The organism is Chryseobacterium sp. PMSZPI, from assembly GCF_002835665.1.
Classification (GTDB): domain Bacteria; phylum Bacteroidota; class Bacteroidia; order Flavobacteriales; family Weeksellaceae; genus Chryseobacterium.
Genome location: NZ_PIZV01000024.1, coordinates 1 through 109,772 on the forward strand (window position 1 = coordinate 1; position 109,772 = coordinate 109,772).

The 109,772-nt window shown below is 35.0% G+C and carries 105 protein-coding genes; 47 read left to right on the forward strand and 58 right to left on the reverse strand.

Annotated features, from left to right (window positions below; genetic code table 11):
• The 5 genes from CW752_RS04620 to CW752_RS04640 form a co-directional block, all read left to right on the forward strand.
• The coding region (locus CW752_RS04620) for a zincin-like metallopeptidase toxin domain-containing protein (protein WP_228401617.1) at positions 1-448 on the forward strand (448 nt) is incomplete at its 5' end.
• 3 nt (positions 449-451) lie between these two features.
• On the forward strand, positions 452-760 hold the full coding sequence (locus CW752_RS04625) for a hypothetical protein (protein WP_101238593.1): 309 nt from the start codon (positions 452-454) through the stop codon (positions 758-760).
• A gap of 55 nt (positions 761-815) precedes the next feature.
• Positions 816-1,736 (forward strand): helix-turn-helix transcriptional regulator, encoded by a 921-nt coding sequence (locus CW752_RS04630; RefSeq protein ID WP_101238594.1) that lies wholly within the window; start codon positions 816-818, stop codon positions 1,734-1,736.
• Positions 1,737-1,898: 162 nt separating this feature from the next.
• Positions 1,899-2,393 (forward strand): hypothetical protein, encoded by a 495-nt coding sequence (locus CW752_RS04635; protein ID WP_101238595.1) that lies wholly within the window; start codon positions 1,899-1,901, stop codon positions 2,391-2,393.
• A 3-nt stretch (positions 2,394-2,396) separates the two neighbouring features.
• A complete protein-coding gene (locus CW752_RS04640) occupies positions 2,397-2,828 on the forward strand; it encodes a nucleoside deaminase (protein ID WP_101238596.1) in 432 nt (143 codons plus the stop codon).
• 112 nt (positions 2,829-2,940) lie between these two features.
• Here the strand turns inward: CW752_RS04640 and CW752_RS04645 are convergent, their stop codons facing one another.
• The 5 genes from CW752_RS04645 to CW752_RS04670 all read right to left on the reverse strand — a co-directional run bounded on the left by CW752_RS04645 (position 2,941) and on the right by CW752_RS04670 (position 8,748).
• Positions 2,941-3,474 (reverse strand): GNAT family N-acetyltransferase, encoded by a 534-nt coding sequence (locus CW752_RS04645; protein WP_101238597.1) that lies wholly within the window; start codon positions 3,472-3,474, stop codon positions 2,941-2,943.
• An 81-nt stretch (positions 3,475-3,555) separates the two neighbouring features.
• Entirely contained in the window at positions 3,556-4,314 is a 759-nt protein-coding gene (locus CW752_RS04650; protein WP_101238598.1) for a type III pantothenate kinase, read from the reverse strand.
• A 102-nt stretch (positions 4,315-4,416) separates the two neighbouring features.
• Positions 4,417-6,255 carry a M1 family metallopeptidase gene (locus CW752_RS04655; protein ID WP_101238599.1) on the reverse strand — a complete coding sequence of 613 codons (1,839 nt, stop codon included), beginning with the start codon at positions 6,253-6,255 and terminating at the stop codon, positions 4,417-4,419.
• Positions 6,256-6,436: 181 nt separating this feature from the next.
• Positions 6,437-6,907, reverse strand: a complete 471-nt coding sequence (locus tag CW752_RS04665) for a DUF1572 domain-containing protein (RefSeq protein WP_101238601.1) — start codon at positions 6,905-6,907, stop codon at positions 6,437-6,439.
• 149 nt (positions 6,908-7,056) lie between these two features.
• Positions 7,057-8,748 carry a DUF6909 family protein gene (locus CW752_RS04670; RefSeq protein WP_101238602.1) on the reverse strand — a complete coding sequence of 564 codons (1,692 nt, stop codon included), beginning with the start codon at positions 8,746-8,748 and terminating at the stop codon, positions 7,057-7,059.
• 308 nt (positions 8,749-9,056) lie between these two features.
• On the opposite strand from CW752_RS04670, the gene CW752_RS04675 reads away from it, so the two are divergent.
• Together CW752_RS04675 and CW752_RS04680 are read left to right on the forward strand one after the other, a co-directional pair.
• On the forward strand, positions 9,057-11,252 hold the full coding sequence (locus CW752_RS04675) for a glutamine synthetase III (RefSeq protein WP_101238603.1): 2,196 nt from the start codon (positions 9,057-9,059) through the stop codon (positions 11,250-11,252).
• Positions 11,253-11,748: 496 nt separating this feature from the next.
• Complete coding sequence (locus CW752_RS04680; protein ID WP_101238686.1) at positions 11,749-12,459, forward strand: C40 family peptidase; 711 nt, start codon at positions 11,749-11,751, stop codon at positions 12,457-12,459.
• Between the two features lie 161 nt (positions 12,460-12,620).
• On the opposite strand, the gene CW752_RS04685 is transcribed toward CW752_RS04680, so the two are convergent.
• The 6 genes from CW752_RS04685 to CW752_RS04710 form a co-directional block, all read right to left on the reverse strand.
• Positions 12,621-13,202: a pentapeptide repeat-containing protein gene (locus CW752_RS04685; protein WP_101238604.1), complete on the reverse strand. Its 582-nt coding sequence runs from the start codon at positions 13,200-13,202 to the stop codon at positions 12,621-12,623.
• A 70-nt stretch (positions 13,203-13,272) separates the two neighbouring features.
• The gene (rodA, locus tag CW752_RS04690; protein WP_101238605.1) at positions 13,273-14,502 is read right to left on the reverse strand and encodes a rod shape-determining protein RodA; all 1,230 of its coding nucleotides are present in this window, start codon (positions 14,500-14,502) and stop codon (positions 13,273-13,275) included.
• On the reverse strand, positions 14,499-16,526 hold the full coding sequence (locus tag CW752_RS04695) for a peptidoglycan D,D-transpeptidase FtsI family protein (protein WP_101238606.1): 2,028 nt from the start codon (positions 16,524-16,526) through the stop codon (positions 14,499-14,501). Before CW752_RS04695 ends, rodA begins: the two co-directional genes overlap by 4 nt.
• Entirely contained in the window at positions 16,523-17,029 is a 507-nt protein-coding gene (locus tag CW752_RS04700; protein ID WP_066694303.1) for a rod shape-determining protein MreD, read from the reverse strand. The genes CW752_RS04695 and CW752_RS04700 overlap by 4 nt, the downstream gene beginning before the upstream one ends.
• Positions 17,022-17,873, reverse strand: a complete 852-nt coding sequence (gene mreC / locus CW752_RS04705) for a rod shape-determining protein MreC (protein ID WP_101238607.1) — start codon at positions 17,871-17,873, stop codon at positions 17,022-17,024. Before mreC ends, CW752_RS04700 begins: the two co-directional genes overlap by 8 nt.
• 28 nt (positions 17,874-17,901) lie before the next feature.
• Positions 17,902-18,927 (reverse strand): rod shape-determining protein, encoded by a 1,026-nt coding sequence (locus tag CW752_RS04710; protein WP_002982450.1) that lies wholly within the window; start codon positions 18,925-18,927, stop codon positions 17,902-17,904.
• A gap of 385 nt (positions 18,928-19,312) precedes the next feature.
• On the opposite strand from CW752_RS04710, the gene hemA reads away from it, so the two are divergent.
• From hemA to CW752_RS04740, 6 genes are all read left to right on the forward strand, one after another.
• Positions 19,313-20,587 (forward strand): glutamyl-tRNA reductase, encoded by a 1,275-nt coding sequence (hemA, locus tag CW752_RS04715; RefSeq protein WP_101238608.1) that lies wholly within the window; start codon positions 19,313-19,315, stop codon positions 20,585-20,587.
• Entirely contained in the window at positions 20,574-21,482 is a 909-nt protein-coding gene (gene hemC, locus CW752_RS04720) for a hydroxymethylbilane synthase (protein WP_101238609.1), read from the forward strand. The genes hemA and hemC overlap by 14 nt, the downstream gene beginning before the upstream one ends.
• Before the next feature lie 57 nt (positions 21,483-21,539).
• Positions 21,540-22,226, forward strand: a complete 687-nt coding sequence (locus CW752_RS04725; protein ID WP_101238610.1) for a uroporphyrinogen-III synthase — start codon at positions 21,540-21,542, stop codon at positions 22,224-22,226.
• Positions 22,223-22,690, forward strand: coding sequence for a hypothetical protein (locus tag CW752_RS04730; RefSeq protein ID WP_101238611.1), 468 nt, complete (start codon positions 22,223-22,225; stop codon positions 22,688-22,690). The genes CW752_RS04725 and CW752_RS04730 overlap by 4 nt, the downstream gene beginning before the upstream one ends.
• 3 nt (positions 22,691-22,693) lie before the next feature.
• The gene (gene hemE, locus CW752_RS04735; RefSeq protein WP_101238612.1) at positions 22,694-23,731 is read left to right on the forward strand and encodes a uroporphyrinogen decarboxylase; all 1,038 of its coding nucleotides are present in this window, start codon (positions 22,694-22,696) and stop codon (positions 23,729-23,731) included.
• A gap of 240 nt (positions 23,732-23,971) precedes the next feature.
• The gene (locus CW752_RS04740; protein ID WP_101238613.1) at positions 23,972-24,628 is read left to right on the forward strand and encodes a hypothetical protein; all 657 of its coding nucleotides are present in this window, start codon (positions 23,972-23,974) and stop codon (positions 24,626-24,628) included.
• Between the two features lie 41 nt (positions 24,629-24,669).
• Here CW752_RS04740 and CW752_RS04745 read toward each other — a convergent pair whose 3' ends face one another.
• The 5 genes from CW752_RS04745 to CW752_RS04765 all read right to left on the reverse strand — a co-directional run bounded on the left by CW752_RS04745 (position 24,670) and on the right by CW752_RS04765 (position 30,688).
• The gene (locus CW752_RS04745; RefSeq protein ID WP_101238614.1) at positions 24,670-25,890 is read right to left on the reverse strand and encodes a cysteine desulfurase; all 1,221 of its coding nucleotides are present in this window, start codon (positions 25,888-25,890) and stop codon (positions 24,670-24,672) included.
• 270 nt (positions 25,891-26,160) lie between these two features.
• Positions 26,161-26,802 carry a 50S ribosomal protein L25/general stress protein Ctc gene (locus CW752_RS04750; protein WP_101238615.1) on the reverse strand — a complete coding sequence of 214 codons (642 nt, stop codon included), beginning with the start codon at positions 26,800-26,802 and terminating at the stop codon, positions 26,161-26,163.
• Positions 26,803-26,858: 56 nt separating this feature from the next.
• On the reverse strand, positions 26,859-27,797 hold the full coding sequence (locus CW752_RS04755; protein WP_101238616.1) for a ribose-phosphate pyrophosphokinase: 939 nt from the start codon (positions 27,795-27,797) through the stop codon (positions 26,859-26,861).
• Positions 27,798-27,882: 85 nt separating this feature from the next.
• Positions 27,883-29,442 carry a G-D-S-L family lipolytic protein gene (locus CW752_RS04760; protein ID WP_101238617.1) on the reverse strand — a complete coding sequence of 520 codons (1,560 nt, stop codon included), beginning with the start codon at positions 29,440-29,442 and terminating at the stop codon, positions 27,883-27,885.
• 10 nt (positions 29,443-29,452) lie between these two features.
• Positions 29,453-30,688, reverse strand: a complete 1,236-nt coding sequence (locus tag CW752_RS04765; RefSeq protein ID WP_101238618.1) for an OmpP1/FadL family transporter — start codon at positions 30,686-30,688, stop codon at positions 29,453-29,455.
• A gap of 469 nt (positions 30,689-31,157) precedes the next feature.
• On the opposite strand from CW752_RS04765, the gene CW752_RS04770 reads away from it, so the two are divergent.
• From CW752_RS04770 to CW752_RS04795, 6 genes are all read left to right on the forward strand, one after another.
• The gene (locus tag CW752_RS04770) at positions 31,158-32,552 is read left to right on the forward strand and encodes a stage 0 sporulation family protein (RefSeq protein WP_101238619.1); all 1,395 of its coding nucleotides are present in this window, start codon (positions 31,158-31,160) and stop codon (positions 32,550-32,552) included.
• Entirely contained in the window at positions 32,545-33,009 is a 465-nt protein-coding gene (locus CW752_RS04775; protein WP_101238620.1) for a gliding motility lipoprotein GldH, read from the forward strand. Before CW752_RS04770 ends, CW752_RS04775 begins: the two co-directional genes overlap by 8 nt.
• Before the next feature lie 6 nt (positions 33,010-33,015).
• Positions 33,016-35,397, forward strand: a complete 2,382-nt coding sequence (locus tag CW752_RS04780) for a transglycosylase domain-containing protein (protein ID WP_101238621.1) — start codon at positions 33,016-33,018, stop codon at positions 35,395-35,397.
• Positions 35,398-35,472: 75 nt separating this feature from the next.
• Positions 35,473-37,014 carry a protein adenylyltransferase SelO gene (locus CW752_RS04785; RefSeq protein WP_101238622.1) on the forward strand — a complete coding sequence of 514 codons (1,542 nt, stop codon included), beginning with the start codon at positions 35,473-35,475 and terminating at the stop codon, positions 37,012-37,014.
• Between the two features lie 82 nt (positions 37,015-37,096).
• Entirely contained in the window at positions 37,097-38,437 is a 1,341-nt protein-coding gene (locus tag CW752_RS04790; RefSeq protein ID WP_101238623.1) for a T9SS type A sorting domain-containing protein, read from the forward strand.
• 73 nt (positions 38,438-38,510) lie between these two features.
• Positions 38,511-39,788, forward strand: a complete 1,278-nt coding sequence (locus tag CW752_RS04795; RefSeq protein ID WP_228401619.1) for a DUF6080 domain-containing protein — start codon at positions 38,511-38,513, stop codon at positions 39,786-39,788.
• A gap of 50 nt (positions 39,789-39,838) precedes the next feature.
• On the opposite strand, the gene CW752_RS04800 is transcribed toward CW752_RS04795, so the two are convergent.
• The gene (locus CW752_RS04800; protein ID WP_101238624.1) at positions 39,839-40,396 is read right to left on the reverse strand and encodes an SPOR domain-containing protein; all 558 of its coding nucleotides are present in this window, start codon (positions 40,394-40,396) and stop codon (positions 39,839-39,841) included.
• 184 nt (positions 40,397-40,580) lie between these two features.
• On the opposite strand from CW752_RS04800, the gene CW752_RS04805 reads away from it, so the two are divergent.
• Genes CW752_RS04805 through CW752_RS04830 form a run of 6 tightly spaced genes read left to right on the forward strand, consistent with a single transcriptional unit; the run spans position 40,581 to position 48,987 of the window.
• Positions 40,581-41,942: a c-type cytochrome gene (locus CW752_RS04805; RefSeq protein ID WP_101238625.1), complete on the forward strand. Its 1,362-nt coding sequence runs from the start codon at positions 40,581-40,583 to the stop codon at positions 41,940-41,942.
• A 23-nt stretch (positions 41,943-41,965) separates the two neighbouring features.
• Entirely contained in the window at positions 41,966-45,028 is a 3,063-nt protein-coding gene (locus CW752_RS04810) for a TAT-variant-translocated molybdopterin oxidoreductase (RefSeq protein WP_101238626.1), read from the forward strand.
• 25 nt (positions 45,029-45,053) lie between these two features.
• Positions 45,054-46,451, forward strand: a complete 1,398-nt coding sequence (gene nrfD / locus CW752_RS04815; RefSeq protein ID WP_101238627.1) for an NrfD/PsrC family molybdoenzyme membrane anchor subunit — start codon at positions 45,054-45,056, stop codon at positions 46,449-46,451.
• Positions 46,438-46,959, forward strand: a complete 522-nt coding sequence (locus tag CW752_RS04820; protein ID WP_047098680.1) for a DUF3341 domain-containing protein — start codon at positions 46,438-46,440, stop codon at positions 46,957-46,959. The genes nrfD and CW752_RS04820 overlap by 14 nt, the downstream gene beginning before the upstream one ends.
• A 1-nt stretch (position 46,960) precedes the next feature.
• Positions 46,961-47,647 carry a c-type cytochrome gene (locus tag CW752_RS04825; RefSeq protein ID WP_101238628.1) on the forward strand — a complete coding sequence of 229 codons (687 nt, stop codon included), beginning with the start codon at positions 46,961-46,963 and terminating at the stop codon, positions 47,645-47,647.
• An 8-nt stretch (positions 47,648-47,655) separates the two neighbouring features.
• Complete coding sequence (locus tag CW752_RS04830) at positions 47,656-48,987, forward strand: quinol:cytochrome C oxidoreductase (protein WP_101238629.1); 1,332 nt, start codon at positions 47,656-47,658, stop codon at positions 48,985-48,987.
• 174 nt (positions 48,988-49,161) lie between these two features.
• Here the strand turns inward: CW752_RS04830 and CW752_RS04835 are convergent, their stop codons facing one another.
• On the reverse strand, positions 49,162-50,238 hold the full coding sequence (locus CW752_RS04835; RefSeq protein ID WP_101238630.1) for a hypothetical protein: 1,077 nt from the start codon (positions 50,236-50,238) through the stop codon (positions 49,162-49,164).
• A gap of 291 nt (positions 50,239-50,529) precedes the next feature.
• Here CW752_RS04835 and CW752_RS04840 point away from each other — a divergent pair, with 291 nt between their 5' ends.
• The 5 genes from CW752_RS04840 to CW752_RS04860 all read left to right on the forward strand — a co-directional run bounded on the left by CW752_RS04840 (position 50,530) and on the right by CW752_RS04860 (position 56,017).
• Positions 50,530-51,732, forward strand: coding sequence for a hypothetical protein (locus CW752_RS04840; RefSeq protein ID WP_101238631.1), 1,203 nt, complete (start codon positions 50,530-50,532; stop codon positions 51,730-51,732).
• Positions 51,733-52,269: an adenine phosphoribosyltransferase gene (locus CW752_RS04845; protein ID WP_101238632.1), complete on the forward strand. Its 537-nt coding sequence runs from the start codon at positions 51,733-51,735 to the stop codon at positions 52,267-52,269.
• Between the two features lie 206 nt (positions 52,270-52,475).
• Positions 52,476-53,183 (forward strand): hypothetical protein, encoded by a 708-nt coding sequence (locus CW752_RS04850; RefSeq protein WP_101238633.1) that lies wholly within the window; start codon positions 52,476-52,478, stop codon positions 53,181-53,183.
• A gap of 3 nt (positions 53,184-53,186) precedes the next feature.
• On the forward strand, positions 53,187-53,705 hold the full coding sequence (gene ribH / locus CW752_RS04855) for a 6,7-dimethyl-8-ribityllumazine synthase (protein ID WP_101238634.1): 519 nt from the start codon (positions 53,187-53,189) through the stop codon (positions 53,703-53,705).
• A 233-nt stretch (positions 53,706-53,938) separates the two neighbouring features.
• On the forward strand, positions 53,939-56,017 hold the full coding sequence (locus tag CW752_RS04860) for an LTA synthase family protein (RefSeq protein ID WP_101238635.1): 2,079 nt from the start codon (positions 53,939-53,941) through the stop codon (positions 56,015-56,017).
• Here CW752_RS04860 and CW752_RS04865 read toward each other — a convergent pair.
• From CW752_RS04865 to CW752_RS04875, 3 genes are read right to left on the reverse strand one after another with little or no spacing between them, the layout of a single operon-like run.
• Positions 56,007-57,137: a glutathionylspermidine synthase family protein gene (locus tag CW752_RS04865; RefSeq protein WP_185117572.1), complete on the reverse strand. Its 1,131-nt coding sequence runs from the start codon at positions 57,135-57,137 to the stop codon at positions 56,007-56,009. The two genes, CW752_RS04860 and CW752_RS04865, sit on opposite strands and share 11 nt — an antisense overlap.
• A gap of 3 nt (positions 57,138-57,140) precedes the next feature.
• Positions 57,141-57,470 (reverse strand): hypothetical protein, encoded by a 330-nt coding sequence (locus CW752_RS04870; protein ID WP_101238636.1) that lies wholly within the window; start codon positions 57,468-57,470, stop codon positions 57,141-57,143.
• 2 nt (positions 57,471-57,472) lie between these two features.
• Positions 57,473-57,820 (reverse strand): hypothetical protein, encoded by a 348-nt coding sequence (locus CW752_RS04875; protein ID WP_185117573.1) that lies wholly within the window; start codon positions 57,818-57,820, stop codon positions 57,473-57,475.
• 57 nt (positions 57,821-57,877) lie between these two features.
• On the opposite strand from CW752_RS04875, the gene CW752_RS04880 reads away from it, so the two are divergent.
• Positions 57,878-58,738, forward strand: a complete 861-nt coding sequence (locus tag CW752_RS04880) for a neutral zinc metallopeptidase (protein WP_101238638.1) — start codon at positions 57,878-57,880, stop codon at positions 58,736-58,738.
• A 229-nt stretch (positions 58,739-58,967) separates the two neighbouring features.
• The gene (locus CW752_RS16835) at positions 58,968-59,129 is read left to right on the forward strand and encodes a bacteriocin-like protein (protein ID WP_185117574.1); all 162 of its coding nucleotides are present in this window, start codon (positions 58,968-58,970) and stop codon (positions 59,127-59,129) included.
• 126 nt (positions 59,130-59,255) lie between these two features.
• Here the strand turns inward: CW752_RS16835 and CW752_RS04885 are convergent, their stop codons facing one another.
• Positions 59,256-60,113 (reverse strand): GLPGLI family protein, encoded by an 858-nt coding sequence (locus CW752_RS04885; protein WP_101238639.1) that lies wholly within the window; start codon positions 60,111-60,113, stop codon positions 59,256-59,258.
• Between the two features lie 11 nt (positions 60,114-60,124).
• Positions 60,125-61,054 (reverse strand): GLPGLI family protein, encoded by a 930-nt coding sequence (locus CW752_RS04890; protein ID WP_101238640.1) that lies wholly within the window; start codon positions 61,052-61,054, stop codon positions 60,125-60,127.
• A 215-nt stretch (positions 61,055-61,269) separates the two neighbouring features.
• Here CW752_RS04890 and CW752_RS04895 point away from each other — a divergent pair, with 215 nt between their 5' ends.
• The 5 genes from CW752_RS04895 (at position 61,270) to sufD (ending at position 65,750) form a co-directional block, all read left to right on the forward strand.
• Positions 61,270-61,599 carry a HesB/IscA family protein gene (locus tag CW752_RS04895; RefSeq protein WP_101238641.1) on the forward strand — a complete coding sequence of 110 codons (330 nt, stop codon included), beginning with the start codon at positions 61,270-61,272 and terminating at the stop codon, positions 61,597-61,599.
• An 84-nt stretch (positions 61,600-61,683) separates the two neighbouring features.
• Positions 61,684-63,132, forward strand: coding sequence for a Fe-S cluster assembly protein SufB (sufB, locus tag CW752_RS04900; protein ID WP_101238642.1), 1,449 nt, complete (start codon positions 61,684-61,686; stop codon positions 63,130-63,132).
• Positions 63,133-63,153: 21 nt separating this feature from the next.
• Positions 63,154-63,564 carry a hydroxyisourate hydrolase gene (gene uraH, locus CW752_RS04905; protein WP_101238643.1) on the forward strand — a complete coding sequence of 137 codons (411 nt, stop codon included), beginning with the start codon at positions 63,154-63,156 and terminating at the stop codon, positions 63,562-63,564.
• A gap of 30 nt (positions 63,565-63,594) precedes the next feature.
• The gene (gene sufC / locus CW752_RS04910; protein ID WP_101238644.1) at positions 63,595-64,338 is read left to right on the forward strand and encodes a Fe-S cluster assembly ATPase SufC; all 744 of its coding nucleotides are present in this window, start codon (positions 63,595-63,597) and stop codon (positions 64,336-64,338) included.
• Positions 64,339-64,442: 104 nt separating this feature from the next.
• On the forward strand, positions 64,443-65,750 hold the full coding sequence (gene sufD, locus CW752_RS04915; RefSeq protein WP_101238645.1) for a Fe-S cluster assembly protein SufD: 1,308 nt from the start codon (positions 64,443-64,445) through the stop codon (positions 65,748-65,750).
• Positions 65,751-65,822: 72 nt separating this feature from the next.
• Here the strand turns inward: sufD and CW752_RS04920 are convergent, their stop codons facing one another.
• Together CW752_RS04920 and CW752_RS04925 are read right to left on the reverse strand one after the other, a co-directional pair.
• Positions 65,823-66,746, reverse strand: a complete 924-nt coding sequence (locus CW752_RS04920; protein WP_101238646.1) for a DUF3078 domain-containing protein — start codon at positions 66,744-66,746, stop codon at positions 65,823-65,825.
• A 402-nt stretch (positions 66,747-67,148) separates the two neighbouring features.
• Positions 67,149-68,075, reverse strand: coding sequence for a DUF3078 domain-containing protein (locus CW752_RS04925; protein ID WP_101238647.1), 927 nt, complete (start codon positions 68,073-68,075; stop codon positions 67,149-67,151).
• Positions 68,076-68,322: 247 nt separating this feature from the next.
• On the opposite strand from CW752_RS04925, the gene CW752_RS04930 reads away from it, so the two are divergent.
• From CW752_RS04930 to CW752_RS04945, 4 genes are all read left to right on the forward strand, one after another.
• Positions 68,323-69,090, forward strand: coding sequence for a rhomboid family intramembrane serine protease (locus CW752_RS04930; RefSeq protein WP_101238648.1), 768 nt, complete (start codon positions 68,323-68,325; stop codon positions 69,088-69,090).
• Between the two features lie 33 nt (positions 69,091-69,123).
• A complete protein-coding gene (dprA, locus tag CW752_RS04935) occupies positions 69,124-70,233 on the forward strand; it encodes a DNA-processing protein DprA (protein ID WP_101238649.1) in 1,110 nt (369 codons plus the stop codon).
• Positions 70,234-70,423: 190 nt separating this feature from the next.
• Positions 70,424-71,782, forward strand: coding sequence for an NADP-specific glutamate dehydrogenase (gene gdhA / locus CW752_RS04940; protein WP_101238650.1), 1,359 nt, complete (start codon positions 70,424-70,426; stop codon positions 71,780-71,782).
• Positions 71,783-71,912: 130 nt separating this feature from the next.
• A complete protein-coding gene (locus tag CW752_RS04945) occupies positions 71,913-72,281 on the forward strand; it encodes an iron chaperone (protein ID WP_101238651.1) in 369 nt (122 codons plus the stop codon).
• A gap of 44 nt (positions 72,282-72,325) precedes the next feature.
• On the opposite strand, the gene CW752_RS04950 is transcribed toward CW752_RS04945, so the two are convergent.
• The 4 genes from CW752_RS04950 to CW752_RS04965 form a co-directional block, all read right to left on the reverse strand.
• Positions 72,326-72,646, reverse strand: a complete 321-nt coding sequence (locus tag CW752_RS04950; RefSeq protein ID WP_101238652.1) for a hypothetical protein — start codon at positions 72,644-72,646, stop codon at positions 72,326-72,328.
• Positions 72,647-72,884: 238 nt separating this feature from the next.
• Positions 72,885-73,373 (reverse strand): YkgJ family cysteine cluster protein, encoded by a 489-nt coding sequence (locus tag CW752_RS04955; RefSeq protein ID WP_101238653.1) that lies wholly within the window; start codon positions 73,371-73,373, stop codon positions 72,885-72,887.
• Complete coding sequence (locus CW752_RS04960) at positions 73,374-74,345, reverse strand: ion channel (protein ID WP_101238654.1); 972 nt, start codon at positions 74,343-74,345, stop codon at positions 73,374-73,376. It lies immediately after the preceding gene.
• A 168-nt stretch (positions 74,346-74,513) separates the two neighbouring features.
• Positions 74,514-75,503 carry a hypothetical protein gene (locus tag CW752_RS04965; RefSeq protein WP_101238655.1) on the reverse strand — a complete coding sequence of 330 codons (990 nt, stop codon included), beginning with the start codon at positions 75,501-75,503 and terminating at the stop codon, positions 74,514-74,516.
• A 201-nt stretch (positions 75,504-75,704) separates the two neighbouring features.
• Here CW752_RS04965 and CW752_RS04970 point away from each other — a divergent pair, with 201 nt between their 5' ends.
• Complete coding sequence (locus CW752_RS04970; RefSeq protein ID WP_101238656.1) at positions 75,705-76,085, forward strand: group III truncated hemoglobin; 381 nt, start codon at positions 75,705-75,707, stop codon at positions 76,083-76,085.
• A gap of 27 nt (positions 76,086-76,112) precedes the next feature.
• On the opposite strand, the gene CW752_RS04975 is transcribed toward CW752_RS04970, so the two are convergent.
• The 6 genes from CW752_RS04975 to hflX form a co-directional block, all read right to left on the reverse strand.
• Positions 76,113-77,183: a calcium:proton antiporter gene (locus tag CW752_RS04975; protein ID WP_101238657.1), complete on the reverse strand. Its 1,071-nt coding sequence runs from the start codon at positions 77,181-77,183 to the stop codon at positions 76,113-76,115.
• 66 nt (positions 77,184-77,249) lie between these two features.
• Positions 77,250-77,582 (reverse strand): DUF6122 family protein, encoded by a 333-nt coding sequence (locus CW752_RS04980; protein ID WP_228401623.1) that lies wholly within the window; start codon positions 77,580-77,582, stop codon positions 77,250-77,252.
• Entirely contained in the window at positions 77,579-78,298 is a 720-nt protein-coding gene (locus CW752_RS04985; protein ID WP_101238658.1) for a DNA alkylation repair protein, read from the reverse strand. Before CW752_RS04985 ends, CW752_RS04980 begins: the two co-directional genes overlap by 4 nt.
• A gap of 45 nt (positions 78,299-78,343) precedes the next feature.
• Complete coding sequence (locus tag CW752_RS04990; RefSeq protein ID WP_101238659.1) at positions 78,344-79,630, reverse strand: cation:proton antiporter; 1,287 nt, start codon at positions 79,628-79,630, stop codon at positions 78,344-78,346.
• Positions 79,631-79,652: 22 nt separating this feature from the next.
• Positions 79,653-80,282 (reverse strand): DUF4919 domain-containing protein, encoded by a 630-nt coding sequence (locus CW752_RS04995; RefSeq protein WP_101238660.1) that lies wholly within the window; start codon positions 80,280-80,282, stop codon positions 79,653-79,655.
• Complete coding sequence (hflX, locus tag CW752_RS05000) at positions 80,282-81,505, reverse strand: GTPase HflX (RefSeq protein WP_101238661.1); 1,224 nt, start codon at positions 81,503-81,505, stop codon at positions 80,282-80,284. The genes CW752_RS04995 and hflX overlap by 1 nt, the downstream gene beginning before the upstream one ends.
• Positions 81,506-81,699: 194 nt before the next feature.
• Between hflX and CW752_RS05005 the strand changes: the two genes are divergently transcribed.
• On the forward strand, positions 81,700-82,407 hold the full coding sequence (locus CW752_RS05005) for a LytR/AlgR family response regulator transcription factor (RefSeq protein WP_228401625.1): 708 nt from the start codon (positions 81,700-81,702) through the stop codon (positions 82,405-82,407).
• Positions 82,408-82,737: 330 nt separating this feature from the next.
• On the opposite strand, the gene CW752_RS05010 is transcribed toward CW752_RS05005, so the two are convergent.
• Positions 82,738-83,172: an META domain-containing protein gene (locus tag CW752_RS05010; protein ID WP_228401627.1), complete on the reverse strand. Its 435-nt coding sequence runs from the start codon at positions 83,170-83,172 to the stop codon at positions 82,738-82,740.
• A gap of 85 nt (positions 83,173-83,257) precedes the next feature.
• On the opposite strand from CW752_RS05010, the gene CW752_RS05015 reads away from it, so the two are divergent.
• The 3 genes from CW752_RS05015 (at position 83,258) to CW752_RS05025 (ending at position 87,339) form a co-directional block, all read left to right on the forward strand.
• The gene (locus tag CW752_RS05015) at positions 83,258-85,465 is read left to right on the forward strand and encodes a S46 family peptidase (RefSeq protein ID WP_101238662.1); all 2,208 of its coding nucleotides are present in this window, start codon (positions 83,258-83,260) and stop codon (positions 85,463-85,465) included.
• A 77-nt stretch (positions 85,466-85,542) separates the two neighbouring features.
• Positions 85,543-86,019, forward strand: coding sequence for a YdeI/OmpD-associated family protein (locus CW752_RS05020; RefSeq protein ID WP_101238663.1), 477 nt, complete (start codon positions 85,543-85,545; stop codon positions 86,017-86,019).
• Positions 86,020-86,115: 96 nt separating this feature from the next.
• Positions 86,116-87,339, forward strand: coding sequence for a spondin domain-containing protein (locus CW752_RS05025; RefSeq protein ID WP_101238664.1), 1,224 nt, complete (start codon positions 86,116-86,118; stop codon positions 87,337-87,339).
• Positions 87,340-87,446: 107 nt separating this feature from the next.
• Here the strand turns inward: CW752_RS05025 and CW752_RS05030 are convergent, their stop codons facing one another.
• The 3 genes from CW752_RS05030 to CW752_RS05040 all read right to left on the reverse strand — a co-directional run bounded on the left by CW752_RS05030 (position 87,447) and on the right by CW752_RS05040 (position 92,492).
• Entirely contained in the window at positions 87,447-88,082 is a 636-nt protein-coding gene (locus tag CW752_RS05030) for a GNAT family N-acetyltransferase (RefSeq protein ID WP_101238665.1), read from the reverse strand.
• Between the two features lie 43 nt (positions 88,083-88,125).
• Positions 88,126-89,271, reverse strand: coding sequence for a histidine decarboxylase (locus tag CW752_RS05035; RefSeq protein WP_101238666.1), 1,146 nt, complete (start codon positions 89,269-89,271; stop codon positions 88,126-88,128).
• A gap of 107 nt (positions 89,272-89,378) precedes the next feature.
• The gene (locus tag CW752_RS05040) at positions 89,379-92,492 is read right to left on the reverse strand and encodes a non-ribosomal peptide synthetase (RefSeq protein ID WP_101238667.1); all 3,114 of its coding nucleotides are present in this window, start codon (positions 92,490-92,492) and stop codon (positions 89,379-89,381) included.
• Between the two features lie 602 nt (positions 92,493-93,094).
• On the opposite strand from CW752_RS05040, the gene CW752_RS05045 reads away from it, so the two are divergent.
• Positions 93,095-93,910, forward strand: coding sequence for a GLPGLI family protein (locus CW752_RS05045; protein WP_101238668.1), 816 nt, complete (start codon positions 93,095-93,097; stop codon positions 93,908-93,910).
• 13 nt (positions 93,911-93,923) lie between these two features.
• On the opposite strand, the gene CW752_RS05050 is transcribed toward CW752_RS05045, so the two are convergent.
• The 19 genes from CW752_RS05050 to CW752_RS05145 form a co-directional block, all read right to left on the reverse strand.
• Positions 93,924-95,459, reverse strand: coding sequence for a YifB family Mg chelatase-like AAA ATPase (locus tag CW752_RS05050; RefSeq protein WP_101238669.1), 1,536 nt, complete (start codon positions 95,457-95,459; stop codon positions 93,924-93,926).
• A gap of 251 nt (positions 95,460-95,710) precedes the next feature.
• Entirely contained in the window at positions 95,711-96,241 is a 531-nt protein-coding gene (locus CW752_RS05055) for a hypothetical protein (RefSeq protein ID WP_133121653.1), read from the reverse strand.
• 158 nt (positions 96,242-96,399) lie between these two features.
• The gene (locus CW752_RS05060; protein WP_133121654.1) at positions 96,400-96,930 is read right to left on the reverse strand and encodes a hypothetical protein; all 531 of its coding nucleotides are present in this window, start codon (positions 96,928-96,930) and stop codon (positions 96,400-96,402) included.
• 671 nt (positions 96,931-97,601) lie between these two features.
• Positions 97,602-98,207, reverse strand: coding sequence for a hypothetical protein (locus CW752_RS05070; protein ID WP_101238673.1), 606 nt, complete (start codon positions 98,205-98,207; stop codon positions 97,602-97,604).
• Between the two features lie 6 nt (positions 98,208-98,213).
• Positions 98,214-98,873 carry a hypothetical protein gene (locus tag CW752_RS05075; protein WP_101238674.1) on the reverse strand — a complete coding sequence of 220 codons (660 nt, stop codon included), beginning with the start codon at positions 98,871-98,873 and terminating at the stop codon, positions 98,214-98,216.
• Between the two features lie 10 nt (positions 98,874-98,883).
• Positions 98,884-99,147, reverse strand: coding sequence for a hypothetical protein (locus CW752_RS05080; protein ID WP_101238675.1), 264 nt, complete (start codon positions 99,145-99,147; stop codon positions 98,884-98,886).
• A gap of 12 nt (positions 99,148-99,159) precedes the next feature.
• Positions 99,160-99,678, reverse strand: a complete 519-nt coding sequence (locus CW752_RS05085) for an RHS repeat domain-containing protein (protein ID WP_228401629.1) — start codon at positions 99,676-99,678, stop codon at positions 99,160-99,162.
• A 72-nt stretch (positions 99,679-99,750) separates the two neighbouring features.
• Positions 99,751-100,146: a hypothetical protein gene (locus CW752_RS05090; RefSeq protein ID WP_101238676.1), complete on the reverse strand. Its 396-nt coding sequence runs from the start codon at positions 100,144-100,146 to the stop codon at positions 99,751-99,753.
• An 87-nt stretch (positions 100,147-100,233) separates the two neighbouring features.
• Complete coding sequence (locus CW752_RS05095) at positions 100,234-100,698, reverse strand: hypothetical protein (RefSeq protein WP_101238677.1); 465 nt, start codon at positions 100,696-100,698, stop codon at positions 100,234-100,236.
• A 510-nt stretch (positions 100,699-101,208) separates the two neighbouring features.
• Complete coding sequence (locus CW752_RS05100; protein WP_101238678.1) at positions 101,209-101,799, reverse strand: hypothetical protein; 591 nt, start codon at positions 101,797-101,799, stop codon at positions 101,209-101,211.
• Positions 101,796-102,959 (reverse strand): RHS repeat-associated core domain-containing protein, encoded by a 1,164-nt coding sequence (locus CW752_RS17010; RefSeq protein ID WP_262496348.1) that lies wholly within the window; start codon positions 102,957-102,959, stop codon positions 101,796-101,798. Before CW752_RS17010 ends, CW752_RS05100 begins: the two co-directional genes overlap by 4 nt.
• 234 nt (positions 102,960-103,193) lie before the next feature.
• Positions 103,194-103,760: a hypothetical protein gene (locus tag CW752_RS05110; protein ID WP_101238679.1), complete on the reverse strand. Its 567-nt coding sequence runs from the start codon at positions 103,758-103,760 to the stop codon at positions 103,194-103,196.
• Between the two features lie 3 nt (positions 103,761-103,763).
• Complete coding sequence (locus tag CW752_RS05115) at positions 103,764-104,594, reverse strand: hypothetical protein (protein ID WP_133121655.1); 831 nt, start codon at positions 104,592-104,594, stop codon at positions 103,764-103,766.
• A gap of 221 nt (positions 104,595-104,815) precedes the next feature.
• Complete coding sequence (locus CW752_RS05120; protein WP_101238681.1) at positions 104,816-105,379, reverse strand: hypothetical protein; 564 nt, start codon at positions 105,377-105,379, stop codon at positions 104,816-104,818.
• A 2-nt stretch (positions 105,380-105,381) separates the two neighbouring features.
• Complete coding sequence (locus tag CW752_RS05125) at positions 105,382-106,392, reverse strand: hypothetical protein (RefSeq protein ID WP_101238682.1); 1,011 nt, start codon at positions 106,390-106,392, stop codon at positions 105,382-105,384.
• Positions 106,393-106,425: 33 nt separating this feature from the next.
• Positions 106,426-106,899, reverse strand: coding sequence for a hypothetical protein (locus CW752_RS05130; protein WP_101238683.1), 474 nt, complete (start codon positions 106,897-106,899; stop codon positions 106,426-106,428).
• Between the two features lie 3 nt (positions 106,900-106,902).
• Positions 106,903-107,571, reverse strand: a complete 669-nt coding sequence (locus tag CW752_RS05135) for a hypothetical protein (RefSeq protein ID WP_101238684.1) — start codon at positions 107,569-107,571, stop codon at positions 106,903-106,905.
• Between the two features lie 90 nt (positions 107,572-107,661).
• Complete coding sequence (locus CW752_RS05140; RefSeq protein ID WP_101238685.1) at positions 107,662-108,303, reverse strand: hypothetical protein; 642 nt, start codon at positions 108,301-108,303, stop codon at positions 107,662-107,664.
• A gap of 2 nt (positions 108,304-108,305) precedes the next feature.
• On the reverse strand, positions 108,306-109,772 hold a 1,467-nt coding region (locus CW752_RS05145), incomplete at its 5' end, for an RHS repeat domain-containing protein (RefSeq protein ID WP_317044719.1).

Here is a 109,772-nt window from a genome sequence, read left to right on the forward strand (position 1 = left end):
AGTTTTATCTCCTAATTTACTAAAAAAATACATCCGTGAGCTCGACAAAAAAATGTTAAAACATAATTTTAAGCTAGAAATCGTTTGGATAGATGAATCTCACGATATGTATTACACAGGATTAAAAGGTAGGGTTTCTGTATCTGAAAGTGGTCCTATTCAACTTATTATAAGAAAAAAATGTTCTAAAATGGCATGGTTTCATGAGAATGTCCATATCGACGATTTATTAAAATTAGGTAGAAAGAATTATAGAAAAATGGTTGCTGAAAAACCTTGGGATTTAGAATGGAATGTATGGGAAGAAATATATAAAACCAAAAATAAATACAGAGAAAAAGAAGTAATTAGTGCATACAAATATGTTAAGAAATTTTTTGAACAAAATAACCAACCTTTTTTAGAAAATCCAGAAATGGAAAAATTAATATTAAAACATGCAGACTAAATCATGAAACATACAGAAGATCAAATAAAAAAAACTATCGCTAAGGTCTATAAGGATTTAAAATTAGATCATAACGATCAGTATCCTATAAAATTAAATTTTTGGAAGAAAGAAGATAAAAATAATAAGTTGAATATGGATTATTGGGCCGGATGGTATGATTATTCAAAAGGATTCCTCCCTAATGAAATGTATGAAAATTACATAATAACAATAAATGATAAAGACGGGAAACCTTTATCCGTATTAATATTTCCTGAGGAATCTAAGATTGAGATTGATAAAAATGGAAATTATGCTTGGAAAAAATAAAACACGACACGTTTTGTCGCATTAAGCCCATATATTTGTCTTATAAAATTAGATCATGAAAAAAGATTTTTATCTGACAAGATATGCCTTAATTATAAAAAGATTAGAAAGTTCTCCGGCTACTTATTCTCAGCTGGAGGACTATCTTTTAAACTCTTTTGAATTCCAGGATGCAGGGATCAAAAGTTATTCTATCCGTACCTTGCAGAGAGATATCCGTGAGATATCTGATCTTTTCAATCTTTCCATTCACAATAAGAAAAAAGGAGACAACCGATACTATATCGAAAGCCGCCCAATCATGGAAGTAGATGAATACAACCAGAAATTACTGGAATCTTTCCAGGTAAGCAATGCTTTAAATCTCCATCCTGATTTTTCAGATTTTATTTTTTTTGAAAGCAGAAAGCCAACCGGTATAGAGCATTTTTATGACCTGTTCTTTGCCATCCGTAACAAAAGAGTGGTAACCTTTGAACACTACAATTACAAAAACAAACTGATGACCTCCAGAAAAGTTCATCCTTTAGCCTTAAAAGAGTCCAAAGACAGATGGTACCTCATCGCTATTGATACTAAGGATAAAGTGCTAAAATCATTTGGATTAGACAGAATCAACTATCTGGATGTAGCTAAAAATCAGTTTAGGGAAAAATACAAATATAACTTCAGAGAACATTTTAAAAATGCTTTCGGCGTGATGAATCTGGCAGAACAGAAACCACAGAACATTGTATTAAAATGCAGCCGTCATCAGGGAGAATATATCAGAAGTTTTCCGCTACATCAATCCCAGAAAGAAACCAAAGAAACCCCGGAAGAAATTTATTTTGAATTTTTTCTCCATCCTACTTATGACTTTATGCAGGAGATTCTTTCCTATGGAAAAGAGGTGACCGTCTTAGAACCGAAAACCTTAGTTGACGAAATCAGAACTCATCTTCAGGAATCTTTAAACCGTTATCTTGAAAGCTAATACATAATCATCTTATCTCATAATTTTTATTTATATTTACATAAATATACCGTATTGAGAGCTTTATTTATTTGTATATGCTGTATTATTTCTTCCTTTTGTTTATCACAGCAAAAAGAAGAATTCCGGCTTGTAAAAACATATTACAATCAGCATAGAAGTATGCTGGATAAAGAATTCAAGAAAAAATTTGATGCAGAAACCAACACTTTTAAAAAGGCAAGTATAAAAGGTGATTTTCTTTATTTCATGAAAAAAATGGACAGCATTGAAAATACAGCTATGATAGGGGCTTTATTAAGAGTAAGAAATCTTGAAGATCTTCAATCCATCAAAAAGGCCTATGAATGGCCTACCGTTGTAGAAAAAGCACCTGATTACCCCGGAGGCATCAACACATTAAGACAAGAAGTAGCCGGTCTTCTTTATGTAGCCGGTGTCAATTCCGAAAACAAAACAGTAAAGACCAGTGTTGCCTTTATTGTGGAAAAAGATGGAAGTGTAAGCAACGTTCATGCACAAGGAGATAATTTTACATTCAATAGACAAGCTGAAATTGCCTTATATTCTATTTCTGAAAAATTTACCCCGGCAATGGCTAAAGGAGACCCCGCGAGATTTGAGTTCAGGCTCCCTTTAACGTTAACAATGGAATAATCAATGTTTACTGACGAATATTATATGAAAATGGCACTGCAAGAAGCAGAAATTGCCTTAGAGAAAGACGAAGTTCCTATAGGATGTGTTATTGTTTCCAACAATCGAGTTATTGCAACAGCGCATAACCTTACCGAAACATTAAATGACGTTACTGCCCATGCAGAAATGCAGGCCATCACTTCCGCGGCTAATTTTCTTGGAGGCAAATATTTAATAAACTGTACATTGTATGTAACAATGGAACCATGTGTGATGTGCTCCGGAGCTCTTTCCTGGTCACAAATCTCTAAAGTAGTAATCGGAGCAAGAGATGAACAAAGAGGCTTCATCAACAAACATCTTTCTTTACATCCTAAAACTGAAATGATCACAGGTATTATGGAAAACGAATGCTCCACAATTGTCAAAGAATTTTTTAAAAGTAAAAGATAAGATTCAAAGGTTCTCATAGCTTAGAATGATAATCAAATAAAAAAACCAGAGAACATTCAAAAATTCTCTGGTTTTTACTTTTTATAAAGATGAGGTTGATTAGGCCACAATATCAATCTTTATTTTTAAAAATTGAATATAAGGCAAGATCAAAATATTCTCCATCTTTCTTGACTTCTTCTTTTAAAATGGCCTCTCTTTCCATTCCAATCTTTTCCATAATTTTTCCGGAAGCCGGGTTATGAAGAAAATGTGTGGCAAAAATTTTATTGAAGTTCAATGTTTTAAATCCAAAATCTACAATAGCTCTGGCTGCTTCGGTCACATATCCTTTATTCCAATAAGGCATTCCGATCCAATAGCCTAGTTCGGCCTTATCATCCTCTCTGTCGTGGAGGCCAATGGCTCCTATAATTTGGCCTTCCTTATTACGGATTCCGAATGTATATCCTGATTTATTTTCAAAAGCTTCATTAGCCATTTTCAACCAGAATTTAGCATCACTTTCTGTATAAGGATAAGGAATATTAGAGGTAAGGTCTGAATAAATTTTATGCTGAAGATACCCAACAATAAAAGGAAGGTCTTTCTCTTCCAATTGTGATAAAATAAGTCTCTCTGTTTTTATAATGGGGAAATTTTCCATGGTATTACTATTAGTGGCGATTAAGAAAAAACTAAGATTAAAGCTTAGTCTTCACTAAACTTTAATCTCCGTCTTTATATTTTACAGGTCTTTTCCTAAGAAGTAAAGTCCTTTCAGCGTATGAAGTCGATCCATAACATGGATTTTATCCGTTAATGGCTTATAAACGTGAGAAACCCCACCCGTAGCCACCACAAAACAGTCATCATTTACCTCATCATTGATACGATTGATAAAGCCTTCAACCATTCCTAAAAAGCCGTACACCATCCCACTTTGCATACATGTTACCGTATCCAGACCCAGAACGGATTTTGGCCTTTTCAATTCAATGTCGGGAAGCTGAGCTGTTTGATTAATCAATGAATTCAAAGAGGTTACAATTCCCGGAGCGATGATAACGCCTAACGTTTCACCTGTTTCAGCGACACAACTTGCTGTAAGGGCTGTGCCAAAATCGATGACAATCTTTTTTTGGTTCGGATATAAATTATGGGCAGCCACAAGGTTAGCATAGATATCGGTTCCCATTTGTTTGGATTTTGCCTGAACCCCGGAAGGAGTGGTACGGTCAACAATGATGGGAGTAATTCCGTGAATCTTTTTAATCCCGGAGCTCATCACTTTAGTAAGCTGAGGGACTACAGAGCCTATGATTACTTTATCAATTTCTTTTGGTTCTATTTTGTAAGTTTGATAAAGCATCAACATTTGTACATATAGCTCATCTGCAGTTCTGTATGGCTTCGTATTGATTACCCAGGAAATATCACAATTATCACCATTAAAAAGGCCAAATCTGATATTACTGTTTCCGACGTTTATTACAATTGAATTCATTTATTTTAACAGGCTATGATTTGAAAAAATTAGAATCCCAAATTTATAAAAAAATAAAAGGAGTACTTTAAAATACTCCTTTTAATCTATATGTTTATCGTTTTATTTTACTTCAACAAAATTATCCGCCATATTCACATCTGCAATTCTCTGGCTGAAATCAATTCCCAACACAGCCAATTCAGATTTTGTATAAGGAATCGTCAGCTTATATTCTTTCTGTGTCCAGGGCCAATAAGGCATTGTTTTAAATTCTCCATAAATATCTTTCTCTTTCCATGTATGCGTCATATTCAATGGAATCTGATAAGTAACAACTTTTTTATCCTTGGTCATTACACCAAAATCGATTGGCATAGGAACCTGTCCGTTATTCACTAAAGTAATGGTGGTAGATTTTGCATCGTATTTCACATCCTTAATTCCGTAATCAATGGTTTTGGTTGTATTGATCCAGTAATGGTGGAACCATTTTAAATCCATTCCTGAAACCTTTTGAGCAATATGAAGGAAATCCCTGTCCGACGGATGTTTCATACTCCATTGATCATAATATTGTTTTAATGTTTCAGCAAGGTTTTGCTCGCCCATAATGTAACCTAATTGTACTAAATATAATTCTCCTTTTACATAAGAAGCATACGTATAAGAAGTTCCGTTATCATGATGATCTCCCAACCAAACAGCAGGCTCTTCAATCCCTTTTTTAATGAATTTTCTATAGGCATCTAATCTTTCCATAAAAGGATTCGGAAGGTCTTCCGGGAACAACTGATACATGGTATATCCTTCTGCATAACTTGTAAACCCTTCATCCATCCATGGACGTACAGATTCGTTGGTTGCCAACATTTGCTGATACCATGAATGAGATCCTTCATGGGCCATTAAGCCCATTAAATCTTTAATATTTTTAGCTTCCCCAAGAATCATCGTACACATACCATACTCCATTCCTCCGTCACCACCCTGGATAAATGCATAAGTCGGATATACATATTTCCCGAAATGGGAATTCATAATCTGGAAGTATTTCGTAATATAAGATTGAGCCTCTCCCCAAACTTTAGTTTTATCATTTTTTTGATAGACTAAATAAACTTTTGGTCCTTCCGGAACATTGAAGCTTTCCACAGAATAATCTCTGTCTGCACTCCAGGCAAAATCAAGAATATTTTTTGCCGTCCATTTCCAGGTTACCTTTTTATCTTTTTCGGCTTTAATTTTTGCGTTGGCATCGTAGCCTTTTACGTCAGCAGGATTTTCAAGGATACCGCCGGCTCCTACCACATAATCTTTGTTGATTTTAATATTCACATCAAAATCTGAGAACGGAGCATGGAATTCTCTTCCCAGATAATCAAAAGTTGCCCAACCATCATAGTCATATTCTGCAATTTTCGGGTACCATTGAGTCATAGTCATATCCACTCCTTCCCTGTTGTTTCTTCCACTTCTTCTGATTTGTTGTGGAATCACGGCATCCCAATCCATCGTAAAAGTAGTGGTAGAATTTGGTTTAATCGGATCTGCGAGATACACTTTCATAATCGTTTCCTGAACTTCAAATTTCAGATCTTTTCCATTTTGCTTGATCCAGTGGATATTTTGAGCTCCCTCCTGATCCTTCGGAATAGAAGCTAACCTTGAAATCCCATCTTTTTGCAGCCTTCCATCCCCATTTTTTCCTTGGGAAGCCACTCTCTGATCCATCATAGAATTGGGCTTAAAAGCATTCCAATACAGGTGGAAATAAACCACATTCAGCTCATCCGGTGAATTGTTGGTATATTCTAACGTCTGCTTTCCCTGGTAAGTAAATTTTTCAGCATTGACATCAATATCCATCTTGTACTTTGCAGCCTGCTGATAATAAGCTCCTTGCTGAGCCTGAAATTGTGAAATGATAAACGCAAAAATGATTGCAGCCGATTTTTTCATTTAAAATTTTATTTTTTCTAAAGGTAGGTAATTTATATAACACCCTCAAATTAGACTTATTTGAAGATTTTACTCTGTTTAATATGGTTTTAGATGAATCTTATTATGAATTGTTAAAGGTGCTGATAAATTTTTTTATCAGCAGATTACACAAATTTTCACAAATCATTATAATTGAAAACTATTGATTTTCCAATAATTTCTTAATCAATGTAATCTGTCCCAAATGGTAATAAGCATGCTCAATCATCCCATCAATATTTCTGCGATAGGTTCCGTACTTTTCATCTACAAAAAACTCATCAAGTTTTGAATCCGGCACCTTTTCTAGTAACCCTGCAAATTTTTCAGAGTCAGACCATAGCTTATTCAACAAAGCATCCCATTGTTCCTTAGATTCTATAGAAGGGAGATCAAAACTGTATTTGTCTTTTATTTCCAGATTTCCACCTTCAAAAACAGGGATAATTCCGGCGATATAATAATCAATATGAAAAGTGAGCAGGGCAATAGTATTCAAAGAACCAACCTTGGTTACAGCCTGTTCCCAAGTAACACTAGAAAGCTGATCTTTAAAATTGGTATTGGCTATCCAGAGACCATCAAGCATGACTTCCCTGAATCTTTTGACTAATTGTGATACTGAATTCATAGATATAGTATGTTTTTCTAAAGATAGATAATTAAAAGATTGATTTTTAAGCTTTCACTGATTTTTTAGATGATGCAGATCTTATTCAAAAACAAAAAACCTCAAGTGCAAAATACACTTGAGGCTAATATTATGATTTGAAATTACAATTATTTTTTAGCAGAAGCTTCTTTCTTTCCACTTCTTAAAATCTTTTCAAGGATTCTTAAAGTGATTAAATAGGTAGGCTTCACTCCTGTAAGTCCTAAACCACCTGAAGATAGCGTACTTCCTGTTTCTAACGGATTATCCGATGCATAATATGCGTAGCAAACAAAAAGATCCGGTGAAATATGATGTCTGATTTTAGAAGCCACCTGAATTGCTTTTTGATAGTGGGCACCCTCCATTTCAAGACCAATTGCTCTCCATGAAGTATTCATAAAATAAGATAGAATATCCTTGTTCTGAAGTGATGTTCCTAAAACAGTAATCATTGGCCCTTCAAAAGCTTTTAACTCATCATCTTTAAAATCATCAAGTTTTAATGCATTTTCAAAAGGATAGTTATCTGCTGTTCCTTCAAAGATATGAGAAGTCGGGATCATAATATCTCCTTTTTCTCCGGTAAGAATTCCTGCCTTACCCATAATGGAAACAGATTTCACATGCATCATGTAAACTTCTCCTTTATGTTCATAAGGTTTTAACAATTCATCCATTACTTCGAAAGCCTGTTCTCCGAAGGCATAGTCAAATACCATCACTACATCATCCCCATTAAACTTGCAATCTGCAAATGGTGTATTCTTTAAATCGGTTTTGCTAAGATCAATGATCTGTACATCAATATTACTTCCACTTTTATCAGCAATATGGATCATTCCTTCATCTAAAGCATATTTTAACACCTTATCACGAAGTTCTTTCTTGTTGGATATTTCCTCATATAGCTTATAATCCACTTCATTATGATGCTTCTTTTTAAGAGCCTCATTAGCGTACAGCATATTTTTTACAGAGTGCATATTGGCTGAAATAATGTGTAATGGACGATTATGAAGATTATTTTCAAATAAAACTTCCTTCACCTTATTAGCCCATTTTTCACCAAAATAGTGATGTCCAACTCTTTCTTTTAATATAGCGCTGAAATGAATTTCTCTTTCTGTAGTTCCTTTTGCATCTTCAAGACTTACCTTACCTAAGTTATAGATTATTTTAAATAAACGGTCAGGGTTATTATCGTCTCCAAAAGTATTGTAAGCTCTTAATGTTTCATCAAAAGATCTTCCTATTAAAGAAGAAAGATGAATAAGCGCCACTTCTTTTTCCTTTCTGCTGAATTTCTTCTCTCCCTTCACTACTTCTTCAATAATTTTGAAAGCGCGTGTCGGTTTCCAGTTTTCATCTTGAATGAAAGCCAGGTTACGGATTTTATCAGCTTCTATAAATAGGAATGTCAGGTGGGTAAGGATGTCATAAATTTCGGAACGGCCCAAAAGAACCTCAATATTCATCTGGTGTTCGTCTATTCTATAACAGTTTCTCCTTCTTTTCTTTGGAACAATAGGTTCGAAACTTCCTTTATCAAACCCCTCATCTGATGTAAGATGAATAAAAGCACATTCTTCAATCCCTTCAGGAAGTCTGTCTAAAACATACATCAATCCATCCAGTTCCAATTTACTTGGGACGTTCATAGTACCATAAATTTCCGGATTGATTGTTTTCAACAAACTTCTGATGCTTTCTCCTGAAACCCCTGCCGGCTTGAAAAATCCTCTATAAAATAAGTGTCTCATAGAGATGTATAATCTTTCAATAGCCTCTGTTGTTTCTCTTGCTCTAGAATTTGTCATAAAATAAATTTCACACAAATATACGAAATCTTTGTCCATTTTATTTTAACTATCTTTTAATAAGTCGCTTAAATCCGCATAGGATTGCTGGATGTATCATATAAAATGTATTTATGCTCAACACCCCCTTTAAAAAACACCGACAAATATTACATTTTAACCCTTAAAGCAATAAGCACCCCTATTCAAAACACACCAAACAATTGTTTAATTTATATAAATTTTCAAGAGACCCCTAAAAATTTTAGGGTCAAATCATTTTCGATTCATTTTTTTTGTAAATTTGCCCTATCAAAATTCACCCAAATATGTCAACCTTAAGATTCAAAGCATTAGAAACTCTTCCATTTAAGGATTTCAGAAAAGACAACTCTGTTGAAATCCCTGCGAAATTATCGGAATTATTCTGTAAAAATGTTTTCTCAGAAGAAACAATGAGAGAATATTTAACGAAAGAAGCATTCAGCTCTATTATGGATGCTATTAAAAAGGGAACAAAAATCCAGAGACATATCGCAGATCAGGTAGCGGTAGCGATGAAGGATTGGGCAATGAGCAAAGGAGTAACCCACTATACTCACTGGTTTCAGCCTTTGACGGGTACTACTGCAGAAAAGCACGATTCTTTCTTTACCCCAATTGAAGGCGGTAGAGCAATTGAAAGATTTAGTGGAAACATGTTGATTCAACAGGAACCCGATGCCTCTTCTTTCCCGAACGGAGGAATCAGAAATACTTTTGAAGCAAGAGGATATACAGCTTGGGATCCTACATCTCCGGCTTTTATCATGGGTACTACATTGTGTATTCCTTCTATCTTTATCTCTTATACAGGAGAAACATTAGATTATAAAGCACCACTTTTAAGAGCGCTAAATGCGGTAGACGAAGCTGCAACGAATGTAATGCAGTATTTTGATAAAAATGTAACAAAAGTAACTCCTACCTTAGGTTGGGAGCAAGAATATTTCTTAGTTGACTCAGCATTATACCAATCTCGCCCGGACCTTGTTTTAACAGGTAAAACATTATTAGGACACTCTCCGGCAAAAGGTCAGCAATTGGACGATCACTATTTCGGTTCGATTCCTACAAGGGTTATGAACTTCATGAAAGAGTTGGAAATCGAGTGCATGAAACTGGGTATTCCTGCTACAACAAGACACAACGAAGTTGCACCGAACCAATTCGAACTTGCTCCAATGTTTGAAGAAGTAAACGTTGCTGTTGACCATAATTCTTTATTGATGGACATCATGGCAAGAGTAGCTCACAAGCACCACTTCCATATCTTATTCCACGAAAAGCCATTTGCAGGAGTAAACGGAAGCGGAAAACACAATAACTGGTCTTTAGCTACTGATACCGGAGAAAACTTATTAAGCCCGGGAAAAAATCCAAAGAAAAACTTACAGTTCTTAACATTCTTCGTGAATACGATTAAAGCGGTTCATGAATACGCTGACCTTTTAAGAGCTAGTATTGCTTCAGCAAGCAATGACCATAGATTGGGTGCTAATGAAGCTCCACCGGCAATTATTTCAGTATTCATCGGAAGCCAATTATTCAGTGTTTTGGAAGAGCTTGAAAAAGTAACGAACGGAAAATTATCTCCGGAAGAAAAAACAGAATTAAAATTAAATGTTGTTGGAAAAATTCCTGAAATCTTACTAGATAATACAGACAGAAACAGAACTTCTCCATTTGCATTTACAGGAAATAAATTTGAAATCAGAGCTGTAGGTTCATCAGCAAACTGTGCAGAATCTATGACCGTAATGAATACTATTGCTGCAAAACAGCTTAACGATTTCAAGAAAGAAGTAGACGCTCTTATCGAAGGAGGCTTGAAAAAAGACGAAGCAATCTTCAATGTATTAAGAGAGTACATCAAACAATCAAAGAGCATCATGTTCGAAGGGGACGGATATTCTGATGACTGGGCAAAAGAAGCTAAGAAAAGAGGGTTAAACAACTTAAAAACAACCCCTGAAGCTCTTAAACAGGAAATGGATAAAAAATTCTTAGACCTTTATGAAGAGATGGGAATTTTCAACCACAGGGAAGTTGAGGCAAGAAATGAAATCAAGTTAGAGAAATACTCTACAGTCATTGATATTGAAGCCAGAGTATTAAGTGACATCGCAAGAAACCACATCATTCCTTCTGCTTTAAATTATCAAAACAGATTGATTGAAAACGTTAAAGGACTTAAAGATATCTTTGGAGATAAAGAATTCAAACCTTTAGCAAAAGAACAAATGAGTTTAATTACCAGCATCTCTGAAAACGTTTCTAAAATCAAACTTGGTGTTGAAGATCTTATTAAAGCCAGAGAAGCGGCAAAAAGCATATCAGACAGCCAAAAGCAGGCAGAAGCATACTGCAACAAAGTAAAACCATTATTTGACCCTATCAGAGAAGCTTCTGATGCGTTAGAAATGATGGTAGATGATGAGCTATGGCCGATGACCAAATACAGAGAAATGTTGTTTACAAAATAACACCTGTAAAGTTCCATATTAGTTTAAATTCCTCGGTTTTCCGGGGAATTTTTTTACCATCATACTCAATGAGTCAGTTATAAATACCTATTGCCACCATCAAAATATTCCAGCATATCTTATTTAATAGCAGAAAAGAGACATATCATTTGAAGCTTATAGCAAAACACAACCAGAAAGCCTATTAATTCAGGGATTCAATGAAATCTATTTTGTTTTTTTAACAACCCTGAAAATTAGAGTTTTAAATTTCAAATCGCGATCTATAGAAGAAAATCGATAGAGTTTGTTAAAGAATCTTAATAAAAAAAACCGCATACTTGCCAAAAATAGGCAGTTGCGGTTTATTTTTTTTTAACATACGTAAATAATATGTTAAAATGTGTTAAAATAAAGTCCTGACAATAATCATATCAGGGGTCTTTTATTCGGAATCTCTACTTTTGTAATGCTTTTGAAAATAAATATTCCTTTTAACACGGATAATCAAATATATATGAAGAAAAGAGTTTTGTTTTATTTAGTTGCTATAGTTACTACAGTGTCAATGCAATCGTGTGCTACTAATTATGTAGTTTCAAAACCAGCAACTTACACTAAAGAATACAAAACAGATGCCAAACTAGCTTCTATAGATAACAAAAAAATGGAGCAAGATAAGCAGAAACTTATCGACTCTTTCCTTGCTGAAAAGGCAGCATCTATAGCGAATGCTAAAAAAGCTGTAAAGAATTCTGAGATTGCAAGAGCAATCAAACATAATAAAACGATTGACGGTATCCTTACAGAGGCTGAAACGTACCTAGGAACTCCTTACAGATATGGAGGAACGACAAGAAACGGTATTGATTGTTCAGCTTTCGTTCTTTCTGTATTTGGAGCTGCTGCAGGACTTAGTCTACCAAGAGTAGCTGCTTCTCAGGCTCAGGAAGGAGAAAGAATTGAAAAAGGAGACCTACAAAAAGGAGACCTAATCTTCTTTTCTCATGGAAGAAGAATCTCTCACGTAGGTATTGTAGAAAGTGTTTCTGAAGATGGTGAGATTAAATTTATCCACGCAGCAACATCAAAAGGGGTAATGATTTCTTCACTGAATGATTCTTATTGGGGACCTAAATTCAGATTCGCTAAAAGAGTAATCAACGAAGAAGGAGAAGCTTATAATAATTTAGCAGCTATTACTCCAGCTACACCAGCAAATTTTTAATTTTATAAATAATTGATTTAAATAATGAAGCCATCAGACGTTCTGATGGCTTTTTTATTTGCACTACTCGTAAAAAAGATAATTCATTTTTTTCTTCAGATTAACTAATTTTTTATCTAGCCCTCAAGTTTTACACCTGATCCAATATCAGTTTCTAAAGGCTAGCTGTTTTTATCAATTTCTATATCCAGCTTATACAATAGACCATGTATTTCTGAAAGAGAAAATTTGGCCTTTTTAAGCCTATTTAAGGAAGGATCTATTGAATAATTAACCGAAGTCCTCAAATCAGCTTTTTCAAGGTTTGTATGATCGAAAACAGCTCCGGAAAAATCACTCCCATGAAATATAGCATTAGACAGATCACATTCCGTAAAATCAACATCTATAAGTTTCGAATTCTTGAAAACGGTTTTCTTAATTGAGGTTTGGTAAAACACAGAATTATTCAGAGCGCACCCATCAAATGTAAAAGATAATCCAAACGGATTACAGTTGTTAAATTGAAGTCCAAGCATTTTACATTCCTTGAAAGTTGTTTCACGAAAAGCTGTTTTAACAAGCTGCACCATGCCGAGGTTACATTCAAGAAATTCACAATCCATAAAACTAAACCCTGAAAGTATCACATATTCAAAATTGCAGTTTCTGAAAGTACAACTCTCATACTCCCCTTTCTCCAATGGGAATTTCACAAAATCTGTATTTTCAAAATTTTGATCTGAAATATAAGCTTCTTTCATAGAAATAATTATTGATGGAAACCATTTTAATTTCCACAGGTTGAATAGATATATTAGCTTTTGTAAATGGTTATACTAAGCTATTTTTATCTGAATAATTAAGTTTAAAGAAAATAAAAGTCATCATAGAGAACGCCAATAGAGAACTTCCTCCATAGCTAAAGTATGGTAAAGGAATACCTACTGTAGGGAAAAGTCCCATCACCATCCCTAAATTGATCGAAAAGTGCATCAGCAGAATCGATGCAAAACAATAACCGAATACACGATTAAATGTAGATTTTTGCTTCTCTGCCAAATAATAAATCCGCCCGATATAGACCATATAACAAAGTACCAAAAGTGCACTTCCAACAAATCCCCATTCTTCACCTACAGCACAGAAAATATAATCCGTTTGCTGTTCAGGAACAAATTTACCCTGGGTAACGGAACCTTCACGATATCCTTTCCCCCAGATTCCTCCCGATCCGATGGCAGTTTTAGAATATAATAGGTTATATCCTGATGTATCTCTAAAAGCTTTTTCACCTTTGTAAAGCACCTCAATTCTTTCTCTTTGGTGTTTAGGCAGCTTTTCTAAAATATAAGGAGAACCGAATGCCAATCCACATAATAAAAGAATAGAGCCCGCAATACCGGAGATGGTAATCACATCCCAGGACATCCTATGATAATTCATAGCAATAAGCACTCCTGCAATCAATACAACTGCTGCGGCAACATATACAGGAGGAATAGCCAAAGAAATAAGGAACACTGCTGCAAAAATAAAACCTAGCCCAAACAGGAAACCACTCAGCCCTTCTCTATATAAAGCAATAAAAAAGGCAATAAATACAAGCATAGACCCCACATCAGGGATCGCGAGTACCACAACGGCAGGAATACCGATAATCGCCAAAGCAGTCAGAAGAGACTTCCTGTTTTTAAGATTAAAATCAGGACCGGAAACATAATTGGCAAGCATCAGGGCGGTCCCTATTTTAGCAAACTCTACAGGTTGCATCGTAAAACTCCCGAATTTATACCAGTTCTTCTGGCCAAGAATCTCCTTACCAAAGGGAAAAAGCCCTATCAATAGCAAAACACCACCAATATAAATGATACCTGCCATATTTTCAAAGAACTTACTTCTTCCGACAAAGATCACTAATCCTACCACTAAAGAAATACAGAAAAATACAAACTGTTTCTCTCCTAGTTTTTGGTCAACACTGTAAATATTTGCAATCGCAAAAATGCAAAGCAGGAAATACAGCCCAAGGCCTAATTTATCTATTCCTTCCGTCCATTTCATTGTTTTGCAGGTTTAGCGTTTTTAGTTTCTTCTTCTATTTTTTGTTTCAGTTTAGCTTTCTGTTGTTTAACAAACTCCAGACTATCCTGTATTTTTTTACGTTTAATTGAATCCGCTTTAGGGTCTACATACAAACCTTTACGCTTTAGGTCAACAACCCATTGTCTTTTATATTCAGGCATGAAGCTTGCGCTGGTCATTTTCTTATAAAGATTTTCTCTTTTCAGATCACCTGTAATATATTTTTCCGCAATTACCGTACACGCCGGACCTGCCCATGTAGCTCCAAATCCCGCATGTTCCATTACTGCTGCAACTACAATTTTAGGCTTATCTGCCGGAGCGATCAACACGAAAATCGAGTTATCCTTTCCTTGTGGTACCTGTGCCGTACCGGTTTTTGCTAATTGAGTAAAATCATTTGATTTTAAACTTCTTGCCGTCCCTCTCAATACCACAGCCTCCATACCTTTCAATACAGGCTCAAAATATTTAGGATCTACAAGTGTTTTATGTTTTACTTTAAATCTTGGATCAGGATTAGGTTTACCATCAATCGATTTAACGATATGCGGAGTATAGAACCAACCTTTATTAGCAATAGCAGCTACATAATTAGCAATCTGTAAAGGAGTAATCATAATATCCCCCTGCCCCATTCCATTAAAAACGGCACCCGTTGCTAAAGGATCCCAATTTTTAAAGTCTTTTTTACCGCTATATTTATTTAGTGCTTTCTGTCTTTTTTCATAAAATTCTCCACTTGGAATTCTTCCTTTGGCTCCCGAAGCTAAGTCGTTATTTAAAAACTCTCCAACTCCGAAACTGTTCATTATTTTCTTCCATTCATCAACACCCCTGGATGGATCTCCCGGATATTTGTTCATAATAGCAAGGTAAGCGTGAGAGAAGTAACAGTTACTGGAAATCTGGATAGATGGAATCAAAGGATCGGCACCACCGTGACCTTTGATTCTTAAGCCTTTGTAATAGAAACCACCTCCACAAGGGAAAATTGTTTTATCATCCATTACCCCCATCTGCATTCCTGCCAAAGCAGTCAGCAACTTAAAGGTAGAGCCCGGAGGGTAGGCAGCCTGAACAGATCTATCAAACATTGGTTTGTTTTCATAGATCGTATCTTTATTCAAGTTGTAGATATTCTTTGATTTGGTAGGCCCCGTAAATAAATTAGGATCAATATCCGGACCTGAGGCTAATGTTAAAATCTCTCCATTATTAGGATCAATGGCTACAATCGCTCCATGTTTATTTACCAACATTTCTTCTGCCATTCTTTGGAGATCATAATCAATGGTCAGCGTAATATCTTTACCTGTAATAACGTCTTTATCTAATGTTCCATTTTTATAGGATCCGATATTTCGAAGCTTGATGTCTTTTTGAATATATTTCACTCCTTTTACCCCACGAAGTTCTTTTTCATAAGATTTTTCAACTCCTTTTTTACCAATGAAATCACCTGGCAGGTAATATGTGGAATCTCTTTTAATTTCAGCATCATTTACTTCATTGGTATATCCTAAAAGGTTTCCTGAAGTGGAAACTTCATACTGACGTTGAGGACGCTGAACAATGTTAAATGCAGGATATTTAAAAATAATCTCCTGTACTCTGGCAATATCTTCTCTGCTGAGATCTTTCAAAAAAGTCATCGGAGTCAGCTTAGAATAATATTTCTCTTTTTTAATGATATTAATTTTGTTGATAAAATCGGACTTACTGATTTTCATCAGACTACAGAATCCTAATGTATCAAAATCAGGCTTCATCAAAGCTTGCGTAAAAGAGATCTCATAAGCAGGCTGATTTCCCACCATAATCTTTCCATTTCTATCAAAAATAACTCCACGCTGTGGAATAATGTATTCGGTTTTAATAGAAGTATTGGCTGCATTTAATGCATAACGATCTGTAAATAATTGCAAATACGCAAGTCTCGCCACAAAAATAAGGGCGATTACAACAAGTACGGAAAAGATTTTTAAATAACGTGTGTTCAAACTTTTTGTTTGATTTTAAATATTAATGCGTAAATGACTATAAAGATAAATGAAATTACACTCGTCACCAACACATTAAATAATATTTCAAAAAATCTGCTAAACTTAAAGAACTCTATATATTGTACTAAAAGCTGATGCAGAAAGATACTTGAAAATAAAAACAGCAAAAATTGCGCCCATTGTAAGGACTGAAAAGAGAAAAAATCGGTAGAGGTATCCGTGGAAGTCCTGAATATCAACGTCCTGAAATAAGCAATCAACGTTGTTGCAAATGCATTGATTCCCCATGAATACAGGAATCCATCAATGGATAATCCGATTAAAAAGCTCAAGGCTAAAAACTGAAATTTATTTCTGAAAAAAGGATAGAACATGACGAAGACAGGATATAATACCGGAGTATATTTCCCAAATATCGTAATCCTGTTCAATACAAATATTTGTAAAGCGACAAGAAAAATCATGATCAATATATCGGTAAATAAAGTTCTGCTAATCATTTTCTTTTTTTATTACAGCCTGCATAGTATCCTGAATCTTTTGCACTTCTGCCTTTTTAAGATTCTTCACTACGTATACTTTATTCAACGAACCCATTTTTTCACTCAATTCTACTGAGATATCCCAGAAACCGGTTTTATTATCTACAGAATATCCTGCAATAGTACCAATCATTAACCCTTTAGGGAAAATAGCAGATTTACCGTCTGTTACGACACTATCTCCAATTTTCAACGCTACATATTTTGGGATATCTGCAAGGTGCATTACCCTGGAATTATCTCCATTCCATGTTAACGTTCCAAAGTACCCCGAGTTTTTCAGTGCGGCATTAATTCTGATTTTATTTACACTTAATACGGATTGAACTAATGCATAGCTATCCGTAGAGTTAATAACAATACCTGCAATACCTCTTGGTGCCATCACACCCATTTGTGGGAATACCCCATCTCTACGACCACGATTGATGGTAAAATAGTTATTTCTTCTATTGATGCTGTTAAAAACAATTTCTCCATCAACAAAAGTATAGATTTGCCCACCACCAATGGTATCATGAACTTTTTTGAAAACAGGCTTTTTCACATCCTTTCCATAAAGTTCGGTCATAAGAGCCTTATTTTGAGCTACAAGGTCTTCATTGATCTGTTTAAGCTTCAGATAAGAAACCCCTTCGTCAATATATCCGGAAACCCAGGAATTAAACGCAGCTGTTTGCCCCGCAATCCAGGATCTCTGCATGGCATTTCTAGAGAATATCAGAACCAGAGCAATAATTTGCAGGAATATAAAGAAGACGAAAAGAGTGTTCTTCGAAAATAATCTCAGCAAAAATCCCATTCAGATATATAGTCGTAAAAAGTTAAAATTATTTAATTAAGAAATTGAATTTATCCATATTCTTAAGAGCAATACCTGTTCCACGAACAACAGCTCTCAACGGATCTTCAGCTACAAATACAGGGAGACCTGTCTTTTTGTGAATTCTATCCGCAAGACCTCTTAGTAACGCACCTCCTCCGGCAAGATAAATACCTGTTTTATAGATATCAGCAGCCAATTCCGGTGGAGTAAGAGAAAGAGTCTCCATTACAGCATCTTCAATTCTGATAATAGATTTATCCAATGCACGGGCAATCTCTTTATAACCAACCATAATTTCTTTAGGCTTACCTGTGATAAGATCTCTACCTTGTACAGGAATATCTTCAATATCTACATCAAGGTCTTCTACTGCAGAACCTACCTCAATTTTAATTCTTTCAGCAGTTCTTTCTCCAATATAAAGGTTATGATGAGTTCTTAAGTAATAAGCAATATCGTTTGTAAATACGTCACCTGCAATTTTCACAGATTTATCACATACGATACCACCCAAAGCTACTACGGCAATTTCTGTAGTACCTCCACCTATATCGATGATCATATTTCCTTCAGGCTTCTGAACGTCAATCCCTACTCCAATTGCAGCAGCCATTGGTTCGTAAATCAACCTTACTTCTTTTGCATTTACTTTTTGAGCAGAGTCTCTTACCGCTCTTTTTTCAACTTCAGTAATACCAGAAGGAATACAGATTACAATTCTTAATGCAGGCTGTATGAACTTACCTTTAATCCCGGGGATTTTTTTGATAAATTCTTTGATCATATGTTCAGAAGCATGGAAATCTGCGATAACCCCATCTTTCAATGGACGAATCGTTTTGATATCCTCGTGAGTTTTACCTTGCATATGCTTAGCCTGTTCACCGACAGCAATCGGTTTACCCGAAGAACGTTCAATTGCTACAATTGACGGTTGATCTATAACAATTTTATTATTATGGATGATAAGGGTATTCGCAGTTCCCAGGTCTATCGCAATTTCTTGCGTAAACATATCAAATAAACTCATATTTCTCTTCTGATTTTAAGTTTACAAAGATATAAATTTAACAATACTAAAGAAATTTCAAAACAACATAATTTGGTTAAAATTTGGTTAAAATTTATAATTCTTTATTAACTTTCTGTTTAGACAATTACAGAGTTTGATTTCAACCAAAATTAATGGGGTGTTAAAAGAACAAAATCACTAAATCGTGAAAGGGTAAAACGACAAAGAAAGTAGAAAAAAGAATTTGTTCTTTCTTAATTTGTCGCATTTCTCTTTCACCACTTGCCAATCCTGTCTTTATTAGCCAAACCCAATCTGAACTATTCTATAGTTTTTTACGATAATTATCATATACACTATCAGAGGATGATTAATTAAAAAAAGCGTAAATTTGCGACTGCTTATGTTACAGTATTCCAACATCCATCAAACATCGAATTTTGCTGTGCTTTCCATCAGCTTTGAGAAGGCCGATGTTGAAACGAGAGGAAAGTTTGCTTTTTTTGATGAAAACATCAAAAATTTTGTTTCCCGGGTCCATCAAGAAGATCTTGGGGATGCGTTCGTGGTTTCCACGTGTAACAGGACCGAAATCTATACCACTTCACCTAATTACCTTTTAGTTGCCGAAGAATATTGTAAAACAATCGGAGTAAACATTACCGATTTTCTTCAATTTGCGAATATTCTCACCAAAGAAGAGGCGTTAATTCACCTATTCAGAGTTGCTGCCGGTCTTGAAAGCCAAATTATTGGTGATTTTGAAATCATCGGCCAAATCAAAAAAGCATACAATCGCTTCAAAAAAGAAAGACAGAATTCGAATCCTTATTTGGAAAGAGCAATCAATGCTGCCATTCAGATCTCAAAAAGGATAAAGAATGAAACAGGGATTTCCAATGGTGCCGCTTCTGTTTCTTATGCAGCTGTGCATTACATCTTAAACAGCCAGAAAAGAATCAATGAAAAAAACATCCTTCTTTTGGGTGTTGGTGAAATCGGACAAAATACCGTTGAAAATCTGGTAAAGCACGTTTACCAGCCCAAAATTAAAATTGCCAATAGAACCCAGGAGAAAGCTGAAAAGATCTCTCAAAAATATAATATTCCTCATGTTGATTATTCTGATTTTGACCAGGAATTAAAAAATACGGACATTCTTATTGTAGCAACCGGGGCTAAGCATCCTATTATAAATCAATCTCATTTCCCAAATGGGAAAGAAACTTTAGTCATTGATCTTTCCATTCCTCATAATGTTGAAAAAAACGTTATCGAAAATGAAAACGTTACCTTGATTGACGTTGATGAGCTTTCAAAACAAATTCAGGAAACGATTCAACAAAGAGAAAGAGAAATTCCTAAAGCTGAAAAAATCATCAAAGAGCTGATGAAAGATTTTATTGAATGGGAGAAAAAAAGAAAACTGGCACCCAATATTCATCATTTCAAAGCCGTTTTAAAAAATATGGAACGCAACGAAATGCATAATTTTTACAAAAAAAATAAATATATAGACATCACGGACATGGAACTTTCTGATAAGATGATCCAGAAGATTACCAACCGATTTGCAAAATATATCATCGATAATCCTTTAAAAGCCGAAGAAATTAGTAAATTAATGCACGAAATATTAGTTGAACAACCAAACAACGAATTCAATGAAAAGCATTAGAATCGGAACCAGAAATTCCGCACTTGCACTTTGGCAAGCCAGAGAGGTTGCGAGGCACCTACAGAATAATAATTATTTAACGGAAATAGTTCCTATCGTTTCTTCTGGCGATAAGAATCTTAATCAACCGTTATACTCTTTAGGAATCACAGGGGTTTTCACAAGAGACCTTGATGTTGCGTTATTAAATGATGAAATCGATATTGCAGTACATTCTTTAAAGGATGTTCCGACTCAATTACCTCAAAACATTGAGATGATCGCTTATCTGGAAAGAGACTTTCCTCAGGACATTCTGATCAGAAAAGAATCTGCAAGAAATAAAGAATTTCATGAGCTTAAACTGGCAACCAGCAGTTTGAGAAGAAGAGCCTTTTGGCTAAGACACTATCCAACCGCTGAGTTTTCAGATATCCGTGGAAATATACAGACTCGTCTTCAAAAACTTGAAGATGGAGATTTTGATGCCACCATTCTATCATTGGCAGGAATCAAAAGAATGAAAATGGAAATCGATTACGAGATGCTTCCTTTAATGATCTCTGCACCTTCCCAAGGCGTTATCGCTGTTGCCGGACATTCTGACAAACCTGAGATTAATAAAATACTGCAGGAAATCAACCACAGGAAAACTCAAATTTGTGTAGAAATTGAGAGAAATTTCCTAAGCACTTTAGAAGGAGGTTGTACAGCACCTATCGGAGCTTTTGCAGAAATCATTGAAGATCAAATCCGTTTTAAGGCAGCACTTTGCTCTTTAGATGGTAAAAACTGTATTGCGGTAGATGAAAACTTCGAGTACAATCCAACAGAAAACTTTGGAGAAAAGTTTGCAAAAGTCGTTCTTGAGAACGGGGGGAAAGAATTAATGGCAGAAATCAAAAGCCAGATCTAATTTAATTTAGATTTCAAATCCGTTTAACTACTTTTTTCATTTTCTAACTCAACAGGTATGAAAATCTTATTTACCAAAAATATAGACCAAGCAATACTATCCAAAGAATTAGGAGAGGATATTTTGGTTGATTGCGTTGAGGTAATTAAGACCAAGCCTATTATCATCAATCCTTTTGAGTTAAAAAATTACTCCTTGATTTTCACTAGTGTAAATGGAGTAGCTTCATTCTTTAAAAATCGTTTTAAACCCAACGAAGATTTTACGGCTAAAAACTACAATAAGATCTATTGTGTTGGAGAAAAGACAAAGAGAGAATTAAGAAAGCACGGTTTCGGAACTTTTAAAGTTCTAAAGAACGCAGAAATGTTATCCAGATTTATCATCGGAAATTGCCAGCACGAGCAATTCCTCCACTTCTGTGGTAATCTTGCTATCAATGTTCTGGACAACGATCTTCCTTTACAAAACATCAAATACAAGAAAATCACCTTATATAATACGGAGGAAATCAATCCTTTAATACCTGAAAAATATCATGCTGCGGTATTTTTTAGTCCAAGTGGAGTTCGTAGTTTTGCAAAACGAAATTCCCTGGAAGGCATGAAGCTTTTTTCAATTGGAGAAACTACCTCCGGAGAATTAAGAAACTATACTCAACAAGAAATATTTACTTCCGAAGACAATAATTTGGCATCAATATTGAGTCTAATAGTGAAAATTTTAAAAAACAAACAAATATGAAAAATTTAGTTACCCTACTAGTAGGATTGTTATTAATCACTTTTTCTTGTACACCACAAACAGGAAATCAGACAGCTACTACAGTTCCTTACACTGAAGCAAAAAATTATTTTGTAAAAAACACGTATAAGAGCAATGCTGTTGCTGTAAAGAAAATTGTTTCTCAACAAGAATTTGAAGAAATCTTCGGAGCTGCTGCAACCATGGGAAAAGATGGCATGCCCACTATGATTGACTTTTCTAAAGATTATGTTATTGCATTAATCGGAACAGAAACCAATGCTAATTTGAATCCTGAATTCAACATCAAAGGTCTTGTTAAAAAAGGAAATTCAGTAATTCTTTCATATGCTAAGAGCGGATGGAGCGCAAGTACTCCTGCTTCATACAATGTTATGCCTATGAAAATACTCGTTGTCAGCAAACAATACGATGGCAATGTTAGTAGTTTGAGCTTAAAATAAATTATGATAAAAAACGACCTATATTTAAAAGCACTTCGCGGAGAAACCGTTGAAAGACCTCCTGTCTGGATGATGAGACAGGCTGGAAGATATCTACCGGAATTCATTGCTCTAAGAGACAAATATGATTTCTTTACAAGATGTCAGACACCTGAACTCGCTGCTGAAATTACAGTACAACCTATCCGCAGATTTCCTTTGGATGCTGCGATCCTGTTTTCCGATATTTTGGTAGTTCCTCAGGCAATGGGAATTGATTTCAAAATGAAAGAATCCGTTGGACCATGGTTGGACACACCAATCAGAACGATGGAACAGGTTCAGAATATTGTAACTCCGGATGTGAATGATACTTTAGGATACGTTTTTGACGCCATTGAGCTAACCCTTCAAAAGCTGGATAATGAGATTCCATTGATCGGCTTTGCCGGTTCTCCGTGGACGATCCTTTGCTACTGTGTGGAAGGAAAAGGAAGTAAGGCCTTTGATATCGCAAAATCTTTCTGCTTCCAACAACCTGAAGCTGCCCATTTATTGCTTCAAAAAATCACTGATACCACAATAGCTTATCTAAAAAGAAAAGTAGAAAAAGGAGTTTCCGCAGTACAGGTATTTGATTCCTGGGGAGGAATGCTTTCTCCTGCTGATTATCAGGAATTCTCATGGCAATATATCAATCAAATTGTGGAAGCTTTAAGCCCACTTACCCATGTCGTAGTATTCGGGAAAGGATGTTGGTTTGCCCTGGAAGATATGACAATGTCTAAAGCTTCCGCTCTTGGAGTTGACTGGACCATTAAACCGGAATTCGCAAGAACATTAACCAACCATACAATGACGTTACAAGGAAACTTTGATCCTGCAAGATTACATTCAACACCTGAAACGATCAAGAAAATGGTTAATGAAATGATCAATCGTTTTGGAAAAGACAGATACATTGCCAATCTGGGACACGGAATCCTACCTAACGTTCCTGTAGAAAATGCAGAAGCATTCATCAGAGCCGTTGTGGAATGGAAACCTTCTACTCAGTTTTAATCTCTTGATTAAAATTTAGATAAAACTTTAAATTCAAAGTAAAATAAACAGAACACTCTTTCAATAGTTGAAAGGGTGTTTTTCTATATTCAACGGTCTTTTATGTTCTGATGAGGATTTTAATTCTTCTGTTTTCTTAAGATTTATCAGCCTCCCGCCCAATCCATATAGATTATTTTTTTGTGTTAAACTTTTCGTTATATTGCCACATTATCAATAAAAATTAATACCCGAAATATAATGACCGAAAACACTGATTTTGATTTTGAAGAATACAAAAGACAATCGGAAGCACAAAGACAAACTATAAACAATGAGGCATATGATCAGATCCTAAAAAGTGCAAAATTCTTTTTACAAAAAAGGAAAAACAATATTGTAAGCGAGGAAATTGTTATCGCTTTGGACAGAATGGAAGAAGTATCCAAAATTCCTAATCTGAATGATGTGACCGACATTTATCTTTTTGAATCTGAGTTCGGCATGAATCCCAGAGACCTTTGTGAAGAATTTCTTTACATTATTCTTATCATGATAGGCCAGCATTATAAAGATGAGCAAATGCAATATCTTGAGGAAATCATCCTTAATAATAGTAAATTCCGAGGATCAAATGCATTACAATTTTATTTAAAAATAGGAGTATCCTACAAAGAAAAGAAAGAACGTATTTTAAATTTTATTGAAAGTAATATCGATAAGCTCCCTGAAGGTCATAAAAATATGACAGCAATGTTTATCAAAACACATCTTCAAGGTGACAAACATGCCAAAATTATTTTCGATAAACTAAACATTAGTAATCCCGAAGTTCATTTCAGAAATCCTCCAAGCCACACCCAAAGTAAACCTAAACCGGCTAAAGTATATCCAAAATGGTGGGAATTCTGGAAATAGATATAAAAAAAACCTCTGAACATTCAGAGGTTAATTTTTTATTATGACAACATTCGCTGAGCCTTTTTAACACCTTCCACCAAAAGATCTATTTCTTCAAAGGTGTTATATACCGCAAAGCTTGCTCTTACTGTACCGGCAATATTAAAGAAGTTCATAATAGGCTGTGTACAATGATGTCCCGTTCTTACAGCAATCCCCATTTTATCAAGGATCATTCCCACGTCAGAAGAAATCCCCACACCTTCAAGATTAAATGAAACGACACCTGTCCTGTGCGCTTTTTCACCATAAACCTTAAGTCCTTCGATCTCTAAAAGTTGTCTTTGAGCATATTCAAGTAAAGCATTTTCATGATTCTGAATGTGCTCATGGCCTACCCTGTTCATAAAATCAACAGCAGCTCCCAGAGCAATATTCCCACCTACATTGGGTGTTCCTGCTTCGTATTTAAATGGAAGTCCTGCATAAGTAGTTTCGTCAAAAGAACATGTAGCAATCATCTCTCCTCCTCCATGGAACGGTGGCAATGCTTCTAAGATTTCTCTCTTACCATATAAAATCCCTGTTCCCATTGGCGCATACATTTTATGACCTGAAAAAACAAAGAAATCACAATCCAGCTTCTGAACATCAATATTGAAATGAGGGGCAGATTGAGCACCATCTATCACGATATAAGCATCAGTATTTTTTCTTGTTTTAGCAATGATTTCTTCAATAGGATTTACAATTCCCAAAGCATTGGAAACCTGGTTTACAGAAACAACCTTAGTTTTTTCATTTAAAAATGTATCAAGATAATCTAATTGAAGGATTCCGTTCTCATCGATAGGGATAACACGGAGCTTCGCACCTGTTCTCTCACACAATAATTGCCAAGGAACAATATTGGAGTGGTGTTCCAGATATGAAATGATGATTTCATCATCTTTCTTTAATTTCTGTGTTAAAATATAAGAGATAAGGTTCAACCCTTCTGTTGTTCCTTTTGTAAAAATAACTTCAAAATCATGTTCAGCATTGATGAATTTCTGAATCTTTCTTCTGGAAAGCTCCATTTCCTCTGTAGCCAATTGGCTTAGAGTATGAATTCCTCTATGAACATTAGCATTAAGCTCAGTATAATATGCGTGACAGACTTCTAAAACCGAATTTGGCTTTTGAGATGTAGCTGCATTATCCAGATAAACCAGGGGCTTACCGTTCACTTCTCTGTCCAATATAGAAAACTGGCTTCTTATTTCCTGAATGTCAAACATTTATTTATTTTTTAAATTAAAGCGTCCTTATTTAGAACTCTTCAAATTTACGGCTTTTTTTTCGAAAGGAAGTATTGGATTGGGCACTGATACTTGTCAGGTGATAGAAAAATTCGATGGTGTATTGCGAAGAAAGTTAATAAGGTAGAGGAAGCTAAGAAAAGCAAAATTCGCTTATTTCTTTTTATTGGCTTTTTAATAATTTCTTTTCACCCATAAAAAAACCTGTCAATAAATTGACAGGTCTTATATTGTTTAAATAAGCAATTCTTATTCTGCTGCAGTTTCTTCTGCTGGAGCTGCTCCTTCTTCAGTTGCAACTTCTTCTTCATCTTCATCATCCATAGCTGCTGCACCTCCTTTCATTGCATTTCTAGACATCTTAACAGCTACTACTACTGCGTTGTCTGGGTGCATGAAAGAATATCCTTCAGTTTTGATACCTCCTACATAAAGTTTGTTACCAATTCTTAATGGAGTAACATCAACAACGATTTCGTCTGGTAAGTTAGCCGGAATAGCTTTTACTTTTAACTTTCTGAAAGACTGACGTAAAACACCACCAGCAACAACACCTTTAGAACGTCCAGTAATTCTTACAGGAACCTCCATGATAACCGGCTTATCGTCAGCTAATTGATAGAAGTCTGCGTGAAGAATTTTGTCAGTAATTGGGTGAAACTGAATATCCTGAAGAACAGCTGGAATTGTTTTTCCGTCAACTTCAATAGATACCGTGTGTGCTTCAGGAGTGTATACTAATCCTTTGAAAGCTTTCTCTTCAGCAGAGAAGTTTAAAGGTGCTTCACCTCCATAAACAACACAAGGAACTAATTCAGCATCACGTAAAGCTTTTGTAGACTTTTTGCCCACGCTTTCTCTTTTTGTACCTTGAATTGTAATAGATTTCATTTATAAAAAATTTAAAAAATTGTTCTTAATTTAATCTGCAAACTATTTAAAATCAATTAAATAACAAATTTGCTACTGATTGATTTGTGCTCATGAACCATTGTCATAACGTCCGCAAATAATGGGGCGCAAGATAGCACTTTTATTTTAGATGACAAATTATTTTTAACAGGAATTGAGTCAGTTACAATAACTTCCAGAAGTTTTGAGTTCTCAATATTCTCGTAAGCCTTTCCTGAAAGTACTCCGTGAGTAGCCATTGCTCTTACGGTTTTTGCACCTTTTTCAATTAAGATATCTGCAGCTTTGCAAAGTGTACCTGCAGTATCAATCATGTCATCAATAAGGATTACATTTTTACCGGTTACATCTCCGATAAGGAACATTTCCTCTACAACGTTTGCCTTTTTTCTTTCTTTATAAGCAATTACTACTTCTGCCCCTAAGTGGCCCGCATAGTTCTTAGCTCTTTTTGCACCTCCCATATCCGGAGAAGCAATTGTAAGGTCTTCAAGATTTAAAGATCTGATGTAATCTACGAAAATAGTAGAAGCGTAAAGATGATCTACCGGAATTTCGAAGAATCCTTGAATCTGATCTGCGTGAAGATCCATGGTCATTACTCTTGTTGCTCCTGCTGCAGTAAGAAGGTTAGCAACAAGCTTAGCACCAATTGGCGCTCTTGGCTTGTCTTTTCTGTCTTGTCTTGCAAGTCCGAAATAAGGAATTACTACAGTAATGCTTTTTGCAGAAGCTCTTTTTGCTGCATCAATCATTAAAAGAAGTTCCAAAAGATTGTCCGCGGGTGGGAACGTAGATCCGATTAGGAAAACTCTTCCCCCTCTTACAGATTCGTCTAAAACAGGCTCAAATTCCCCGTCGCTAAACTCCTGAAAGTTGATTTTCCCTAATTCTTTCCCATAATGCTGGGCAATTTTCTCTGCCAAGTCCCTGCTGGTTCTTGTACAAAATAGATAACTTAACTGATCGGCCATTTTTACTTTTTAAAAGATTTTGCAAATTTAAAAAAAAACCACAAGAATTACTCTTGTGGTTTCTAAGTTTTTATTTTATCAATTATTATGGGAATTTAACTCCTGAATAATTATTAGGATTTACCTGTGGAAGTGTCGATCTGTATTTTGCGTTAATGGATTTGATAAATTCATTCGCAACTACAGCATATCCTCTTCCCGTCAGGTGAACACCATCAAGAGAGAATGCTCCTCCTGTTACAAATTTTGCAGTGTATTTTACTCCATCAAACGAAATACCTGATTGTCCGTTCAATTCCAACATTTTAGAATTTGCATCTACAAAAGCTAATCCGTATGAATCAGCAAGTGATTTGATAGAAGCATTATAAGCATCAATAGCTGTTTTTACATAACCTGCTTCTGTTTTTGTTAATACATGTTGGTTCTCTAATGGATAAGAAATACCATAAATATTTACCGGAGCCGGCGCATTAGGTACAGTACTGTTAATTACAGAACTTGTAGTAAGAAGAATAAAGTCATCTTTCGTAGCTTGTCTTGCCTGCCCAAAGATTTGTCCAAATGCTGTTGCAGTTGGCAATCCCAAAGAAGGAGTTAAAGCTGCAGTAAGTTGAGCTGATAAATCCTTAAGAGCCACATCTTTAATTAAAACAGGATTTGGCGAAGTAGTAGAAAGAAGATTAATTCTATCTCCTGCACCAAAAGCTGTAAGCGCCTGCTTCAAAGGACCATACAACCCTGCATTAAGAGCTGCTAAATTCGCACCCAAAGCCTCAGGTGTCAAAGGATTATAAGGAACTGTTGTAAAGAAAGGAACTGAAGTAACATAAGGAATATTAGCAATAACCCCTTTTGTTGTTCCTACACTTTTAAGACCATCCAAAACTCCTTTAATAGAACCTGCCACAACTGCAGGATCAGAAATATCATTGGATTTATATTTTGTAGGATCTAAATTCCCTGTCTGAACTGTAGCAACACTATATGTTGTAACCCCGCCTACTGTCTGAGAATTCGTTCCTCCGTTAGTTGCATAAGATAATACATCATTATTCCCAATCCAAAGAGAGAAAAACGTAGCTTTTTGAGCCATTGCATCAGCCAAAACACTGGTTGTAGGGGAAGAAGCGAATCTTACGAAATAAGGATTAGCAGTCCCTGTTTGAAGGCCAGCCTGACTACCATATCCAGGCGCAACCAAGTGAAAAGATTTTGCTCCCGGTACTCCCATATTTTGATAAGGTGCACCAGAAACTACATTATCCAATGCTGCCGCCGGAGCACTTGGAACAGGAGTTGGAGACCCCTTAACGATCTGAAGTGTTAATTTTCCGGGAAAACCTGGAAGATTGGTAAATCCACCAATATCATTAGGTATTAAAGGTTGTTTAAAATCTCCACCTCCGGCAAGTTTCATCTGCATAGCAATCATGCTTGGATAAGACTCGTTTTGACCACTGCTATACAGGGCTCCATCACGATATCCGGAAGTCAGTGAGTTTCCTAAAGATATATATTTGGAAAAATCTGCATCTCCTTTCGTTACAGGAATGTCTTTCACATCTGTATCAAAATCATTCTTGCAGCTTGTTGTAAACAAAAGTGCAGCAATTCCAAGAGTTGATATTATAATTTTTTTCATAGTCTTTCAATTAAAAAGGATTGTAAGATAAACCTAGTCCAAAATAGAACGCTCTCGCTTTCGCTTGTCCATAGAATCCAAGGTTAGCATTATTTACATCTCTGTATTGAGGCATAGCATATCCTCCGGCAACATCAATTCCGAATTGCTTCAACTTAAATCCAACCCCACCCGTAATGACGTATGTATTGAATGAAGGAGTCTCCGCAATAAAGTTTTCATTCGTATAAGGTGCTTCATCATAATAAGCTCCTAAACGTCCGTAAATCATATTGGAGAATGCATATTGAGTTCCCAATCTGAATGTTTTGGAGTTTCTGAAATTCTTAGGATTCACAAGAACAGTAGGATCTGCCTGATTCCCGATAGGCGCATTATCAAAATCTAACACCAGCTTGCTGTATCTTTCCCATCCATGATAGTTAAAGTCAGCAGATACCAACCATTTTGGAGTTACTTTATAAGTTAAACCGATGGTATACTCGTCAACCAGTGGAAGAGTCGCTGAAAATCCGTCCTGTCCCGCTGCATTTAATTTTAGCAATGAATAAGGAGATTGAGTTGGGAATTTAAATGTGGCCGTTCCGTTCTTAGCTTTCATATCGATTGCTGAACGATATGCAATACTGATATCCAATTTCGGATCAGGTCTGAAATAGAAACCAAATCCATAGCCGTGTCCACTCGCTTTGTTATCATTGATATTAACTTGTCCGTCGAATTGTGTTACAGCTTTATCCCAGTCTACCTTTCCTCTTGCATAGATATAACTTGCGCCGAAAGACAACCAAGGAGCCAGTTTCACAGAAATCATTGGCTGGAAATAGTAACTTTTCAGTTCCATTTTCTGAACCATTTCCTTTCCTTCCCAGTTGTCCGGCCATTTTATTGTACTTCCAAAAGGTGTTGAAAAGCTGAAACCTACAGATAGGTTTTCCATTGGTTTATAAGTAATCGCTGCATAAATCGGCGTTCCAAGTGGGTTATCCGTTTCCGTACTTTGTAAAGTATTTAAGTTCTGAAAAGTAACTTTATTACTTGCACCAAACCCTCCTGCCACTACACTCAGTTTGGAAGGGATAAATGACATACCCGCCGGGTTAAAAAATGTCACACTCGCGTCTTCGGCATGAGCACTAGTATGCGCCATGGCCAATTGTTTTACCCCCTGCAAAGACACCCTAAAGCCTCCTGCGTAAGATAAAACGCCTGCCAATAAAGCAGTTGATACTAATATTTTTTTCATAGACTATTATTATATTAACCCAAATATAGAATTATTTTGAATACGTGTGTTAATATTTGCCAATATTTTAAACAATAAATTAAAAGAAAATTATGTTTAAAATAATACTTTGAGAAAAATAAATTACAAAAGTATCATTATTAAACATTTAAATTCACCGATAAGAGTAATATAATTCACCGTTTAAGATTAAACAATAGTTTAATTTAAGCAATACTACACCTAAATTCAAGAACTAAAAAAAGAAATACTATAATGAAATGTTAATTTTTTGACAACGGCTATTCTTTTCAAAAACATTTAAAATTTATTAGTGTTTAAGACTCTTCATACCCTGCTTCTTTCCATATTGAGATTCTTTTTTAATAAAAATACATAAATGTTTTGTTCAGAATTCAGGTTATTTAAGTATTTTAGAATTGCATAAAGATAAAAATACATAAATTTGCAAGATTATAAAATATAAAATATGAGTTGTGGATGCAAAACATCCGGCGATTCTGCACATTCTTGTGGTCCTAAAAAAACCGCAAATGGCTGTGAAAATGTAAATACCTGCGGGAATAGTTATAAATTAAGTGTTTTTGACTGGCTTTCTAACATCAACAATCCAACACCAAACAGGTGTGATTTTGTAGAAGTTAGATTTAAAAATGACAGAAAATCGTTTTATAAGAATGTAAATAACATTCCTTTACACATAGGTAGTGTAATCACAGTAGAATCAAGCCCGGGACACGATGTAGGCGTAGTAAGCCTTACGGGAGAATTAGTAAAGATTCAGATGAAAAAGAAAAAGTTTTCTGAAGAATCGGCACTCAAAATATATAGACAGGCCAACCAAAAGGATCTTGAGGTATGGCAGGAAGCAAGAAAAAAAGAAGACGGCGTAAAGCTTGAGGCAAGAAAAATTGCCCAACGAATCGGCCTTGAAATGAAAGTCACCGACGTTGAATACCAAGGCGACGCATCAAAAATCACGTTTTATTATACTGCCGATAATCGTGTAGATTTCAGACAGTTGATTAAGGATTACGCAGGAGCCTTCAGGACTAAAATCGATATGAAGCAAATCGGTTTCAGACAAGAAGCTGCAAAAGTAGGCGGAATCGGATCTTGCGGACGTGAGCTTTGCTGTTCTACATGGCTTACAGACTTCAGGTCTGTAAATACGAATGTAGCAAGATATCAACAACTAAGTATCAATCCTCAAAAACTGGCAGGCCAGTGCGGTAAGCTTAAGTGTTGTCTTAATTATGAATTGGACAGCTACCTGGATGCATTAAGCGACTTTCCTTCTTCTTCAACAACTTTGGAAACAGAAAAAGGAAAAGCATTCTGTATTAAAATAGATGTCTTCAAAAAGAAAATGTGGTTTGCCTACGTAGAGAACTCTATTGCTTGGTATGATTTTGATATTGACCTGGTTAAAAAATTGATTTCAAAAAACAAAAGAGGTGAAAAAACACTTCCTTTAGAAGATCTGAAACAACCTGAAACTTCAACACATAGCATTGACCTGATTCAGGAGAATAATGTGGACCGTTTTGAAAAGAAAAACAGAGGAAACAGAAACAGGAACAACCAGAATCAGAATAAGCAGAATAACAATCAACAAGGGCAAGGGCAAGGACAAAAAAGAAACAGACCGGAAAGACAAGAAAGACCGGAACGTTCCGAAAAGTCTGAAAACCAAAATACTCATTCCGGAAACCAGCCTAAACAACAAAAACCACAACCACAACAGAAAGGACCTGTGGAAAAAGTAGAGGCTAATTCGGATGCCGAGAAAAAACTACAAAGCAACCCGAATAAGAAAAAATTTAAAAAGAAATATCCTCCAAAAAAAGATAAAAATGCGTAAAATTTTAGGATTATTTACCCTTATCCTTTTCTTGAGCTGTAACTCTTCTCCTGGAGAAGATGTTATAATGAATTCCGTTGATAACAAATGGAATAAGAAAAGTGAACAAAAATTTAATCTTGAAATTTCAGATCCGCAAAATCCTAAAAATATTATATTTGTCGTAAGAAACAACAACAATTATCCTTATAGTAATATAAGGTTTATTGTGAACTTCACCAATCTCCAGAATAAGAAAAAGGAAACAGATACTTTGAATTATATTTTGGCAAAACCCAACGGAGAATGGCTTGGCACAGGCTTTGGTGACACAAAAGAAACATTGTTTCAGTATAAAATAAATTATAAATTTCCGGGAAAGGGAAAATATGAGATCGGCCTGACTCAGGCAATGAGAAACGATAACCTTCCAGGAATTGAGGATGTTGGAATAAAAATAGAAACGGCTAAACCGTAACCATAAATGGAAGAAAACAAAAAAAATGCAGGAAGCAAGGGGAAAACTTTTCCTCTGCCTCCCAAAAAAAAGAAAGACACCTCTTGGAAAAAATGGGTTTCATTTATTTGGATTGGACTCATTGCGGTAGTTTTAGGAATTTCAGGACTTTTCTTTGCGGTTTCTCAAGGTTTCCTTGGGGAAATGCCGGATGTAAAAGAACTTGAAAATCCGGACATCTTTGTCGCTTCTGAAATCATCTCTTCAGATGGTGTTACTTTAGGTAAGTTTGAAAAAGAAAAAACTCAGCCTATTGTTTATAAAGATCTCCCGCCTTATCTTATTTATGCACTTCAGGCTAAAGAAGATGAGCGTTTTAAAGAACACTCGGGGATCGACCTATACTCTATCGCCAGAGCCGTTGCATACGGAGGAGGACGTGGAGGAGGTTCCACGATTACCCAACAGCTTGCTAAACTTCTTTTCACAGGAACAGCTTCTCAGAATAAATTTGAAAGAGCTTTCCAGAAATTAAAAGAATGGGTTGTTGCCGTAAGTCTTGAAAAAAGATATACAAAAGAAGAGATTATCACTCTTTACTTCAATAAATTTGACTTCCTTTTCAATGCCAATGGTATTGAAATGGCTTCAAGAGTATATTTTAATAAGAAAACTTCAGAACTTACGTTACCTGAAGCCGCTACTTTTGTTGCTATGCTGGAAAATCCAAGAAAAAACAACCCTTACAGATATCCTGAAAAAGCAAAGGAAAGAAGAAATGTTGTATTGGATCAAATGCAAAAAACAGGATATATTGATGCTGCAACGTATGAAAAAGCAGCCAACACTCCTATCACAGTAGACTTCCACCCTATCAAGAGTATTACCGACGGATATTCTGCGTATTACAAGTTCTATTTAAGAAAAGAAATTGACAAGTATCTTGAGGCTAACGAAAAGGAAACCGGGAAGAAACTTAACCTTTACAAAGATGGTTTAAAAATATATGTAACCCTTGATTCTAAAATGCAAAAATATGCAGAAGAAGCGATCAAGGAACACTTAACTGATCTTCAAAAGAGATTTGATGCTGAACAAAGAGGAAGAAAAAACAGACCTTTCTACTATCTGACAGATAAACAAATCAACGATGTAATGGTTCAGGCTATGAAAAGAACCGGGCGATATAAGCTTTTAAAAGCCGATGGTATGCCTGAAGATTCCATTATGATGGAGTTCAAAAAACCTATTAAAACTTCCAGATTTACATGGGCAGGAGAAGAAGAGGTTGAAATGTCTCCTTGGGATTCCATCAGGTATCACAAACAAATTGCTCAGGCAGGCTTAATGTCAATGGTTCCGGGAACCGGAGAAATTAAAGCTTGGGTAGGTGGTATCGATTGGCAACACTTCCAATATGACCATATTAAACAAGGTAAAAGACAGGTAGGATCTACCTTCAAACCTTTTGTATATGCAACGGCAATTATGAAGCTAGGAATGACTCCTTGTTCAGCAGTGTCTAACGGAACTTATGACCATAACGGATGGCATGTACCGGGAAGAGGCGGAATGCTTACTTTAAAAGACGGATTAGCACACTCTCAAAACCCGATTGCAGCCAGACTTATTGAAATGACAGGTGTAGATGCCGTTATTCAGACAGCAAGAGATTTGGGAGTAACAGAAGATATTCCAAGAAATAATACTATTGCACTAGGTTCATCAGACATTACCATTTACGAGATGCTAGGAGCTTACAGTACTTTTGCAAACTATGGTAACTATAACAAACCGGAAATGATCTGGAGAATTGAAGACGCCAATGCAAGAGTAATCAAAGAGGTAAATGTAGAACCTAAAGAAGTAATGAATCCATTATATGCATACACCATGATCGAATTAATGAAGGGTGTTGCGCAATATGGTACCGCTTCAGGAGAATTGGGAAGAAGAGGAATCTCAAAAGGAGTCGAAATTGCTGCTAAAACAGGTACAACACAGAATAACTCAGACGGTTGGTTTATGGGAATCACTCCTAAACTGGCAACCGGAGCATGGGTTGGATGGGAAGACAGAGCAACCCACTTCTTTGGAACGGGAGAAGGTCAGGGTGCTAAAATGGCATTACCAATTTGGGCGATCTTTATGAAAAAAGTTTGGGCCGATAAAACTTTAGGAGTAACTCCGGATGACAAGTTTACCAAACCTTCTGACTGGAAAGACGGGTGTTCTAATCTTAAAGGTTTAAGCGGAGGATATGGTGACGACGGAAGTCTCCAAACCATTGATGAGATTAAAAACCCTAGACCGGCAGAACCTTCTGCCCCTAAAAAACACGTAGAAAAGAAAGAAGAAAACATTAATGAAAATCTTCACTCCAACGATGAAGTAGATTTCAATAAATAAATTCTCTTTTAGAAATATATAAGACCTTTCAATAATTTGGAGGGTCTTTTCTTTTATAATTAATACCTTTGATGTATGAATATTGAAAGCATCAGCCAACCATTTATCAAGAAATTTCCCGGAGATTTTTCCAACAATCCTATGCAGAGAAACACTCCAAAAGTTTTATTTGCCACCATCAAACCTGCCGGGTTCGATGCGCCACAGCTCATTGCTTTTAACGAAACACTTTCAGAAGAGATAGGATTAGGAAAATTCGAGGAGCAAGATCTAAGCTTTTTAGCTGGCAATGACCTTCCTGAAAACATTCAAAGCTATGCAACAGCTTACGCAGGGCATCAGTTTGGCAATTGGGCTGGGCAACTTGGAGACGGGAGAGCCATTCTTGCAGGAGAAATCATCAATAATTCGGGTAAGAAAACTGAAATCCAATGGAAAGGAGCAGGTGCTACTCCCTATTCAAGACATGCAGACGGAAGAGCTGTTTTAAGGTCTTCAGTTCGGGAATACCTGATGAGTGAAGCAATGTACCATTTAGGAGTTCCAACAACAAAAGCTTTAAGCTTAACCCTTACAGGAGAAGATGTCGTTCGAGATATGATGTACAATGGGAATCCACAACTGGAAAAAGGAGCCGTAATCATAAGAACCGCCGAAAGTTTTCTTCGCTTTGGACATTTTGAATTGATGTCTGCCCAGGCAGAATATAAAACGTTACAAGAACTTGCTGATTTCGCCATCGAAAACTATTTTCCGGAAATTACTTCATCAGGTGATCAGAAATATAAAGACTTTTTCCAAAACATCTGTAACCGCACAGCAGATTTAATGGTTGAATGGTTCAGAGTTGGATTCGTACATGGTGTTATGAATACGGACAACATGTCAATTCTGGGGTTGACTATTGATTATGGGCCTTATTCAATGATGGATGAATATGATTTAAATTTTACTCCTAACACCACCGATCTTCCTGGAAGAAGATATGCTTTTGGAAAACAAGGCCAGATCTCGCAATGGAATCTATGGCAACTTGCCAATGCCCTTCATCCATTGATAAAAGATGAAAAATTTTTAGAGGACGCACTCAATCAATATGGGACTTATTTCTGGGAAAAACATGATCGCATGCTTTGTAGAAAATTTGGATTTGACACACTACAAAAAGACGACGAAGAATTTTTCATCAATTGGCAAGCATTAATGCAAGAGTTACAATTAGATTACACTCTATTCTTCAATCGATTAGAGAAATTATCTTTTGAAACCAATATTCAATTACATTTTAAAGATATCTCCTACATTCCACTGAATGAGGAAAAACAAAAAAAACTTGAAAACTTTGTTAAGGCTTACCTGTTGAGATTAAATTTAAATAACATTTCACAAGATGAGGCTCTCACAATGATGGGCGAAACAAACCCAAAATTTATCCTTAGAAATTATTTACTCTATGAATGCATTGAGGAAATCAATAATGGGACTACGGACATATTAAAAAAGCTAACATTAGCTTTAGAAAATCCTTACAAGGAACTTTATCCTGAGTTTTCTGTTACACGTCCGTCCGATTACAACGACATTACCGGATGTTCTACACTTTCCTGCAGCTCTTAACGAAATACCACATTTTTCACTGTTTTATTGAATTAACATCATAGTATTAATATTTTTACTAATTTTAGTGAAAATTATTAACATGAAAAAAATTCTATTATCTATTACTGCTTTACTGATCAGCTCTTCTGCTTTTTCTCAGTATTGGGGTACACAAAATTCAGGATTCGCAACATCCTCAAGAGGGATCAGCGGATTGGAAGTATATGACGCAAATACCGTTTGGGCTTTTGCCTACAATGGATCAGGAGCCACAACCAATGTACAGGAATTTACCAAAACATCTAACGGAGGGACAACATGGACAGCAGGAACAATCAATATCGGCAATCCCGCTTTAAGAATCACTAATATCTCAGGTGTAAGCGCCACAACTGCGTGGGTAGCAGCATTTGACGATGTTGATGGAATGGGAGGAGTCTGGAAAACCAGTGACGGTGGCGCAACCTGGGTTCCTCAACAAATGCTAACTACTCCCGGGGAATCCTGGACCAATTACGTTCATTTTTTTGACGCCAATAACGGTATTATGGGCGGAGATCCTGAAGGTGGGGAATTTGAGGTATACACAACCGCTAACGGTGGAACAACTTGGACAAGAGTTCCTGCGGCCAGTATGCCGGACCCTTTAGCTAATGAATACGGATACAACGGAGGATATTACGCTGTTGGCAATAACTTCTTTTTCTATACAGGGAAAGGACGAATTTTCAAAACAACCGACAAAGGACAAACCTGGTCCGCATTGGCAACCAATACCATCATCAGTGATTTTGGGGGAAGTTCAGTAAATGGCGATATGGCATGGAGCAATGCCAACACAGGAATGATCATGAGAAAAACTTTTAGTGGGACCACTCCTACCGGCTTACAGTTTCACAGGACAACTGATGGAGGAACAACGTGGACACAGGTAACATTCACCGGAATTGCGGCAAGCAATAAAATTAGTGATATCACCTATGTTCCAGGAAGTAATATTTTATTAGCAGTAAGCTCAGATGGAACCACCGGCGGTTCATGGAAAAGCAGCGACAATGGAACTACATGGTCACCTTTAGACACGGCTGTACAACATTTAGGAGTAAGATGCTCCGATGCCAGCACCTGTTATTCGGGAGGCTTTAATACTTCAGCAACGGTTGGAGGAATGTATAAGTCGACACTAAACCTTGCTACAACCGAAAACGCAACACTTAAACATTCCGGTATATCTATTTATCCTAATCCTACAAACGGAGAAATCAATATTAAAACGGATAAAAAAATCAGAACAGCTTCAATCTTTGACCTTTCAGGAAAAATCATCACCCAAACAGAATCTGAAAGAGCAGATATTTCGTCTTTACCAAAAGGAACTTATTTAATGAAAGTAGAGTTCTCCGATGGATCTTCTACAACAGAAAAACTCATCAAAAAATAAGAACATTGATACAATATTTTTAAAACCACCAATTTGGTGGTTTTTTATTTTACTTTTGCAAAAATTTTGACACGTGTCTTTTATCAAAACAAAATTCATCAATTTTTTAAGACTGGTTTTTCCTTCAACATATATTGAGCTGGCCGTTTTTATATTTTTCCTTACTTGCTACGGAATTTTGGGATCTTACATTGCCATACATTATAGAATAATTTTCGATAGCAGAATTCCCTGGGATGCTTATTTCAGCTTTGATAATAAATCCATTCTTATGACGGGTGGAAGTTTTGAAAGACACCCCCTATCCTATTATTTCTTTAACTGGGTACGAGAGTTCTCATTATTTATTTCAGGAGGAAAGATGGATGTTAATTTCAGATTGACATTAGCCTGGCTCAGCAATATTATTATTACGTTGAATGTTTTGCAAATCTTTAAATATTTAAAAAACATCATAAGACTTCCTCTAGCCATAAACTTTTTAATTGTATTATTCTTTGGTATTTTTTCAACGAATATCATTCTATCATTTACGCCGGAAAACTTTACCTATAGTTTATTTCTTCTTAGTTTATACAACCATTATGCAGCAATAAAATTAAAAAAAGAAGAAAAAACACCTGCGTTAGCATTATCTCTTGCCGGTATTACTATTGGTGGATTAACGATTACTAATTATGTGAAGGTTTTTATTCCCCTTCTTTTTGAAAAAAATCTTTTTAGAAATTGGAAAAAATTTGGAAATGCAATTCTAAGAGTCCTCATTGCAACAATATGTTATATTTTGCTTTACCTGAACAGAATTGATTTTAAATACCAAACGATCTTTTCTAAAACAAATCAACAATATGAAAAATTCTCGAATGTAGAATCCATGCCAACATGGGATATGATTCTTTCTTTCTTTTTCGGGGGCAATATTTTATTCCCAAGCTTTATCATAAGCGATAAGCACAATATGAAAGGTTTTAATTTTAAAGGTCTTTATATGGATTTGTATTCATCAACTTTCTCATATATTTCCGTAGCCGTTATATTGATCCTGATAAGCTGGAGTTATTACAAAAACTTTAAAAATAAATGGGTCCAGATTATCATGATTTCATTTTTCATTGATATTATCATTCATTGTGTAATGAGGTTTGGCCTTCATACGTCGTACATTTATGGCGGGCATTTTATTTTTGTATACCCTTTACTCATTGGTTGGCTATTCTACGCCTATAGATTATCACCCAAAACAATATCATTTTTAACAGTAATCGTTGGCATTTTATTAGTATATCTATTAGGAAACAATTGGTATAGAATGTCAGAATTTTTCTGGTTTTTGGAAACTTACTATCAATAAAAAAAGCTGAGAAATTTCTCAGCTTTTCTATTATATTTTAAAATTGATCTTTATTTCGCTTCTGCACAGAAAATTCTGTACTGTACTGCAACTGCAGATTTAAAATACTCTCTTATTTTTGAAACATCAGCTGCAGCACTCTGTTTTGTAAAGTAACTTCCTGCTAAAATTTTATAATTTGGTCTTAAAGAAGCATCTGTTTCTACTTTCAAATTAGGGAATCTTTTTCTGAAATAAGACTTCACCTCATTCGCCTCTTCATTACTTTTTACCGTTGTAATCTGAATTTTATACCCTAAAATTCTCGGGTTTTTCTTACAAATTTCGGCATTGGTTAATTCTCTATTCGGCACATAGATTTTTGTAGGTTTTGTAACACCTCCTGTAGAAATATTGCTATCAATATTACCATAATCTCTGGAAGAATTATTGGTAACAACTCTGGAACATTTCCCTTCAATACCTTCCAAAGCTGTACTGATTTTTGAATCCATAGTCATTACAAGCTCTGTTCCCGAAAGCGTGTCTTTTTTAACAACCTGCTGTGCTTCAATATTATAAAAACCAAATAATGATAATATCGAAAATATTTTGATCAAATTTCTCATTTAAACTTGTTTTGGCAAATTTATACAAATTAAAAAACTATACCAAACAGGTTATTTAGAATCAATACAAATTAAACGTAAATGATATTTTCCCTTTTCGATATGCCGTTAAATTTCTGTTAAAAATATTATTTTTGCGGAATTGATTGAATGTTCAATAATTTACTAACATAAGATAATTTAAATGATTAGTTGGAGAAAGCATTATAAAAAAACGTTGATCGCAATAGGTTTATTGCTATCAACCAGTGCTTCATTTTACGGGCAAGACGGCGATCCTAAAAACGGAGAGAAACTTTTCAAAGCGAATTGTACTGCATGTCACGCGCTGGACAAACAGGTGATTGGCCCACCATTAAAGGGGGTTGTAGAACGTGTAAAGACAGAAGGTGGTGTAGACAAAGATTGGCTTCACAAGTGGATCAAAGACAATAAAGCTTTAAGGGCTTCTGGGGACAAATACGCCAATGAGATTTTTGAAAAGTTTAATAAGACTGAGATGTTACAGTTTCCGAATCTTACAGATAAGGATATTGACGACATTTTAGCTTTCACTACTAATCCTCCGGCTCCTGAGCCACCAAAGGCAGATGACAAAGCAACTGCTACAGCGGGAGCAACTGCTGCACCGGCAGACAAAACCACTACAAACATTGTAATCATTTCACTTTTAGCGATCGCAGGTTTACTAGTATGGATCTTGGTTAAACTAAGACAATTGGTAACACTGGGTCAGTCTGAAGAATTAGCGGGCCTTAATGAAACAAGAGTTCGTTCGTTCAAGGAAATGTACGAGAAGTTCCACTTCATTGGTAAAGGTTTATTAGCAATTCTTGCTATTCTGGCTGCATACGGAGTATGGAACTGGTTAATGTGGATCGGGGTTTACAAAGGGTACAAGCCGGAACAACCTATCTACTTCTCTCACAAAATCCATGCTGGAGAACAAAAGATTGACTGTCAATTATGTCACTCTAGTGCTAAATACGGAAAAGTATCTGAAATTCCTTCTATGAATGTTTGTATGAACTGTCACAGAACAATTTCTGAATACAATGCAGATCACTACATGGAGCCAGGAAAAGATAAGGCATTCTATGATGGAGAAATCCAGAAGATCTACGCAGCAACAGGTTGGGATCCTGCGAAACAACAGTACACAGGAAAAACACAACCGGTTGAATGGACAAGAATCCACAACATGCCGGACTTCGTTTACTTCAATCACTCTCAACACGTAATTGCTGGTGAACAAGCGATCATCAATTCTTTCAACAAAAAGAATCCTAACAACAAAATTGATGTTGTATGTAAAGCTTGTCACGGAAAAATTGATACAATGAATGTTGTTCAAATGGCTAATGACTTCACTATGGGATGGTGTATCGAGTGCCACAGAACTACTGAGGTTGATATGAACAACGGTTATAATAAAGAGTACTTCAAAAATCTACATGACAAGTTGAAAAAACAATATCCTCAAGATGGAGGTAAGATCACTGTAGCTGCAATTGGAGGTCTTGAGTGTGGTAAATGTCATTATTAATAACTAAAAAATTAGAAGTATAAATGGCTTCAAACAAAATACAATTCAGAAGTATTCATGAACTTAAAGATCCGGCTTTAAATAATAAGCTGGCTCAGAAAGAGTTTCAGGAAGAAATTCCGGTAGAAGATTTCCTTGGAGATGCTGAGAAAAACGGATCTAGTACTTCAAGAAGAGATTTCCTTAAATTATTAGGATTCTCTACTGCAGCAGTTACTTTAGCTGCCTGCGAAGCTCCGGTAATCAAAACGATTCCTTATGTGGTAAAACCGCATGATATTATTCCGGGAATCCCTAACTATTACGCTTCAACATATTTTGATGGGTTCGACTTTGCTAGTGTTTTAGTAAAAACTAGAGAAGGTAGACCAATCAAGATTGAACCAAACCCGGCTGGTGGTGATTTAGGTAAAACTAACGCAAGAGCTCAGGCAAGTGTACTTTCTCTTTATGATAACGATAAAGTAAAGCAGCCTAAACTAGACGGTAAAGATGAAACTTTCGATAAAGTAGACAGTTTCGTTATCAAAGGTTTGGAAGAAGCTAAAGCGTCAGGCAAAAAGATTGTGGTTTTATCACACTCTTTTGCTTCACCAACTTTCAAAAAATTATTTGCTGAATTCAAAGCTAAATATCCTACAGCTGAATTAGTAACTTTCGATGCTTTCCCTTATGCTGCAGGATTAGATGCTGCTCAGGAAGTATTCGGACAAAGAGCATTACCTGTTTATGACCTTAAAGGTTCTGAATTGGTAGTTTCTTTCCAGGCTGATTTCTTGGGAGATTATAATGCTTCAAGCTTAGAATCATCTTACGCAGCAGCTAGAAAACCAGGAGCAAACATGTTGAGACACATCCAAGTGGAATCTAATATGTCTTTAACTGGTGCTAACGCTGACTCAAGATACAGATTAAAGCCAAGTGCAGTAAACAAAACATTAGTTGAAGTTTACAACGCAATCGTAGGGGGTGGTACTTCTGATAAGACTGCTACTGAAATTGCTAACGAATTGAAAGCAAAAGGAAGCAAAGCTGTTGTTTTCGCTGATGGTTCTAAAGGAGCACAGGTTTTAGCACACTTAATCAACCAAAAATTAGGTTCAGTAGCTTTCACAGGTAAAGCGAACTTCCTAAAAGAATTCAACGGTGCAAGATACCAGGAATTCCTAGGATGGGTAAACGGTGGACAAGTTGGAGTATTAGTTACAAACAACGTAGATCCTATCTATGCTCATCCAAAAGGAGAAGACTTCAAAAAGTCTTTATCTAAAGTTCCTTATGTAATTGCTGTTGCTGATAAGAAAAATGAAATGTACAAAGCAGCTAAGGCTGTTATTCCAGTGGCGAACTGGTTAGAGTCTTGGGGAGATATCGAACCACAGACCGGAGTATATTCATTAATGCAGCCTACAATCCAAAAGATCTACAAATCAAGACAGATTGAAGAATCTCTATTGGTTTGGAAAAATGGTAAAAACAATGCTGCTAATAACTACTACGATTATTTAAAGGCAAGCGCTGCTTCTCTTTTAGGTGGTACTTCTTTCAACAAAGCATTATATAACGGTATCAATGCTTCTACTAACTCAACAACATTATCTTATGCAGGTGGAAATGCTGCTCAGGCTGTTGCTGAATTAGGAAACTTTAAAGCTTCTGAATTAGAATTAGTATTATACACTAAGACTTCAATGGGAGATGGTACTCAGGCAAACAACCCTTGGTTACAAGAATTACCTGACCCAATCACCAGAATGTCTTGGGATAACTACCTGACAATTTCTCCGAAAGACGCAGAAAAGTTTGCTATCGATAACGATCTTAACGCGAGAATGCAGTTAGATGGTTCTATCGTAAACCTTACGGTAAACGGAGTTACAATAAAAGACGTTCCTGTATTCGTACAGCCAGGTCAGGCAGAAGGATCAGTAGGTCTTGCGCTTGGATATGGTAAGAAAAACTCAGGAGCAACTGCTGATACAGGGGTAAATGCTTATCCTTTATTCGATGGTTCTAACCTTGTTCTTTCCGGTGTTAAAATCGAGAAAACAGGAGAAGATCACGAATTTGCAGGTATCCAGCTTCAAAATACATTAATGGGTCGTTACGAAATCGCTAAGGAAGTTCCTTTAGCTGAATTCATCAACGTACCATTCGATGATGAGCACAAAGGATGGAATAAGCCTTTGGAATACCACACCATCAGTGGAGCTCTTCCAGCAAGAAAAATTGACCTTTGGGACGCATTCGATGATACAGATGGACCTCACTTCAACTTATCAATCGACTTGAACTCTTGTACAGGTTGTGGAGCATGTATCATTGCTTGTCAGGCTGAAAACAACGTTCCTGTTGTAGGTAAAGCGGAAGTAAGAATGTCTAGAGATATGTATTGGTTAAGAATTGACCGTTACTACTCTTCAAGACAAAAGGTTGAGGTATATGAAGGATTAAAAGACGGAATGGCTGTACCAGAATTATACGGTACTGCATTCAACAAAGAAGGAGGTGCATTGAACCATCCTGCTGATAATCCGGATGTAATCTTCCAACCGGTAATGTGTCAGCACTGTAACCACGCTCCATGTGAAACAGTATGTCCGGTAGCGGCTACTTCACACGGTAAGCAAGGTCAAAACCATATGGCTTACAATAGATGTATCGGTACAAGATATTGTGCAAACAACTGTCCGTACAAAGTAAGACGTTTCAACTGGTTTACTTATAACCTAAATGACAAGTTCGACTTCAACATGAACAATGATTTAGGAAGAATGGTACTTAACCCGGATGTAGTTGTAAGAACTAGAGGGGTAATGGAGAAATGTTCAATGTGTATCCAAATGACTCAGAATACAATTCTTGAGGCTAAGAAAGAAGGCAGAAAAGTGAAGGATGGAGAATTCCAAACTGCTTGTTCTAAAGCTTGTTCTACTGGTGCAATGACATTTGGAGACATGAATGATAAAGATTCTGAAATTAGAAAGGTATATGCCTCTAACAGAAGATATTATTTACTAGAGGAGATCGGAACAAAACCAAACGTGTTCTATCACACTAAAGTAAGAAACAGAGTAGAAAAATAAAGTTTAAATAATAAATAGGTAAAAAATGTCAGGACATTACGAAGCTCCGATAAGGGAACCTCTAATTATTGGTCACAAAACTTATCACGATATCACAGAAGATATTGCACGACCTATCGAAGAAAGAGCAGGTAAATTATGGTGGATTTCATTATATGCTGCACTAGTTCTATTCCTCTATGGATTCGGCTGTATCGCTTACACTATCGGAACAGGTATTGGAGCATGGGGGCTTAACAGAACTATTAACTGGGGTTGGGATATTACCAACTTCGTATGGTGGGTAGGTATCGGTCACGCCGGGACCCTAATCTCAGCAGTATTATTATTATTTAGACAGAGATGGAGAATGTCTGTAAACAGATCTGCAGAGGCGATGACGATCTTTGCGGTTGTACAGGCGGCAATCTTCCCTGTAATTCACATGGGTAGAGTTTGGGTTGGATACTGGGTATTCCCTTTACCAAACCAATTCGGTTCTCTTTGGGGGAACTTCAACTCTCCTCTACTTTGGGACGTATTTGCGATCTCTACGTATTTCTCAGTATCAACTGTATTCTGGTTCATGGGATTGATCCCTGACTTTGCAATGATCAGAGATAGAGCTAAAACTCCTTGGACAAAAAAGATTTATACTTTCCTTGCATTCGGTTGGGGTGGTAAGGCAAAACACTGGCAAAGATTCGAAGAACTTTCTTTGGTTCTTGCAGGTTTGGCAACTCCACTTGTATTCTCAGTACACACTACCGTATCTTTTGACTTCGCGACTTCAGTAATTAAAGGATGGCACTCAACGATCTACCCTCCTTACTTCGTTGCTGGTGCGATCTTCTCAGGATTTGCAATGGTACAAACATTATTGTTGGTAGCTAGAAAAGTGTGTCACTTAGAAGAATATATTACAATGTATCATATTGAAATTATGAACATCGTAATCGTTTTAACAGGTGGTATGGTAACTGTAGCTTATGCTACTGAATATTTCATCGGATGGTATTCTGGATCTAGATTTGAAGACTTTACTTATCTTTCTCCAGGTGCTGCAGTGGGTCCTTATTGGTGGGCTTTCTGGTCACTAATCATCTGTAACCTTGTTATTCCGGCTTCATTCTGGTTCAAGAGACTAAGAACAAACATTATCTGGACATTCATCGTTGCATTGATTATCAACATCGGTATGTGGTTTGAGCGTTTTGATATCATCGTTATCAACCTTTCAAGAGACTACTTACCAGGATCATGGACAATGTTTAAGCCAACGATCATTGATGTGGGTGTATACTTAGGAACAATCGGATTCTTCTCTGTATTATTCTTATTATATGCAAGAACATTCCCTGTAATTGCACAGGCAGAATTAAAATCGATTTTGAAAATCTCAGGTGAAACTTATAAAGCAAAAGAAGGAGATGAGCACCACTAAAATTGTATACGGACTTTATGCTGACGACGACGATTTAATGAACGGCGTTAAAGCATTCAACGATAAAGGAATCAAAATAAACGAGGTTTATACTCCGTTTCCGGTTCACGGACTAGATAAAGCTTTAGGATTAAAGAAAACCAGAATTTCTGATGCCGCTTTCATCTACGCTTGTTATGGAGTTACTATCGGTGCTACTTTAACCTGGTATGTAATGAACCACGACTGGCCTCAGAACATCGGTGGTAAACCGGCTTTCGACTGGGGACACAACATGCCTGCATTCGTAGTTCCAATGTTCGAATTAATGGTATTCTGTGCAGCTCACATGATGTCTTTAACTTTCTTAGTTAGAAACAAAATGTATCCAGGGGCGCCAGCTCAGAATCCGGATCCAAGAACTACTGATGATAAATTCATGATGGAATTCGTAACTGAAGATGTAGAATCTGTAAAACAGTTGCTAATTGAAACTGGAGTTGAAGAAATAACTGTTAAAGACGCTTAAAATGAAAAAGAATGTATTAAGAATTACAGCAGTTTTAGGTTTAACAACAGTTTTACTTAACTCTTGCGGACCAAAGGAAAATACACCTTTGGTATATTTCCCGGACATGTATTTTCCGGTAGCTTATGATCCATTGATGAAAGCTCAGGATGCGTATTCAGATCATGAAAATGAGATCCCGGCTTTTGTAAAAAATAATGGTGCAACAGGTCTTTCTCCAGTAGAAGGATCAGTTGCTCAAAATAAAGATGGAGTTTTTGAAGAAAGTTTATTACCTAAAAATGTTGACGAGTACAACGCAGGGTATGATGCTTCTAAAAAACTGACAGCTTCTCCTCTGAACCCAGCTAATGCAGCTAAAGATCTTGAAAGAGGAAAGGTATTGTTTGACCACACTTGTGCTGCTTGCCACGGAACAGGAGGTGATGGACAAGGACCAATCGTACAATCTGGTGCATTTTCTGGAGTTCCAAACTATGCAGACAGAGAAATTACTGTAGGATCTGTTCATTATGTATTAACTAACGGTAGAAATGCCATGGGATCTTATGCGGGACAATTGAACGCAGGAGACAGATGGAGAGTAGCAATGTATGTGATGAGTGCTTTCAAAAAGGGAGCAGCACCGGCAGCAGCTACAGCGGCGGCACCAGCAACAACTGAAACAACTACCGAAACTAAAAAATAAGAAAAGAAATGTATAGTTTTTCACCAAAATTAAAATCAACTTCTATAATACTTCTTGTTGTAGGTTTAGTTCTGTTTGGTATTGGTTTCTTTATGAATAAAGGACTTTCTACTGAGAAAATAGAACAAATGATGGAAGCTGTTCATGCTTCAGGTCATACTGCTCCTACACACTCAAGTGAAATGGTTGGACCACAGGATCACGCTGCTCATTTAGAGCATGCTGAACTTCAGGTTCACAATCAGCCTTTGGCATCGTTACACTTTGTAGCTGTCTTTTTCTTTGGAGTGAGTTGTGCTGTATTGTTTTTTTACTGTATTCAGCACGCTGCCCACGCTGGTTGGCCAATTATCATTACAAGAGTAATGGAAGCTATTGCTTCTTATATTCCTTATGGTGGTGCAATCTTGGTTATCTTAATGATCTTAAACATCACTCATAATGGTCATTTATTCCATTGGATGGACCCAGAATTGACAAACCCTGAATCTGCTCACTTTGATGTAATTTTATTCGAAAAGAAAAGATTCTTAAACATACCTTTCTATGCTATCAGAACGATCATTTATGTAGTAGGTGCTTCTTTCTTTGCATGGAAACTGAAAGCTCAATCTAAAAAAGTAGATGATACGAAATCTAAAGTTGAATATCAAATGCTTTACAGATGGGCAGTTGGATATATTGTATTCTTTGGATTTGCTTCTGCTGCTTGGGCTTGGGACTGGTTGATGTCTATTGACCCTCACTGGTATTCTACAATGTATATCTGGTATTCAATGGTTAGCTGCCTATCAAGTGGTATTGCTGTAATCATTTTATTAAGTGTTTATCTTAAGAAGAATGGTTTCTTACCACAGTTCAATGACAACCACTTACACGATTTAGGAGTTTTCCTTTTCGCTACAAGTATGCTTTGGACGTATACATGGTTTGCTCAGTTCATGCTGTACTGGTATGCCAACGTTCCGGAAGAGGTTAACTACTTCTTTGGAAGATTCCAGCACTACTCTCCTACTTTCTTACCAATGTTGATCATCAACTTCTTATTACCATTATTGGTATTAGTAAGTAGCAGCATTAAGAGAAACTACAAAGTAGTGACAACTATGGCAGTAGTAGTTATCTTAGGACACATCTTAGATTACTTCAACATGGTAATGCCAGGAACGGTAGGACCATACTGGAACACTCCTGAAGTATTCTTATTAATCTTAGGAGCTCTTTTATTCGTAGCTGGATTATTTATGTTTACTGTACTTTCAGCTTTATCAAAACTGAAGTTGATTCCTACAGGAAACCCATTCTTACACGAATCTGAAATTTATGAATATCCTTTCTAAGGACTTATATAAAAATAAAAAGGACCGATTATTGATCGGTCCTTTTTTTATGATCTTACTTACAAGATTTTAGTTCTAAATCATAAAGAATCCGGAATATCTTTTCCGGATTTTCTTATATTCTTTAAGTTTATACTTTTTAAGAATTAGATATAATAATAAACATGAAACATATTATCGAATAAATTTAACACTTCTATGTTCCGCCTGTAAATAAATTAGTTTCTTATTTTTAATACTTTCATTGATATGCTCAACAACGCTGTCCGGAGTAAGGTTGTCTTGAAAATATTGTAAAACATTTTTTCTCATCTTCAATATCTCGGTTTCCGATATATCAAATACCTCATTTAAAATAGAATCCAAATTTCCAATATCGTCAAAAATGATGGCATTAACCTTATTAACCAAATTCGGATACATGACCTCTGCATATTCTTTCTGAATCAACGGAATGGTTCCTACAGACATCGCTTCAATTACGTTATGACATAAAGGCATCACCACTCCGGGACAGCAAAGGTAAAAGTTAAAATAAGATAATGTCTCTCTCACATCCTCCATGGGCAAGGCAAAATGTTCTTTAATGGCAAATGCATACTTTCTTTCCATACTGCCCTCTTTTATTTTTTCAAACAACTCCAACTTTCCTGATAAGGAAATAAAGTTCTGTTGATTTTTAAAATAACTAAGAAGCTCTGTTCTTGGAATTACAGAGAATTCTGTCCTCTTAATATCAAGATAAGCTTGTGCATCAAAATTACCATAGCAAAAAATTGAATTACATCTTTTTTTGTTCAGATCAACTTCATAATTCCAAATTCCATAATGATACATAAAAGGATGGAAACTCATTGGAATATGAAACACATCATCAGTTCTGTTTTCATTTTCAAAATAACTGGAAAAATAGTCAGGACTGAACATTTCATCTGTTATTTCAATATAATTTTCAGGTTGATATTTTGTATTAACAATTAAAAAGTTTTCCTCTCTTACCAATAAGCTCAGATATCTTTCTTTGTTCCGTATATTTCGAAATTTGGCAAAATCCATTGGATAATAAACATTATATCCTGCCAGCTTGTAAAACTTCAAAAGCAAATAAAAAAAACGGTGATAAAGCGTATGATTGTTTATATGGACTACAACAGCTTTGGAAGTATCCTCGGGAGTATTTTTCTTAATTTTTTCAAAAGCAAGTACATCCTTTATCAAGCGGTTGACCTGCTCAATTTTTTTTTTGATCATAATGTATGTTTAAAACAAAATTAATGTTTTATTTTAGAAACCTCATATTATACCAGTTATAAAATTATTTTCATAAAAGGTATTAAATGGTTCACAGAAATTAAATCCAAAATGTCACGATAATAATGTAATTACTGATTAACAGAAATGCTAAAAGAATGATGAATCATTCTTCAAGATACAGTCTATTTCCAATCATTTACCGAGAGTCAATTAAAAGAATGACAAAACAAAAAATAAAAACCTAGTATTAATAAAGGTTTTATTAAATTTGCAACAAACCAAATAAAAATGAAAAAGTTTTCTTTTCTACTTGTTTTCAGTCTGTTGCTTTTCACAGCATGTAAGAAGGACCATGTAGATGCTACGAATACTAAAACGCTGCAGTCAAGTATCAATGATATGACTTCCAGCCTCTCAACCATTAAACAGATTAAGTTTAATGAGGCTCTTTATATCCTTAAAACATTTGGCGTAGAAGCTGATGGTGATATTAATGAGCTAAAAGCTCTTGGAAAGCTGATCAACGGGAAAAAAGTTCCTGAAATAATGTCTCTTGCCGATGAAGTTGCACAGAAAAATGGAATAGAATGGGCAAGTACAGCTCCTCCTTCACTTGGAGAAATGAATATCTTCGGTGATGATAAAGCTAAAGAAAGTGACCCGAATGATATAAAAGCCGGAGCATTAAGCTTGGTTACAAGACCAACCGGAGATGATGGAAGTGGTGCTCCTACCGCCATCCAAATTGTTCCAAGACTTGTAGATACAGCTGGAAACCCTGTATCATTTACAGGTGCCGGTTTGGAGGCTACCTTAGAGGTCTTCAGCAATGGAATAAGACTTTATACAGCTAAAAATCTGATGCAGGATAATAACTTTAAAGGATTTAATTTAAAATTTGCTTCAATTCCTGCTGCTAAAGTTGTAGATAACAAAATTGACGTTACAGTTTCGGTAAAAACCACGGCAAAGACTTTCAAAATGTCAAAGATAGGTCTTGATGTGAATGCTGCAGCTCTTAAAGTTCCTGTAGTTCCTAAAACTGACACTACTGCTGTAACGCAACAACCAAGTGCCGTAATAGAACCCACTACTCCATCAACAACACCTGCCACAACCACAGAACCGGGAACAACGGCTCCTGCAACACCTGCAGCACCAAAGCAACCGACAGCAGATCCCAAAAATATAGTAAGTAAGTTTTTAAATAGTGTAAGTTCACAAAATTTAAAAGCGGCATATGATGCATCCAATAACCCAAGTTGGGGAAGTTATGAATCTTTCTCCAATCCTAACTCCGGTTTTGGAGCAGTAAAAAACGTGAGCGTAAAAAACATCACAACAAGCGCAACCAATGCTAATGGAGCAAGCGTAAATGCAACTTATGATGTAACGGATAAAAACGGCAAGACCACTTCATTAAAGGTTACTTTCGGACTTAAAAATGTAAACGGAGACTGGAAAATTTCCAGCTATAAAATAAATCCATAAATGGCTTCATCAGAACTGATAAAAAAACTAGAAGAAACAATTGAAAATATTCCTGATTTTCCGATTCCGGGGATACAATTCAAAGATATTTCACCTATCTTTTTAAATCCAAAGCTTTATGAGGAAGTCATTGCAGATCTTGCTTCCAATAGTAGAGGAAAAGTAGATGCGGTATGCGGAATAGAAAGCCGTGGTTATTTATTCGGGATCGCTATTGCTGTGGCTTTAGAAGTTCCTTTCATCCTGATAAGAAAAGCAGGGAAACTTCCTCCCCCGATCATTTCAGAAAGCTATGACCTGGAATATGGAAGTGCCATCATTGAAACCCGCGAAGGCCAGATTAAAAAAGGACAAAGAATACTCATTCATGATGACCTTCTCGCAACAGGCGGAACTACAGAAGCAGCAGCCAAATTGGTAGAAAAACAAGGTGCTACAGTTTCTCAATTTAGTTTCCTTATTGGTTTAAAAGGTCTTAATGGAGATGAAAAACTGAAAAAGTTTGGGGCAGAGGTTTACCATATTTTAGAATATTAAGATTCAGAATAAACAATATGCTTCGACTCTGCTCAGCATGACAATGGCAATAAATGTTATTGGTTTACAAATGTCACGCTGAACAGAGTCGAAGCGTTTTTATGATAAAGAACAACAATTTCACAACATTTACAGAATAATACCAATAAAGTATTTTGTAAATCACTAAGAAACAATTAAATTTGCATTTCAATTTTTAAAAACTTATGGCAAAATTGGGAAAGAATGCTCAAAATGAGCAAGAAGGTAAAGAAACAGTTGAGTTCTTCAAAGATCTTGACAGAGAGGCCTTAAACACTGAGAGATTTGTAGAAAAATATTCAAAACCACTAGGTATAGTATTTGGAGCTTTAATTTTAGGGGTTTTAGGATTCTTTGCATACAAGCAATTTGTAGTTGCTCCTAAGAACACTGAGGCTGTGAAGAGTTTCCTTGCTGCTCAAAAAAACCTTGCAGAAGGTAAAGATAAAGATGCTTTAGGTGGAAAATCTGCTGCAAACCCAGGTTTCGTTGGTACAGCTAATGATTATTCAGGAACAAGCGTTGGTCAGCTTTCTGCTTACAATGCCGGTTTATTGAAATTCAAAGAGGGAAAATTCCAAGAAGCTTATGATCTTTTAGACAAATTTTCATCTGACAACAAAACGTTGGTGGCTATGAAATATGGAGCTATGGCAGATGCGAAATCAGGTCTTAACAAAAATGACGAAGCTTTAAGTTTATTAGATAAAGCAGCAACTGCATCTGATGATCCCTATACAACTTACTTCTTCACAAGAAAAGCTGGTATTGTTGCTTTAGGATTAAAGAAAAATGCAGAAGCTAAAAAATATTTCTCTACTATTGATGAGAAATACCAGGATTATGACAACGGAATGTCTGATTCTTATATTGAAATGACTAAATATTATTAAAAAATGGCAACAGTTAATCTTTCCGATTACAAGCCACTTCATATAACTAATGCCGAAGATTTTTCTATCGGCATTGTTTTTTCTGAGTGGAATGATTTTGTAACCTACAACCTTCGTGATGCAGCTTTGGAAATTCTTGAAAAAGAAGGTGTAAAACCTGAAAATATTAAACTTTTCCCGGTGCCAGGTGCTTTTGAATTAAGCTATGCAAGTATGCAGCTTTGCAAAGAAAGAAAATTTGATGCAGTAATTTCTATCGGATGTGTCATTCGTGGAGAGACTCCTCATTTCGATTATGTATGTTCTGCAGTAGCACAAGGAATCAAAGATTGTAACATTATGACCGATACACCTACCATATTCTGTGTATTAACAGATGATACCAAAGAGCAATCTATTGCCAGAAGCGGTGGTGACCTTGGAAACAAAGGTGTGGAAGCTGCTGTTACAGCACTAAGAATGATTGATTTCAAAAAGAAGTTATCTGACAAAAAAGGACATATCGGCTTCGGTCACTCCTAATTCTGATCAATTTAACAATATATAAAGGCTGTCCCAATTTTTGAGACAGTCTATTTTTTAGTTACAAATCAACAAATTCATTTATGTTATAGACTCCAGATGAGAAAATAACAGCTTGGTCTAAGTTTAAAAGATCATAAATTCTTACTAATAAAAGGTATGTTTTCATTTTTTTCCGTTAAAAGTTGTACACAAAAACTATCTTTGTGAAAACTAATATAGACAGTCAATACATGTTTTTAAAAAAAGTAAAACCGTTCCTGTATTTAGGAGTTTTTTATCTTATTATTTCTTTGATAATAAGGACAATCTTCTTTTTCCACCCCATTACTACCGCTAGTTTTGGATTTTTTGAAGTCATAAAAGTATTACTAGTGGGTCTTGTGAATGATATTTTTGTCTTCACCCTGGCCAGTGCTATACTTGCCCTCTACTTCTTATTTCTTTCAAATTCGAAATATAAAAAACCTTATGGCTATATTATTTTTGGCATCTTGGTTTTATTTTTCCTTTATATATGGCTTATTCCCAACAATATTTTTAAGCAATATGGTGGCTCTGTAACAGAAATTGCTCTTGCGTTTGTCGGAATAAAGACCCTTTTCTTTGGGTTAATGCTTTTTCTTCCTACTCAAAGAATTAAGATTCGTAATGTTTTATATTTCATTACATTATTCTTGTATGTTCTTCTGATTATCTTCAATGGAGTCAGTGAATACTTTTTTTATAATGAATTTGGGGTTCGCTATAACTTTATCGCTGTAGACTATCTGATTTACACCAACGAAGTGATTGGGAATATTATGGAAAGCTACCCTGTTATTCCTTTATTCTCGGCAATAATGATTGTTACCCTATCCATTACCTGGTTCATTTATAAAAAGACAAAAGATGAGCTTTTAGAGCTTCCTGATTTTAAACAGAAAATGGTATTATTAGGTACATTTATGGTACTTTGTGCATTGAGTACTCTCGCAATACCATCATTAATGCAGATTAAATCAGATAATGTTTTCGCGGATGAAATTGAGGCTAACGGGATCCCTAAATTCTATTGGGCATTTACCCATAATGAGCTGGATTATTTCCAATTCTATCCACAGATTAATCAACAACAGGCAGATAAAAATTTCTTGAGCCAATTTCCTGAACATACATTATCAAGAAACATTGTTGCTGAACAACCGGAAACAAAGAAAAATGTAGTTCTGATCTCTATTGAAAGTCTTTCCGCAGACTTTATGGAACATTATGGAAATACTCAAAAAATTACTCCTTTCTTAGACAGCCTGGCTGATAAATCGTTGATGTTTACCAATCTGTATGCTACAGGAAACAGAACGGTACGTGGATTGGAAGCCTTGACACTTTGTATTCCTCCTACCGCCGGAGAAAGTATTATCAAAAGAAATGATAATAAAAATAAATTTACAACCGGAAATGTTTTCAAATCTAAAGGCTATGATGTTAAGTTTTTATATGGCGGATATAGCTACTTTGATAATATGCAGGACTTCTTTGGGGGGAATGGATATGATATTGTCGACAGAAACAATTTTAAACCGGAAGAAATCACTTTTGCCAATGTTTGGGGTGTTGCTGATGAAGATATGGCAAGAAAAGCGATTCAGGTAATGAATACAGAGGCAAAATCCGGAAAGCCTTTTTTCAATCATTGGATGACGGTATCTAATCACAGACCTTTCACTTATCCTGATGGAAGAATTGATATTCCCGGAACTTCAAAATCTCGTGAAGGAGGAGTAAAATATACAGACTACTCTCTTAAGCTCTTCTTTGAAATGGCTAAAAAACAAGATTGGTATAAAAATACAGTCTTTGTGATTATTGCGGATCACTGTGCTTCTAGTGCCGGAAAAACTGAGCTTCCGATGGATAAATACAGAATTCCGGCGATGATTTTTTCTGAAGGATTCATTCAACCACAAAAGTTTGATACTTTGATGTCCCAGATTGATGTAATGCCAACCCTTTTCGGATTACTGAATTTCAGCTATCAATCAAAATTCTTGGGTCAGGATGTTCTTAAAAAGGAATTCCAGCCTAAAGCATATATTGCGACCTATCAGGACCTTGGATTTGTAAAAGATGGGCGTTTAACCATCATTTCCCCGGTAAAAAAGGTGAAACAATATTCTTTAGAGTTGGAAAAAAGTGATCTTGCTCCGAATTTTAAGCTTTATTACAACGAGAAATTATTAAAAAATCCGGAACAAAAACTGGTAGATGACGCAGTCTCAGCCTATCAATCAACATCGTATTGGTTGAAAACAAAACAACTTAATCGCTAATCAAGTGAGGAATAAAACGGCTTTCGTTATTGGTGATCAGATGAACACTTTCTCTGATCCCAATTCCCGCCGGTTCCTGACCTATCACCCAACTTCCAATAACAGGGTAGTTTCCTTCAAAACCAGGAAGTTCAAAAAGTTGCTGATAGATAAATCCTTCTTTATCATAATCTCCACCATTCTGTTCCACCGGAATATTATTTTTGTGTAAAACCACATTCGCTCCTTCTCTGGAATAAACAGGCTTTTTCGCAAAATCTTTCAAATGTCTTGGTTCGAAATAAGACTCCAACAAATAAGGGTGATTAGGATACATTTCCCAAAGAATAGGTAAAATGGCCTTAGAAGACAGCAATATTTTCCAGGCAGGCTCGATCCACTGGGATCTGAAATCATTCTTCACCAGTTTTTCTCCAAATCCATCAGCAAGGATCCATTCATAGGGATAAAGTTTAAAGATATATTCCATTACAGATCGATCCCCTGCCACAAATTCGTCAATCTCTTCTGCCCAACCAATATCCTGAACAGGAATAAACTCTGTATCAAAACCTGCCTGAGAAGCACAATCACGCATATATTCCACATTGGTTACATCTTCTATATTGGTAAGGGATGCAAAATAAAGATAATGCGGATTCATGTATTTCTTCAGATATGTCCAATAATCTACCAGCTTTTCATGAATTGAATTAAACTGATCTTTATCCGGAAACATCTCTCTAAGCCAATACCATTGTATTACAGATGCTTCATAAAGTGAAGTTGGAGTATCTGCATTAAATTCTAGTAGTTTTAAATTCTTACCATCAAAACCAAAATCAAATCTCCCATAGATTGATGGATGATCTTCTTCCCAGCTCGTAATAATATAATTTTTAAACCATTCCGGAATATTGAATTTACTCCAAAGATTATTCTCAATAACATAATCCACCGCTTCCAGACACATTTGCCATAATTCAGCTGTAGCACTTTCAATGATATTGATTTCACTTAGGGAAAACTGGTAATAGTGACTTTCATCCCAATAAAGACCTTCAAGAGAATGATATCCAAATCCCAGATTTTCAAGTTTGTGCTCCCAGTTCTTTCGAAATTGTGATTGTATTCTTTCCATAATTTATGATGATGCTCTGAAACCGCTTTTCCCTAATCCTCCTCTTACTACATTCCCTTTATAAGTACTTCTTCCTATATTCGATTTACTACTAATAGCCCCACTATAATACCCTTTTTGATAAACACCATTGCTATAATAACCATAAGGACGGAATGCATGATACCAAAAATACCCCGGCATAAAACCATGTGACCTCGTATAAGATGCCGTAGTATCCGATCTCATATATACTTTTTTCTCATTACTCCATTCCGATTTCGGTTTTTCCTGAGAGCAGGCAGCAAGGACACCTGTTACAAAAAGTAATTTTATAGAACTTGATTTTTTCATGGCTATTGAACTGTTATATAAAATTCATAATCTTTTTTGGTCTTATCGGTTCTCACGTAGCCTTCCCCATCCTCTATGGTTTTCACAGTATCTCCGAGACTTGGAATCGTATCCCTTTTTATTAATTCCTTTACAAGAGTCTTCTTTTTCCAGACTTTATGTTTGGTAATAAGAACATCTGTAGAATCTAAGTGTTCTACAGAAAGTTCAGTTTCAATAGAAGCATTTTTATCCACACTATTAACTTCATCCTCGTTACCTTCTTTTTCTGTACATGCTGTCAGCATTAATACTCCCGTCAATAAAAAGTAAAATTTAAATTTTCTCACTTTGGTTGTTATTTCTAGCAAAAATAATCATTTAGTAACGATATTATTTTAAATTTACAATGCAAAAAAAACATTAGTATGAAATGGACAGACGACAGAGGCGGAAACGTTGATGACCGCCGTGGTTCCGGAAGCGGCGGAGGCGGCATGATCGTTGGTGGCGGACTCGGAACCTTAATTATAGCAGCAATTGTTTTCTTTTTAGGAGGTGATCCTTCCGGTATTTTAAACTCAGGAAGTATACAATCATCAGGAAATTCTGAGAGAAGAGAACTTTCTGCAGAAGAAAAACAGATAGGAGAAATGGTTGACATGATGGGCAGATGGAATATCCTTACCTGGGACCAGATCTTTAAAGAAAACGGAATGACTTATTCTAAGCCTGGGATTGTTCTTTTTGAAAATACAACACAATCAGCTTGCGGTACTGCTCAATCTGCAATGGGACCATTCTATTGTCCTGCCGATCAGAAGGTTTATATGGATATGAGCTTTTTCGGTGAACTTCAGCAAAAATTTGGAGCTAAAGTAACTGAATTTACAGTCGCTTATGTTCTGGCTCACGAAGTAGGACATCATGTGCAGACTCTTTTAGGAACCACTCAAAAAGTGGATGCATTAAGAAGAAGTGGAAGATATTCGGAAGCAGAAATGAATAGAGTTTCTGTAGCGACAGAGTTACAGGCTGATTTCTATGCCGGAGTCTGGGCAAAAAGAACAAACGACAGCAAACATATCCTGGAACCTGGTGATATTGAGTCTGCAATAGATGCGGCTCAAGCTGTAGGAGATGATAATATCCAGAAAAGGGCACAGGGATATGTTAATCAGGAGAGTTTTACCCATGGATCATCTGCACAGCGTAAAGAATGGTTTATGAAAGGATACAACACCGGAGACATCAGACAAGGTGATACTTTCAACCAACTTTTAAAATAATTTAATATCTTATAATTGTGAATTCCAAATGCCATAATTAATATTCTAAACATTTGAGAAAATCAGAGGTTCAAAAAAATCAATTATTCAATTATTAAAATAAATTTATTAACTTCGAGAAATTGACCAACTAATATCAGCATTATATAAAGGAATTCCTTTAAGGTGTTAAATAAATAGAGTTCGCCGAAAATCTAAAGAGTAGGCAAAAATAAATAAATTACACAATATGAAAAATTTAAGAAAACTTTCAAAAGGAGAAATGAAAACAGTTAACGGAGGCATGCGATGGACTGAGGATCGTGGATGTAATGTCATAGATAGAAGACCTGGGGCTAAACCAGAGTGGATGCAAGAAGTTAGTAACTGGTGGTGTAAAAATTTTGGATAATAAATAATATCACAAAAGAGGCCGAGTATGTAAACCTGTTAGGTTTAATAGACTATACACAAAAAAACCTTGAAGAGTTTTCTTCAAGGTTTTTTTATAGGTTGATTAATTGAGCTATAAAGTATTTTATTGCAATTCGATCGGATTAGAATTCTTTTTGGCTTCTTCTTTCACTCGATCTTCCATTCTTTTCCTCATATCAGCAGGGTTTTGATTTCCGCCTCCTCCAGGGCCTCTTCCTCCACCGCCTATTCTGGTTGTAGAAAAACCTCCTTGTCCTCCTCCTTGAGTCATAAATGACATTGGATCTGTTCTGAACTTTTGCTGTTGTTTTACAAAATCAGATCTTTTCACTTTTAACGTATTCCCAAATTGATTCAGGGTTGGAAATTCAGCAATTTTGTAATTCTTCATTAAATCGAAGGAATAGTCTCCTTTATCATCTTCAACTTTTACGATTAGACCGGGAAGCCCTCCAAACTTATAAGGTCCATCCTGATAAGGAAGATCCGTAGTGAACCACGCTGTCCATTTTCTTCCTGCAAAATCAGTTTCTGCTTTTTGAACTTTATATTCCCCTATCTTTCTTGTTTCTGAAGAAATTTTCCAATTCAATGGTCTGTCTTCTTCATAAGAATAAATATCCCTTCCTATTCTGTCTTTAAAATAAGTCTTTTGATTGGCCTTATCTTTTTCAACAGAATAATTGATATTCGTTCTCAATCCTTCCATCTGATCCCTGTTAATACTTATTCTTCCTCCTCCACCTTGAAAGGCTTTCTGCATAATGGAATCCCTTTTTATCCTGTTTTCAGAATAAAAAACAGATTTTTCCGGAGAAATATCCAAATATGCATTTTCTGTCTTTATATCCGTTTTATTTTCCGCATCAGGTTTCATTGTTACCTGATAAACAAACCTGTTCGTTTGTGCTGAAACATGCTGTATAAAGAGTGTTAAAGCAATAATACCTATTTTTTTCATTTATATTTTCTTTAATTTAATTCAATTGGATTTTGATTTGGGCTTGCTCCGCTTTTAAAAGAAGGAGTATCTCCATTAGGTCCCTGCATCGGAAAATTATTCCCTTCACCTCCCATTCCTCGATGCATACCACCTCCCGAATGATTACCACCCCTCATTCCTCCTCCATGTCTTCCGCTGCCAGAATGCATATTTTCACCAACATTATTTGTGGCCATTGTACTCCTGTTTTTATTGAACTCAAGCTCAAGAGCAGCCTTATCTCCACGGAAATTAATTCTGGTGCTTTGCTTTGCATCAGAACTTATGGGTTCCTCAAAAGAGTTCTTAATCATTATTTTTTTGACAAGATCAAATTTGTAGTCTCCTTTATCATCTTCCAGCTTCACAATCAACCCCGGTAATCCTGAAAATTTATAAGGTCCATCAGAAACCGAAATATCTTTTGTAAACCAGGCTGTCCAGGTTCTCCCTCCCAAACTTGTGGTTGCTTTTTGAGCGGGATATCCGTTTTGTTTCTCAACAGTATTGGTTATTTCCCATCTTATAGGCCGGTCTTCCTGGTAATAAATTTGCTTCCCCGCTACCCTATCATAATAGTACACTTTACGTTCCGGAATATTTTTGGTGATGAAATATTCAAAAAAAGTAGGTTCATGATGTCTCTTCCCTTCCAATTTTGAAAAATCTTTTTCTTCTTTTTTATTATTTTCTTTCACTTCCGATTTAAAAATCGCAAAGAGAGAATCCCTTACCAATTTATTTTCACTGATAAATAAAGAATGATCTCCTTTCACATCCAGAAAAGTTCTTTCACTTTTCATCGTCACCAGATTAATAGAATCAGGATTTACCGAAGTGTCATAAACATATCTTATGGTCTGCCCATGGGCTAATACGATTAAAAACAACACAAAGAATCCAAGTAATTTTTGTTTCATTGCTATTTTTCTTTATAGATCAAGAATATAATTTAAAGTTAAAATCAAAAAGAGAGACTTTCGGCTAATAAACAAAAGTTTATGTAATTTTAACATAAAATATTCCCTTTAGAATTCTCTACTAATATCAGAATCATTAAAATAGATATCTTCGATTTGAGATTGCGGAAATTAGTTCGTATTTTTGCATCATTAAATCATTCTAAATAAATACAATGATAAAAGTATCAGACCATGCAAAGGAAAAAGCCATCCAGTTGATGACGGAAGATGGTTTTAACCCTGCTGAAGATTATATAAGAGTGGGGGTGAAAAGCGGCGGATGCTCTGGTTTAGAGTATGTTTTAAAGTTTGACAACCAAAAAACAGACGCAGATCAGATTTTTGAAGATAATAACATTAAAATTATTATAGATAAAAAATCCATCCTCTATTTAGCAGGAACAACTCTTGAATATTCAGGAGGATTGAACGGAAAAGGGTTTGTTTTTAACAACCCGAATGCATCCAGAACATGCGGATGTGGAGAATCATTTAGTCTTTAGAAAAAAGACATAAGATACTAGATATCAGCTCTCAGAAAAGCATCTGAAATCTGAAGTCTAAAATCTGAAATCTAAAAAATAGTAATGAGTAAATACACTGAAGACGATTTAAGAGTCGATCTAGAAAATAAAAAATATGAATTCGGTTGGGAAACCAAAATTGACTATGAAGAGTTCCCGATTGGTTTAAATGAGGATATCATCCGTGCAATCTCTGCTAAAAAAGAAGAGCCTGAATGGATGACTGAATGGCGTTTGGAATCTTTCAAAATCTGGCAAAAAATGGTGGAGCCTACCTGGGCTAACATCAAATATGAAAAACCAGATTTTCAAGCTATCCGTTACTATGCTGCTCCAAAAGTAAAGCCTGAATTGGCCAGTCTTGATGAAGTAGATCCGGAATTATTGAAAACTTTCGAAAAGCTAGGGATTAATATCGAGGAGCAAAAAAGACTTTCAGGAGTTGCCGTAGATATTGTAATGGACTCTGTTTCTGTGAAAACAACTTTCCAGGATACATTAGCAGAAAAAGGGATTATATTCTGTTCCATCTCTGAGGCCATCAAAAATCACCCGGATTTAGTAAGAAAATATCTTGGAAAAGTAGTTCCAAGAGGAGATAACTTTTACGCAGCATTGAATTCCGCAGTATTCTCTGACGGAAGTTTCTGTTATATTCCTAAAGGCGTAAAATGTCCAATGGAACTTTCTACCTACTTCCGTATCAACCAGGCAGGAACAGGTCAGTTTGAAAGAACGCTTGTCATTGCAGATGAAGGAAGTTATGTTTCTTATCTCGAAGGCTGTACAGCTCCATCAAGAGATGAAAACCAGCTTCACGCAGCGGTAGTGGAACTTATTGCACTAGACAATGCTGAAATTAAATATTCCACTGTACAAAACTGGTACCCAGGTAATGAAGAAGGAAAAGGTGGGGTATTTAACTTTGTAACGAAAAGAGGTCTTTGCGAAAGAAACGCAAAAATTTCTTGGACACAGGTTGAAACCGGTTCAGCAGTAACATGGAAATATCCTTCTTGCATCCTTAAAGGAGATGGTTCTATTGGAGAGTTCTACTCTATCGCAGTAACCAATAACCATCAATATGCAGATACAGGAACAAAAATGATCCACATTGGAAAAAACACCAAGTCAACGATCATTTCTAAAGGGATCTCTGCAGGAAAATCTCAAAACTCATACAGAGGGCAGGTAAAAGTAATGCCTTCCGCAAAAGGAGCGAGAAACTTCTCTCAGTGTGACTCTTTATTGATGGGCAATGAGTGTGGAGCTCACACTTTCCCTTATATTGAAATTAAAGATCCTACTGCACAACTAGAGCACGAAGCTACAACTTCAAAAATCGGAGAAGATCAGATTTTCTACTGTAACCAGAGAGGTATCGATACGGAAAGAGCAATTGCCTTAATTGTAAACGGTTTCAGCAAAGAAGTTTTAAATAAACTTCCAATGGAGTTTGCTATTGAAGCACAAAAACTATTGGAAATTTCACTGGAGGGTTCAGTGGGATAATCAATTGAAGAGAGAATCGCTATGAAGAAGTTTTTATTGGCATTTTTTGGATTCATTTTTTTAAATTTTTCAGCTCAGGAGAAGAAAGGTTTTCAGCTTTCAAGTCACATTCTGGATATTTCGCAGGGACAGCCTGCCGGAAATGTAGTTATAGAACTGGAGAAATTTAATGAAACAACCCAACAATGGATTTCTATAGGTAAAAAACAAACTGATAATAATGGCAGGGTTTCAGACTTTTTACCATATCAAAAGACCAATAACAACGGAAAATACAAGCTTGTATTCTTCATAGAAGATTATTACAAACATAAAAATATAGAAAGCTTCTATCCGTCTATTGAAGTAATATTCCAGATTAAGGATAATGAACATTATCATGTTCCTATTACTTTATCTCCTTATGGATATTCAACATACAGAGGAAGTTAATACAATTATAAAAAGAAAAAGTTAGCAAGAATGTTACAAATTAAAGACCTTCACGCCAAAATTGAAGACGGCGCAGAAATATTAAAAGGTATTAATCTTGAAATAAAGCCGGGCGAAGTTCACGCGATCATGGGGCCGAACGGAGCCGGTAAATCCACGCTTTCTTCTGTAATCGCAGGAAAAGAAGATTACGAAGTGACTGGTGGAGAGATTCTTTTCGAAGGAGAAGACATCATTGAGGACGCTCCTGAAGATAGAGCTCATAAAGGGATCTTCCTTTCTTTCCAGTATCCAGTGGAAATTCCGGGAGTTTCTGTAACGAACTTCATCAAAGCTGCTTTAAACGAAACCAGAAAAGCAAACGGATTGGAAGAAATGCCCGCAAAAGAAATGCTTGCATTAATCCGTGAAAAATCTGAAAAATTAGGAATTAAAAAAGATTTCCTTTCAAGATCACTAAATGAAGGATTCTCCGGAGGTGAAAAGAAAAGAAATGAGATTTTCCAGATGATGATGCTTAACCCTAAATTGGCTATTCTTGATGAAACGGATTCCGGATTAGATATCGATGCATTAAGAATCGTAGCAGACGGGGTAAATTACTTTAAAAATGAAGGAAATGCAGTTCTTTTGATTACTCACTATCAAAGGTTGCTTAACTATATTCAACCGGACTTTGTTCACGTTTTAGCTAACGGAAAAATCATCAAAACAGGTGATAAATCTTTAGCATTAGAACTTGAAGAAAAAGGATACGACTGGCTTTTAAATTAATTGAAAGATTAAAAGCATTTAAAAAATTAAAAAATCAAACGCAATCTTTGTCATTCCGTAGAATCTACCGGTTCTTAATAAATGGCAGAATAAACGTTCAGAAAATGAGTCTAAACGAACAAATTTTAAATAATCATAACGAATTTCTAAGCACGCTTCGTCATCGTTTTTTAGATGAAGAGAGAGCTCAGGCTTTAGGAAAGTTTGCAGAAGCTGGTTTTCCGACAAAAAAAGACGAAGAATATAAATATACCAATCTAAAGGAGATCACGGAAAAGAACTATAATTTTTTCCCGAAAGAGAACCACAATATCACTAAGGAGCAATTTGATGAACTGCATCTTGGTGAAGAACATTTTGATTGGATCGTTTTTGTAAACGGTAAACTTCACAAAGAACTTTCAAAAGTTTCTATTGAAAATGTAGAGTTCCTTTCATTCAATTACGCATTGAATGATGATAAACATAAAGAGGTATTTGAAAAATATTTCAATACAATTGCTTCACAAGACTTAGCTTTCACAAACTTAAATCTTGCATACTGCAAATACGGATTTTTCTTGAAAGTTCCTAAAAATGTAGTCATTGAAAAGCCAATTCATGTTTTCTACATTTCTCAGAATCAGGAAGAGAATACCTTCTATAATACAAGAAACCTATTGATCGTAGAAGAAGGAGCAAAAGTAGAAGTTATTGAAAGCCACCACAATTTTGATAGTACTTATGTCCTAACAAATTCTGTGACGGAAATCTTTACTTCTCCAAACGCAAAAGCAGACTGGCATAAGCTTCAGAACGATAACAATACTTCTTATCTTGTTGATCATACTTTTGCAAAACAGGAGAAAGACAGCTTAACAACAGTTAATACATTCTCTTTTGGAGGTAAATTGGTAAGAAATAACCTGGATTTTATTCATAATGGATCAAATATCAATTCATTCATGAATGGAATCACAATCATCGGAAAAGATCAACTGGTAGACCACCATACTGCGGTTCATCATAATTTCCCGAATTGTGAAAGCTATCAGAATTATAAAGGTATTTTTGATGGCAATGCACACGGGGTTTTCAACGGAAAAGTTTTTGTTGATAAAGTTGCTCAAAAGACTAATGCTTACCAGCAAAACAATAATGTCTTACTAAGTGAAGGAGCAAGCATTGACACTAAACCTCAATTGGAAATCTTCGCAGATGATGTAAAATGTTCCCATGGATGTACAGTAGGTCAGCTGAATGAAGATGCATTATTCTATTTAAGAGCAAGAGGAATTTCTAAAAAAGAAGCTCAGGCATTGCTTTTATATGCATTTGCAAATGATGCCATGCAGAATATTGACATTGAACCGCTTAAAGAAAAGATTTCAAAACTTTTGGCAGAGAAATTAGAAGTAGATATAGAATTCTAATCATTATATATTTGATAATAAAAAGCACTTCAAAAATTTTTGAAGTGCTTTTTATTTTGAATTGTGTTTATATTATTTCTTCAGCCAGTCTTGGTTATTCTTATTCTTTGAACGTTTCACACCATTATCTATATTATAGGCAAAACCTACTCCTAATGTTTGTTTCAACTGAGTTTTCCAGATTTGATTATGATCATACAATAGGTCTAAAGTGATATTGGATGAGATATATTTATTAATCTTCATATTTAAGACAGCTCCATAAGCAAGAACCAATCTGTCCGGATGATCCAGGTAATTTGAAAATACAGAAGCTGTATTTGTCAAATTGATATTCTCCATAATTTTGATCTTATACATAGCTGTTCCCAGGAAACCGAATTGAAAAAGAGAAGAATCCCCGTCATTTTTAAGGCCATAGGTCCCTGCTTTTTGAAGATCTTTATCCAGTACAAAAGTCCATCTTGCGTTGGCAGGGCGTAAAGTCACTGTAAGATTATCGTTAGGACGATACGTAACACCGACACCTAAGTTCAGATACCCTGGTGCAAAAAAGTTGGAAATCTTCTTGGCGTCCGGATTATTGCCATCCTCATATCCCGGTGCAAATTGCGTCTGAAGACTTGCTCCCGCCGAATAATACCAATGTTTTGCAAATTCTCTACCATAGTTCGTAGAAAGATTAATAACGTCCTGTGTTTTTCTTACTCCCGTCCCTTGAGTATTATTTTGTCCGTATCCCAGGATAATAATATTTTCCCAAAGATCTTTACCTTTTTCATAAGTAAGATTGTAATTAACTCCGGCAAGCCATCCCACATTGTTGGCTCCTCCTCCTACCCAATTTGAAAAGGCAGCTTGGTTAAGCATTAATGTATTTTGCCCCTGAATAGACCAGGCTTTTACAGTGTCCTTTACAGGAGCTTCGGTTTTAGTTTCTTGGGCACTGACAACCACTCCCAAAGAAATGGAAGCGAGTAATAAAAGTTTTTTCATAATTAACGATTTTCCCTGCAAATGTATAAATAATAATTTACGCCACGTCAAAATTCACTTTGAAATGAATTTATCACCCTCTAAAATTATAAACTCAACAGCCTAAGAATAAAATATTTAAACCCAATAAAAAGGGTAAAAAAAGATCTCATCAAACTTAAAACAACTTAAAATACATCCAGCCTAGAAATAAAAAAGAGGCTGTCTCAAAGTGTCATTCTGAACATAAACTGAAAGTTTACGAACGTAGTTCAGAAATGCAGTGAAGAATCTTATATAATTGATTGTAAAAGAGATTCTTCCTTCGTCAGAAATCGAAGATTCGACGTAGTCAATGACAAAAGCCAAATTATTTGAATTTTGAGACAGCCTCCTATATTGAAAATATTATTTGTATTTAAATTATTTTTTTATCCACCATTGGCTATCCTTACGATCAGAACGTTTTACCCCATTATCAAGTGTATAGGCAAATCCAATTCCCAGAGTCTGCTTCAACTGGGTCTTTTCAATCTGGTTATGATCATAAAGTACATCTAAGGTTATATTGGATGAAATATATTTATTAACTTTTAAATTCAGAATCGCTCCATAGGCTAAAACTAATCTCTCCGGATGGTCCAGGTAATTGGAAAAGACAGACGCTGTATTTGTCAAATGAATATCTTCCATAATTTTCAGTTTATACATAGCTGTTCCCAAGAAACCGAACTGCAATAAAGAAGAATCTCCATCGCTTTTCAAACCATAATTTCCTGCAATTTGAAGATCTTTATCCAGTACAAAAGTCCACCTGGCGTTGGTGGGTCTTAAAGTAACTGTTAAATTATCATCAGGCCTGTACGTGATACCCATACCGACATTCAGATAACCCGGTGCCATAAAATTGGATATTTTTTTCGCCTCTGGATTATTACCATCTTCATACCCCGCTGAAAACTGGGATTGTAGCCCTGCACCAAGAGAAAAATACCAGCTCTTGGAAAACTTTCTACCATAGTTTGTGGAAAGATTAATCACATCCTGGGTTTTTCGTACCCCTAATCCTTTGGTATCATTCTGTCCGTATCCCAGGATAATAATATTTTCCCAAAGATCTTTGTCTTTTTCATAAGTCAGGTTATAATTGGCGCCCACAAGCCAGCCAACGTTGTTAGCTCCACCACCAACCCAATTCGAAAAGGCAGCCTGATTGATCATTAAAGTGTTTTTTCCTAATACCGACCAGTATTTTACGGTATCTACCACTACGGAATCTTTTTTTAATTCTTCTTGTGCACTTGCATACATTCCGATAAAAAAGGAAAGAATCAATAAAAACTTCTTCATTACTCTAAATAATTTTCATTGCAAAAATATTAATATAATTTTTTTAAAAGGTAAATTCATACCACAAAGACTGTATTTTCGTCAAATTTTAATCTTATAATGGAAACCTTTAATAAATTCAATGCCAAAATAATAGACTCAAAAGTTAAAATTGATACCTTTTGTCTTAAAATAAGGTCCTCAGAATAAATTCATCGCCAAATTTTCCGAAATTTATCCTTGGCTTTTGATTTGACGTTAAATCTTCATGTTTAAAAATGTAATTTCCAAAAGAGCGATTATATATCCATTGCTGATGCTTTCGGCAATGTGGTTCGGGTACTTTTTACAGACACAAGGTTTTTTTGGAAGTTGCTTTGGAGCGATTATTCCTTTATTGCCGGAAGGTTTACTGGGAGTTGTCACATCTCCTCTTTTACATGGAAATATTGATCATATTATCGGAAATTCAATTCCCATTGCGGCATTGATGTTTTTACTATATCAGTTTTATCCTTTAGTAGCCAATAAAGTTTTTATCATTGGCTGGCTGGCCACAGGACTTTTAGTCTGGCTCCTTCCTCCTATTGATATTCTTACAGGTGAATATATGTATACTTGTACAATCGGAGCCAGTGGTGTAGTATATGTTCTTGCCTTTTTCCTGTTCTTCAGTGGAGTTTTCAAATGGAACACAAAATTACTTACCATTTCAATGCTGGTCGTCTTATATTATGGCAGTTTGGTTTGGGGAATGCTTCCTGAAGAATTATTCTATAACATGCAGGAGCCCAGCAAAATTTCATGGCAGGCTCACCTTTCCGGAGCTGTAGTGGGGAGTATCATTGCCTTTGCCTTTAAAAATGTGGGTGAAAAAAAGAAAAAATTCATTTGGGAATTCCCTAATTATTACAGTGAAAAGGATGATAAATTGTGGCAGGAATACAAGGAAAATCATCCTGAGGACTTCTTAGAACTACCTTATAAAAAAAGAGATGATATTTGGGATCATTTGGATGAATTAAGAAAGAGATAAAACTTATTTCACTACATTTGAAAAAAAACACACATGATTTCTGAAGAATACTTTTATGCAATCGCTCTCCGCGAATGTACTCAGATTGGTGATATCAACTTTAATAAGCTTGTCCGGACTTTTGGAAATGCTCGTGAAGCTTGGAACAAAGCCAAGAAAGAACATAAAAAAATTGATGGGCTTGGCCTGAAAACAGTTTCTGACATTGGAAATAAAGACCATCTGAAATTTGCAGAAAAGGAGTTGAAATTTTGTGAAAACAACGATATCCAAATCAGGTTAAAACATCTGGGTGAAATACCTTCCCTTCTTAATGAGTGTAATGATTCTCCGGCAATACTTTATCAAAAAGGAAATTTTGATGATTCCTTATCCAAAGTAAGTATTGTAGGAACACGCAATATGACGAGCTACGGACAACAATTTATTGAAGGTTTCTTTGAAGCCACCCAATCATCTCCATACGTTTCTATAAGTGGACTGGCATTAGGTGTTGATAAAGAAGTTCATGAGCAGTCAATTCGCTATCAAAAACCTACAGTAGCTATTCTTGCACACGGATTCCAATTTTTATATCCTGCCAGAAACAGAAAATTATCTGATAAAATTCTTCAGGAAGGAGGAGCATTAATTACTGAATTTTGTTCTTCACGAAAACCTGATCGGGAAAATTTCATTCAGAGGAATAGAATTGTTGCTGGAATATCGCCTTCAACAATTGTAGTAGAAACCGGATTTGGAGGCGGATCCGTAAGTACTGTAACATTTGCCAACGACTACAACCGGGATGTTTTTGCTCTTCCGGGAAAAATTACAGATGTATATAGCCAAGGCTGTAATCAATTGATTTTCCATAATAAAGCAACCGCTATTTCTACCATCAAAGATCTTGTTAATCTTCTTGGATTAAACAGCCCGCGTGAGAAAATTGAAGAGCTTTTTCCTTATAGCGAAACAGAAATACAATTAACTGATAATCAACAAATAATATTTCAACATATTAAAGATAACCCACAAATATCTTTAGACGATTTGTCACACGAAATTGCAATTTCTTCTCACAAAATTTTACCAATAATTTTAGAATTAGAGCTTTTGGGGAAAGTAAAATCATTTTCCGGGAGACAATTTATCACAATTTAAGAATTAACGTTTTCTTAATATTACATTATTTCACACATAACATTTCATTTTTAATAAAATTTAAACATAAATTATCGATTTAATAATATTTCGAAACATTATTATTTAATTTTTAGCAATCTTAAAATAGAGTGTTGTGAATCTTGAAAAAAAAATTAAATTTGTTGGCAATAATATTCAACCTTAATATATGGAACAATATAATATTGACCAGAAAATCCAAGAGTTTATTGCAAAAATTGAAGCAAAAAATCCTAACGAACCGGAATTCTTACAGGCTGTAAAAGAAGTTGCCGTAACAGTAATTCCATTCATTGCTACGAGAAAAGAATATAACGGAATGAAGCTGCTTGAAAGAATGGCTGAAGCTGAAAGAATTATTATTTTCAGAGTTCCATGGGTTGACGATAAAGGAGAAATTCAGGTTAACAGAGGTTTCAGAATCCAAATGAACTCTGCTATTGGTCCATACAAAGGAGGAATCCGTTTCCATCCTACTGTAAACTTATCAGTTCTTAAGTTCTTAGCTTTCGAACAAGTGTTTAAAAACTCTTTAACTACTCTTCCTATGGGTGGTGGTAAAGGAGGTTCAGATTTCGATCCGCAAGGTAAATCTGATATGGAAGTAATGCGTTTCTGCCAGGCTTTCATGACAGAATTATGTAAGCACATCGGTCCTGAAACAGACGTACCTGCAGGAGATATCGGTGTAGGAGCTAGAGAAATTGGTTACCTATTTGGACAATACAAGAAAATCAGAAACGAATTTACCGGAGTTCTTACAGGAAAAGGTCTTGCTTACGGAGGTTCATTGATCCGTCCTGAAGCTACAGGATACGGTGTAGTATACTTCGCTGAGCAGATGCTTAAAACTATCGGACAGAATTTCCAGGGAAAAACAGTAACTGTATCAGGTTTCGGAAACGTAGCTTGGGGAGTTATCAAAAAAGCAACTGAGCTTGGAGCAAAAGTGGTAACGCTTTCTGGTCCTGACGGATACGTTTATGACAAAGATGGTATCAGCGGAGAAAAAATTGACTATTTGCTAGAACTTAGAGCTTCTGGAAACAACAGAGCTGAAGACTATGTTAAAAAATATCCATCTGCCGAATTCCACGCCGGAAAACGTCCTTGGGAAGTGAAGTGTGATGTAGCATTCCCTTCTGCAACTCAAAACGAATTAGATTTAGACGATGCAAGAAAGCTAGTTGAAAATGGATGTCTTTGTGTAACTGAAGCTGCTAACATGCCTTCTACATTAGACGCTATCAATTATTTCTTAGACAATAAAGTATTATTCTCTCCTGGTAAAGCTTCCAACGCTGGAGGTGTTGCAACGTCAGGATTAGAAATGACTCAGAACTCTATCCGTCTTAACTGGACTTCTGAAGAAGTTGACGCAAGATTAAAGGAAATCATGATCGGTATCCACAAAGCTTGTAGAGACTACGGAAAAGACGAAGATGGTTATGTAAACTACGTAAAAGGTGCAAATATTGCAGGCTTCGTAAAAGTAGCAGAAGCAATGTTGGCTCAAGGAGTTGTGTAACATAAAAGACAAAGGTTGGGAAAAACTCCCGACCTTTTTTGATATAGCCTGTTCCCGGGATAATGGGAAAAAAGTAAAAAGTGAAAGGAGAAAGTGCTGCTACATGCAGCACTTTTTTTATTTTTATATTATGAAAAATACCTTCAAAAATATTGATGATTATATCCTTTTATTCCCTGCCAATATTCAGGAAAAGCTTCTTGAGCTGAGAAAGGCAATCCATGCCCAAGTTCCCGATCTTGAAGAATATATTGGGTATCAGATGCCTGCTTTTAAATACAGAGGAAAGCCTTTGGTGTATTTTGCGGGATATAAAAAGCATATTGGATTTTATCCGGGAGCTGATGGCATTAAAAATTTTGAGAAAGACTTTGAGAAAAGTGATTACAAATTCTCTAAAGGAGCTGTGCAATTTCCTATTACAGAAGATCTTCCTTTAAAACTGATCAGAAAAATTGTACAATTCAAAGTGGAGAAAATCGAACAAAAAAAATCCTGAAATACGTGATTTCAGGATTCCGACTAGTGTTTACTAAAGTACTATCACTTTTTCTTTTTAGTTTTCTTTTCTTCTTTTGTTGCTTCCGGCTTAGTCCCGTCTGTGGGAGAAGTAGGGCTTACGCTAGGCTCTGTAGCCGGAGTGGTAGGAGAAACCTCTGTCGTCGTATTTTGTTTTTGACTACTGGTATTCCAATCCGTTGTAGTCTGTGTAGTCTGCGGATTCTGCTGCTGTGTTTGAGTAGTGGTGGTGTTATTAGTCGTTTGATTCTTGGAGGGTTCGGCGGGCTTCTGTTGCTCTGTCTGGGCCGATACTGCGATTACGCCGACTAATGTAAACGCTGCTGTTAAAAATAACTTTTTCATAATGTAATATTTTAAATGGTTGTTTAAATTAAACGACGCTTTATTTATAAAATTATCTGTAAAAAGCTTATTTAACGCACTTTATAATTATTTAAGAAGATTTTGCAAAATATTTTTCAGTAAAAAAGCCTCTAAAATATCCTAAAAGAATGCTTGTTGGGGAATAAAAAAACTCCAGAAAAAATTCCCGGAGTGTTAAAAATTTTATGTTTTTTGCCCTAAAAAAATGACACAAAATTTATTTCATTGCGTTCTTCATCATTTTTTCTACAAACTCATAAGCAGCAGGACAAATAATTGTGTTTTTAAGCATCAGATTATTGATCTGGTAGATCTTTTTACGATCGGTATGGGGATATTCGCGACATGCTTTTGGCCTTACTTCATAGATAGAGCAAGTGTTATCATTATTCAAAAAAAAGCAAGGAAGGTTCTGCAATACTTTATCATTATCTTCATCTATTCTTAAAAATTTAACTTCGAAGTCAGCAGATTTCATACGAAGATGCTTAGCAATACGTTCAATATCTTTTTCAGTATATAAAGGGCCCGTTGTTTTGCAGCAATTGGCACATTGCAGGCAATCTATTTCTTCAAATACTTCATCATGAGTCTCCTGAACAATATAATCCAGGTTTTTGGGCGGCTTTTTCTTTAATCCGTCCAGAAATTTTTTATGTTCTTTTTGCTTTTGTAAAGCCTGTTTCTTATAAAATTCTAAATTCATTTATTCTTTGTTTCCCACCGAAACCGGAATTTCTTCTTTTTGATAATCATTAATTTTATCCAAATCTAAAACCGTAGCCAGGTTATCTTTATTAGGATAATACATAGGAACAAATTTGGCTCCATAAATAATTTCTCCAGTAATGTACGATGATCTTTGTACTACTGTATTGGAAAAAACTTCATCAAAGGCACGAACCTGTACAATAAGTTCAATATCCGTATTTTCAAAATCTTCTTCTGAAAAGCCATAAAATGGAGAATTTTCATCTATTTTGTGAACGATAGTCCAATTAAGAGCCAGTGTATTAATTTTACTTAATTGAGTTTCTAATCTATAAAAATTGCTCTTGGGAACACCATCTTCAATCACTTCAATGGCAGCAGATACAATAACATCTGCATCCGTCAATGCATTATTCTTATAAGGAGCTAACCTAAACATTAATGCACTTGTATCCTGAAAAGGGGCAATTACCGCTATATCGGAAAACCTCAAATAAGCTCTGGGTCTAGAAAATCTTCCATAGAAAAGCCCTGTTGCAATGGCAAAGGTAAGTAATCCTAAAAAAGCTTCAAAAGTAGCCACAAGGCTTGCCATAAATCCTACAGGAGCAATTCTTCCATATCCTACTGTTGTAAAGGTTTGAGAACTGAAAAAGAATACATCAATAAATTCATTGAGCGGATTGCTTTTATCAATTCCCGTAAGATGTTCTACTCCTATCAAATAATAAATCATTGCAAATACCAGATTAATCAGGATATAAGCGATTACCAGATAAGAAATAAATCGAAATGATGACAAGTTGAGCATCGTGTGATACCAGCTTAATCTATTGAAAACATTTACTCCCGTCCTTTGAACATTAGGGAGACCGTCTTTATTGATAAACCTACCTGATGCATTACTTCCGAAGCCACTATTATCCGTATTTTTCTGACGAATTTTTTTTCTGAATCCACGGGTCATTCTTATACTTTTTAAACTTTAGCACTCATAATCTGCATGCAATGGACCAGCGCAACCACCAGTCTTCTCCCTTTACCTTTTAAAAGACAAAGTTAAGAATAGAATCGATTTAACAAAAAAGCAGAAACATTTTAGTTTCTGCCATTATTATTCATTTGTTAAATATATCTATATCTTTTCTGCGGGTGATTCCATCACTGTTACACTTACATTACTCACGGATTTCACAATACCTGATTCTCCATGAATATTTGAAATAAAACCAGAGAAACTTTCAATAGGAAAAGCCCAGTAATAATGTCCGTCTGCAGGCGAAGGATAATTGGCAAGAAGATTTCCGGTTAATTTCATGGGCACAAAATACTCAACTGAGGATCCTTTTAACTTTGTCAGAATAGAAATAGTCTTTTTAGAATGTGCAGGTACAATAGTCTTGTAAGTACTGGTTTCTGTAATTTCTTCAGAACTTTCCTTACCGTCTGTCGTATCTCCTCCTACCACAACTTTGGTACTGGCAGACACTTTTGCAACCAATGGAATATCTATCGACACCGAAGCCCCTACTTCAAATGATCCGGAAACCGTACGTTTCCAGGAAGTAGAATATCCTTTCTTATAAGCATAAGTAACTGTAATCTCACTTTCCCGATCACCGTTATTAATGGCTTCTGTCGTATAGGCATCATCTGGTAAATCCACCCCGTCTGTCTTTACCTGTACCTGAGGGGTTCCTAAAACAACAGATACATCAGGATTAGCTGCCGTGTTGCGTGTATCTCCGTCTACAGATAAATCAGAATTAAAAATAAGCCCATCCGGAATCTGCCCGGAATACGAAAAAATATTTTTGAGCCTTGTCTTTTCACCGGAAAAATTAACGTCATACCCCATGTCTTTCAAGTGTTTTGCCTTAAAAGAAATCTTTTGGCCCTCATCAGGTATGCTGTTGTTTACCTTTAAGCCGGCTGGTAATTTAAACTCATCTACAATTTTCCACCCTTTTTGAAGCATTTCCGCTTCTGTCAACTGCGTTCTCTTAAAGCTAGTATAGTTTAGTTTTTCCGAATCATCATTCAATGAACTTACTTCATCTCTTGAACATGAAACAGAAACTCCTAATAATAAAAGAATTAAAGCAGAGTTGATTTTTTTACTCATTTTTATGATTTTTTAGTGTTTAATAATTAAATTTACAAAAACAAAGTCATTTTATAGCTTATTTTTGCGAATTAAATAATTTTTAACACTTCCCCCAAAGCCATTTTTTGTTTGTAGTACTATTCGTCATAAATAATGCTTTCATGAAATTTATCAACTTTCAAATCCGGTTTTTCTCCTGATTTACACTAACTTTGAAATATGAAAAAACTTGAATCAAGAGAGGATATTGAACACCTTGTTAATTCATTTTACAATAAAGTGGTTAAAGACGATACCATCGGTTTCTTTTTTAATGACATTGCTAAAGTCGACTGGGACAAACATCTTCCTAAAATGTACTCTTTTTGGGAATCTATTCTTTTTGGCCAAATGACCTACAAAGGAAATCCAATGGGAATGCATTTTCCCATCAATGAAATTCAAGCTATGGAACAAAAACATTTTGATCAATGGCTTGCAGTTTGGCGTACTACCATTGAAGAAAATTTTGTGGGTGAAAATGCCGATATGGCGATCTACAAATCTGAGAATATTGCCAAACTAATGGCCTTCAAAATGGAATTAGCCAGAAGACTTTAATTAATTGAGGAATCCGAGGCCCCGTATTTAAGGAACAATTACAGTAAAGATATACGCTGCTAAATTCACTAAGAGAACGGTTCCGTACAATATATTTGTTTTTCCTCTACTTAATGAAAGCATTACAATAAATACGGATAGCGAAAGCAATATAATATCTTTTTTATCCAACCCCAGCACTAGCGGAATATCATAGGTGATACACACTGCGGAAACAGCCGGGATAGTAAGCCCAATACTGGCCAAGGCAGATCCTAAAGCTAAATTTAAGCTGGACTGAATCTGATTGCTTCTCGCCGCTCTAATGGCTGCAACACCTTCCGGAAGAAGAACAACCGCAGCAATAATTACCCCAACCAAAGATTTAGGAGCTCCTAAGCTTCGCACCATGCTTTCAATAGTGGCGGATAATCCTTTTGCCATTAAAACAACAATTGCCAGGCAAATAACCAGAAAGACAAAACTAATCAGGGTTTTTGTAAGCGAAGGAACGTAATGCTCTTCCGGGTGCTCATCAGGAATCACAAAATAACTTCTATGTCTTACGGTCTGTACCATCAGAAAAACTCCATAAATAGCAAGGCAGGCTATTGAAATAAAAATAAGTTGTGCTTCATTATAAAAAGGGCCGTTGACACTTGAAGTAAAATTAGGAAGAACAAGAGTAAGCACCAGAATGGAAACAATACTCACCAGATAAGTCGTTGCCGAGGTTCTGGCAAAGAACTGCTCATGGTATTTAACACCACCAACCAGGATACATATTCCCAAAATCCCATTCAGAATAAGCATTACGGCAGCAAAAACGGTATCTCTTGCCAGCGTAATCGCCTGATCTCCACCGGCAACCATCAGTGAGATAATCAATGCAACTTCTATGATCGTAATACAAAGTGCGAGGATAATCGTTCCGAAGGGTTCACCTACTTTATGAGCAACCATTTCTGCATGATGTACGGCCGATAAAACGCTTCCAATTAATAAAATTCCGGCAATAATATCGTAAACCACACCACTCCCCATCAATCCGGAAAAGTAGTAACCTACCGCAAGGACAGGAAAAATGTAAGTATAATGTAAGAGTTCTTTTAATTTCATAAAGTGACTACAAAATACAAAAAATCTATAAGATTTGAAATATTAAAAGAAAATATTCATGATATCTTAATGGCACCAGAAAGTAAAGTCCTGAAAATCTGTCAGCATATGAAATAAAAGTCCAATACCCACAATTCTGATATTTCCTTTAAAGAAAAGCATCAAAACATACACTGCAATGGCATAATAAGAATGTAGAATATGAAAGCCTATACTATTTCTTGACGGATCAAAAATAGGATTGGCAAAAAGATGATCCAAATCTACCAGCATAGTAGCCAGAAGAATAAGATACGTTTTTTTCCAATTTTTACGATAGAAAACTAATGCAATAAATATCGGAAATATGAAATGTAAAAAATAATGTACAAACGTCTTCCAAAATAAGCAATCCATCATATCCTACCTTTTAAGTAATCCTGTCTCACCTCTTCATCAAGCTTTTCAATAGCATATCTCAGGCAGGTTCTTGGCATTTCTGTATAATACTTATTCAGATAATGGATTAATTCATTCCCATTCTTTTGCCCCATTTCCCTCAACAGCCATCCGTTTGCTTTATGCATCAGATCATGAGGATGCTTTAGATTTCTTGTTACAAACTCTTTTGTAAGTTCAAACGATCCTTTTTTCACATAATGCATGGTTCCCACTACTGCAATTCTCTTATGCCACATTTCTTCAGATTCAGAAAGGTCTCTTAGTAGATTTTCTTTTTTAGTTTCATAAGCATATCTGCCCAGAATTTTATAACAACTCGAGTCTACCAGATCCCAATTGTTAACATGGGACAAATGGTTTAAATAGAACTCTACAATCTCTTCCCTTATAGACAGATCCTTTGTTTTTTCAAACTTTGAGATCAGCATAAAAAGAGCTGTTAATCGATGTTCGTGATATTTCGAAGAAAGAAGTTCACTTAATTCTTTTAAGCTTATTTTTGAATAATATTCTTTGGCTACTGACCTTTGATCCGGCACTTTCACTCCAAGAAACAAGTCCCCTTCTCCGTACTCCCCTTTTCCGGTTTTGAAAAACTTTGGAAAAAACACTGCTTTCTCAGGAATGGACAAAACGGCAAGAGCTTCTTTTATTTCTTTGAGAATACTGCTCATATAAACTTCCACTAATTTGAATTATACTTTATTTTTTGTGTAACTCTAAGAATTTTCATCCAAAGAAATATGATCCTGCTCCGCTTCTTCTTTTACAATCTGTTTAGGATTTGCCACTTTTGCGATGGTAAGTCCCTGAACAATAATAGAAAATACCACTACACAATATGTAATACTGAGAATAATCTCACTGTATTCACTTTTAGGGATTGACATGGCTAACGCAATGGAAACACCACCACGAATTCCTCCCCAAACCAAAACCTTTACAGTTTGCGGGCTAAAACTTCTTCTCAAAGAGGTAAACTTCGTAGGCCCCCAGATTGAAATAAATCTCGCGAACAGAACGACCAAAATAGCCACTAAGCCAGGAATCATAAAATATTTCAAATCTTTGATCATTAAAAGCTCAAACCCGATAAACAGAAATAATACAGCGTTTAGAATCTCATCAATCAGTTCCCAGAATTTAATTAAATAATCCTGAGTAACAGATTTCATTTTGAAATTCCTGTTAAAATTCCCCATAAATAATCCTGCTGCCACCATGGTTAATGGTCCCGAAATATGCATTTGCCTTGCAATAAGATAACCACCCATCACAACAGAAAGAGTTACCAGCACAGAAATTATATAATCATCCACCTCACGCATTAATCTTGAAGTAACCCAACCAAGTAAAACGCCTAATAAAAGACCTCCTCCAGCTTCATGAAGCAAAAGCAATCCAATATTTTCAACACTAAGGTCTACTTCTTTCCCTACAGCCAATTGCAAAATAACAGTAAAAACAACAACCGCCATACCATCATTGAAAAGAGACTCTCCGGCTACTTTTGTTTCCAGCGATTTAGAAACCTTCGCCTGCTTCAATACACTTAATACCGCTACCGGATCGGTTGGAGAGATCAAGGCTCCAAAAACGAGGCAATAAAGAAATGGAAGCTTGATGCCTACATAGGGTAACAGATAAAACATACCAAATCCTACTACAAAGGTTGAAATAACGACTCCCACAGTGGAAAATATCACCACGGGCCTCAGTTGTTCCTTTAAATCGTTAATATTAATATGAATACCTCCTGCAAAAAGAAGGAAATTAAGCATCGCTCCCATTAAGACCTCCGTAAAGTCGATGCTGTCCATCAAATTATGAAGATGCCCAAAAGTTCTTGGAAGTATAGTTTCTCCAAACAGTACCAGAAAAATAGAAACCACAATAGCAATTACCATAATTCCGATAGTACTGGGAAGTTTTAAAAATCTATAATTAAGATATGCAAATATGGATGCCAGTACAATTAAAGCTGAGAATGAATAATATAATTCCACTAAGTGTTTTTTTAAAATTAAGTTATTGGTCTAAATAAAGTATTTTGATAAAGATCTTATTTCCGTCTTTATCCCAAATATCAAACATGCCGTTTTTGGCAGGTTTTGAATCTCTGGTATATTCTTTTCCTATATTCAGAATGTTCAGCAGAATGTATTCATCTCCTATAGAGTTGACGATATAGGCGGTTTTTTCGGATTTTCCATCTCCTGAATTCCTGATCCCCTCTGTAAGGGAACGAAACTGATTCAGATGATGCATAAAATTGTTCCCGTCTTTAAGCGAGTCATATGCTCTAAGAAGAATCAGCAAAATATCCAGATTAGTTGGATCTTTATCATACAGAGCTTTTCCCTGCTTTATACAATCTTCAAAATTGTTTTGCTTAAAAGCTTCGGCCAAATTTTTAAACCCTTCATCAGAAATAGTGATTTTATCATTTCTAAAGTTCCTTCCATAGTACAGATATTGTGCTTCTATACTATCTAATGATTTCGGATAGCCCTTATATTTAAAAATAAGCTTATCGTAATTGTATGGAGAATCAGGATTTTTAAGGCTTTTTTCAATCGCTTTCAAATCAATTTTTGATTTTTGGCTGAACCCAAAAACCGAAAACAAAATGAATAATAGGAAAAAGTAAGGCTTCATTAATTGTTGTTTTCTTCTTCGTCGTTATCGAAATACTCGAAAAGGAAATCGTTGTACGGAAATCTTGAAATGTGAATTTTCATGACTTCATCATAGATCAGCTTTTTCATTTCCGGAAAGTTTTCTTTCGTTAAAGCAGAAATGAAAACAGTCGGATATTTAGATTTTGCCATCCATGTCTTTTTCCACTCTTCAAGAGAAATATTTTTCTTTGTGCTCGGCGTCAAATCATCTTCATCCTTTTTCTCATAGCTGAAGTCATCAATCTTATTGAAAACCATAATCATAGGCTTCTGATGAGCATTAATTTCCATTAATATCTGATTGACGGATGCAATATGATCTTCAAAACTGTCGTGGGAAATATCCACTACATGGATCAAAAGATCTGCTTCACGAACTTCATCTAGCGTAGATTTAAAAGACTCAACCAATTGTGTAGGCAACTTTCTGATAAACCCTACTGTATCCGTAAGCAAAAACGGTAAATTCCCGATAACCACCTTTCTTACTGTGGTATCTAAGGTTGCAAATAATTTATTTTCTGCAAAAACCTCAGATTTTGAAAGAGAATTCATCAGGGTAGATTTTCCAACATTGGTATACCCCACCAAAGCGGCCCTTACAACCTTGCCACGATTGTTACGTTGGGTTGCCATTTGCTTATCGATGGTCTTCAGCTTATCTTTTAATAAAGTGATTCTGTCACGAATAATACGACGGTCAGTCTCAATTTCCGTTTCTCCCGGACCTCTCATCCCGATTCCTCCTTTCTGACGCTCCAAGTGAGTCCACATTCTCGTTAATCGAGGCAAAAGATATTGGTATTGAGCCAGTTCGACCTGAGTTCTTGCATAGGAAGTCTGCGCTCGTTGTGCAAAAATATCAAGAATTAGATTGGTACGGTCCAAAATCTTAACTTCCATTTCTCTCTCCAGGTTTTTAAGCTGTGAGGGGGAAAGTTCGTCATCAAAAATAACGGTTCCGATTTCGTTTTCTTTTACATATTCTTTTATCTCGAGTGCCTTTCCGCTTCCAATAAAGGTTTTGGAATCAGGCTGTGTTAATTTTTGGGTAAAACGTTTTTGCACGGTTGCACCGGCAGTGAAAGCTAAAAACTCCAGTTCATCCATATACTCCGTCAGTTTTTCTTCATCTTGATTTTGAGTAATAACTCCCACCAAGACTGCTTTCTCATAATTATGTTCTTTCTTTTCTAACATTAAGTTCTGTCTATGTTTGTGATTTTTACAAGATAATATTTTTCAGAAAAAAAACAAAATCAAATTTTATTTAATAACAATTTTTAATATAATTTTAAGCTGAATCCGGCATGAATTGATAAAAAAGCCATAACTTTATATAATAATTTTCTGATTTTTAAACATTTAAATTAAAAATTAATATCCAGACGATCATGATTACTCCTATCAGATGTATGATTATTGATGATGATGAACTGGACAGACTGGTTCTTCAGCATTACCTCAAACAGTATGACAATATAGAAATAATAGCTTCTTTCAATTCAGCAGAGAAAGCTATTCCTTATCTTGAATTTCCTGTTGACCTGTTAATTACCGAAACCAATTTAAAAGGAATGAGTGGACTTGAATTCAGAAAAATCGCCCATAAAATTCCGGCTTGCATTTTTATTAGCTCTCACCCCGAACAGGCTGCTAGCGTTTTCGAAATCAACACCTTAGATTTTATCACCAAGCCATTAATAGCAGAACGGTTTCATCAATCTATGCAAAGACTTTTTGATTTTTTTAAAATAAAAGAAAAGTGTGAATCCTTTGATGCTATGTTTGGAGAAAATCTTATCAAAATAAAAGAAGGGGGCAATATTTTTCAGATTAAAACAACTGATATCTTATATCTGGAAGCTTTAAAAGACTATACCCGAATCATAACTCCACAAAAGAAGCACTGTATTCTCGATTCCTTGGGCAATCTTCTCCACAAAGATTTTTTCGATTCTTTTGTAAGAATTCACAGAAGCTACGCTATTCCACGGTATCGCATTCGCGGGAAGAGCAGCCATGAAATCGAATTAACTCACAATATCAAACTTCCCATTGGCAGGGCCTACAAGAACAACCTTTCCTTTTTCAATCCTTAAAAAAGAAATTTATTTTCTGTGTCGTTAGTCGATTTTTTTTGCCATTAGTCGATTTTCCTGTCATCTCATTAAGATACTTGGTAATTTAGTGATCCCAAATTTCATTAAAAATTAAAAAAACAACTCATTAACTCTTTATAACTATTTTCAAAACAGGCACATCGTAAATACGATGAATTCTAGGAACACAGATAATACTTGTTACCGGGTTGTCTAATCCCCTCCCGGAGGAAATAAAAATATTTCTAAAAGCTGATAACCAGTCTAGATTTTTCAAACAAAAAGAAGTCCGCTACACAGCGGACTTTTGATATATAAAATGTACACTATTTAATCCCAATCGGCTGCTACAAACTTCATTGAATTTCCTTGATCATCTGATAAAGTTAAAAAATGTCCTTCAACAGAATATTTTGTCATATGATCAAACTTCTTCTGAAAAGATGTTTCCAATGCCATATCCTGACAGGCCTTCATCGTTCCGACGATATTAGAAATTTTCACTCGTCCATCCTTTTTAAACTCAGAAGTAAAAGACATTTGGTTACATCCCATATAAGCGCTCCCCTGGATTTTACCCTGGACAATATTAGCGGTCAAATTAACTTCAGCCCTATGATTAATCAGTTGATCTTTGGAAAAGCCATCAAAAGAAACAAGCATCCATTGTCTTTGAAGGTTGGGGTTTTTCTCAGGTATTGCAGAGCAACTCAAAACGGAACCGACCAATAAAATGGCAAAAAGTGATAATAGTATTTTTTTCATGCGGTTTATCATCCCATTTTCGTACCAATCCGGGACAGAATCTCGTAAAAATTAGTAAATTAGCGACACAAAATTATTTTATAAAATGAAAAGACTATTTCTACTATTCACTTTCTTGCTGAGCTTTGCTCAGATGAGGGCGGATGAGGGGATGTGGCTGCTAATGCTCATCAAAAGACTTAACGGTGTTGATATGCAAAAAGAAGGTCTACATCTGACGCCTGAAGAAATTTATTCCGTAAACAATTCCAGCTTAAAAGATGCGATCGTAAGTTTCGGTGGTTTCTGTACTGGTGAAATTGTTTCAGACAAAGGACTTATATTCACGAATCACCACTGTGGCTATGGTGCAGTAGCAGCAGCTTCTACACCAGAAAAGGACTATTTGAAGAATGGTTTCTGGGCCATGAAACAAAAAGATGAGTTCAACGCAAAAGATCTTTATGTTAGATTTTTAGTAAGAATGGATGATGCTACACAAAGAATCAATTCTAAACTAAATAACAGCATGACCGGAGCTGAGAGAAAAGCTGTTATCGATGCTGAAACAAAAGCAATCCAAACAGAAAATTCAGAAAACGGAAAATACACGGTAGTTGTAAAAGATTTCTTCAATGGAAATGAATTCTACTATTTCGTATACCAAGATTATAAAGATATCCGATTAGTAGGAGCTCCGCCTTCTTCATTAGGAAAATTCGGAGGTGATACAGACAACTGGGAATGGCCAAGACATACAGCAGATTTTACTGTGTTCAGAGTATATGCTGACGCTGCAGGAAACCCTGCTGAATACTCTCCAAGCAATACTCCACTGAAACCTAAGCATTTCCTTCCTGTTTCTCTTAAAGGAATTAAGCCGGGAGATTTCTCCATGATCTTAGGGTATCCTGGAAGAACAAACCGTTACCTGACTTCTTACGGAATTCAGCAAATGGTAAGCAGAGATTATCCGGCTTGGGTAGAAGCTTCTAAAACAGCAATGGATGTGATGAAGAAGTACATGGATAAAGATAAAGCTACTCAGCTAAACTATGCTTCTCAATATGCTTCTGTTGCCAACTATTGGAAAAACAGACAAGGAACAATTGATGCTGTAGACAAAAACGGAACGATTTCTGACAAACAAAAAATTGAAGATACTTTCAGAAAATGGTCTGCAATGCCAGGTAACGATGCTTACGATGGTGTTTTAGAAGATATTGATGCTTATTACAAGCAGGTTTCAGACAGAAATGTTGAAAGAAATTATGCTACTCAGTTTTCAAGAAATACAAAATATATGTCACTTGCTTTACAGGTAGGATCTGCGCTTAAAGCTTATGCTGCTCAGGATATGCAAGGAAGACTAGCTATGAAAGCTAAAACAGAAGCAGCGATCAAAGCGGCTTATGAAAACTTCAACCCAGCTTTGGAGGGAGAAATGCTTGCTGCAATGACAAGCCTTTACCAAGCCAGAGTAAAAAACAAAGAAATAGCATCTGCTACAATCCTAGGTTTAGATGCTAAAACAGTTTCTAATCTTGCTTATTCTTCAATTTTCGCGAACAAAACTTCTGCAACTAATTTCTTATTGAACCCTGATGCTTTAAAACTTGATGCTGATCCACTTTGGAAAACAGCAACCGGTATTGCAGCCGACCAAAAGATGATGGTTGAAAAATTTGTGAAAGTTGATGACAATTTTGCAAAAAACAGCCGACTTTTCTTAGCCGGATTAATGAAAGCTATGCCTGAGAAAAAATTCTATCCGGATGCTAACTCTACGATGAGATTAACCTATGGTACTGTTGATAAACTTCCTATCAGAAGTGACAGAAACTACTTCGGTATTACAGATAACTATTACACAGACATGACTGGTCTTGTAGGAAAATATAAGAAAGGTGATGAAGAATTTGATCTTCCTCAAAGAGTAATCGATCTTTACAACCTAAAAGATTTCGGACAGTATGCTGACGCAGCTGGTTATATGCCGGTAAATTTCCTTTCTAATAATGACATTACAGGAGGAAACTCTGGTTCTCCGGTTATTGATGGAGACGGGAACCTTATTGGTATCGCTTTCGATGGAAACAGTGAAGCATTAAGCGGTGATATCGTATTTGAACAAGAATGGCAAAAAACAATCAACGTAGATGTTCGTTTCGTTCTTTGGACAATCGATAAATTCGCAGGTGCAAGAAGAATAGTAGATGAGTTGAAGCTTGTAAGAAGTGAAAACACTCCTGCTGATACAAAATCTAAAAATTCTGGTACTACAGCAACACCAAAGAAAACAAAGAAAAAATAATCTTTTCTGATATATTTTTAAAACCGTGAATGTAATTTTCACGGTTTTTTTATTTTTGGAATCTAAATTCTTTTATCATGAAGCCACAAGCTATCCAATTTTCAGCCATTATAAAACAAAACGGAAACATGAATGCGGCCTATGTAGAATTTCCTTTTTCTACAGAAGAACTCTTCAACAAAAAAGGATTAATAAAAATTAAAGCTACATTTGATAATAAAGTGGAATACCGTGGCAGTCTGGCCAAGATGAAGTCTGACTGTCATATTTTAGGTTTAACTCAAGAAATCAGAAAACAGCTTGGAAAAACATTTGGTGATGAAGTTTCAGTTTCTCTTATTGAAGACAAAGAAGAACGAATCGTTGAAATTGCTGATGATATTGCTTTTATTTTTAATGAAAACCCCTCAGCAAAAGCTTTATTTGACAAAATGAGTTATACCCATAGAAAAGAGTATATCCGATGGATAGAAGAAGCAAAAAAGCAGGAAACAAGAGAAAACAGAAAGACTAAAATGATTCAAATGATTTTGGAAGGGAAAAAGGGAATTTAATACAGCTTTCCAACTTTATTATTTTTTTTTGTCAGGATTCATAAAAGAGCTCGACTATAGTTGTACATAGCAGTTATAACTATAAAATTCACTTTTATGAAAAAGACTTTTTTAAAAACAGCTGTATTTGCAGCGGGGATTATCACAACATTTACACTTTCTTCGTGTAGCGATTCAGACAACGATATGATGAACATGTCTGATCAAAAAACAATCACCTTCGAAAATGTCGTTACCCCAAAAGATTTTGTAGAAAGCGGAAGCTTTCAGGGAATAGGAACTCCACCAATTATTAAACCCGGACAATCTGTTTCTATCAAGTTCAGTGCGGGTAAAGCGCAATCGCTTATGTTTGCAACGATGTATGGAGCATCAAAAGACTGGTTTTTTGCTTCCAAACAACCAGGAATCAAGCTTTTTGACAACAATGGTAATGCAATTACGGGAGATGTTTCTTCCAGCGTTCTATTGTGGGACAACGGGACCAAAGATAATATGACAGGTCAGGCAGAAAGCAAACCTATCATGCAGGTTCCTAATGTAAATGCATCACAACTGATGAAGCTTAGTCTAGCTTATGATGATGTAAAATCCGAGTTCACTCTAACCATTACCAACACATCAGGAGGAAGTGCTAATGAAACACCTTTTTCTCCCGGAGTATGGGCTGTTTCCAACTACAATGGCACACAGCTATTAAACAGCACCCCATTCTTTATGCCTAATGCATTATCAAATCCTGAAATTACGGATATTGCCCAAATGGGAGACATTGCAAAGATGATGACAAAACTTAATGCCAACACAGGTATTATGACAGGGCTATCACCTGCATTAGTAGTAGTTTACCGCGGTGATAAAAACCCAATCTATGAACTGGGAAAAACAGATAATGGAATGGGATTAAAAGAAATTGCACAATTTGGAAATGTTACAAAACTTCAAAATAGCTTGAAAGCTTTACCCAATGTAAAAGGAGTATATGTTGCAGGAAATGCACCTGTGCCTCCAGGAAACAAGATCATGACCAGTTTCAAGACGGATCCGGGAGATAAAATTGCTTATGCTACCATGTTTGGGTTCTCCAATGACTGGTTTTATGCTAACGAGCAAATGATAGAAGCCAATACCAAAGGAGATATTACTTCAAAAACAACATTATTTGATTCAGGGACCGGAGTTGATCAATATCCGGGTGCCGGGAATCGCCAGGCTTTATTTGGAGGGACACCACAAAGTGAAAATATGGTCATTTCTAAAGTAGGAACGCAATATCCGGTTCCTGCCGTACAAAATGTAATAAAAGTAACAGTGAATTAAAATTTGTCAGAATCAGTATACATCAGGTTTCATCTTGATTGTTTTGGTTTATTAAATACCAGGCAGCTTCGCTGCCTGGTATTTATATTTAGTAAACTTTAAAAATTTTATTCTATTCGTTTTAAAAGGATTGCAATAGGCTCATCTTCTTTGGGTATAAAGATTTCTTTGTGTGCATAATAGCCAAGCAACGAACAATATAATTTTGCTGAACGTTTGGAACTTGCCAGAATATAAGGTGAATAATATCCTTTCTTATCAAAATACTCCAAAGTCCATTTAAAAATGTGTCCCCCATAACCTTGTCCTTGCTTTTCAGGATGTACTGCAACAAATGCCGGTTCCATACTTTTTTGAGCCTTCGTCATATCCAGTTGTATATCTCCTTCTTCGTAAAGCCAATGATAGCGGTTCGTACCTTCAGTTCCCAGTATTTCGTATACTTGCCGTTTAAATTCATTAGACGTTTGTGAATCATTACCCAACCAGGTCCAAACCAAAATAGCTTTTTGATCAGGGCTACAAAATATCTCCCCTCCTGAAATAAGCGTGTCCTTAACAATAGATTCGAAAAAATTTTCAAGTATTGTTTCGTCAACATTTTCACCAAATAAAAATCGGGTTACCTGATCGTGCAAAAAAGCTTTTGCCAAGAGTTTCCATTGCCAGGGCTCAGGTTTAGTAACCTTAACAGGATTATCAAATTTTAGTTTTGAAGGTAAGGTTTCGGTTGTGTTTTCCATAATAATATATTGAATTAAAGTGTTATTATTTTTGTAAAGTGATTTAGATATATGTTGGCTCTAATGAAAAGGCAGTATTTTGAACGCTATCCTGTAACAGATCTTCAATGAATCGATCAATAGTATCTTTTGATATACCAGGCATACAAACTAAATGAGCCAGATTTTCTTTTGTTGCCAAATTCCATTTTCTGCATACTGTGGCTGTTGGTTTAGGAAATACAACAGTAATTGCCTTTTCATTACAATAAGCTGTTATATTTCTTTCCTGAAGTTGTTTCACGGTATACTTCGCCAACGAAATAGATTCCAATGCTCTTTGAGCCAAACCTTCTTTTCCGTATTTTTTAATCGCATACCACAAAAATACCGGACTGTGCCCATTTCTGGAACCGGAAATCGTTGTATCTAAAGAATCTATATAAGGTATATATTTTCCAAAACATTCTTTATTATCTTTCTTTACAACCACTATTCCACACGGAAAAGGATTCCCAAGAAATTTGTGTCCGCTACACGAAATACTATCAATTCCGTTTTTAAAATCAAATTCCGAATTATCTTCTACAAGGGGAAGATAGGCCCCTGAAAGTGCTGCATCACAATGGATATAATGAGATTCAACAGCCAATTCCTGCAAAATGCATTTAATTGCTGCAATACTATCTACAGCTTCAGTCATTGTTGTTCCAATATTAGCAACAATAATTACCGGCAGATGACGGTTTTTCTCTATAGCTTCTTTCAGGCTTTCATAATCCATTTCTCCTTTATCACCACAACGAATCTCTATAGATGGCATATTCAATAGCCGGATGCTTTTCGATACACTATAATGTGACTCGGATGAATGATAAACAATACCTTTAGGATATAGCTCTCTGGCCATATATAAGCTGTAAAGATTTCCCTCACTACCACCATTGGTGACATACCCTGAGTAGTTATTTTCAGGGGCTCTGAATAATGCAGCAAAAAATGCTATAACTTCTCTTTCAAAAATAAAAGAATCCATTCCATGAGTTCTTTCAATAAAAGGATCACCTGCATTATTGAGGGAATAACGGAATAGATCATACAACATACTATAATCATAATCTGTTGCAATGGGATAGCCGATAGAACTTTGTACGTTTTCAGCGATTAGATTAAGGTAATTACTTAATTTTTCTTTTTCTTTAATTGTCATGCGATTTTTGATGTTAATATTATTATTTTGTGATTTTTTAAAATAACTACCTATCTCTCAAGCTATTAAAATAAAGAAGGTCTGACAGTATTCTGCCAGACCTTTTATTATTCTGAAATTGGAATTCCAAGATATTGTAAATAAGAATCCAGTATGGTTTTATCAAATACCGGTTCCTTAATTTCGGAGCCTTCCAAAAATTGTTTTACATTAGAACAATCCCAGACATATGTATTTTGGTAAAGTTCTACAGTAGATAATCCTTCATGCATATTATCTTTAAACAAGCTCGTCAATGGATACAGGCGGTTTTTGCTATCATCCTCCCATTGTTTTCTCCATTCTTTATAAGGAATGCCTTTCAATGTAAACGGATAATATTTTTTCATTAATCCAAAGAAATCTTCAAGGGTAAGATTTGTTTCCGGACTTGCAATCAAATTGAATTTTTTTCCAATAGCTTCTTTATTTTTTGTAATATGTGCCATAGCTTTAGTCATATAATCTACAGTAATCAAGCCTTCTCTAAGTTCAGTCAATGCAGGATAGGATTTGAATTCCACACAATTTTTAACCAAGCCGGACCACCATTGATAAGGGGCACTTGCACCTGTTTTACTATGACACATTGCATATCCAAGACGATAGGTAATTAATGGTAATCCTTGTTCTACAGCTAAATCTGCTACCGCTTCCATCACCCATTTACTTCTGACATACCCTATGTCTTTGCTCACTGACATTAAATTTTGAGCAATATCATCGGATTCCAGCATAACTGTTTTGCCTGTAAATACGTGTCCCCAACTGTAAACTGATATGGTAGATAATAAAGCAAGACATTTTGTTCTTTCAGCTCCGGCAAGTTTTATAATTTCTCGTAAGCCATCTACATTTGGAGCTTTCATATAGGAATAAGGCTCAATGAAGTTCACAGAACTTCCGGAGTGATAAATAAGGTCTGTTTTTTGGGCCAACATTTTAAAGGTCTCATCTAAAAGACCTAATGAAGGTAATGCCAGGTCCCCAATTACAGGAATGATCCTAGGTTTCTGCTCATTTTTTTGAGGAATATGATATTGTTTGAAACAGCGATCAATTTTCTCCACGGCATGAAACTCATCCTGTGCTCTTACCAAACAATAAACATCTGCAGTTGTAGTATCTAATAGCTCTTGTAAAAGATGAATTCCTACAAATCCTGTAACCCCTGTTAGAAATATAGTAGAAGGATTTTCAACCTGTTTAGGATCAAAACCTCCTGCAAAAGTAGTTCCGGGAGCCAGATACACATCTTGCTGCAAGGCTACATAGGGTTCTACATCTTCTACGGGTATCGCTCTGGCTTCTTTGGATCTGGCAATTAATACTTCTGAAAGTTCGTGCAATACCGGATATTGATAGATATCTCTTAAATAAACTTTCAAATCCAATCTTCTCTGTAAAGCCACAGCCACTACAGCTACCAAAAGAGAGTTTCCTCCAATATCGAAGAAGTTATCTGTAATATTAATAACAGGGCGCTCTAATTCTGCTGCCCAAATATCAGCTATAATTCTTTCTGTCTCATTAGTAGGAGGTTCAAATGAAACTAATTCGCTAGCTTCTTTATCCGCTAAATCTTTTAAAGACTGTGTATCTGTCTTACCATTTGCTGTCAATGGTATTTTGTCTATGAAAATTATCTGCGCAGGAATCATATATCCGGGAAGTTCTTCTTTCAGATAGTTTCTGACAGCTGTAACATCCTTTTCAACACCTGGTTTTAATACTGCAAAGGCAATAAGATATTTATTAGTGCCTGCTGTCTCTTTGGTAATAACTACAGTTTCTTTTATGGTCACATGCTGGGCAAGGGTACGTTCTATTTCACCCAATTCAACTCTGAAACCTCGAATTTTCACCTGATTATCTTTCCTCCATAAAAATTCAATTTCACCGTCCGGAAGCCATCTGACAAGATCTCCGGTACGATATAGCTTTTCATTTTCATTGAAAGGATTGATAGTAAATTTCGCTGCAGTAAGTTCTTCATTATTAAGATAACCTTTAGCAAGAAGATCTCCTCCAATATATAGTTCACCAACACCTCCTACCGGGACTAATTCCATATTCTCTGATAAAATATAGGCTTTGGCATTGGCTATGGGCCTCCCTATTGAAGACACATACTTTCCGTTGACATCCTTAACTTTTCTAAATGTAGCAAATACGGTACATTCCGTAGGCCCATAATAATCAATGAGCTCATAACTTAATTCTGTGGTTAATACCGGTTTTAATTTTTCTCCTCCTGTAAAAAGATATTTCAAAGCAAGATCTTTATAATTCCTAGTACGTTCTACAAATGAGGGAACAAGGACAGACGGTACAAAACCATGTGTAATTTTATTGATACGATAATATTCAACTAATGCAGAAACATCTGTTCTTTCTTCATTTTCTGCAACAAAAACGGTAGCACCAGAAGTAAGAGCCGACCAGGTTTCCCATACAGAAATATCAAAGGCCAACCCCGCAACAATTGTTAGACGTGAAGTATAATCCACATGGAAATGATGATTATGCCAGGTTACCAAATGTTGAATCGCCTGATGGCTCACCATTACTCCTTTAGGTTTTCCGGTTGATCCGGAAGTATAAATGGTATAAGCCAAAGCCTCTTGATGAATCTTGACATCCGGTTGTTGGGAAGAAAAATGATTGAGATTATTCAAGGTTTGAAGATCAAATATTTCAGTCTTATTATTTTGAGATAACCCTTTTCCTAAAGCCTGATTGGTGATAATAACGCCAGCAGCAGTATCTGAAATAATATATTCAACTCTTTTTATCGGATATGTCGGATCTATAGGGACATAAGCTGCTCCGGTTTTAATGATTCCAAGGACGGCTACTGCCCATTCTAAAGAGCGATCTAACCATACAGGGACGTATCCTCCTTCTTTTATTCCTTTTGCCAATAATGCATTTGCTAATTGATTGCTTTTTTGATCCAGTTCTTTATAAGTTATCCCTTCCCCTTGGTATACAACCGCGATATTTTCCGGATGAAGTTCTGCCTGTTTTTTAAAAAGTGATACCAAGGTTTCTTCCTGATGATAATCCCAGCCGGTTGTATTGAATCGGTGTAACAATTTTTCCTGGTCTTCAGGAGATAATAGTACAGAAGCCGCCAATGATTGCGATTCTAGTGTTGAAATTGCGTTTGTATTTGACATGTTAAATAGTAATTAGGTTAAAGTTTTCTATAGATATTCAATATCCTCCTAGCCCATTTATAAATAAAAACACATCCTAAGCACCCAGTTGAAGAAAACACAACTAACGGATGTACAGGATAAACACAGTTTATTGATTAAAAGTGTTATTATGTAGTTTTATAAAATAAGGACAGTAAAGATTCAAAGGATTTGCCCATTGAGCAAAACTATAAATAAGGCTTATCGCATTATTTATTGCTATCGGAAATAGTATGTAGAATATTCTTTACTCTTTCGAACTATTATATTCAGGCACTTAAGCGTCGTTTGTTAATTTAATTTTCATAATGTAATATTTTTAATGATTCGGTAATCAAATTTAACATAATATTTTTAGTAAATGTTATATAATTACAACCTCATATCACATAAATAAAAATTAATATCATTAAAAGTGCGTGTAACTTATTAAAAATAAGCATCAAAAAAATTATTTGATATTTTTTCAATTAAAGTGTGTTAAAAAAAAGAAAAAACCTGTTATATTGTTATAAAACCAAGAAAAGTCTAAAAAAACCATAAAGCAGGTTTAATTTTTGGAGCAGTCATAAAAAACATTTATGATTAGATTACCTTTCTTATTAATACTACTTAGTTCAATTGTTTTTGCACAAAGTCAAAGATTCTATTATGAATTGAAATTCAAACCAGATACGATTGCCGCTTACGAGCTTAAAGAATTTTTTATCACAGATATAAATCCGACATCTGTAAAATACTTTTCTTTGATTGATCATAAAAATGATAGCATCATGAAAAATGCAAGTTCAGATTCAGAATATGAGCGAACTCAACTATATCATTATGTCAAAAGGGATAGAAACAGTTTTGATAACATCAACTATCTTTTTGCCGGATCAGCTTCCATACAGATGAAGAGCCATGATGAGATGAAATGGTCTATTCTGCCGGAAACCAAAATGATAGGCCATATAAAAGTGCAGGCAGCTATGACACAATTTGGAGGAAGAAAATGGACGGCATGGTTCGCCAACAGTATTCCTATCCCGGAAGGGCCTTATAAGTTCCGTGGGCTTCCCGGAATGATTCTCGAAATATATGATAATAAACAATATTACCATTTCACCTTAGTTAAAAACAAAGTATTGGATAAAGAATATGATACTTCAGGAATTTTAGAAACTCATTTTGGAGAAAAGCCTTTATTAATAGATAAAAAGAAGTACACCCAGTTAAAACTTCAGGAATATAAGGATCCTTTCGCCGATATGAAAGGAGAAAATATGCCTATTACCATTGATGAACATGGAAATGAAATTTCCACCGACTTCAGGCAGATGACTATAGAGGCTCAACGAAATCTAAAGTCTAATAACAACCCTATTGAAAAGGAATTTATCATTCATTACAAGTAGCACTTCTTTTTTGTTAGCCATTCCAAAATTCTCTGTCTAAGCTTCGATACTGAATAGCTTCTGAAATATGAGAAGATAAAATATTTTCGGATTCTTCAAGATCAGCAATGGTTCTGGCAACCTTTAAAATTCGATCATAAGCCCGGGCAGAAAGGTTTAACTTTTCCATTGCCAATTTTATGAGATGGAAAGAAGTTTCATCCAACTCACAAAATGCTTCAAGCTCTTTAGGTCCTATTTGAGCATTACAACTGATATTAAGGTTTTTATAACGTTTATTCTGAATATCTCTTGCCTTTAAGACTCTCGCCCGTATGTCTTTACTTTTTTCACCTTTTCTTTTTTCGGAAAGCTGTTCAAATTCAACTTTCTGAACTTCAATATGGATATCAATCCGGTCTAAAAGCGGCCCCGAAAGTTTATTCATATACCGCTGCATTTCATAAACAGAAGAGGTATTGTTGGGATCGTCCGGGAAAAAACCACTTGGGCTGGGATTCATTGAAGCAACGAGCATAAAGCTCGCGGGATAATTTACGGTGAACCTTGCTCTTGAAATGGTAACTTCTCTATCCTCCAAAGGTTGCCTCATTACTTCAAGAACGGTTCTTTTAAATTCGGGCATTTCATCCAGAAATAAAACACCATTATGGGCCAGCGAAATTTCTCCAGGCTGAGGATAACTTCCTCCCCCAACTAAAGCTACATCTGAAATAGTATGATGAGGTGATCTAAAAGGACGTACAGTCATCAGGGATGCTTCTGTGCCTATCTTTCCCGCTACAGAGTGAATTTTTGTTGTTTCCAGAGCTTCTTTTAATGTCAATGGTGGTAAGATACTCGGGACCCTTTTGGCAAGCATTGTTTTACCACTCCCGGGAGGCCCGATTAAAATAATATTATGTCCACCGGCTGCTGCAACTTCCATTGCCCTTTTAGCTGTTTCCTGTCCTTTCACTTCAGAAAAATCAAATGGAAAATCATTGACTTTTTCATGGAATTCTTTTGTTGTGTCTAATATAATTTGTTCTATAGCCTTACCTTCATTAAAAAAATCGATTACTTCTTTAATATTTTCAACGCCATATACTTTAAGATCATTTACAATTGCCGCTTCTCTCGCATTTTGAATAGGAAGTATAATTCCTTTAAAACCTTCTTCCCGAGCCTGAATAGCAATTGGCAAAACTCCCTTTATAGGTTGCAGACTCCCATCTAATGAGAGTTCCCCCATAATAATATAGTCTTGAATTTCTTCGGCTAAAATCTGATCTGAGGCGGCTAAAATGCCTAAAGCAATACTTAAATCATAAGCAGAGCCTTCTTTTCTAAGATCTGCCGGAGCCATATTGATTGTGATTTTCTTTCCGGGAATTTTATATCCCACATTTTTCAATGCTGCGGAGATTCTATAGCTACTTTCTTTGATGGCATTATCAGGTAATCCAACCAAATGATACCCTACTCCTCCGGTATCTACATTGACCTCAATTGTTATTGTCTGAGCTGCCACTCCATGAATGGCGCCTCCATAAATTTTAATCAGCATGGGTGTGTTTTTTGAAGTAAATGTAACTAATATGTTATTTTAAAAAACAAACATTTAGGTTGATAATATTCTATTTAAACTAAAAAAATTTTAAAAGCCTAATCATTTCATCTTATACTTAATTTTCTTAACCCAAACTCAAGTTAAATATTTAATGAGTAGATCCCAATTAAAAAGTGAAATCCCCCTTGATTTTCTTCAAGAGGGATTTTAATGGCTTTTATATTGCAACAAAAAAAATTTCAAAAACTTTACGGAATTAAAGGTATTTTTGCAACAATACTATCTTCCAATACTTTATATCCCTTAGATTCTAATTCTTCAATATAATCATCACACCCTAACAATGTAGCATTATATTTATTATGTAGAGATTTTATAACTTCTTCATATTTATTAGTCTTTGAATATTTATAAACACTTTTATTATTAGTATTTAAAACTAAAGATAGTAAAATAGACTCTTTAGGCTTTAGAATAATTAATGTTTCACGACATAATCTATCATTTCTGGATACATAACCTTCATTAATATACATATAAGGTTTTAAAATTTTATTATTTTCCAATGTATAAGACTCTCCATAAAATCCATAAGGATCAATGATATAAGTGTTATTTGTATTATTCTTAATGGTTTCCTTTATAACAGTCTTGGTTTTTTGAGCCGAAATATAACTTTGTGGATATGTTATATCAATATCTTTTCCTTTATTTAACTTCATTTGATTAGAACAAAAAATAAATAAAAAGCAAAATGGAAATAAAATAATCTTTTTCATACCTTTTTATTGGTAACGCAATAATCTAGAAAATTAAGGAAATTATTTTTCCTACCATTTCATAATTTGAGAACCAATATTGTTTTCCCATTTGCAAAATTTGTTATTCAAAGAGTTTATACTGCTAATATATAATATAACTATATTTAATAAAAATTTTACGGAACCAAAGGTATTTTTGCAACAATGCTGTCCTCTAGTACTTTATAGCCTTTTTTTTCTAAATTATTTATATACCGATCACAACCTAAAATTGTTGCATTGTATTTATTATGAAATGATTTAATTACGTTTATATAATAATTATTTTTAGAATAATTATAAATACTTCTATTATTTCGATCCAAACTTAACGGTATGGATATTGAAGTTTTAGGCTCTATAATAACCAAATCTCTTTTACAATCATTATCATCGAATCGATTATAATATCCTCCTCTGTAATATGATGTAGGTTCTATTATTTTCCCATTTTCAAGAACATAAGATACTCCATAAAAACCATAAGGGTCAATAATATATGTATTGTTTGTATTATTGTTAATCAAATAATTAATCACTTTTCCGGTGTTCAATTTTAGCGGAACTTCTTCTAAGGTAATATTAATATCTTTTGCTTTATTCAATTTCATTTGATTAGAACAGAAAATAAATAAAAAACAAAATGGGAGTAAAATCACTTTTTTCATAATGATGATATGTTAAATAAATCCATCTCGTTTTTGTTTAAGACGAATTTTTGTTATATGCAAAAAATTCACATTTGTAGGAATAAACTAATTCTTACTATCGTTAGGTAGCTTACAACGACTATTGTTCACCCACCATTAATTAAAAAGTTTACTTTCAAATTTATCTTCAATAATCCAGATATTGTTATTATTATTAAAAAGATATATGGTATTTGAATAACCTATCTTTTGTGTAAAACTAATAATTTGCAGGAGACAAAACTTGTTATCTTTGGAGTAGATAGGTACTGAAATTTTTGTAAATTCCTTTTTGTCATTAGATACAGTATAATGTATCTTAGAAATTTTCAGTGATGTATCCTTATTCTTTTCTTTTTGTGAAAAATTATATTTTTTGAGAAATGTATTATCAAATTCTGACAATACCTCCGTTTGTGATATAGGTTTTTGATCTATGTTAATAATTGAAATCTTATTTTTATCAATAACTTTATTAATAAAATCTTCATTATTATTACAGGATAATAGTATCAATAGAATCAAAACTGAGTGTATACGCATGATTATTTAAAATTTATATTTTTTTATTCGTAACTATCAGATTAAATTGTTACTAATTCAGATCATTAAATATCAAAGAACAATTATTAATTGGATAAACTCAAGTTTCACTTATTGATGTATAATGAATCATTTAAATATATATTCTTTCTGTACAAAATATACTTTAATTTATTATAATTAATCAAAGAATCTATAGTTTTTACGTCTTCTTTTACATAATGATCAATTCTTATTTTTGTGAATTTATCGCTAAAAATTTCATTACGATTATGCGTATTATAGTTATTAAAAGCTAAGAACAGTTCTCTTTTAGAATTTTTTGGAATAAAAAATAATGAATTTGCATATTCTTCATAATTTTTTAATATTGCCATTTTAAAGGCTTCATGAGAAAATCCTTTGTATAGATTTTTTTCAGTAAATTCTTGTAGCATAAAATCCTTCCTATCATCGAAAGTTATAAAATCTGAAGTTATAATCTGTGAAGGAATTGACTGTAACATTTTTTTATCATTATCTAAATAAAAATTTGGACCAATAGGAATCAAATAATTTTTTTTATCGTTGTTCTTAATAATTATTTTGACTAGCAAACAATGACTATTAAGTTGTTGCTTTTTTTCCACATAAATTTCTACACCTTCTTTTTCTTTTTTATTACAAGACAGAACAAAAAAGAAAAAGAACATTACTAAAATGATTTTTCTCATAATTTTCTATTTTACTAATTTTTTAATCGCTTCATATACATGATTATATTGTTTTTGTGGTGCAAAATAAGTATCCCAATATGCACCCCATGAATCATGTATTATACCAGATAGACCACCAGAGCCAAATTTTTTCATAAAATCTCTTTCTATACCCCATATCGCACCATGTTCAATACTAATTTTAGGAGCATATGTCCCATCTGATAAATACAATTGCTTCAACATTTCAGGCTCAAAACTTGTTTTACCATTTCTTTCAACTTTATATAGTAAAAACCCTTTTAAAGTTGCATTCATAAAAATTGTAGAATGAGCTAATTCATGTGTCATAACATATTCTAATCTTAACCTTGAAGCAAAAGCAGTTTTTGCTAAATTAATTGACGTCGTATTATTCCAATTATTAAATCTCGTATATCCAGCTACTCTAACTTTATCAACGGTATCATAATACCAATCGCCGTCCCTAATATACCTCTTAGTTGGATTATCAGCGTAAAAGTTATGTGCTCCAGTACCATCTTCGTTCCAACCTTTATCATAGAAGGTTTTCCACATAGTACGGGGTGATTCATCTACCGGAGAAGAATTATCTGATTCTAAGATTTTAAGATCCTCTTCTGTAATATTATGATAACTATAATGAGGTGTTATTAGCATCATTATTACTTTACTAATAGGCTCCTCTATATAGTCCTGTAAAGAAATTCTGTTTGCTAAACAAAGCATCAATTCCTCCAGAAATAGCACCATTCATACTACCCACAATAACAGTTCCTTGGAAGCCACTGGCAGACATTCCTCCAGTCAATCCTCCTATAGCAGCGCCTGTGATGGCTCCTATCAGTAAGCTTCTGGCAAAACCACCCCAAGACCAAGTGTTATTAATTAAAGAATTTAAAATATACATTCCTGCGGCTACCATTGTTCCTACCACAGCGCCTGCGATCTATGTGGATACCAGCACCCCAAATAAAGGAACTAAGCACTCTCCACTCGGGTCATTAAACATCAGGGGATTATTCATCACATACCCATATTTATTATAGTTTTGGGTGTTTGTAGGATCCTGTATGTTTTCATCTGCATTTAGGAATCTTCTGAGTAACGGATCATATAATCTTCCATTCATGTGGATGATTCCCACTTCTGCAAAATGCTCATGGCTGGTGTATCCTCTATCTATTAATAACGAAGTAGTATTAATAATATTCTTATCCGTAATAATAGCTCCGTTTCCAATTTGAAGGTGAGTAAAATTACACCAGGCATCAAAATGCCTTTGTTCAAGTTTATTTCCTGCTTCATCACTGATCGCCAGGATACTTCCTATATAATCTTTATGCAAAAATTTATAAGATCCACTGTTCTCTGCAAAGTTTTTTACATATACAATATTAGATTCATAAGGACTTCCTCCGATATATAAAATATGTTTCTCCTGACCTGAGGTATTATCTTTGATCACTTCAAAACTTCCATCTTCACTATAGAATTTAGTGAATTTACCATTTTTCTAATATCCCAAAACATTACTGTTTTATTTCTGTATAAATTCATCCGGAAATTTTAACTTATACACTGGTAAAATAAATTCATATAATTTAGCTTCTATTTTATCATATTTTTGCTTATCCTCCCAATTAGTATTACATGGCAAATCCTTCGTATTTTCACTTTTATTAAAACTGATTGTTGAACTTGATATAAGTTTATTATCATCAGTAAATATACAATTACGCAAATTTTTAGGCTGCAGTTTCAAATACAAATCATAAATTTCTTTAATGTTCTTTTGTGTTAAATTTACTACAACTGTTTTTATCTTATAATTTCCATCAGGATATAATTGTTTTATTTGATAAATTGCTGTTTTACTATCATAAGATTTAATTTCATCAATTATATCATTATAATATAAAATATCCTTATACATTAGGTGAAGTTCATCTTTTTTTGAGCCATACAACTTTGATGAATAAGGATGTAAGTAATCAATAATAATATTCTTAGTTTTGTCTTTTTATTTTCCATAAAACATAAATCTGTTAAATACTATACTTCGGGAAATTGAGTCTAAATTATTATACAGTCTATTAATAACGGATGGTCTCCAATAAAAACTGCTATATAGTCTTTCTGTTCTAGATATAAGATTCTTGTCTGCATATACGTGCTGTAATTTAGCCATTGCTAGATGCTCGCTACTATCTGTTTTTAGCTGCACATCAAATAATCCTAATTTTTGAGAATATGCATGTCCTGTTTCGTGTACCATTGTTGCTGCTAATAATTTTTTATTCTGTGCAGTTATTGGGGCATAAACTATATCTGACCTTCCAGTCCAGAAATCCATAGGTTTTGTATAAGCATATACCTGGCTTCCATTTCCAAGATAAATATACCCATCATGACCTCCATATCCTACAGTGTCCGTACCTACACCAAAATTCTTAATTTCTGATTTTGTAAAATTATCACTCCTCATGTTTGTAACATCGTTTTGCATTGTTTCATGGCTTACATTTATATCATTTGTTGGTTCCTGTACCCTCGTAATATTAAGAGATAATAATCTGAACGGAAAGTGTTGAATTGCTAAGCAAGGTTAAACAAAATAACACCCCAAGCCGAACAAGAAGTAATTTTTTTTTCATAATTGTTTGATATTTTTTGAGGAAATAAATATAAAAAAAACAATACAACATCAATTAACTTACTATTAATTAAATATTTAGTTCTAAAATATTTATTTTTCACTCCAATAAAAAAGCTCCCCAACAACTGTCGGGAAGCTTATTTTTAATTTTGCGATTATTATCTGCTTATTTCAAATAATATATCATACACTTATTTATTAGCATCATTCTGCGAAATATTAAGAATAAACTATCCTCAATTATAACTCCTCGTTCTCCTAAGTTTCCTTACTTTGTGCAACAGGGATAATTAATAGTGATATACGTTTATAAATCTATTTTTTAAATATTAAAAAACACTAAGGTTTTATGATCAGACTATCTTTAACCTCAAAGTCTTCCAAATATAATTTATAACTATGTTCATTAAATTCTAAATATTGATTTATTACACCTACAAAAGGTTTCTGATTTAGTAAATCTCTCATTTTAGGAATATATTGTTTATATAAATTTCTATGTCCAAAGTTGGTATTTTTATTCATTAGAATATTATATAAGATTTCCTTCTTTTCATTACTCTTTAAATCAACTGTTGTAAATTCATACTTTGAATCATTCTTATGAAAATAACTGAAATAGCTTTTTTTCAGAATCATAGCAGATTTTGGAGGATGATAATTTCCAATATTACAATGAATTACCTTCTCAACATTTTCCAAAATATTACTTGAAGCTTCTTCATCAGTCTTATTATATAAAACAAAGGCTAATTGATTAGGTATTAAAATAGTTAAATTTTCATTTGTTTTATTTAAAAATATTAGATAATATTCTTTTTTATTCAAATCGTATTTATATTCTAATGTGACGGTATCTTTTCTTATATCCTGCTTTTTTGAACAGGAGAATAAAAAAATCAATAGGAATATCAATATATATCTTTTCATTTGGATTTATTAAAAAAGTTATTCATAATTTTAAGCATCAAGTCTTTTTGAAAAATATGCCCGGGAGCTGTTGGCACTAATCTGTCCAAATCGATTAGGGGTAATTTATTAATTGGAAGATTTTGCCATCCTTTATACTTTAAAAACTTATCTTCCCATACTGAGATTACCCCATGATGGTTTGTCAATTCATCCGGATAAGATTTATACCCCCAAATTTGAACCATCATATCAAATGAATCAATCCCTTTTGAAAAAAATGTTCCATGCAATAGCTCATGTCCTGTAGTTTTTACTAATTGTTGATAAGATCTTGATACGTTTGGAGCAAAAACATATCGCATATATTTATTTTTATAAAATGGGGTCGTAGTTGCCAAAACTTCTTGCTGATCACTATTTTTTAAAATTTTCCCATCAAAAGTATATTTCTGATCTTTCAAATATTGAGGGAGATCATCCGCATCATGTAATGCGAGGACACTTGCATTAGTAGGCAATGCTCCTTTATATTCTTTATTTATAACTTTTAAAACCTGATCAGAACTATGCTCAACAGGAGTCCCATAAATTCTTTCAGATTCGGTATCTAATACGTCTACTGTCTGACCTTGATAGTTATTAGGAGCAGAAAAGAATTTAGCCCCATAATAAGATATTCCTGCCACAGCACCACCAATCACAGCACCTTTCAAAACTCCCTCAAGGAAGTTTTGTCCAGAAAGCAAAGCTGTAACGCCACCTGTTCCTGCTCCTGTGAAAGCACTACTTCCTACGGATCCCCAGAAGCCACTGGCACTGAAGACCTGTCCCAACCCAGCGGAAACACCTCCTGTGACCGCCCCCATTAAAAGGGCATTGGCAAAACCATTCCATGACCAGCTGTTCATTACTAATGCCTGTAGCGCATACATGCCCGCACTGATAAGAGTTCCCACTACTACTCCCCAAATCACAGGTGCGAAATAAGTTAAAAATAATCCGGCTTCCCAAAACTCCCCACTCGGGTCATTATATATCAGTGGATTATTCATTACATACCCATATTTATTATAATTCTGAGTATTGGTAGGATCCTGAATATTTTCATCCGCATTTAAAAATCTTCTCAATAATGGGTCATATAATCTTCCATTCATGTGGATAATGCCTACTTCCATGAAGTGTTCATGAGAAGTGTAGCCTCTATCAATGAGTAATGAGGAATTAGCAATGAGTAATTTATCAGTAATAATAGCTCCATTACCTATTTGAAGATGGGTGAAGTTCCCCCAGGCATCAAAATGTCTTTGTTCCAGTTTATTTCTGCTTCATCACTGATCGCTAAAATACTTCCGATATAATCTTTATGTAAAAATTTGTATAAACCATTTCTGAAACATGATGCAATTCTATTAAGGCAAAATAATTTTATCAGGGTAAAATTTGATGCTACCAGTAAAATATGTATAGCCTTCACATGTTTTATTCTTCAGTTTTATAAAATTCTCCTTGCGCTTGTCATTTACTGAAATATTTAAATTATGTAATAGAGTCTTAAAATCGTCATCTTTTAATAGAATTTTTCGTCCAGTTTTGTATCCAACTAATTTATAATAATACTTTTTAGTACTATTTTTATCAATAAATTTCGGACAATTATTCTTTAAGGTTTGATTTTCTATTCCTTCACATTTTAAAGCATTATACTTTTTAATGTCACTACTATCTTTTTTCATACTTAGCAATGTAAGTGGTCCAAAATATTCAGGTCCCATTTTATTAAATTCATCTTCATAAAAAAAGCTTTCCAATGTAGGAATTTCTATTAAAAAATTTTTTTCTGTTGTATTTTCGACTTTTAAAACTAAAATAGAATCTTTTTTATTTATCGAAGCATAAATTTTCAAGTCTTCTTTTTCACACGATGAAATTATAAAAGCGAAAATAGAGAGTAAGAATAATATTATAATTTTTTTCATGAGTTAAAATTTAAAAGGTTTAATCAAAGGAATAAGCAGCTTATCTAATAAAGGATTTGATTCCGGAATCTCCCAAGATTTTATAATTTGCATCCAGTCTGTTTTTTGTAACCATGCGTTTGCATCAAAAAGTTTTAAAGACATTTTTCTTATTGATATATGCCCTAAATCATCAAAAAATTTTGCAAATCTTCCTTTTCCCTCAAAAAAAGAACCTGCTAAAACAGATAGATTAGAGTTTCCCAAAATAACATGTCCAGTTTCATGTGTAACAATTTCTGTTAATAAATTTTTAGACGCAAATGCTGGTTTCGAGAGATAAATATCTTTACCAACAGTTACCCCCAGTACATCTGAAGTCCCTGGTTGGCTTCCGAGTCCAATTTTGTTCCAAAAACTCAATCTATAAAAATTTCCATCTTTTGCTACGCCGTAACCATTTGGATTTTTTAAGTAATAATTTTCCACACCATACTTTCTTAAACTACCATATCCCTCTTCAAACTTTTTCATTGTCCCATAAGAATATTTTTGTACATCTTCAGGACTTGATACTGTGGGGCTTAAAATATCTTCTCTTTTTATTTCACTTACAATTCGATTTCCATTATGGTTATTAAATAATTGGTTAATCCCTTGTCCTAATGCCGCCACAGCACCCCCAATCACAGCACCTTTCAAAACTCCTTCAAGAAAATTCTGTCCAGTAATAAGAGCTGTTACACCACCTGTTCCAGCTCCCGCTAAAGCACCATTTCCGACTGTTCCCCAGAAACCACTAGCACTGAAGACCTGTCCCAAACCAGCGGAAACACCTCCTGTGACCGCACCCATTAAAAGGGCATTGGCAAAACCATTCCATGACCAGCTGTTCATTACCAATGCCTGTATCGCATACATCCCCACACTTATCAGAGTTCCTACTACGGCTCCCCAGATAACTGGGGCAATATATGTTAAGAAAAATCCTGCTGCCCAAATAAACTCTCCGCTAGTGTCATTTCAATTTCAGTACTTTACTTTATAGACTAAACTAACACATCTGAAACACGCTCCTAGTCATGCTTAATTTCTATAAATCCATTCTGATAATATTTTATTTCTTCTGTTTTATTATCTGCTAAATACCACTGAAAATTTTTCCAAACAAATTTTTTAATATTTTTTATTTCGTATAAATATTCGTTTTTCTTACTTGTATAACTTTGTTGTATTAAAAATTCTTTCATATAAAAATCAATCCTCCGCTTTTTTTTACTAATAAAAATACAGTAAATATCCATTTTATTCATGTCTGTCTCTCTCATAAATTTTATATTATCTATTGTATTACGAGGAATTTCAATACTCATTTTTGGATATTTTTTTAAGAAAATCTCTTTTATTTTTGTGACATCATATTCATACAAACCAATAATTGTATCTGACGGAATGGGTTCTGTATCATTTATTCTAGAGTTAATTATTCGAATAGGTTTACCATTATATTTTTTTGAGCTAAAATCCAAAATACTATTTTCTATCAATGTATCTATGTAATAATATCTATATAGTATAAATACCGAAGATAATACTACAATACTTACAAGCAAAAAAATAATTTTAATATACTTTTTCATACTTATTTCATTTTACGATTAAATACAGGCAATAAAAATCTCTTGAGGAAATTAAAGCCTTGAGTATTATCTCCTGTAATATTATTATTTACCGCATTCATTATAAAGCTTTTATCAGTACCAATTCCTGGGTTGTAATTGAATCCATTTATTTTTGAAAGATAATTTTCCATATCAAAAATAGCAGCATGGCCTAAATCATTTATTGTGGTTCCGTACCCTCTATTAAACAATTTCATTTTGTCATACTGCTGTACAAAGAAATTCCCGGCATTCATAATATAAGCATGCCCCGTTTCATGAACCATTGTAGTAAAAAGTAATTCTTTTGAAGCAAAAGCTGCTTTGGCGTAATGAATATTAGAGGTTCCGGAAAAAAAAGCAGGTCTAGTAGTATAAGCATAAGCATTTCCATTACCTGTGTTAAAAAAACCATTTGATGTTTGCGAATACTTTTCAGATCCGATTAAATCTTTCCCTACTTTAAATTCTCTAATTTCTGTAGATGTAAAGTTATCATTTCGCATTTTTTTTAGTGTTTCGCTTGAGTATTCTAATGAATTATCACTTTGTGTGAGATCCTCACCACTATAATATTTGAATTGATCCTTCATTCCTGCATATTTTACAAAGTAGTTCATTGTATAATTTACCGCTGCTACACCTCCACCAATCACAGCACCTTTCAGCACTCCTTCAAGGAAGTTTTGTCCAGTAATAAGTGCTGTTACTCCTCCACTTCCAGCACCCGCCAAAGCACCGTTACCAACAGTTCCCCAAAAGCCACTAGCACTGAAGACCTGTCCCAAACCAGCGGAAACACCTCCTGTGACCGCACCCATTAAAAGGGCATTGGCAAAACCATTCCATGACCAACTGTTCATTACCAATGCCTGTATCGCATACATCCCCACACTTATCAGAGTTCCTACTACTGCACCCCAAATCACAGGTGCTAAATAAGTTAAAAAGAATCCGGCAACCCAAAACTCTCCGCTCGGGTCATTGTACATTATGCCATTTAAGAATAGACTTACTTTTTTTGCCTATAAATGTATATTTACTGGTTCCGGTTCTTTTATATTGTTTACAATAATTTTGCCTATTATTTCCTCAATACTTATTATTTTTTTGTAGGATTTGTTATTGAAATTATTTCTATAATTTAAATTGTCAAATATGAAATATTGATTCCTTCCTGATGCATATTTTATATTTATTTTAGACAGACATCCTTCCGTTTTACAAGTTTTAATGAATTCCAAAGAATCATTTAATTTGTATATATCATTGTCAATAATCTTGCTCTTGATTAAATCTAAATCATGATTGTTCAAGTTTAAATTATGTTGACCAGGGTTCTTAAATCTTTTATCAAGAATGTAGAAATTTCCAGTTATATCATAAGTAATATTATCACTTATATATATTATTTTCGTAATATCACCAATATTAACATCATTCTTTTTCTTTTGACAATTAATCAGAAAAAAAAGATATAAAAATATAATGTATTTCATATTTTATTTTTTAAAATTTACAATATTTTTAATAGCATCTGTCCAATTAAAAACCCCAGGGAATCTGCCACCATAATTATAAAATTGGTTTAAAAAACTACTGAAATCCTGTCCTCGTGATTTCAATAAATTAATTGTAAAATGGTAGGCGGAAGATTCTGTATAGTTAGAATATCTGCTTCCATAACTTGACATAAGACCAATATACCGATGATAAGCATGGATATACTCATGACCGAAAACGGCCTGTTTAACTACGTCGCTTTGAATCCCTAAATTAGGGGCAATTAATACTCTGGATTTTACCCCTTGAGTTAAAAACTCCCACCAGTTTTTATTTCTGTTTGTGGTATATCCTAATACATATCCGGAGTCTCTTGGATCATTAGTAATAATTTGCTTCCAAGGTTGGGAAATAGTTGATCCCTTGGGGAGATTTTCATTGGTTGCAAGCTTATATTCAGTATTTACATTATCTACTGAGGCTTGATAATCACCAGTTGTCCTATTAAAATCATTTTGTACTTGCTTATCTGTAGTATAATAATCGCCTGAACCCTGATCTGACAAATCATATCCTGCATTTTTTAATTCAGTAGATGTTATTGCATCTGGTGTTTTAGATCTATAATATGCAATCGTTTTTGAAGCGACCCAACTAATTCCTGCCACAGCCCCTCCAATGACATGAATTCAGTAGCATAGAATCCTTCATTTGCTTTTCCTTATATTTGAAAGTCTTATTAAGGGATGATTTTTATGCTATTGTATCAATATTAAAGCATCTTTTGGATAATCAACATTTTGTTTATAAAATAAATATTCTTCATCCAAAGAATTGATATCAACAAAATCATTAACCAAAATATCGTCTCTAAATCCTGTATCAAAAATAATTTTATATGTTCCTTTATCTGTTTTTGTACAGTTGATAAAATATTCTTCTTTATAAGCTTGATTTTTCTCCACTATTGCCAAATAATCTTTCATCTCATATCCATAGTCAAAGTAATGATTATTGTTTTGTCTTATTTTACGCCTTTGCCACAAATCGATTAACTTTTTCTGAATATTGTCATACCGTTTTATATTAACAGTGCTTTTTTTAATAGTATCAAAGTCTATCGTTTCAAACTTCGTTTTATTATTTTCTTCATTCTGAAGATTAGCTGTTCTTTGCTTCAGAAATAAAATTTCAGGTTTAAGTATTAGAATGTTTTGTCCTGTTTTATTTGTTATACTTAAAGTAAGAATGTTCTTTGTACTATCTAATTTGATATCATAGTAAACTTTATCGTTATTGTGATAATTGTTATGCGTTAATTTTACATTACAGTTTTCATTTTTTTTTACACAAGATACTAGTGTAATAAGAGTAAATAAGATGTATGTGATTTTTGTCATAATTATGGTACATATTTTCTATTAAAAATCTCTTTTATAAAACTTCGAAGAAGACCATATCCTTGACTTTGATTTCCAGTGATAGCATTACTAACAGCCTTATCAATTACAGATTGAGGAACACCTCCATAGCTTGAAATTGAAAAATTATTAATAGTACCAGACAAGTGTTCCATACTATAAATAGCTGCATGGCCTAAGTCATCAATATTAGAAGTTAAATTTTCACTTTTATAAGGTGAAAATAATTTTGTTTTATCATACTGTTTAATGAAAAAATTACCTGCATTCATTATATAAGCATGTCCTGTTTCGTGAAGCATTGTTGTAAAAAGTAGCTCCTCAGATGCAAATGCAGCCCTAGAATAGTGAATAAAAGATTTTCCGGTTAAAAAATTAGGAGGTGTTGTATAAGCATAAGCTTTACCATTAGTTGTTTTAAAAAAACCATCTGATGTCATTGAATATTTTTGAGATCCAATTAAATCTTTATCTACTCTAAATCTTCGTATTTCTTCTGGTGTAAAGTTATCATTTCGCATTTTTTTGAGCGTTTCGTTTGAGTATTCTAATGAATTATCACTTTGTGTGAGATCCTCACCACTATAATATTTGAATTGATCCTTCATTCCTGCATATTTTACAAAGTAGTTCACTGTATAATTTACCGCTGCTACACCTCCACCAATCACAGCACCTTTCAAAACTCCTTCAAGGAAATTCTGTCCAGTAATCAGAGCAGTAGTTCCTCCACTTCCAGCACCTGCCAAAGCGCCGTTACCAACTGTTCCCCAGAAACCACTGGCACTGAAGACCTGTCCCAGACCAGCGGAAACACCTCCTGTGACCGCACCCATTAATAAGGCATTAGCAAAGCCATTCCATGACCAGCTGTTCATTACCAATGCCTGTATCGCATACATGCCCACGCTGATCAGAGTTCCTACTACGGCTCCCCAGATAACTGGGGCAATATATGTTAAGAAAAATCCTGCTGCCCAAATAAACTCTCCGCTCGGATCATTATACATGAGAGGGTTATTCATTACATACCCATATTTGTTGTAATTTTGAGTATTGGTAGGATCCTGAATATTCTCATCTGCATTTAAAAATCTTCTCAATAATGGGTCGTACAATCTTCCATTCATATGGATAATACCTACTTCCATGAAGTGTTCATGAGAAGTGTAACCTCTATCAATGAGTAATGAGGAATTAGCAATGAGTAATTTATCAGTAATAATAGCTCCATTACCTATCTGAAGATGGGTGAAGTTCCCCCAGGCATCAAAATGTCTTTGTTCAAGTTTATTTCCTGCTTCATCACTGATTGCCAGAATGCTTCCGATATAATCTTTATGCAAAAATTTATAAGAACCACTGCTCTCTGTAAAGTTTTTTAAATATACAATATTAGATTCATAAGGACTTCCTCCAATATATAAAATATGTTTCTCCTGACCTGA

Coding starts and splice junctions, on each gene's coding strand:
- CW752_RS04625 (WP_101238593.1), top strand. CDS start 452: ATGAAACATACAGAAGATCAAATAAAAAAAACTATCGCTAAGGTCTAT.
- CW752_RS04630 (WP_101238594.1), top strand. CDS start 816: ATGAAAAAAGATTTTTATCTGACAAGATATGCCTTAATTATAAAAAGA.
- CW752_RS04635 (WP_101238595.1), top strand. CDS start 1,899: ATGCTGGATAAAGAATTCAAGAAAAAATTTGATGCAGAAACCAACACT.
- CW752_RS04640 (WP_101238596.1), top strand. CDS start 2,397: ATGTTTACTGACGAATATTATATGAAAATGGCACTGCAAGAAGCAGAA.
- CW752_RS04645 (WP_101238597.1), bottom strand. CDS start 3,474: ATGGAAAATTTCCCCATTATAAAAACAGAGAGACTTATTTTATCACAA.
- CW752_RS04650 (WP_101238598.1), bottom strand. CDS start 4,314: ATGAATTCAATTGTAATAAACGTCGGAAACAGTAATATCAGATTTGGC.
- CW752_RS04655 (WP_101238599.1), bottom strand. CDS start 6,255: ATGAAAAAATCGGCTGCAATCATTTTTGCGTTTATCATTTCACAATTT.
- CW752_RS04665 (WP_101238601.1), bottom strand. CDS start 6,907: ATGAATTCAGTATCACAATTAGTCAAAAGATTCAGGGAAGTCATGCTT.
- CW752_RS04670 (WP_101238602.1), bottom strand. CDS start 8,748: ATGACAAATTCTAGAGCAAGAGAAACAACAGAGGCTATTGAAAGATTA.
- CW752_RS04675 (WP_101238603.1), top strand. CDS start 9,057: ATGTCAACCTTAAGATTCAAAGCATTAGAAACTCTTCCATTTAAGGAT.
- CW752_RS04680 (WP_101238686.1), top strand. CDS start 11,749: ATGAAGAAAAGAGTTTTGTTTTATTTAGTTGCTATAGTTACTACAGTG.
- CW752_RS04685 (WP_101238604.1), bottom strand. CDS start 13,202: ATGAAAGAAGCTTATATTTCAGATCAAAATTTTGAAAATACAGATTTT.
- rodA (WP_101238605.1), bottom strand. CDS start 14,502: ATGAAATGGACGGAAGGAATAGATAAATTAGGCCTTGGGCTGTATTTC.
- CW752_RS04700 (WP_066694303.1), bottom strand. CDS start 17,029: ATGATTAGCAGAACTTTATTTACCGATATATTGATCATGATTTTTCTT.
- mreC (WP_101238607.1), bottom strand. CDS start 17,873: ATGGGATTTTTGCTGAGATTATTTTCGAAGAACACTCTTTTCGTCTTC.
- CW752_RS04710 (WP_002982450.1), bottom strand. CDS start 18,927: ATGAGTTTATTTGATATGTTTACGCAAGAAATTGCGATAGACCTGGGA.
- hemA (WP_101238608.1), top strand. CDS start 19,313: ATGTTACAGTATTCCAACATCCATCAAACATCGAATTTTGCTGTGCTT.
- hemC (WP_101238609.1), top strand. CDS start 20,574: ATGAAAAGCATTAGAATCGGAACCAGAAATTCCGCACTTGCACTTTGG.
- CW752_RS04725 (WP_101238610.1), top strand. CDS start 21,540: ATGAAAATCTTATTTACCAAAAATATAGACCAAGCAATACTATCCAAA.
- CW752_RS04730 (WP_101238611.1), top strand. CDS start 22,223: ATGAAAAATTTAGTTACCCTACTAGTAGGATTGTTATTAATCACTTTT.
- hemE (WP_101238612.1), top strand. CDS start 22,694: ATGATAAAAAACGACCTATATTTAAAAGCACTTCGCGGAGAAACCGTT.
- CW752_RS04740 (WP_101238613.1), top strand. CDS start 23,972: ATGACCGAAAACACTGATTTTGATTTTGAAGAATACAAAAGACAATCG.
- CW752_RS04745 (WP_101238614.1), bottom strand. CDS start 25,890: ATGTTTGACATTCAGGAAATAAGAAGCCAGTTTTCTATATTGGACAGA.
- CW752_RS04750 (WP_101238615.1), bottom strand. CDS start 26,802: ATGAAATCTATTACAATTCAAGGTACAAAAAGAGAAAGCGTGGGCAAA.
- CW752_RS04755 (WP_101238616.1), bottom strand. CDS start 27,797: ATGGCCGATCAGTTAAGTTATCTATTTTGTACAAGAACCAGCAGGGAC.
- CW752_RS04760 (WP_101238617.1), bottom strand. CDS start 29,442: ATGAAAAAAATTATAATATCAACTCTTGGAATTGCTGCACTTTTGTTT.
- CW752_RS04765 (WP_101238618.1), bottom strand. CDS start 30,688: ATGAAAAAAATATTAGTATCAACTGCTTTATTGGCAGGCGTTTTATCT.
- CW752_RS04770 (WP_101238619.1), top strand. CDS start 31,158: ATGAGTTGTGGATGCAAAACATCCGGCGATTCTGCACATTCTTGTGGT.
- CW752_RS04775 (WP_101238620.1), top strand. CDS start 32,545: ATGCGTAAAATTTTAGGATTATTTACCCTTATCCTTTTCTTGAGCTGT.
- CW752_RS04780 (WP_101238621.1), top strand. CDS start 33,016: ATGGAAGAAAACAAAAAAAATGCAGGAAGCAAGGGGAAAACTTTTCCT.
- CW752_RS04785 (WP_101238622.1), top strand. CDS start 35,473: ATGAATATTGAAAGCATCAGCCAACCATTTATCAAGAAATTTCCCGGA.
- CW752_RS04790 (WP_101238623.1), top strand. CDS start 37,097: ATGAAAAAAATTCTATTATCTATTACTGCTTTACTGATCAGCTCTTCT.
- CW752_RS04800 (WP_101238624.1), bottom strand. CDS start 40,396: ATGAGAAATTTGATCAAAATATTTTCGATATTATCATTATTTGGTTTT.
- CW752_RS04805 (WP_101238625.1), top strand. CDS start 40,581: ATGATTAGTTGGAGAAAGCATTATAAAAAAACGTTGATCGCAATAGGT.
- CW752_RS04810 (WP_101238626.1), top strand. CDS start 41,966: ATGGCTTCAAACAAAATACAATTCAGAAGTATTCATGAACTTAAAGAT.
- nrfD (WP_101238627.1), top strand. CDS start 45,054: ATGTCAGGACATTACGAAGCTCCGATAAGGGAACCTCTAATTATTGGT.
- CW752_RS04820 (WP_047098680.1), top strand. CDS start 46,438: ATGAGCACCACTAAAATTGTATACGGACTTTATGCTGACGACGACGAT.
- CW752_RS04825 (WP_101238628.1), top strand. CDS start 46,961: ATGAAAAAGAATGTATTAAGAATTACAGCAGTTTTAGGTTTAACAACA.
- CW752_RS04830 (WP_101238629.1), top strand. CDS start 47,656: ATGTATAGTTTTTCACCAAAATTAAAATCAACTTCTATAATACTTCTT.
- CW752_RS04835 (WP_101238630.1), bottom strand. CDS start 50,238: ATGATCAAAAAAAAAATTGAGCAGGTCAACCGCTTGATAAAGGATGTA.
- CW752_RS04840 (WP_101238631.1), top strand. CDS start 50,530: ATGAAAAAGTTTTCTTTTCTACTTGTTTTCAGTCTGTTGCTTTTCACA.
- CW752_RS04845 (WP_101238632.1), top strand. CDS start 51,733: ATGGCTTCATCAGAACTGATAAAAAAACTAGAAGAAACAATTGAAAAT.
- CW752_RS04850 (WP_101238633.1), top strand. CDS start 52,476: ATGGCAAAATTGGGAAAGAATGCTCAAAATGAGCAAGAAGGTAAAGAA.
- ribH (WP_101238634.1), top strand. CDS start 53,187: ATGGCAACAGTTAATCTTTCCGATTACAAGCCACTTCATATAACTAAT.
- CW752_RS04860 (WP_101238635.1), top strand. CDS start 53,939: ATGTTTTTAAAAAAAGTAAAACCGTTCCTGTATTTAGGAGTTTTTTAT.
- CW752_RS04865 (WP_185117572.1), bottom strand. CDS start 57,137: ATGGAAAGAATACAATCACAATTTCGAAAGAACTGGGAGCACAAACTT.
- CW752_RS04870 (WP_101238636.1), bottom strand. CDS start 57,470: ATGAAAAAATCAAGTTCTATAAAATTACTTTTTGTAACAGGTGTCCTT.
- CW752_RS04880 (WP_101238638.1), top strand. CDS start 57,878: ATGAAATGGACAGACGACAGAGGCGGAAACGTTGATGACCGCCGTGGT.
- CW752_RS16835 (WP_185117574.1), top strand. CDS start 58,968: ATGAAAAATTTAAGAAAACTTTCAAAAGGAGAAATGAAAACAGTTAAC.
- CW752_RS04885 (WP_101238639.1), bottom strand. CDS start 60,113: ATGAAAAAAATAGGTATTATTGCTTTAACACTCTTTATACAGCATGTT.
- CW752_RS04890 (WP_101238640.1), bottom strand. CDS start 61,054: ATGAAACAAAAATTACTTGGATTCTTTGTGTTGTTTTTAATCGTATTA.
- CW752_RS04895 (WP_101238641.1), top strand. CDS start 61,270: ATGATAAAAGTATCAGACCATGCAAAGGAAAAAGCCATCCAGTTGATG.
- sufB (WP_101238642.1), top strand. CDS start 61,684: ATGAGTAAATACACTGAAGACGATTTAAGAGTCGATCTAGAAAATAAA.
- uraH (WP_101238643.1), top strand. CDS start 63,154: ATGAAGAAGTTTTTATTGGCATTTTTTGGATTCATTTTTTTAAATTTT.
- sufC (WP_101238644.1), top strand. CDS start 63,595: ATGTTACAAATTAAAGACCTTCACGCCAAAATTGAAGACGGCGCAGAA.
- sufD (WP_101238645.1), top strand. CDS start 64,443: ATGAGTCTAAACGAACAAATTTTAAATAATCATAACGAATTTCTAAGC.
- CW752_RS04920 (WP_101238646.1), bottom strand. CDS start 66,746: ATGAAAAAACTTTTATTACTCGCTTCCATTTCTTTGGGAGTGGTTGTC.
- CW752_RS04925 (WP_101238647.1), bottom strand. CDS start 68,075: ATGAAGAAGTTTTTATTGATTCTTTCCTTTTTTATCGGAATGTATGCA.
- CW752_RS04930 (WP_101238648.1), top strand. CDS start 68,323: ATGTTTAAAAATGTAATTTCCAAAAGAGCGATTATATATCCATTGCTG.
- dprA (WP_101238649.1), top strand. CDS start 69,124: ATGATTTCTGAAGAATACTTTTATGCAATCGCTCTCCGCGAATGTACT.
- gdhA (WP_101238650.1), top strand. CDS start 70,424: ATGGAACAATATAATATTGACCAGAAAATCCAAGAGTTTATTGCAAAA.
- CW752_RS04945 (WP_101238651.1), top strand. CDS start 71,913: ATGAAAAATACCTTCAAAAATATTGATGATTATATCCTTTTATTCCCT.
- CW752_RS04950 (WP_101238652.1), bottom strand. CDS start 72,646: ATGAAAAAGTTATTTTTAACAGCAGCGTTTACATTAGTCGGCGTAATC.
- CW752_RS04955 (WP_101238653.1), bottom strand. CDS start 73,373: ATGAATTTAGAATTTTATAAGAAACAGGCTTTACAAAAGCAAAAAGAA.
- CW752_RS04960 (WP_101238654.1), bottom strand. CDS start 74,345: ATGACCCGTGGATTCAGAAAAAAAATTCGTCAGAAAAATACGGATAAT.
- CW752_RS04965 (WP_101238655.1), bottom strand. CDS start 75,503: ATGAGTAAAAAAATCAACTCTGCTTTAATTCTTTTATTATTAGGAGTT.
- CW752_RS04970 (WP_101238656.1), top strand. CDS start 75,705: ATGAAAAAACTTGAATCAAGAGAGGATATTGAACACCTTGTTAATTCA.
- CW752_RS04975 (WP_101238657.1), bottom strand. CDS start 77,183: ATGAAATTAAAAGAACTCTTACATTATACTTACATTTTTCCTGTCCTT.
- CW752_RS04980 (WP_228401623.1), bottom strand. CDS start 77,582: ATGATGGATTGCTTATTTTGGAAGACGTTTGTACATTATTTTTTACAT.
- CW752_RS04985 (WP_101238658.1), bottom strand. CDS start 78,298: ATGAGCAGTATTCTCAAAGAAATAAAAGAAGCTCTTGCCGTTTTGTCC.
- CW752_RS04995 (WP_101238660.1), bottom strand. CDS start 80,282: ATGAAGCCTTACTTTTTCCTATTATTCATTTTGTTTTCGGTTTTTGGG.
- hflX (WP_101238661.1), bottom strand. CDS start 81,505: ATGTTAGAAAAGAAAGAACATAATTATGAGAAAGCAGTCTTGGTGGGA.
- CW752_RS05005 (WP_228401625.1), top strand. CDS start 81,700: ATGATTACTCCTATCAGATGTATGATTATTGATGATGATGAACTGGAC.
- CW752_RS05010 (WP_228401627.1), bottom strand. CDS start 83,172: ATGAAAAAAATACTATTATCACTTTTTGCCATTTTATTGGTCGGTTCC.
- CW752_RS05015 (WP_101238662.1), top strand. CDS start 83,258: ATGAAAAGACTATTTCTACTATTCACTTTCTTGCTGAGCTTTGCTCAG.
- CW752_RS05020 (WP_101238663.1), top strand. CDS start 85,543: ATGAAGCCACAAGCTATCCAATTTTCAGCCATTATAAAACAAAACGGA.
- CW752_RS05025 (WP_101238664.1), top strand. CDS start 86,116: ATGAAAAAGACTTTTTTAAAAACAGCTGTATTTGCAGCGGGGATTATC.
- CW752_RS05030 (WP_101238665.1), bottom strand. CDS start 88,082: ATGGAAAACACAACCGAAACCTTACCTTCAAAACTAAAATTTGATAAT.
- CW752_RS05035 (WP_101238666.1), bottom strand. CDS start 89,271: ATGACAATTAAAGAAAAAGAAAAATTAAGTAATTACCTTAATCTAATC.
- CW752_RS05040 (WP_101238667.1), bottom strand. CDS start 92,492: ATGTCAAATACAAACGCAATTTCAACACTAGAATCGCAATCATTGGCG.
- CW752_RS05045 (WP_101238668.1), top strand. CDS start 93,095: ATGATTAGATTACCTTTCTTATTAATACTACTTAGTTCAATTGTTTTT.
- CW752_RS05050 (WP_101238669.1), bottom strand. CDS start 95,459: ATGCTGATTAAAATTTATGGAGGCGCCATTCATGGAGTGGCAGCTCAG.
- CW752_RS05055 (WP_133121653.1), bottom strand. CDS start 96,241: ATGAAAAAGATTATTTTATTTCCATTTTGCTTTTTATTTATTTTTTGT.
- CW752_RS05060 (WP_133121654.1), bottom strand. CDS start 96,930: ATGAAAAAAGTGATTTTACTCCCATTTTGTTTTTTATTTATTTTCTGT.
- CW752_RS05070 (WP_101238673.1), bottom strand. CDS start 98,207: ATGAGAAAAATCATTTTAGTAATGTTCTTTTTCTTTTTTGTTCTGTCT.
- CW752_RS05075 (WP_101238674.1), bottom strand. CDS start 98,873: ATGATGCTAATAACACCTCATTATAGTTATCATAATATTACAGAAGAG.
- CW752_RS05090 (WP_101238676.1), bottom strand. CDS start 100,146: ATGTATAAGGATATTTTATATTATAATGATATAATTGATGAAATTAAA.
- CW752_RS05095 (WP_101238677.1), bottom strand. CDS start 100,698: ATGAGGAGTGATAATTTTACAAAATCAGAAATTAAGAATTTTGGTGTA.
- CW752_RS05100 (WP_101238678.1), bottom strand. CDS start 101,799: ATGAAAAGATATATATTGATATTCCTATTGATTTTTTTATTCTCCTGT.
- CW752_RS17010 (WP_262496348.1), bottom strand. CDS start 102,959: ATGGAAGTAGGCATTATCCACATGAATGGAAGATTATATGACCCATTA.
- CW752_RS05110 (WP_101238679.1), bottom strand. CDS start 103,760: ATGAAAAAAATTATAATATTATTCTTACTCTCTATTTTCGCTTTTATA.
- CW752_RS05115 (WP_133121655.1), bottom strand. CDS start 104,594: ATGGGTGCGGTCACAGGAGGTGTTTCCGCTGGTTTGGGACAGGTCTTC.
- CW752_RS05120 (WP_101238681.1), bottom strand. CDS start 105,379: ATGAAAAAGTATATTAAAATTATTTTTTTGCTTGTAAGTATTGTAGTA.
- CW752_RS05125 (WP_101238682.1), bottom strand. CDS start 106,392: ATGTACAATGACCCGAGCGGAGAGTTTTGGGTTGCCGGATTCTTTTTA.
- CW752_RS05130 (WP_101238683.1), bottom strand. CDS start 106,899: ATGAAATACATTATATTTTTATATCTTTTTTTTCTGATTAATTGTCAA.
- CW752_RS05140 (WP_101238685.1), bottom strand. CDS start 108,303: ATGACAAAAATCACATACATCTTATTTACTCTTATTACACTAGTATCT.